Source organism: Ramlibacter sp. MAHUQ-53 (genome assembly GCF_052600055.1).
On record NZ_JBQWTS010000010.1, the window covers coordinates 1 to 111645 of the forward strand.

General features: G+C 70.8%; 104 protein-coding genes and 1 tRNA gene (1 of these 105 only partly in view). 23 read left to right on the forward strand and 82 right to left on the reverse strand.

The window, feature by feature from the left end:
- The 8 genes from ACT80S_RS15070 to rfbB all read right to left on the reverse strand — a co-directional run.
- A partial coding sequence (locus tag ACT80S_RS15070; RefSeq protein WP_377417267.1) for a hypothetical protein occupies positions 1 to 818 on the reverse strand: 818 nt, incomplete at its 3' end.
- Between the two features lie 2 nt (positions 819 to 820).
- Positions 821 to 1543 (reverse strand): hypothetical protein, encoded by a 723-nt coding sequence (locus ACT80S_RS15075; RefSeq protein ID WP_377417269.1) that lies wholly within the window; start codon positions 1541 to 1543, stop codon positions 821 to 823.
- Positions 1540 to 2259 carry a hypothetical protein gene (locus ACT80S_RS15080; protein ID WP_377417271.1) on the reverse strand — a complete coding sequence of 240 codons (720 nt, stop codon included), beginning with the start codon at positions 2257 to 2259 and terminating at the stop codon, positions 1540 to 1542. The genes ACT80S_RS15075 and ACT80S_RS15080 overlap by 4 nt, the downstream gene beginning before the upstream one ends.
- A complete protein-coding gene (locus ACT80S_RS15085) occupies positions 2259 to 2921 on the reverse strand; it encodes a class I SAM-dependent methyltransferase (protein ID WP_377417273.1) in 663 nt (220 codons plus the stop codon). Before ACT80S_RS15085 ends, ACT80S_RS15080 begins: the two co-directional genes overlap by 1 nt.
- Positions 2890 to 3939, reverse strand: a complete 1050-nt coding sequence (locus tag ACT80S_RS15090; RefSeq protein WP_377417275.1) for a hypothetical protein — start codon at positions 3937 to 3939, stop codon at positions 2890 to 2892. Before ACT80S_RS15090 ends, ACT80S_RS15085 begins: the two co-directional genes overlap by 32 nt.
- Before the next feature lie 6 nt (positions 3940 to 3945).
- Entirely contained in the window at positions 3946 to 4938 is a 993-nt protein-coding gene (locus ACT80S_RS15095) for a glycosyltransferase family 2 protein (protein WP_377417277.1), read from the reverse strand.
- A 76-nt stretch (positions 4939 to 5014) separates the two neighbouring features.
- Complete coding sequence (rfbD, locus tag ACT80S_RS15100) at positions 5015 to 5911, reverse strand: dTDP-4-dehydrorhamnose reductase (RefSeq protein ID WP_377417279.1); 897 nt, start codon at positions 5909 to 5911, stop codon at positions 5015 to 5017.
- A complete protein-coding gene (gene rfbB / locus ACT80S_RS15105; protein ID WP_377417281.1) occupies positions 5908 to 6987 on the reverse strand; it encodes a dTDP-glucose 4,6-dehydratase in 1080 nt (359 codons plus the stop codon). The genes rfbD and rfbB overlap by 4 nt, the downstream gene beginning before the upstream one ends.
- 91 nt (positions 6988 to 7078) lie before the next feature.
- Here rfbB and ACT80S_RS15110 point away from each other — a divergent pair, with 91 nt between their 5' ends.
- From ACT80S_RS15110 to ACT80S_RS15120, 3 genes are all read left to right on the forward strand, one after another.
- Complete coding sequence (locus tag ACT80S_RS15110) at positions 7079 to 7612, forward strand: phasin family protein (protein WP_377417283.1); 534 nt, start codon at positions 7079 to 7081, stop codon at positions 7610 to 7612.
- Positions 7613 to 7711: 99 nt separating this feature from the next.
- A complete protein-coding gene (locus ACT80S_RS15115; RefSeq protein WP_377417285.1) occupies positions 7712 to 8374 on the forward strand; it encodes a TetR/AcrR family transcriptional regulator in 663 nt (220 codons plus the stop codon).
- A 26-nt stretch (positions 8375 to 8400) separates the two neighbouring features.
- On the forward strand, positions 8401 to 9174 hold the full coding sequence (locus tag ACT80S_RS15120; RefSeq protein ID WP_377417561.1) for a hypothetical protein: 774 nt from the start codon (positions 8401 to 8403) through the stop codon (positions 9172 to 9174).
- Between the two features lie 206 nt (positions 9175 to 9380).
- Here the strand turns inward: ACT80S_RS15120 and ACT80S_RS15125 are convergent, their stop codons facing one another.
- Together ACT80S_RS15125 and ACT80S_RS15130 are read right to left on the reverse strand one after the other, a co-directional pair.
- Positions 9381 to 10535 carry an aminopeptidase gene (locus ACT80S_RS15125; RefSeq protein WP_377417287.1) on the reverse strand — a complete coding sequence of 385 codons (1155 nt, stop codon included), beginning with the start codon at positions 10533 to 10535 and terminating at the stop codon, positions 9381 to 9383.
- Positions 10536 to 10554: 19 nt separating this feature from the next.
- Positions 10555 to 12624, reverse strand: a complete 2070-nt coding sequence (locus tag ACT80S_RS15130) for a molybdopterin-containing oxidoreductase family protein (protein ID WP_377417289.1) — start codon at positions 12622 to 12624, stop codon at positions 10555 to 10557.
- A 57-nt stretch (positions 12625 to 12681) separates the two neighbouring features.
- Between ACT80S_RS15130 and ACT80S_RS15135 the strand changes: the two genes are divergently transcribed.
- From ACT80S_RS15135 to ACT80S_RS15145, 3 genes are all read left to right on the forward strand, one after another.
- Entirely contained in the window at positions 12682 to 13791 is a 1110-nt protein-coding gene (locus tag ACT80S_RS15135) for an ABC transporter substrate-binding protein (protein WP_377417291.1), read from the forward strand.
- Between the two features lie 67 nt (positions 13792 to 13858).
- Positions 13859 to 15055, forward strand: coding sequence for a M20 aminoacylase family protein (locus ACT80S_RS15140; RefSeq protein ID WP_377417293.1), 1197 nt, complete (start codon positions 13859 to 13861; stop codon positions 15053 to 15055).
- Between the two features lie 17 nt (positions 15056 to 15072).
- Positions 15073 to 16173: a M14 family metallopeptidase gene (locus ACT80S_RS15145; protein WP_377417295.1), complete on the forward strand. Its 1101-nt coding sequence runs from the start codon at positions 15073 to 15075 to the stop codon at positions 16171 to 16173.
- Positions 16174 to 16236: 63 nt separating this feature from the next.
- Here the strand turns inward: ACT80S_RS15145 and ACT80S_RS15150 are convergent, their stop codons facing one another.
- Positions 16237 to 17004 carry a type III pantothenate kinase gene (locus ACT80S_RS15150; RefSeq protein WP_377417297.1) on the reverse strand — a complete coding sequence of 256 codons (768 nt, stop codon included), beginning with the start codon at positions 17002 to 17004 and terminating at the stop codon, positions 16237 to 16239.
- 17 nt (positions 17005 to 17021) lie between these two features.
- Complete coding sequence (locus tag ACT80S_RS15155) at positions 17022 to 17690, reverse strand: helix-turn-helix transcriptional regulator (protein WP_377417299.1); 669 nt, start codon at positions 17688 to 17690, stop codon at positions 17022 to 17024.
- Positions 17691 to 17798: 108 nt separating this feature from the next.
- Between ACT80S_RS15155 and ACT80S_RS15160 the strand changes: the two genes are divergently transcribed.
- Complete coding sequence (locus ACT80S_RS15160; protein WP_377417301.1) at positions 17799 to 19112, forward strand: sensor histidine kinase; 1314 nt, start codon at positions 17799 to 17801, stop codon at positions 19110 to 19112.
- Positions 19109 to 20098, forward strand: a complete 990-nt coding sequence (locus ACT80S_RS15165) for a response regulator (protein WP_377417303.1) — start codon at positions 19109 to 19111, stop codon at positions 20096 to 20098. Before ACT80S_RS15160 ends, ACT80S_RS15165 begins: the two co-directional genes overlap by 4 nt.
- A gap of 179 nt (positions 20099 to 20277) precedes the next feature.
- On the opposite strand, the gene cqsA is transcribed toward ACT80S_RS15165, so the two are convergent.
- Entirely contained in the window at positions 20278 to 21561 is a 1284-nt protein-coding gene (gene cqsA / locus ACT80S_RS15170; protein ID WP_377417305.1) for an alpha-hydroxyketone-type quorum-sensing autoinducer synthase, read from the reverse strand.
- A gap of 167 nt (positions 21562 to 21728) precedes the next feature.
- Positions 21729 to 24485, reverse strand: a complete 2757-nt coding sequence (gene secA / locus ACT80S_RS15175; protein ID WP_377417307.1) for a preprotein translocase subunit SecA — start codon at positions 24483 to 24485, stop codon at positions 21729 to 21731.
- A gap of 188 nt (positions 24486 to 24673) precedes the next feature.
- On the opposite strand from secA, the gene ACT80S_RS15180 reads away from it, so the two are divergent.
- Complete coding sequence (locus ACT80S_RS15180) at positions 24674 to 24985, forward strand: hypothetical protein (protein ID WP_377417309.1); 312 nt, start codon at positions 24674 to 24676, stop codon at positions 24983 to 24985.
- Positions 24986 to 25022: 37 nt separating this feature from the next.
- Here the strand turns inward: ACT80S_RS15180 and ACT80S_RS15185 are convergent, their stop codons facing one another.
- From ACT80S_RS15185 to ACT80S_RS15200, 4 genes are all read right to left on the reverse strand, one after another.
- Positions 25023 to 25988, reverse strand: coding sequence for a Tim44 domain-containing protein (locus tag ACT80S_RS15185; protein ID WP_377417311.1), 966 nt, complete (start codon positions 25986 to 25988; stop codon positions 25023 to 25025).
- 137 nt (positions 25989 to 26125) lie between these two features.
- The gene (locus ACT80S_RS15190) at positions 26126 to 35887 is read right to left on the reverse strand and encodes a tandem-95 repeat protein (RefSeq protein WP_377417313.1); all 9762 of its coding nucleotides are present in this window, start codon (positions 35885 to 35887) and stop codon (positions 26126 to 26128) included.
- Positions 35888 to 36099: 212 nt separating this feature from the next.
- Positions 36100 to 38343, reverse strand: coding sequence for a xanthine dehydrogenase family protein molybdopterin-binding subunit (locus tag ACT80S_RS15195; RefSeq protein WP_377417315.1), 2244 nt, complete (start codon positions 38341 to 38343; stop codon positions 36100 to 36102).
- A 2-nt stretch (positions 38344 to 38345) separates the two neighbouring features.
- Entirely contained in the window at positions 38346 to 38804 is a 459-nt protein-coding gene (locus tag ACT80S_RS15200; RefSeq protein WP_377417317.1) for a (2Fe-2S)-binding protein, read from the reverse strand.
- Between the two features lie 179 nt (positions 38805 to 38983).
- Here ACT80S_RS15200 and ACT80S_RS15205 point away from each other — a divergent pair, with 179 nt between their 5' ends.
- Positions 38984 to 39958, forward strand: coding sequence for a Bug family tripartite tricarboxylate transporter substrate binding protein (locus ACT80S_RS15205; RefSeq protein WP_377417319.1), 975 nt, complete (start codon positions 38984 to 38986; stop codon positions 39956 to 39958).
- 27 nt (positions 39959 to 39985) lie between these two features.
- On the opposite strand, the gene ACT80S_RS15210 is transcribed toward ACT80S_RS15205, so the two are convergent.
- From ACT80S_RS15210 to petA, 6 genes are all read right to left on the reverse strand, one after another.
- A tRNA-Thr gene (locus tag ACT80S_RS15210) sits at positions 39986 to 40061 on the reverse strand.
- Between the two features lie 39 nt (positions 40062 to 40100).
- Complete coding sequence (locus ACT80S_RS15215) at positions 40101 to 40607, reverse strand: ClpXP protease specificity-enhancing factor (RefSeq protein WP_377417321.1); 507 nt, start codon at positions 40605 to 40607, stop codon at positions 40101 to 40103.
- 14 nt (positions 40608 to 40621) lie between these two features.
- Positions 40622 to 41233, reverse strand: coding sequence for a glutathione S-transferase N-terminal domain-containing protein (locus ACT80S_RS15220; protein ID WP_377417323.1), 612 nt, complete (start codon positions 41231 to 41233; stop codon positions 40622 to 40624).
- Between the two features lie 99 nt (positions 41234 to 41332).
- Positions 41333 to 42103, reverse strand: a complete 771-nt coding sequence (locus ACT80S_RS15225) for a cytochrome c1 (protein ID WP_377417325.1) — start codon at positions 42101 to 42103, stop codon at positions 41333 to 41335.
- Positions 42104 to 42123: 20 nt separating this feature from the next.
- Complete coding sequence (locus ACT80S_RS15230) at positions 42124 to 43536, reverse strand: cytochrome b (protein ID WP_377417327.1); 1413 nt, start codon at positions 43534 to 43536, stop codon at positions 42124 to 42126.
- 4 nt (positions 43537 to 43540) lie between these two features.
- On the reverse strand, positions 43541 to 44137 hold the full coding sequence (petA, locus tag ACT80S_RS15235; RefSeq protein WP_377417329.1) for a ubiquinol-cytochrome c reductase iron-sulfur subunit: 597 nt from the start codon (positions 44135 to 44137) through the stop codon (positions 43541 to 43543).
- Positions 44138 to 44283: 146 nt separating this feature from the next.
- On the opposite strand from petA, the gene mscL reads away from it, so the two are divergent.
- Positions 44284 to 44718, forward strand: coding sequence for a large conductance mechanosensitive channel protein MscL (gene mscL / locus ACT80S_RS15240; protein WP_377417330.1), 435 nt, complete (start codon positions 44284 to 44286; stop codon positions 44716 to 44718).
- Here mscL and pdxA read toward each other — a convergent pair.
- Both pdxA and ACT80S_RS15250 read right to left on the reverse strand, forming a co-directional pair.
- Positions 44708 to 45733: a 4-hydroxythreonine-4-phosphate dehydrogenase PdxA gene (pdxA, locus tag ACT80S_RS15245; protein ID WP_377417332.1), complete on the reverse strand. Its 1026-nt coding sequence runs from the start codon at positions 45731 to 45733 to the stop codon at positions 44708 to 44710. The two genes, mscL and pdxA, sit on opposite strands and share 11 nt — an antisense overlap.
- On the reverse strand, positions 45730 to 46488 hold the full coding sequence (locus tag ACT80S_RS15250) for a Nif3-like dinuclear metal center hexameric protein (protein WP_377417334.1): 759 nt from the start codon (positions 46486 to 46488) through the stop codon (positions 45730 to 45732). The genes pdxA and ACT80S_RS15250 overlap by 4 nt, the downstream gene beginning before the upstream one ends.
- 82 nt (positions 46489 to 46570) lie before the next feature.
- Here ACT80S_RS15250 and ACT80S_RS15255 point away from each other — a divergent pair, with 82 nt between their 5' ends.
- Positions 46571 to 47719 carry a trypsin-like peptidase domain-containing protein gene (locus ACT80S_RS15255; protein ID WP_377417336.1) on the forward strand — a complete coding sequence of 383 codons (1149 nt, stop codon included), beginning with the start codon at positions 46571 to 46573 and terminating at the stop codon, positions 47717 to 47719.
- 80 nt (positions 47720 to 47799) lie between these two features.
- On the opposite strand, the gene tatC is transcribed toward ACT80S_RS15255, so the two are convergent.
- The 27 genes from tatC to ACT80S_RS15390 all read right to left on the reverse strand — a co-directional run bounded on the left by tatC (position 47800) and on the right by ACT80S_RS15390 (position 71237).
- Positions 47800 to 48591 (reverse strand): twin-arginine translocase subunit TatC, encoded by a 792-nt coding sequence (tatC, locus tag ACT80S_RS15260; protein ID WP_377417338.1) that lies wholly within the window; start codon positions 48589 to 48591, stop codon positions 47800 to 47802.
- On the reverse strand, positions 48591 to 49052 hold the full coding sequence (gene tatB, locus ACT80S_RS15265; RefSeq protein WP_377417340.1) for a Sec-independent protein translocase protein TatB: 462 nt from the start codon (positions 49050 to 49052) through the stop codon (positions 48591 to 48593). The genes tatC and tatB overlap by 1 nt, the downstream gene beginning before the upstream one ends.
- A gap of 22 nt (positions 49053 to 49074) precedes the next feature.
- Positions 49075 to 49329: a Sec-independent protein translocase subunit TatA gene (gene tatA / locus ACT80S_RS15270; RefSeq protein WP_377417342.1), complete on the reverse strand. Its 255-nt coding sequence runs from the start codon at positions 49327 to 49329 to the stop codon at positions 49075 to 49077.
- Positions 49330 to 49398: 69 nt separating this feature from the next.
- Positions 49399 to 49758, reverse strand: a complete 360-nt coding sequence (locus tag ACT80S_RS15275) for a histidine triad nucleotide-binding protein (protein ID WP_377417344.1) — start codon at positions 49756 to 49758, stop codon at positions 49399 to 49401.
- Between the two features lie 6 nt (positions 49759 to 49764).
- On the reverse strand, positions 49765 to 50145 hold the full coding sequence (locus ACT80S_RS15280) for a DUF4870 family protein (RefSeq protein WP_377417346.1): 381 nt from the start codon (positions 50143 to 50145) through the stop codon (positions 49765 to 49767).
- Between the two features lie 27 nt (positions 50146 to 50172).
- Positions 50173 to 50541 carry a phosphoribosyl-ATP diphosphatase gene (locus ACT80S_RS15285; protein ID WP_377417348.1) on the reverse strand — a complete coding sequence of 123 codons (369 nt, stop codon included), beginning with the start codon at positions 50539 to 50541 and terminating at the stop codon, positions 50173 to 50175.
- A gap of 16 nt (positions 50542 to 50557) precedes the next feature.
- Positions 50558 to 50947 (reverse strand): phosphoribosyl-AMP cyclohydrolase, encoded by a 390-nt coding sequence (gene hisI, locus ACT80S_RS15290; protein ID WP_377417350.1) that lies wholly within the window; start codon positions 50945 to 50947, stop codon positions 50558 to 50560.
- A 129-nt stretch (positions 50948 to 51076) separates the two neighbouring features.
- Complete coding sequence (gene hisF / locus ACT80S_RS15295; RefSeq protein WP_377417352.1) at positions 51077 to 51856, reverse strand: imidazole glycerol phosphate synthase subunit HisF; 780 nt, start codon at positions 51854 to 51856, stop codon at positions 51077 to 51079.
- Between the two features lie 13 nt (positions 51857 to 51869).
- Entirely contained in the window at positions 51870 to 52610 is a 741-nt protein-coding gene (gene hisA / locus ACT80S_RS15300) for a 1-(5-phosphoribosyl)-5-[(5-phosphoribosylamino)methylideneamino]imidazole-4-carboxamide isomerase (protein ID WP_377417354.1), read from the reverse strand.
- 21 nt (positions 52611 to 52631) lie between these two features.
- On the reverse strand, positions 52632 to 53276 hold the full coding sequence (hisH, locus tag ACT80S_RS15305; protein WP_377417356.1) for an imidazole glycerol phosphate synthase subunit HisH: 645 nt from the start codon (positions 53274 to 53276) through the stop codon (positions 52632 to 52634).
- A 9-nt stretch (positions 53277 to 53285) separates the two neighbouring features.
- A complete protein-coding gene (gene hisB / locus ACT80S_RS15310; protein ID WP_377417358.1) occupies positions 53286 to 53891 on the reverse strand; it encodes an imidazoleglycerol-phosphate dehydratase HisB in 606 nt (201 codons plus the stop codon).
- A complete protein-coding gene (gene hisC, locus ACT80S_RS15315; protein WP_377417360.1) occupies positions 53888 to 54964 on the reverse strand; it encodes a histidinol-phosphate transaminase in 1077 nt (358 codons plus the stop codon). The genes hisB and hisC overlap by 4 nt, the downstream gene beginning before the upstream one ends.
- Before the next feature lie 35 nt (positions 54965 to 54999).
- Positions 55000 to 56325 (reverse strand): histidinol dehydrogenase, encoded by a 1326-nt coding sequence (gene hisD / locus ACT80S_RS15320; RefSeq protein WP_377417362.1) that lies wholly within the window; start codon positions 56323 to 56325, stop codon positions 55000 to 55002.
- A 33-nt stretch (positions 56326 to 56358) separates the two neighbouring features.
- A complete protein-coding gene (hisG, locus tag ACT80S_RS15325; protein WP_377417364.1) occupies positions 56359 to 57009 on the reverse strand; it encodes an ATP phosphoribosyltransferase in 651 nt (216 codons plus the stop codon).
- Positions 57010 to 57022: 13 nt separating this feature from the next.
- Positions 57023 to 58285: a UDP-N-acetylglucosamine 1-carboxyvinyltransferase gene (murA, locus tag ACT80S_RS15330; protein WP_377417366.1), complete on the reverse strand. Its 1263-nt coding sequence runs from the start codon at positions 58283 to 58285 to the stop codon at positions 57023 to 57025.
- 13 nt (positions 58286 to 58298) lie between these two features.
- Complete coding sequence (locus ACT80S_RS15335) at positions 58299 to 58544, reverse strand: BolA family protein (RefSeq protein ID WP_377417368.1); 246 nt, start codon at positions 58542 to 58544, stop codon at positions 58299 to 58301.
- A gap of 3 nt (positions 58545 to 58547) precedes the next feature.
- Positions 58548 to 59303, reverse strand: a complete 756-nt coding sequence (locus tag ACT80S_RS15340; RefSeq protein ID WP_377417370.1) for an ABC transporter permease — start codon at positions 59301 to 59303, stop codon at positions 58548 to 58550.
- Positions 59300 to 60265, reverse strand: a complete 966-nt coding sequence (locus ACT80S_RS15345; protein ID WP_377417372.1) for an ABC transporter ATP-binding protein — start codon at positions 60263 to 60265, stop codon at positions 59300 to 59302. Before ACT80S_RS15345 ends, ACT80S_RS15340 begins: the two co-directional genes overlap by 4 nt.
- Positions 60266 to 60287: 22 nt before the next feature.
- A complete protein-coding gene (locus tag ACT80S_RS15350; RefSeq protein WP_377417374.1) occupies positions 60288 to 60560 on the reverse strand; it encodes an STAS domain-containing protein in 273 nt (90 codons plus the stop codon).
- 32 nt (positions 60561 to 60592) lie between these two features.
- Complete coding sequence (locus ACT80S_RS15355; protein ID WP_377417563.1) at positions 60593 to 61222, reverse strand: MlaC/ttg2D family ABC transporter substrate-binding protein; 630 nt, start codon at positions 61220 to 61222, stop codon at positions 60593 to 60595.
- 8 nt (positions 61223 to 61230) lie between these two features.
- Complete coding sequence (locus tag ACT80S_RS15360) at positions 61231 to 61950, reverse strand: MlaA family lipoprotein (RefSeq protein ID WP_377417376.1); 720 nt, start codon at positions 61948 to 61950, stop codon at positions 61231 to 61233.
- The gene (gene mlaD, locus ACT80S_RS15365) at positions 61950 to 62444 is read right to left on the reverse strand and encodes an outer membrane lipid asymmetry maintenance protein MlaD (protein WP_377417378.1); all 495 of its coding nucleotides are present in this window, start codon (positions 62442 to 62444) and stop codon (positions 61950 to 61952) included. Before mlaD ends, ACT80S_RS15360 begins: the two co-directional genes overlap by 1 nt.
- An 11-nt stretch (positions 62445 to 62455) precedes the next feature.
- The gene (gene mlaE, locus ACT80S_RS15370; protein WP_377417380.1) at positions 62456 to 63238 is read right to left on the reverse strand and encodes a lipid asymmetry maintenance ABC transporter permease subunit MlaE; all 783 of its coding nucleotides are present in this window, start codon (positions 63236 to 63238) and stop codon (positions 62456 to 62458) included.
- Positions 63235 to 64053 carry an ABC transporter ATP-binding protein gene (locus ACT80S_RS15375; RefSeq protein WP_377417382.1) on the reverse strand — a complete coding sequence of 273 codons (819 nt, stop codon included), beginning with the start codon at positions 64051 to 64053 and terminating at the stop codon, positions 63235 to 63237. Before ACT80S_RS15375 ends, mlaE begins: the two co-directional genes overlap by 4 nt.
- A 128-nt stretch (positions 64054 to 64181) precedes the next feature.
- On the reverse strand, positions 64182 to 65648 hold the full coding sequence (locus tag ACT80S_RS15380; protein ID WP_377417384.1) for a glutamate synthase subunit beta: 1467 nt from the start codon (positions 65646 to 65648) through the stop codon (positions 64182 to 64184).
- A 34-nt stretch (positions 65649 to 65682) separates the two neighbouring features.
- A complete protein-coding gene (locus tag ACT80S_RS15385; protein WP_377417386.1) occupies positions 65683 to 70410 on the reverse strand; it encodes a glutamate synthase-related protein in 4728 nt (1575 codons plus the stop codon).
- Between the two features lie 131 nt (positions 70411 to 70541).
- Entirely contained in the window at positions 70542 to 71237 is a 696-nt protein-coding gene (locus ACT80S_RS15390) for a transposase (RefSeq protein ID WP_377417388.1), read from the reverse strand.
- Positions 71238 to 71365: 128 nt separating this feature from the next.
- On the opposite strand from ACT80S_RS15390, the gene ACT80S_RS15395 reads away from it, so the two are divergent.
- The gene (locus ACT80S_RS15395; protein ID WP_377417390.1) at positions 71366 to 71557 is read left to right on the forward strand and encodes a hypothetical protein; all 192 of its coding nucleotides are present in this window, start codon (positions 71366 to 71368) and stop codon (positions 71555 to 71557) included.
- Between the two features lie 71 nt (positions 71558 to 71628).
- Here the strand turns inward: ACT80S_RS15395 and ACT80S_RS15400 are convergent, their stop codons facing one another.
- The 12 genes from ACT80S_RS15400 to ACT80S_RS15455 are packed head-to-tail and all read right to left on the reverse strand — an operon-like array spanning position 71629 to position 84221.
- Positions 71629 to 72558, reverse strand: a complete 930-nt coding sequence (locus ACT80S_RS15400; protein ID WP_377417392.1) for a class I SAM-dependent methyltransferase — start codon at positions 72556 to 72558, stop codon at positions 71629 to 71631.
- Positions 72555 to 73109 carry a DUF1415 domain-containing protein gene (locus ACT80S_RS15405; protein ID WP_377417394.1) on the reverse strand — a complete coding sequence of 185 codons (555 nt, stop codon included), beginning with the start codon at positions 73107 to 73109 and terminating at the stop codon, positions 72555 to 72557. Before ACT80S_RS15405 ends, ACT80S_RS15400 begins: the two co-directional genes overlap by 4 nt.
- On the reverse strand, positions 73106 to 74293 hold the full coding sequence (locus tag ACT80S_RS15410; protein ID WP_377417396.1) for an MFS transporter: 1188 nt from the start codon (positions 74291 to 74293) through the stop codon (positions 73106 to 73108). The genes ACT80S_RS15405 and ACT80S_RS15410 overlap by 4 nt, the downstream gene beginning before the upstream one ends.
- Positions 74294 to 74298: 5 nt before the next feature.
- Entirely contained in the window at positions 74299 to 75429 is a 1131-nt protein-coding gene (locus ACT80S_RS15415; protein ID WP_377417398.1) for a deoxyguanosinetriphosphate triphosphohydrolase, read from the reverse strand.
- Positions 75430 to 75439: 10 nt separating this feature from the next.
- Positions 75440 to 76534: a 3-dehydroquinate synthase gene (aroB, locus tag ACT80S_RS15420; RefSeq protein ID WP_377417400.1), complete on the reverse strand. Its 1095-nt coding sequence runs from the start codon at positions 76532 to 76534 to the stop codon at positions 75440 to 75442.
- Positions 76535 to 76583: 49 nt separating this feature from the next.
- Entirely contained in the window at positions 76584 to 77120 is a 537-nt protein-coding gene (locus ACT80S_RS15425; protein ID WP_377417402.1) for a shikimate kinase, read from the reverse strand.
- On the reverse strand, positions 77117 to 79093 hold the full coding sequence (locus tag ACT80S_RS15430; protein ID WP_377417404.1) for a hypothetical protein: 1977 nt from the start codon (positions 79091 to 79093) through the stop codon (positions 77117 to 77119). Before ACT80S_RS15430 ends, ACT80S_RS15425 begins: the two co-directional genes overlap by 4 nt.
- A 36-nt stretch (positions 79094 to 79129) precedes the next feature.
- Positions 79130 to 81277, reverse strand: coding sequence for a type IV pilus secretin PilQ (pilQ, locus tag ACT80S_RS15435; RefSeq protein ID WP_377417406.1), 2148 nt, complete (start codon positions 81275 to 81277; stop codon positions 79130 to 79132).
- Positions 81274 to 81846 carry a pilus assembly protein PilP gene (locus tag ACT80S_RS15440; RefSeq protein WP_377417408.1) on the reverse strand — a complete coding sequence of 191 codons (573 nt, stop codon included), beginning with the start codon at positions 81844 to 81846 and terminating at the stop codon, positions 81274 to 81276. The genes pilQ and ACT80S_RS15440 overlap by 4 nt, the downstream gene beginning before the upstream one ends.
- Entirely contained in the window at positions 81843 to 82511 is a 669-nt protein-coding gene (locus ACT80S_RS15445; protein ID WP_377417410.1) for a type IV pilus inner membrane component PilO, read from the reverse strand. The genes ACT80S_RS15440 and ACT80S_RS15445 overlap by 4 nt, the downstream gene beginning before the upstream one ends.
- Before the next feature lie 4 nt (positions 82512 to 82515).
- The gene (locus ACT80S_RS15450) at positions 82516 to 83145 is read right to left on the reverse strand and encodes a PilN domain-containing protein (protein WP_377417412.1); all 630 of its coding nucleotides are present in this window, start codon (positions 83143 to 83145) and stop codon (positions 82516 to 82518) included.
- Complete coding sequence (locus tag ACT80S_RS15455) at positions 83142 to 84221, reverse strand: pilus assembly protein PilM (protein ID WP_377417414.1); 1080 nt, start codon at positions 84219 to 84221, stop codon at positions 83142 to 83144. Before ACT80S_RS15455 ends, ACT80S_RS15450 begins: the two co-directional genes overlap by 4 nt.
- Positions 84222 to 84437: 216 nt before the next feature.
- Here ACT80S_RS15455 and ACT80S_RS15460 point away from each other — a divergent pair, with 216 nt between their 5' ends.
- Positions 84438 to 86798, forward strand: coding sequence for a penicillin-binding protein 1A (locus tag ACT80S_RS15460; protein WP_377417416.1), 2361 nt, complete (start codon positions 84438 to 84440; stop codon positions 86796 to 86798).
- Between the two features lie 34 nt (positions 86799 to 86832).
- Here ACT80S_RS15460 and cyaY read toward each other — a convergent pair whose 3' ends face one another.
- Positions 86833 to 87165 (reverse strand): iron donor protein CyaY, encoded by a 333-nt coding sequence (cyaY, locus tag ACT80S_RS15465; protein ID WP_377417418.1) that lies wholly within the window; start codon positions 87163 to 87165, stop codon positions 86833 to 86835.
- 12 nt (positions 87166 to 87177) lie between these two features.
- Between cyaY and lptM the strand changes: the two genes are divergently transcribed.
- Positions 87178 to 87369 carry an LPS translocon maturation chaperone LptM gene (gene lptM, locus ACT80S_RS15470; RefSeq protein ID WP_377417420.1) on the forward strand — a complete coding sequence of 64 codons (192 nt, stop codon included), beginning with the start codon at positions 87178 to 87180 and terminating at the stop codon, positions 87367 to 87369.
- On the forward strand, positions 87366 to 88643 hold the full coding sequence (gene lysA / locus ACT80S_RS15475; RefSeq protein ID WP_377417422.1) for a diaminopimelate decarboxylase: 1278 nt from the start codon (positions 87366 to 87368) through the stop codon (positions 88641 to 88643). The genes lptM and lysA overlap by 4 nt, the downstream gene beginning before the upstream one ends.
- Here lysA and ACT80S_RS15480 read toward each other — a convergent pair.
- From ACT80S_RS15480 to ACT80S_RS15500, 5 genes are all read right to left on the reverse strand, one after another.
- A complete protein-coding gene (locus ACT80S_RS15480) occupies positions 88633 to 89301 on the reverse strand; it encodes a protein-methionine-sulfoxide reductase heme-binding subunit MsrQ (RefSeq protein WP_377417424.1) in 669 nt (222 codons plus the stop codon). The genes lysA and ACT80S_RS15480 overlap by 11 nt on opposite strands.
- 183 nt (positions 89302 to 89484) lie before the next feature.
- On the reverse strand, positions 89485 to 90480 hold the full coding sequence (gene msrP, locus ACT80S_RS15485; RefSeq protein ID WP_377417426.1) for a protein-methionine-sulfoxide reductase catalytic subunit MsrP: 996 nt from the start codon (positions 90478 to 90480) through the stop codon (positions 89485 to 89487).
- 58 nt (positions 90481 to 90538) lie between these two features.
- Positions 90539 to 91861: a c-type cytochrome biogenesis protein CcsB gene (ccsB, locus tag ACT80S_RS15490; protein ID WP_377417428.1), complete on the reverse strand. Its 1323-nt coding sequence runs from the start codon at positions 91859 to 91861 to the stop codon at positions 90539 to 90541.
- Complete coding sequence (locus tag ACT80S_RS15495) at positions 91858 to 93987, reverse strand: cytochrome c biogenesis protein ResB (protein ID WP_377417430.1); 2130 nt, start codon at positions 93985 to 93987, stop codon at positions 91858 to 91860. The genes ccsB and ACT80S_RS15495 overlap by 4 nt, the downstream gene beginning before the upstream one ends.
- A 95-nt stretch (positions 93988 to 94082) precedes the next feature.
- Positions 94083 to 94718 (reverse strand): c-type cytochrome, encoded by a 636-nt coding sequence (locus ACT80S_RS15500; protein WP_377417432.1) that lies wholly within the window; start codon positions 94716 to 94718, stop codon positions 94083 to 94085.
- 82 nt (positions 94719 to 94800) lie between these two features.
- Between ACT80S_RS15500 and yihA the strand changes: the two genes are divergently transcribed.
- Entirely contained in the window at positions 94801 to 95523 is a 723-nt protein-coding gene (gene yihA, locus ACT80S_RS15505; RefSeq protein ID WP_377417434.1) for a ribosome biogenesis GTP-binding protein YihA/YsxC, read from the forward strand.
- Here yihA and ACT80S_RS15510 read toward each other — a convergent pair whose 3' ends face one another.
- Positions 95524 to 96426 (reverse strand): LpxL/LpxP family acyltransferase, encoded by a 903-nt coding sequence (locus ACT80S_RS15510; protein WP_377417436.1) that lies wholly within the window; start codon positions 96424 to 96426, stop codon positions 95524 to 95526. It lies immediately after the preceding gene.
- On the reverse strand, positions 96423 to 97253 hold the full coding sequence (locus ACT80S_RS15515) for a lysophospholipid acyltransferase family protein (protein WP_377417438.1): 831 nt from the start codon (positions 97251 to 97253) through the stop codon (positions 96423 to 96425). The genes ACT80S_RS15510 and ACT80S_RS15515 overlap by 4 nt, the downstream gene beginning before the upstream one ends.
- 171 nt (positions 97254 to 97424) lie before the next feature.
- On the opposite strand from ACT80S_RS15515, the gene metK reads away from it, so the two are divergent.
- Positions 97425 to 98606: a methionine adenosyltransferase gene (gene metK, locus ACT80S_RS15520; RefSeq protein ID WP_377417440.1), complete on the forward strand. Its 1182-nt coding sequence runs from the start codon at positions 97425 to 97427 to the stop codon at positions 98604 to 98606.
- A 126-nt stretch (positions 98607 to 98732) separates the two neighbouring features.
- Here metK and ACT80S_RS15525 read toward each other — a convergent pair whose 3' ends face one another.
- Positions 98733 to 99653 (reverse strand): hypothetical protein, encoded by a 921-nt coding sequence (locus ACT80S_RS15525; protein ID WP_377417442.1) that lies wholly within the window; start codon positions 99651 to 99653, stop codon positions 98733 to 98735.
- 5 nt (positions 99654 to 99658) lie between these two features.
- On the reverse strand, positions 99659 to 100114 hold the full coding sequence (locus ACT80S_RS15530) for a hypothetical protein (RefSeq protein WP_377417444.1): 456 nt from the start codon (positions 100112 to 100114) through the stop codon (positions 99659 to 99661).
- Between the two features lie 200 nt (positions 100115 to 100314).
- Here ACT80S_RS15530 and ACT80S_RS15535 point away from each other — a divergent pair, with 200 nt between their 5' ends.
- A complete protein-coding gene (locus ACT80S_RS15535) occupies positions 100315 to 101364 on the forward strand; it encodes a ferritin-like domain-containing protein (RefSeq protein WP_377417446.1) in 1050 nt (349 codons plus the stop codon).
- A 119-nt stretch (positions 101365 to 101483) separates the two neighbouring features.
- Positions 101484 to 101963 (forward strand): phasin family protein, encoded by a 480-nt coding sequence (locus ACT80S_RS15540; RefSeq protein WP_377417448.1) that lies wholly within the window; start codon positions 101484 to 101486, stop codon positions 101961 to 101963.
- A gap of 122 nt (positions 101964 to 102085) precedes the next feature.
- Here ACT80S_RS15540 and ACT80S_RS15545 read toward each other — a convergent pair whose 3' ends face one another.
- Positions 102086 to 103372 carry an MgtC/SapB family protein gene (locus ACT80S_RS15545; protein WP_377417450.1) on the reverse strand — a complete coding sequence of 429 codons (1287 nt, stop codon included), beginning with the start codon at positions 103370 to 103372 and terminating at the stop codon, positions 102086 to 102088.
- A gap of 49 nt (positions 103373 to 103421) precedes the next feature.
- On the reverse strand, positions 103422 to 104405 hold the full coding sequence (locus tag ACT80S_RS15550) for a TerC family protein (RefSeq protein WP_377417452.1): 984 nt from the start codon (positions 104403 to 104405) through the stop codon (positions 103422 to 103424).
- Between the two features lie 107 nt (positions 104406 to 104512).
- Here ACT80S_RS15550 and ACT80S_RS15555 point away from each other — a divergent pair, with 107 nt between their 5' ends.
- Entirely contained in the window at positions 104513 to 105418 is a 906-nt protein-coding gene (locus ACT80S_RS15555; protein ID WP_377417454.1) for a LysR family transcriptional regulator, read from the forward strand.
- A gap of 61 nt (positions 105419 to 105479) precedes the next feature.
- Here the strand turns inward: ACT80S_RS15555 and ACT80S_RS15560 are convergent, their stop codons facing one another.
- Positions 105480 to 105704, reverse strand: coding sequence for an oxidoreductase-like domain-containing protein (locus ACT80S_RS15560; RefSeq protein ID WP_377417455.1), 225 nt, complete (start codon positions 105702 to 105704; stop codon positions 105480 to 105482).
- 113 nt (positions 105705 to 105817) lie between these two features.
- Between ACT80S_RS15560 and ACT80S_RS15565 the strand changes: the two genes are divergently transcribed.
- Positions 105818 to 106948, forward strand: coding sequence for a saccharopine dehydrogenase family protein (locus tag ACT80S_RS15565; RefSeq protein ID WP_377417457.1), 1131 nt, complete (start codon positions 105818 to 105820; stop codon positions 106946 to 106948).
- Between the two features lie 24 nt (positions 106949 to 106972).
- On the opposite strand, the gene ACT80S_RS15570 is transcribed toward ACT80S_RS15565, so the two are convergent.
- Genes ACT80S_RS15570 through ACT80S_RS15585 form a run of 4 tightly spaced genes read right to left on the reverse strand, consistent with a single transcriptional unit; the run spans position 106973 to position 111150 of the window.
- Entirely contained in the window at positions 106973 to 108013 is a 1041-nt protein-coding gene (locus tag ACT80S_RS15570) for a cupin domain-containing protein (RefSeq protein ID WP_377417459.1), read from the reverse strand.
- Complete coding sequence (locus tag ACT80S_RS15575) at positions 108010 to 109221, reverse strand: 3-hydroxybenzoate 6-monooxygenase (protein ID WP_377417461.1); 1212 nt, start codon at positions 109219 to 109221, stop codon at positions 108010 to 108012. Before ACT80S_RS15575 ends, ACT80S_RS15570 begins: the two co-directional genes overlap by 4 nt.
- A gap of 32 nt (positions 109222 to 109253) precedes the next feature.
- Complete coding sequence (locus ACT80S_RS15580; RefSeq protein ID WP_377417463.1) at positions 109254 to 110231, reverse strand: Bug family tripartite tricarboxylate transporter substrate binding protein; 978 nt, start codon at positions 110229 to 110231, stop codon at positions 109254 to 109256.
- A gap of 55 nt (positions 110232 to 110286) precedes the next feature.
- Positions 110287 to 111150 carry a fumarylacetoacetate hydrolase family protein gene (locus ACT80S_RS15585; RefSeq protein ID WP_377417465.1) on the reverse strand — a complete coding sequence of 288 codons (864 nt, stop codon included), beginning with the start codon at positions 111148 to 111150 and terminating at the stop codon, positions 110287 to 110289.
- A gap of 123 nt (positions 111151 to 111273) precedes the next feature.
- Here ACT80S_RS15585 and ACT80S_RS15590 point away from each other — a divergent pair, with 123 nt between their 5' ends.
- A protein-coding gene (locus ACT80S_RS15590; protein WP_377417467.1) for a LysR family transcriptional regulator crosses the window boundary here: on the forward strand, positions 111274 to 111645 show its 5' portion. The gene runs 558 nt beyond the window's last position; only the first 372 of its 930 coding nucleotides appear in the window; the start codon lies at positions 111274 to 111276; the stop codon falls past the right edge of the window.

Genomic DNA, 111645 nt, shown 5'->3' on the forward strand with positions numbered 1-111645 from the left:
AGCAGGGCGCCGGCCGCGGCGGCCCGGCGCGGGAGCGCCTGCAGCAGCGCCAGGCGCTGAGGCGGCACGCGGCAGGCGGGCACGACGAAGAGCGCGTCGAGCGTGAGGTCCGGCAGCGGCAGGCCGGCGGCGGGCTCGCCGGCAAGCAGGCGGCGCGCGTCCTGCGGCAGCGAGGGGCGCACGCGCCCGTGGCGGGCGTCGTCCTCCACCTGGGCCAGCGTGAGGCGGCCCTCGGCGAGCACCCCCGCCAGCGCCGCGAGCCAGGCCGCCCGGGCCGGCGCCTGCGCGGCGTACCAGGGCCGCTGCGTGAACGGCGCCGCGGTGCGCAGCGCGGGGACCGCGAGCCAGGCGGGCAGCGGGGTGGCAGTGAAGCCGGCGTGGCGGCTGAGGCTCTCGTAGTCGCCGCGCAGGCTGGCCAGGACCTGCAGGGCCCGCGCCTCGTGCGAGGCGTTGTCGGCGGCGAACAGCTCCAGCCCGCCGACGTCGATGAAGTCGTCGGCCGCGAGGGGCCGGGACAGCGCGCCCCACGCCACCGGGTCCTGCGGCGCGACCAGTGCGGACGCGGCGCCGGGCACCAGGTGCCCGGGCAGGAACAGCGTGCGCGTGCCGGCCAGCGGCTCGAGCGCCTCCAGGCGCACCGCGAGGCGGCGCGAGGCCGCGGGCGGCACGTCGGCCCAGCGGCGCGCGGGCGGCTCGGCGCTCGTCAGGCGCACCTGCACGCCTTCGCGCCGGGCGAGGCCCGCCGCCAGCGCCGCGAGCACGGCGCGCTGCGTGGCGCATTCGCCCGCGTCGTCGAGGAAGACACGCCAGGTCGCCATGGCTACACCAGGCAGGCCAGGAAGCGGCGGTGCACCGCGCCGCGCCAGACCTCGCGCAGCAGCTCGCGGCGCGGCACGGCGCCGGCGCGCACCGCCTCGCGCAGCCAGCGGGTCCACAGCGGCGTGAGCGCATGCGCCGGGTTGCGCCAGGGCTGCGAGCGCACGTGGCTGAAGTGCACGAGCCGGGTGTCGGGCTCGACCACGTTGAAGTGGTTCCAGCGCGGGTCCAGCGGCTGGATGCGCGCGGGGTCGAACCAGGACAGGCACATGAAATCGCGGTAGCGGACCTGGCCCGGGCCGGGCGTGGCGCGGTTGGGAACGACGCCGTCGAACAGCCGCTGCGGGTCCCAGTCCCGCAGGCGGTCGCAGTCCAGGACCATGACGCTGGTCTGGTTGCCCGGGCCCACCGGCTTGCCGCCGAAGTGGCCGTGCGGGGCGTTCACCAGCGCGAGGCTGTGCGGGCCCTCGAGCTGCGCGGCGAGCTCGTGGATGTCGGCGAAGACGAGCTGGTCGGCGTCGAGGTAGATGGCGCGGCCCGCGTATCCCTGCAGGCCGGGCACGAGGAAGCGCACGAAGCCGAACTGGGTGCCGCCCACCCGCGCCTGCTGCTGCTTGACCGGCACCACGCGCACCGGGCGGCGCGCGTGCTTGTGGATGGAGTACGCGAGGACCTTCTGGGCGACCAGCTGGTCGTCCTCGGTGCCCACGTAGACGGCGAGGGTCATGGCAGGGCCTCCAGCAGGCTGTCGAGGGCGACGTCGCCGCGCAGCACCGCGTGCTGCCAGTCGACGCGGTGGTAGCCGACGATGGGCGAGAGACCGAGCACGCGCACGCCCTTGCGTCGCAGGAAGTCCTGCACGATCAGGGTGCCGCGCGCGTAGCTGTCGTAGTTGCGCGCCTGGCCGCGCTTGAGGACCTCGTCGTCGCGGAAGCCGTTCTTGTCGTAACGGGCGTAGTGGCGGCCGGCGAGCATCGCGCTGTCGCAGCCGATGGTGTAGACGGTGCGCGCGCCCAGGATCCACGCCAGCTGCAGCGCCGCATGCAGCGAGCAGCCCTCGGGGGTGTAGTACAGGTGGTCGGTGTCCTTGGTCAGCTCGTGGATGCGGGCGATGTCGTGGTGCCAGTCGTAGAAGTAGAAGTACGGGTGCTCCCAGTCCACCGCCTCGGCGCGGGTGCGGCCCGTGCCCTTGACCACCGGGTAGCGGATGCCCGCGAAGTGCGGGTGCAGCGGCGCCTGGGGCGTGTTGCCCTCGCGGCTGTAGGTGGCGTGGTGCATCAGCGCCACGGGGGTGACGGCAGGATGGATCTTGTAGCTGTCGTTGAGGGACAGGCAGACCTTGTCGGCCAGGAAGTCCATCGGGAAGACCTCGGCCGTCGGGCCGCTGCCGACGATGTAGATCTCCTGGCCGGCGAAGGCGTCGCGCAGGTGGCGAAGGCGCATCACTTTTCTCCCGCCACGCGCATGTCGCGCGGCTCGCGCTGCTTGAAGACGGCCGGCTCCTGGCGCACGTGGCGCAGCCCGCAGCGGGCCAGCAGGTCGGCCAGGGTCTCGGGGGTGTAGCCCCAGCGGTGGCACATGAGCGGGTCGCGCCAACCGGGGTCGCCGTACAGCGGCCACATGGCGAGCTGGCCGTCCTTGCCCTGCGCGCGGGCGGCGCGAGAGGGCTCTTCGAGCAGCGCGCGGGCGGCGGCCAGGAGGTTGGGGCATTCGAGCACCAGCCGGCCGCCGGGCTTGAGGAGGTCGCGCCAGTGGCGCACCAGGTCCTCGGCCTCCCAGGGGTGGAAGTGCTCGATCACGTGCACCGCCAGGATCTCGTCGGCCACGCCGGGGCCGAAGGCCAGCGCGCGCAGGTCGGCGACGACGTCGGGCGCCCGGCCCTTGCGCGAGGGCGCGGCGTCGATGTTGATGTACCCGGGCAGCAGCTTGTCGCCGCAGCCGAGGTTCAGCCGCACGCGGCCGTCGTCGGGCGGGGGCTGCCAGCGGGCCTTGGGCGGGCGGGCCGGTGGCGCGGGCGGCGCGGCTCGCGCCTGTGGCCGGCGCAGCAGCCGGCGCGCGAGGGAGGCCAGGGCATCAGGCACGGAGGCCGGCAGGGCGATCGGCATGGCGGTCGGCGCGTTCGCGCAGCAGGTGGAGGAAGAAGGCCTCGAAGGCGCCGGCGATGCGCGCGGGGCGAAAGCGCACGGCGGCGGCGAGGAAGCGGCGGTGGATGGCCAGGCGCAGCGCGTGGCTGGCGCACAGGCGATCGAGCTGGCGCTCGAGCGAGCCGGGCGCGTCGGTGAAGAACAGGACGTCGCCGCAGTCGGTCTCCTGCGCGGAGAGCTCGCCGGCATGGACCAGGGCCGGCGTGCCCGAGCCGTAGGCGTTGGCCAGCTTGATGTTGGACTTGTAGCTGCGCGCCAGGAAGCTGGCGTGCTCGCCGCCGCGCGCGAGGACCACGATGTCCAGGTCGGTGTACCGCGCGGGGTTGGTGACGAAGCGCAGGCCGCGCGCGGCGCACGCCGCCTCCAGCCGGCCGCGCCACTCGCCCAGGTAGTCCGCGCCCTCGTAGCCCACGGTGGCCACGCGCTCGCGCACCGGGTTGCGGGCGATGCCGGGGCGGTGGTGGTGGTGGATCACCACGCCCTGGCGCACCAGGTCGCCCAGGTCCTGCGCCATGCGCTGGGTGGGGAAGATGTAGCCGTCGGCGCCGAGGGCGCGCCAGGCCGGCGCGAACAGCGCGCGCGCCGCGGCCACGCCGGCGTGGCGCAGGCCGTCGGCCGGCTGGGCCCAGGAGTCGACGATGTCGAAGACCACCGCCTTGCCCAGGGCGCGCGCGCGCTCGACGACCTGCAGGTCGGGCCGCTTGACCACGCACACCAGGTCGCAGGCGGCGAGGTCGGCCTCGGCGGGGCGCGGGACCGCGCGCCAGTTGGCCCGCAGGGCCGCCACCTGCTCGCCCCGCACCTGCCAGGCGCCGGCGCAGGACCGGCTGGTGAAGAGGGCGCGCACCGGGGAGGCAGGGACTTCGGGGCCGCCGGGATCGCCGGGGCCGCCGGGATCACCGGCGCCATCGGCGACCTCGTGGCGATCGTGGCGATCGTGGCGGCCGGGCCGGTCGGCGAGGTCAGGGCAGTCGGCCATGGCGGCTCACACCTTCTTCAGCAGGGCCGCCGCGGCCAGGCCGAGGTTGCCCGCCAGGGTCTGGCGGTAGATGCCGGCATCCACCAGGCCCGCGAGGCGGTGCGGCAGCAGGGCGTCACGGGCCAGGGCGAAGCGATCGAGCACGCGCCGGTTCTCCTCGGTGAGCAGCGGGCGCAGCGCGGCGAGCGCGTCGAGGTTGCGGCTGTTCCAGGCGCGGAAGCGCCCGCGCAGCATCAGCCCCAGGCGCCGGATGCGGGCCGGCCAGGTGGCGTTCATGCCGACCTGGTTGTGCGCATGCTGGCGGTAGCGCAGCGAGGGCTGCGGGTCGTAGTGGACATGGCCGCCGCAGCCGCTGACGACGAGGTAGGTCCACCAGTCGTGCGTGAGCACGTCGACCTCGCCGGCGCGCTGCAGCAGGCGGCGCGCGGCGCGGTTGAAGACCATGGTGTTGCCGCCGCCGATGTTCTGCACCAGCGCGTTGCGGAAGCCGGGCGGCCGCGAGAACAGCGGCGAGTGCCCGATGGCCCGGCCCTGCGCGTCGACCAGCCGGGTGCGCGAGCAGTACAGGGCCGGCCGCGCCGCAGGCTGCGGGCGCAGGGCCGCGAGGGCGCGGGCGAGCTTGTCCGGCTCCCAGATGTCGTCCTGGTCGCAATAGGCGAAGTAGTCGGCCTCGATGGCGCCGTCGCAGGCGAGCGCGGCGAAGTTGGCGGCAAAGCCGCGGCACGGGCCGCGCCGCGCGCCCAGGCGCGCCGGGCCCCAGCGGGCGCGGTAGCGGGCGAGGATGCGGGGGGTGGCGTCGCGCGAGCCGTCGTCCGAGGCCCAGACGCGCCAGTGCGGGTGGGTCTGCGCCGCGATCGAGTCGAGCTGCTCGGGCAGCCACGCCGCGCCGTTGCAGGTGGCCAGGAGGATGGCCACCCGCGGTGGCGGGGTCGCGGGCTGGCCGCGGGCAGGAGGAAGGGGCTGGCCGCCGTCGCCGGCTGCGCCCGTCGCGTCTTTCATCACCGTGGAAGAAAAGTCGAGGCGGGCGGAGACTAGGCGGGGGCTCAGCTCTTCAAGTTATCAATCCGTCAGAAGTTCAACGATCGAGCACTTCGCGCAGCATGCGGTCGACGCCGCTGCGCCAGTCGGGCAGCGTGAGGCCGAAGGCCTCGCGCAGCTTGCGCGTGTCCAGCCGCGAGTTGAGCGGCCGCTGCGCCGGCGTGGGGAAGGCGCTGGTGGGGACCGGCGCGACGGCCTCGGGACCGGCCTTGAGCGCCACGCCCGCGGCCTGGGCGAAGCCGATCACGTGGCGGGCATAGCCGTGCCACGTGGTTTCACCGGAGGACACCAGGTGATACAGGCCGCAACGCGAAGGATCGGCGAGCGCGGCGCGGATCGCGTGCGCGGTGACGTCGGCGATCAGGTCGGCCCCGGTGGGCGCGCCGAACTGGTCGTCGATGACGGTGAGGCGGTCACGCTCGCCGGCCAGGCGCAGCATGGTGCGCGCGAAGTTGCCGCCGCGCGCGGCATAGACCCAGCTGGTGCGGAAGGTGAGGTGGCGCGCGGTGTGCTGCGCGACCAGCTGCTCGCCCTCGAGCTTGGTGCGGCCGTAGGTGTTCAGCGGGCCGGTGGCGGCGCCCTCGGCGCGCGGGGCGTCGCCGCTGCCGTCGAACACGTAGTCGGTGGAGTAGTGCACCAGCAGCGCGCCGGCGGCCTCGGCGGCGCGGGCCAGCACGCCGGGGGCGACCGCGTTGACGCGGCGCGCGCCCTCGGCGTCGGACTCGGCCTTGTCGACCGCGGTCCAGGCGGCGGCGTTGACGATGACGTCGGGCCGCACGAGGCGCACCGTCTCGGCGAGGCGGTCGGGCTCGTTGAAGTCACTGGGGTGCGGCTCGCCGCGCGAGCCCAGGGCCACCACCTCGCCCAGGGGCGCGAGGCTGCGTTGCAGCTCCCAGCCGACCTGGCCGTTCTTGCCGAAAAGCAGGACCTTCATTGCTGCTGCGCGCCTTGCATGCCCTGGTACTGGCGCTGCACCCACTCGCGGTAGGCGCCGCTTTGCACGCGGGCCACCCAGTCGGGGTGGTCCAGGTACCACTGCACGGTCTTGCGGATGCCGGTGTCGAAGGTCTCGGCCGGCTTCCAGCCCAGCTCGCGCTCGATCTTGCGGGCATCGATGGCGTAGCGGCGGTCGTGGCCGGGGCGGTCGGTGACGTAGGTCACCTGGGTGGCGTAGGACTGGCCGTCGGCGCGCGGGCGCAGCGCGTCGAGCAGCGCGCAGACGGTGCGCACGATCTCGATGTTGGGCTTCTCGTTCCAGCCGCCGACGTTGTAGGTCTCGCCCAGGCGGCCGGCCTCGAGCACGCGGCGGATGGCGCTGCAGTGGTCCTTCACGTAGAGCCAGTCGCGCACCTGCAGGCCGTCGCCGTAGACCGGCAGGGGCTTGCCCGCCAGGGCGTTGACGATCATCAGCGGGATCAGCTTCTCGGGGAAGTGGAAGGGGCCGTAGTTGTTCGAGCAGTTGGTGGTGAGAACCGGCAGGCCGTAGGTGTGGTGCCAGGCGCGCACCAGGTGGTCGCTGGCGGCCTTGCTCGCCGAGTAGGGGCTGTTCGGCTCGTAGCGGTGCTGCTCGGTGAAGGCGGCATCGCCGGGGCCGAGGGAGCCGTAGACCTCGTCGGTCGACACGTGGAGGAAGCGGAAGGCGGCCTTCTCGCCGGCCGGCAGCGCGTCGAAGTAGGCGCGCACCGCCTCGAGCAGGCGGAAGGTGCCGACCACGTTGGTCTGGATGAAGTCGCCGGGGCCGTGGATGGAGCGGTCCACATGCGACTCGGCGGCGAAGTTCAGGACCGCGCGCGGGCGGTGCTTCGCCAGGAGCTGGGCCACCAGCGCGGCGTCGCCGATGTCGCCCTGCACGAAGGTGTGGCGGGCATCGCCGTCGAGCGCGGCGAGGTTCTCGCGGTTGCCCGCATAGGTCAGTTTGTCGAGGTTGACGACGGGCTCGCCCGTGTGGGCCACCCAGTCCAGGACGAAGTTCGCGCCGATGAAGCCGGCGCCGCCAGTGACGAGGATCATGCGCGGGACTGTAGCGGATTAGGCAGGCCTTCCTACGCCATGCCGGCACCGCGGGGCTAGAGTGGGAAGGTTCGATTTCGATGGAGGAACCATGGTCACGAAAGCCAGCAAGCCCGGCCCGGGCGACGACGACGACGCAGGGCCTGGCGCCCGGGGCCCGGCCCGCCAGATCTGGCAGGCCGGCCTGGGCGCCTTTGCCAAGGCGCAGGAGGAAGGCGGCAAGGTGTTCGAGGCGCTGGTGCGCGAGGGCGCGGCGATCCAGCGCAAGACCCAGGCCGCGGCCGAGGAGAGGATGGCCGAGGCCACCGAGCGCATGGCCGCCATGGCCGGCGACCTCTCCTCGCGGGCCCAGGGCCAGTGGGGCAAGCTCGAGGGCATCTTCGAGGAGCGCGTGGCGCAGGCCCTGAACCGCCTGGGCGTGCCCTCGGCGGCCGAGATGGCGGCGCTGCGCGATCGGGTGGCGCAGCTCGAGCAGCAGCTCGCCGCCGCCCGAGCGGCGCCGCGGGCCGCGGCGAAGGCGGCGCCCAGGAAGGCCGCAAAGGCGGCGGCCCCGGCAAGGGCCGCGAAGGCCGCGGGCCGGCCCGCCGCGCGCCGCAAGGCGCCGCCGCCCGGCACGGCCGGCTGAAGCCGCCGAGGGCAGGGGCAGCCCCGGCCGCCTGAAGCCTTTCCGGCTAGGGGTTCCACCTTGGCCGCGGGCCGGCGGCCCCTGCCTACACTGGGCCGCATGGCCGCCAAAGCCCCGCGCCGCACCGCAGAACGCATCCTCGATGCCACGCTGGACCTGTTCAACCGCTTTGGCGAGCCCAATGTCTCCGCGCCGGTGATCGCCAACTCACTGGGCATCAGCGCGGGCAACCTGCACTACCACTTCCGCGCCAAGGAGGACCTGGTCAACGCCCTGTTCGACCGCTACGCCGAGGGCCTGCGCGGGCTGCTGCAGGCCGCCGGCGGGGTGCGCGACGTCGAGGACGCCTGGTTCTTCCTGCACACCCTGTTCGAGCGCCTGTGGGGCGCGCGCTTCCTGTACCGCGACATCAACGACCTGCTCTCGCGCAACCGCCGGCTGGAGGCGGGCTTCCGACAGCTGCTGGAGGACAAGACCCAGGCCGTGCGCGACATGCTCGCCGGCATGGGCGCGCACGGCGCCCTGCGCATCGACCCGCGCGAGTCCGGCCCCACCGCCACCAGCATGGTGGTGGTGCTGACCTGGTGGCTGAGTTTCGAGTACGTGCGCGACCCGCGCCGGGCGCTGGAAGCCGAGGCGGCGCAATACGCCTTGTTGCGGGGCGCACACCATGTACTTCATCTGCTGGTACCCTATCTGGAAGCCGGGCAGCGGGAGCACCTGCTACGCCTGGTCGGCGCGTACGACGCGCCCCGGGAGTGACAACAATGCCGCAGGAGACTTGCCAGATGGGCCGCTGGACCGCCTTCCCGCATGCGGGTGACTTTCCGTTCGACGCCGAGCGCGTGGCGCGCGAGTGGGACCGGCTGCACGCCGGCGACGCCGAGCCCCTGCCCCGCGACCCGGCGGTGCTGCGCGCCTGGACGCTTTGCCACCGCGGCGAGTTCGAGGCCGCGGCCGAGGCCGGCCTGGCCGCCGGCGGCGACGGCGTGACCGTGGCCAGCAAGGCCATGACCGTGCAGGCGACCTACCTTGAACCCCGCGAGGGCGCCAGCCTCGACCTCTTGCTCGAGGTGGCGGCCCAGGCCGAGCGCCAGGCCCGCGAGCAGCCCGAGAACGCCAGCGCCTGGTACTGGCAGGCCATCGCCCTGGGCCGCTACAGCCAGGGCATCAGCGTGGCCAAGGCGCTGGCCCAGGGGCTGGCGGGCAAGGTGAAGGCCGGCCTGGAAAAGACGATCGCGCTGCGCCCGCACCATGCGGACGCCCACATCGCCCTGGGCACCTTCCACGCCGAGGTGATCGACAAGGTCGGCGCGCTGATCGGGGGCATGACCTACGGCGCCAACCGCGACACCGGGGTGCGCCTGCTGCGCGAGGGGCTGCGCCTGCACCCGCGCTCGCCGGTGGGCCTGCTGGAGGCGGCCAACGGCCTGCTGATGCTCGAGGGCGATGCCGCGCGCGACGAGGCCGCCCGCCTCTGGGAGGCCGCCGCCGCCACCGTGCCGGTGGACGCGATCGAGCGCCTGCACGTGGACCGCGCGCGGCTCGAGCTGGCGGATTGAGCGGGGAGCACGCGCCGCCTCTTCGCCTCTTCGCCTCTTCGCCTCTTCGCCTCTTCGCCTCTTCGCTTCTTCGCTTCTTCGCCTCTTCGCTTCTTCGCTTCTTCGCTTCTTCGCCTCTTCGCTTCTTAGCTTCTTCGCTTCTTCAGCGGCTTCAGCGGCTTCAGCGGCTTCAGCGGCTTCAGCGGCTTCAGCGGCTTCAGCGTCCCTCAACCTCCCGCCAGCGCCTGCAGCGCGCGTTGCCGCTCGGGCTGCGCCAGGCGGGCGAGCTCCTTCACCGCCGCGAAGAAACGGCGCCAGTCGCGCCCCTCCCGCTCGAACAGCGCCTCGAAGGCGGGGACGAGGTCGTCATACGCCGCCTGTGCGCCAAAGGAGGCGTTGTTGGCCTCCTCGACCCAGCGGTCGGTGGGGCGCAGGCGCGCGGGGTCGCCGCCCCAGGCGGCGCGCAGGCCCGCGTACTGCGCGCGGAAGTCGGCCAGGACCTGCGCCTTGCGCGCGAGGCGGTCCTGGGAATCGCCCGCCCGGGCCGCGCCGGCCTCGGTCGCGCCACCGCCACCGGCCCCCGTCACCGGCGCCTCGTAGATCGCCTGCAGCCGCTGCCGCGTGGCCCGCACCAGGGCGCGGAAGGCGTCGCGGCGCTGCGACGCCGCGGCGTACTCCGCGCGGGCGCCCTCCCCCGCCTCGCGCGCCAGCCAGGCCTGCACGCCCAGGCGCTCGACCGCGGTGGCGAAGGATTCGTTGAAGGCGGTGTCGTCCTTCACGTACAGCACCTGGTGCGCGAGCTCATGGAAGATCAGGCGGGCGAGTTCGCCCTCGCCGTACCCGATGAAGGTATTGAGCAGCGGGTCGCCGCCGGCCCAGTTCAGCCAGCCCAGGGTGGAGTACGCCGGCACGGGGTAGACCGTGGCATCCCAGCCCGCCTCGCGCAGGCGCTGCGCCTCGGCCCGCGCGCCGGCCTCGTCGAACCAGCCCCGGTAGCCCACGCAGCCGGCCACCGGGAAGCACCAGGTGCGCAGGGTGAGCGACAGCGCCGGCGCGGCAACCACGTTCCACAGCGCGGCGGGGCGCTGCAGGTCGGCATAGCGGCGGTAGCTGGCGTTGTCCGGGAGGGCCAGCTCGCGACTGGCGAAGGCGCGGATGCGCTGCGCCAGCTGCAGCCGCGCGCGCAGGCGCTCGGGGGTGGCCGGGTCCTCCAGCCAGTCGGCCACCGGGCGCGCGGCGTGCAGCATCTGCAGGTGGCCGGCGGCGGCCTGCCAGTAGTAGCCCAGGTCCTCGCGGTCGCCGCCCGCGCTGCCCGCGCCGGGGCCGCCGGCACACCCGCACAGGGCCAGGGCGGCAACGAGGGAGGCGACCGCGCACCGCATGGGGTCACGCCGCATGGGGTCAGGCCCGCCGGACTTCGACCAGGCAGTCGTAGAACACCGGGGCGCGGCCCATGTCGGTGAGCGCCTGGCTGGTCAGCTCGTTGACGTTGGTCCCGTCCAGGCCGAGCTTGCGCCACCAGATGCCCAGGCCGTTGACCACGCCGGGCCGCGCGCGCTCGCAGACCCGGGCCTTGCAGCGGTACTCGCCGCGGTCGTTGAAGACGCGCACCACGTCGCCGCTGGCGATGCCGCGCGCGGCGGCGTCCCCGGGGCTGATCTCCAGCAGCGGCTCGCCCTCGATGTCGCGCAGGCTCTCGAGGTTGGCGAAGCTGGAGTTGAGGAAGTTGCGCGCCGGCGGCGAGATCATGGCCAGCGGGTGGCGCGGGTCGCTGCCCGCGGGCTCGTGATTGGGCAGGTGGCCGGGCAGGCCGTCCTGCCCCGCGCGCGCCAGCCGCTCGCTGAAGAACTCGCAGCGGCCCGAGGCCGTGGGGAAGCCGCCCTCGGCGAAGGGCGCGTCGGGCACGGGCAGCGGGGCGAAGCCCTGCGCCAGCAGGAGGTCGAAGTCCACCGCGTCGCCGAAGGCGCTGCGGCACAGGGTTTCGTCGTCCTCGGCGAAGCAGGGGTCGTCGAACCCCATGCGGCGCGCCAGGCGCCGGAAGATCTCCGCATTCGGCAGGCTCTGGCCAACCGGCGCGATGGCGGGCCGATTGAGCAGGACGTCGGTGTGGCCGTAGGCGGGGTGGATGTCCCAGTGCTCCAGCTGCGTGGTGGCGGGCAGCACGTAGTCGGCATGGTCGGCGGTGTCGGTGAGGAAATGCTCCAGGACCACGGTGAACAGGTCCTCGCGGGCGAAGCCGCGCGCCACCTTGGCGGACTCGGGCGCGACCGCCACCGGGTTGCTGTTGTAGACGACCACCGCCTCGACCTTCGGGCCGAAGGCCGGTGAGGACTCGCGCAGCAGGTCGTCGCCGATGGTGCTCATGTTGATGGTGCGCGGCATGCGGCCGGCGAGCAGGTCCGGCCGCGGCAGCGCGGAGCGCCGCGCCGGGAACCAGTCGCTGTTCGACATCAGCAGGCCGCCGGCCGGCTCGCGCCAGGCGCCCACCAGCGCCGGCAGGCAGGCCACCGCGCGCACCGCGTTGCCGCCGCCGCGCACGCGCTGCATGCCGTAGTTCAGGCGGATGGCGGCAGGCTTCGTCGTGCCGTAGTCGCGCGCCAGGGCGCGGATCTGCGCCGCCGGCACGCCGCACACCTGCGCCGCGCGCTCGGGCGGCCATTGCAGGGCGCGCTCACGCAGCGCCTCCCAGCCCAGGGTGTGGCGGGCGATGTAGTCGTGGTCCAGCCAGTCGTTGGCGACCAGCTCGTGCATCAGCGCGAGGGCCAGCGCGGCATCGGTGCCCGGGAGCAGCTGCAGGTGCTCGTGGCATTTCTCGGCGGTCTCGGTGCGGCGCGGGTCGATGCACACCAGCCGCGCGCCGGCGCGCTTGGCCTCCTGCGCCAGCCGCCAGAAATGCAGGTTGCTGCCGATGGAGTTGCTGCCCCAGATCAGGATCAGCTTCGCATGCGCGAAGTGCTCCACCTTCATGCCGACCCGCCCGCCCAGCGTGTGCCGCAGGGCCTCGCCGCCGGCCGATGCGCAGATGGTGCGATCGAGCAGCGAGGCGCCCAGGCGGTGGAAGAAGCGCCCGGCCATGCCCTCCCCCTGCACCAGGCCCATGGTGCCGGCGTAGCTGTAGGGGAGGATGGCCTGCGGGTCGCGCGCGGCGATGGCGCGCAGGCGGGCGGCGATGTCGTCCAGCGCCTCGTCCCAGGAGACCGGCTCGAAGCGGCCGGCGCCCTTGGGGCCGGCGCGGCGCAGCGGCGTGAGGACGCGGCCGGGGTGGTAGGTGCGCTCGGTGTAGCGCGAGACCTTGGTGCAGAGCACGCCGCCGGTGAGGGGGTGGGCCGGGTTGCCCGCGACCTTGATAGCCACGCCGCCCGCGACGGTGGTCACCAGGGCGCAGGTGTCGGGGCAGTCGTGCGGGCAGGCGCCCAGCACCTGCCGGGCGCCGCCAGGGGCGGGCGCCCCGGAGGCGATTGGCGATTCCATGATGTCAACCTATAGTTTTCATTCCGAGCCAGACCACGAGGACAGGGAGGTCCCGCCATGAACATCCGCCACGCCATCGCCACCTGGGCCCGCGCCGCCATGGTAGCGGCGCTCACGCTCGCCGGGCCCCTCGCGCAGGCGCAGGGCGGCGCCATCGTGCTGGGCCAGTCGCTGGCGCTCACCGGGCCGGGCTCGGTGATCGCCGCACCCTACCACCAGGGCGCCCGGCTGTTCTTGGAGCGGCTCAATGCCACTGGCGGCATCCAGGGGCGCCGCATCGAGCTGCTCACGCTCGACGACCAGGGCGACCCGGCGCGCACCGCCGCCCACACCCGGAAGCTGATGGACCAGGGCGTGCTCGCCCTCTTCGGCTACGTGGGCTCGCCCCAGGTCACGGCGGCCTACCCCATCCTCAAGGACAGCGACCTGCTGCTGTTCGCGCCGCTGTCCGCCGCCGACGAGTTCCGCGGCGCGCTCTATCCCAATGTCTACGCGCTGCGGCCCGGCTACTCGGAGGAGGCCGCGGCCATCACCCGCCATGCCGAGACGCTGGGCGCGCGGCGCCTGGGCATCCTGCATGCGGCCGACGGCGAGGCCCTGGCGGCGCTGGACGCGGCCGAGCGCACCATGACCGGGCTGGGCGCCAACCTGGTGGCGCGCGCGCCGGTGGCGGGCGGGCTGGACAAGCTGGTGGCGGCGCGGCCCGAGTCGGTGCTGGTGATCGCCGAGCCGGGCGCCGCGGCCGCGGCCATCAAGGCGCTGCGCGCCAAGGCCTTCCGCGGCCCGATCTACGGCTTTTCCACCACCGGCGAGAGCCTGCTGGCCGACCTGCTCGGCCCGGCCGGCGCGGGCGTGGTGGTGGTGCGCGTGGTGCCGCGCAGCGACGACGCCCGCCTGCCGGTGGTGCGCGCCCTGCACGAGTCCGCCGGCGCGGCCGGCCTGGGCCGGCCCAATGTCTACATGCTCGAAGGCTACCTGGCCGCCCGCGCGATGGCCGAGGCATTGCGCCGCGCGCCGCAGCCCACGCGGGCGAAGCTGCGCAAGGCGCTGGAGAGCCTGGACGACATGAACCTCGGCGGCTTCCGCGTGCATTTCGCCGGCGCCCGGGTCGGCTCGCGGCTGGTGGAGTTGAGCCTGATCGACTCCCAGGGCCGGGTGCGCGAGTAACAGCATGGCCGCGGGGGCAGCGTGTGGGTAGACTGGCAGCTCGTGACTCGGCCTCGTCACCCTGACCATGAAACTTCTTGAACCCATCGTCGCCCAGGCCCCCGAGATCGCGGCCCTGCGGCGCGACCTCCATGCCCACCCCGAGCTGTGCTTCCAGGAGGTGCGCACCGCCGACCTCGTGGCCGCGCGCCTGGCCGAGTGGGGCATTCCCGTGCACCGCGGCCTCGGCCGCACCGGCGTGGTGGGCATCGTCAAGGCCGGCACCAGCGACCGCGCCATCGGCCTGCGCGCCGACATGGACGCCCTGCCGATCCAGGAGTTCAACACCTTCGCCCACGCCAGCCGGCACGCCGGCCGGATGCATGCCTGCGGCCATGACGGCCACACCGCCATGCTGCTCGGCGCGGCCCGCCACCTGGCGGCGCACCGCAATTTCGACGGCACGGTCTACCTGATCTTCCAGCCCGCAGAGGAAGGCGGCGGCGGCGCGCGCGAGATGATGCAGGACGGCCTGTTCGAGCAGTTCCCCATGGAGGCCGTGTTCGGTATGCACAACTGGCCCGGCATGCCGGCCGGCACCTTCGCCGCCAGCCCGGGGCCGGTGATGGCCTCGTCCAACGAGTTCAAGATCACCATCCGCGGCAAGGGCAGCCATGCGGCCATGCCGCAGAACGGCATCGACCCGGTGCCGATCGCCTGCCAGATGGTGCAGGCCTTCCAGACCATCATCAGCCGCAACAAGAAGCCGATCGACGCGGGCGTGATCTCGGTGACCATGATCCACGCCGGCGAGGCCACCAACGTCGTGCCCGATTCCTGCGAGCTCCAGGGCACGGTGCGCACCTTCACCCTGGAGGTGCTGGACATGATCGAGCGGCGCATGCGCCAGGTGGCCGAGCATGTGTGCGCGGCGCACGAGGCGACCTGCGAGTTCGCGTTCGAGCGCAACTACCCGCCCACCGTCAACAGCGCCGCCGAGGCGGCCTTCTGCCGCGAGGTGATGGCCTCCATCGTCGGCGAGGAGAACGTGCTGGACCAGGAGCCCACCATGGGCGCCGAGGACTTCGCCTACATGCTGCAGGCCAAGCCCGGCGCGTACTGCTTCATCGCCAACGGCGACGGCAGCCACCGCGAGATGGGGCACGGCGGCGGCCCGTGCATGCTGCACAACCCCAGCTACGACTTCAACGACGACCTGATCCCGCTGGGAGCGACCTACTGGGTCCGCCTCGCCGAGGCCTGGTTCGCCCGCCCGCGCGCCTGAGACGCCGTGATGCCGCGATGATCGACCTCGACATCGACGCGTTCTCCTCCACCTACGCGCTGGCGCGCGAGAAGTTCCTGCAGGCCGCGCGCGAGGCCGGCCTGCCCGTGGAGCAGCGGCTGCACCCCTTCCGCGGCCCGCGCGGCGAGGACCTGGCGATGGACGTGGTGCGCGACGGCCCGCTCGACGCGAAGGCCCTGCTGATCGTCACCAGCGGCTGCCACGGCATCGAGGGCTTCAGCGGCAGCGCGGTGCAGGTCGCGGCGCTGCGCGACGCCAACTGGCGCGGCTTCGTCCACGTGCGCGGCGTGGCGGTGCTGTACGTGCATGCCCTCAACCCGTGGGGCTTCGCGCACCTGCGCGCGACGACGCACGAGAACGTCTTCCTGGACCGCAACTTCATCGACTTCAGCGCGAAGCTGCCGGCCAACGACGCCTACCGCCACCTGCACCCCCTGCTGCTGCCCGCCAACTGGCCGCCGACGGCGGAGAACCAGGCGGCCGTGCAGGCCTGGATCGCCTCGCACGGCGAGCGCGACTTCCTCGCGGCCGTGACCCAGGGCCAGTACGACTTCCCGGACGGGCTGTTCTACGGCGGCACCGCGCCGAGCTGGAGCAACCGCAACTGGCGGCGCGTGCTGCGCCAGCACGCGCGCGATGCGGCGCGCCTGGCCTGGGTCGACCTGCACGCCGGCCAGGGCCTGGACGGCGTCGGCGATCGCGTGTACGCCGGGCCCGACGACCCGGCCGCCCTGGCGCGGGCGCGGCGCTGGTGGAGCGGCGGCGGGCGCACGCCGGTCACCTGCGGCCACGACGGCACGGCGCCGGCACCGCACCGCCACGGCCTGCTGTGGACCACGGTGCGCGAGGAGTGCCGCTTCTGCGAGTACACCGGCGTCGCGCTCCACCCCGCCACGGTGCCGGTGATGGAGCTGCTCGACGCCCTGCGCGGCGACCACTGGCTGCACAGGAACCCGGACGCGCCGCCGGCGGTGGCCGATGCGGTCCGCCAGGCGATGCGCGACGCCTTCCACCCGGAGGCGTCGGCGTGGAAGCTGCGGGTGCTGGAGCAGGCCGGGCAGGCGCTGCAGCAGGCGGTGGAGGGCTTGTCCGCCTGAGGGGCGGCAAGGAGAGCGGGCCGGGGAGCGGGCCCGCTTCGCCGCGCGGCCGGCGCGCGAAACTCAGGACTGGCCGCGGCTGCGGGCGATCTCGAGCAGGCCGTCGAAGATCAGGCTCTCGACCAGTTCGCAGGACACCGAGAGGAACGGCGCCATCTTCCAGCCGGCGCCCCCGGTCATGTAGACCACGGGTTCGGCGCCGCAGTGCCGGCGGACATGCTGCACCATGCGCTCGACCGCGCCGGCGATGGCGAAGGTGCCGCCGCTGGTGAGTGCGTCGCTGGTGTTGGTGGGGAATTCGCGCACCTCGCCGGTGGGCACGTGCAGGCCGGCGGTGCCGGACTCGAGGGCGCGCAGCATGATGCCGTGCCCCGGCAGGATGAAGCCCCCGAGGAAGCGGCCCTCGGCGTTGATCGCCTCCACGGTGACCGCGGTACCCACCATGACCACCACCACCGGGCGCGCCGGCCCGGCGGCGAGCATGCGGTGGCGCGCGCCGACCATGGCCACCCAGCGGTCCGCGCCCAGGCGCGTGGGGTGGTCGTAGCCATTGACCAGGCCGCACTCGGCGGTGGTGGCGTGGATCCAGCGCGGGGCCACGTCCCACAGTTCCTCCATCTGCTCGCCGACGCGCAGCTTGATGGCGTCGGCCGCGACGGCGCAACCGAGCATGCGCGAGGGCGCGGGCAGCGCGCGCCAGGCGCCGTCGGCCAGCTTGTCGATGTTCTCGAGGAATTCAGCGCCGTGCGCGCGCAGCGGCGCACCGGGACGGGCCTCTTCGTACAGGGCCCATTTGAGTCGGGTGTTGCCGACGTCGATGGCGAGGAACATGCGTCTCCTGGATCGGTCTAGATCGCGCCGATCCAGCAGGCCCGCTGGATCGCGGCCAACTTGTTCTCCACCTTCAGTTTGGCCATCGCGTTGGCCAGATGGTAATTGACGGTGCGCTCCGCGCATTTCATCTGCTCGGCGCTCTCGCGTGCGGTGAGGCCGTTGAAGGCGAGCATGAGGCACTGCCGCTCGCGTGGGCTGAGGGCCGAACGCTCCTGCGCGATGCAGCGTTTCACCAGCGGCCAGACATTGAGCGTGGACCACACCATCGCCGCCGCCTCGGCCCGGCAGGCCATCTCGCGCGGCGTGAACATGAAGCACTCGAAGGCGCGCTCGGCCGGCAGCGGGAACTCCACGCGGATCAGGGTCTGGAAGCCATGCGCCAGCGCCAGCAGCCGCCAGTGCGAGTCCTGCACGCCCCCGCCCTTGGCGATGTGCTGCCAGGCCACCAGCGGCGCGTCGCACTCGCGCCAGGGCGCGCCGAACTCGCAGCTGCGGGCCAGCGCGCCCACCGCGTCGGCGGCGCGCGGCGGGTGGACGCACAGGACCTGGCGGTCGTCGAAGCCACCGAACGGGTCGGGACCGAGGACGGCCACGGCCTCGACCGCATGCTCGCGCAGCGACGTCAACCAGTCGCTGAGGATGCTGTCGAGATTGACGCTGTCAAAGTTAACAGGATCTCCCATGGCCTCGGCCTGCCCGTCGGATGAAACCGACACAATAGCATTACATTGCCGCCTCCGATCACCCGCTCGCGGCCCCTCCTCGCCCCACCCGCCAACGACCTCGTGCCCATGCCGGCCTCCCCCTGGATCCACTGGCTCCATTGGCGCATCCGGCTGCGTGCCTTCGCATCCGGCCTGCTGATGCACCTGCTGCGCGAGCCGCTGCTGCACCCGTCGCCCCGGCGCATCCAGGCGCTGGGCCTGTCGACGGCGCTGGGCCATCCCCTGTTCCACCTGGTGTGGACGCGCTGGCTGCCCCAGCCCTACGACAACCCCTGGGAGCGCCTGGCCGCCGGCGGCCTGGGCCTGTTCCTGCTGCTGGCACCGGGGCTGCGCCAGCAGCCGCCCTCGCGCGAGGCCGCCTGGGTGTTCTGCGCCGTCACCTGGCTCTCGCTGCCCGTCTACTTCACCTGGATGTACCTGTGCAACGACCGCAACACGGTCTGGCTCACGACGCTGGCCATGGTCATCCTGATCTACTTCCACCTCAGCGACTGGCGCATCGCCAGCGTCGGGCTGGTCGGCGGCCTGCCGGCGGGCTGGCTGCTGTTCGCGGCAGCCGGCCCGGCCGTGCAGCCCGTGGCCAGCGAGGAAGCCACCACCCATGGCGTGCTGCTCGCCTTCGCGGGCTACATGGGGCTGATCCTCGGCCTCTCGGCCTACAACCTGCGGCGCGCCCAGCTCGAGCAGGCGCTGGGGACCATGGGCATCATGGCCCATGAGCTGCGCACGCCGCTGGCCACCATCGCGCTGGTCGGTGACGCGGTGCGCCTGCAGTCGCAGGCGTCGGCGCCGGACGCCGCCCGCCTGGGCGAGCTGGCCGAGCGGCTCGGGGGCATGGTGCGCCGCATGAACTGCCAGATCGACATGCAGATCACCAACGCCCGGATGATGAACCTGCGTCCGCGCCACGACCCGGTGCCGGTGGCCGCGGTGGTGCGCGCCCGCGTGGAGGGCTACCCGTTCCGCAGCGAGGGCGAGCGCGCCTGCGTGCAGGTGCACGTGATCCGCGACTTCGCCTTTCCCGGGGCGCCCGACCTGTTCGGGCAGGTGATCGACAACCTGGTGAAGAACGCCTTGCGCTCGCTCGCGAGCCTGCCGCAGCCCCCCGGCCCCGGCGACCTGCGCATCGTGGTGGAGAAATGCCGCGCCCACGGGCGCGTCGCGGTGATCGACCGCGGCGCGGGCATGGACCCGCTGCTGCGCGCACGCCTGTTCCAGCCCTTCGTCTCCACCCACCAGGGCTCGGGCCATGGGCTGGGGCTGGCCTTCTGCCAGCGCGTGGTGCGCGCCTCGCGCGGGCAGATCCGGGTGGAGTCCGAGCCGGGCCAGGGCGCGCGCTTCCTGATCGAGCTGCCGCTGGTGGCGGGCCGGGACGCATGACCCCTCGCGCCCGGCCGCCGCTGTTCCGCCGGCCGGGCGCCGTCGTCCTGCTCGACGACGACGCCGACTACCTCGAGATGCTGGCCATGGTGCTGCCGCGCCACTGGCCGCTGCGGCTGTTCACCCGGCCCACGCTGTGCGTGCATGCCTTCCACCGCGAGCTGAAGCTGTGGGAAGCGGACCGCTGGCAGGTGCAGTACCTGGTGGACCTGTGGCGCCAGGGCAAGCCGCTGCTGCCGCAGATCCTGGGCTACTGGGCGCGGGCGACCGAGCGCTACGGCCTCACCCAGGTCTGCGTGGTCGATTTCTCGATGCCCGCCATGGACGGCCTGCAGGTGCTCAGCGAACTGGTCGACTGGCCCGGCGCCCGCGTGCTGCTCACGGGCCAGGCCGACGAGCGCGTGGCCGTGCATGCCTTCAACCGGCGGCTGATCGACCACTACATCCCCAAGCAGGCGCCCAACATCGCGCTGCACCTGATCGAGACGCTGGACATGCTGGCGCAGCGCGCCTGCGAGCGCTTCGAATCCATCATCGCCGCCACGCTGAGCCCCGCACAGCACGCGCTGCTGCGCGCGCCCGGGGTGCCGCAGGCCCTGGAGGACTTCATCCGCCGGCGCTGGATCGAGCACATGGTGATCGGCGACCCGTTCGGCGTGCTGGGCATGGACGCCGCGGGGCGCATCGGCTGGCTGCAGTTCGAGACCCGCGAGGGCCTCGCCGCGCAGGCGGAGCTCGCCGAACTGGAGGGCCTGCCGCCGCCCGTGGTGGCCGAGATCCGCTGCGGGCACCGGCTCGCCAACCTCGAGCTGCGCCAGGGCCTGGACCGGCGCTGCGGCGTGGAGCACGGCCCGGCCTTCGCGCTGGGCGACGAGGCATCGCTGCTGGCGGCGCTGTTCAACGTGCAGGGCCAGGTGCTGGCGCCGGCGCCAGCCAGCTACGAGAGCTGGCTGGCGCAGCAGCCGCCGCGGGCGGTGCCGCGCTAGGGGTGGCATCGGCGCATGAATCGGCGCAGGGTCCGCCGTATGGGGCTGCCGTATGGGGCTGCCGTATGGGGCTGCCGTATGGGGCCGCCGTACGGGACCGCCGCATAGGTCCGCCGCATAGGTCCGCCGCAGGGGACCGCCGTTCGCGGTCGGCCCCAGGGCATGCCGGAGGGCCGCGTTCAGGCTGCCACGCGCTGGCGCCGCGCCGCCGCCCAGTCCCAGGGCCGCACGAGCGGCGCGATCTCGGCCGCCACCGCCTCGACCTGCGCGACCTCCGCCTCGGTGAGGCCGGCGTTCAGGGTGAGGCGCACCAGCGCGCGGTTGCGGCTGGTGGCCGGCGAGATGAAGACCGCGCCGAACACGCCGCGCGCCTCCAGCGCGTCGCGCAGGGCCAGGGTGGCGACCTCGGTGCCGGCCTCCAGCGCGATGATCTGCTCGCTGCCCTGGGCGATCGGGTAGCCCAGGCCCGCCAGCGTGCCGCGCAGGCGCGCGGTGTGCCGCGTCAGCGCGGCGCGCGCGGCATCGCTGCGCCGGATCACGTGCAGCGTGGCGTGCAGGCCGGCCACCTCATGGGGCAGCAGGCTGGAGCTGAAGATGAACGGGAAGCTGTGCACCGCGAGGTAGTCGCGCAGCTCGCGCGGCAGGGTGAAGATGCCGGCGCGCCCAGCGAAGGACTTGGCCAGGCTGGCGGTGATGAAGTGGACCCGGTGCGTGAGCCCCAGGTGCGCGCACAGCCCGCGCCCCTGCGGCCCGTGCGTGCCCAGGGCATGGGACTCGTCGGCCACCACCATCGAGCCGCCGGCCTCGGCCGCCTCCACCACCTCGGCGAGGCGGCACAGCGCGCCGGTGGCGCTGTAGACGGTGTCCACCACCACCACGCCAGGCCCGTGCTGGGCCATCAGCTTGCGCAGGTGGGCCGGGTCGTTGTGGCGGAAGCCATGGGCCACGGCGCCCGAGGCGCGCACGCCCTCCCACAGCGACATGTGGGCCATCATGTCCAGGTACACCGGCGAGCCGGGGTCGGCCAGGATCTGCAGCAGGCCGAGGTTGGCGGCATAGCCCGACTGGCACAGGAAGCTGTCCTCGGCGCCCAGCCAGTCGGCCATGTCCCGCTCGAAGCGGCCGGCCGGCGTGTCGCCGAACTGGAAGATGCTCGATTGCACCACCGCGCTGCGCGCATGCGCGAGGGCCTGGAGCTGCGCCTGCACGATCTCGGGATGGTCCACCACCGAGAGGTAGTCGTTGCCGTCGAGGCGGATCGCGTCCGGCCCGGGCACGCGCCCATGCGTGAAGAACCGCCCGCCCCACTCGCGGTGGAAGCGGTCATGGAAGTCGCGCGCCAGGCGCTCGCGCAAGGCGGCCGACAGCGGCGCGCCGGTGGACGCGGGCCGGCTGCCGGCCGCGGGGTGGGAAGGGGAAACGGGCGCGGCCACGCCAGCCGCCGGGTCGATCACGCAGTCCATGGGGAACCTCCGCTGGAAGAACACCCTTCCATTGGAGAAACCCCGGGCCGCAGGTGCCCGCGACAACCTGTCAGGCCTGACAGGTCAAGTTACAAAAAGATTGGCGGATTTTTGCTACCGGCACGAGGGCCGGACCAACGGGCCCCCGGGGCCCATGGATCCCGGCCTCAGGCCAGCTTGCCGTGGCAGTGCTTGTACTTCTTGCCGCTGCCGCAGGGGCAGGGGTCGTTGCGGCCGACATGGGCCACCGGGGCGCGGGCGGTGCTCTCGTCCAGCGTGGTCTGCGCCTCGCCGGTCTCGGTGGGCGCGGTGTAGGTCACGTTGGCGATGTGCTCGGCACGCTCCTCCAGGGCCTCGGCAGCCTGGTCGAGCTGCTCGCCGGACTGCACGCGCACGGTCATGAGCACGCGGGTGACCTCGTTCTTCACCGAATCCAGCAGCTGGCCGAACAGCTCGAAGGCCTCGCGCTTGTACTCCTGCTTGGGCTGCTTCTGCGCGTAGCCGCGCAGGTGGATGCCCTGGCGCAGGTAGTCCAGCGCGGCCAGGTGCTCGCGCCAGTGGGTGTCCAGGCTCTGCAGCAGGACCACGCGCTCGAACTGGGTGAAGTTCTGCGCGCCGATCTGCGCCAGCTTGGCCGCGAAGGCGGCGTGGGCGGCGGCGACCACCGCCTCGAGGATCTCCTCGTCGGTGATGGAGGCGGATTCCTTGACCTTGTCCTGCAGCGAGACCTGCACGCCCCAGTCCTCGGCCAGGGTCTTCTCCAGGCCGGCCAGGTCCCACTGCTCCTCGACGGACTCGGCGGGGACGAACTGGCGCACCAGGTCGGTGAAGCAGCCCTCGCGCAGGGCGGTGATCTGGGCCTCCAGGTCCTGCGCGTCGAGGATGTCGTTGCGCTGCTGGTAGATCACCTTGCGCTGGTCGTTGGCGACGTCGTCGTACTCCAGCAGCTGCTTGCGGATGTCGAAGTTGCGGGCCTCGACCTTGCGCTGCGCGCTCTCGATGCTGCGGGTGACGATGCCGGCTTCGATGGCCTCGCCCTCGGGCATCTTGAGGCGGTCCATGATGGCGCGCACGCGGTCGCCCGCGAAGATGCGCATCAGCGGGTCGTCGAGGCCCAGGTAGAAGCGCGAAGAGCCCGGGTCGCCCTGGCGGCCGGAGCGGCCCCGCAGCTGGTTGTCGATGCGGCGCGACTCATGGCGCTCGGTGGCGATGATGCGCAGGCCGCCCAGCGAGGTGACCAGCTCGTGGTCCTTCTTCCACTGGGCGCGCAGTTCCTCGATGCGCGCGGCCTTGGCGGCGGCGTCCAGCGATTCGTCGGCCTCGATGGCCTCGATGGCCTTCTCCACGTTGCCGCCCAGCACGATGTCGGTGCCGCGGCCCGCCATGTTGGTGGCGATGGTGATCATCTTCGGGCGGCCGGCCTGGGCCACGATGTCGGCCTCGCGGGCGTGCTGCTTGGCGTTGAGCACCTGGTGCGGCAGCTTCGCCTTGTCCAGCAGCTGGGAGATGATCTCGGAGTTCTCGATCGAGCTGGTGCCCACCAGCACCGGCTGGCCGCGCTCGTAGCACTCGCGGATGTCGGCGATGGCGGCGTCGTACTTTTCCTTGGTGGTCTTGTAGACGCGATCGAGCTGGTCCTCGCGCTTGCTCACGCGGTTCGGCGGGATGACCACGGTCTCCAGGCCGTAGATCTCCTGGAACTCGTAGGCCTCGGTGTCGGCCGTGCCGGTCATGCCGGCGAGCTTGGCGTACAGGCGGAAATAGTTCTGGAAGGTGATCGAGGCCAGGGTCTGGTTCTCGGGCTGGATCGGCACGCCCTCCTTGGCCTCCACCGCCTGGTGCAGGCCGTCGCTCCAGCGCCGGCCGGCCATCAGGCGGCCGGTGAACTCGTCGACGATCACGATCTCGCGCTGGCCGCCCTCGCCCGCCTGCACCACGTAGTGCTGGTCGCGGAAGTACAGGTGGTGCGCGCGCAGGCCCGCGTACACGTGGTGCATCAGCGTGATGTTGGCCGGGTCGTAGAGCGAGGCGCCCTCGGCCAGCAGGCCGTTCTCGGCGAGCACGCGCTCGGCGGTCTCGTGGCCGCGCTCGGTCAGGTACACCTGCCGGCTCTTCTCGTCGACGGTGAAGTCGCCCGGCTTGGTCACGCCTTCGCCGGTGCGCGGGTCGGCCTCGCCCTCCTGGCGCTCCAGGCGCGGGATCAGGCGGTCGATGGCGATGTACAGCTCGGTCTGGTCCTCGGCCTGGCCGCTGATGATCAGCGGGGTGCGGGCCTCGTCGATCAGGATCGAGTCCACCTCGTCGACGATGGCGTAGTTCAGGCCCCGCTGCACGCGGTCGGCCTGCTCGTAGACCATGTTGTCACGCAGGTAGTCGAAGCCGTATTCGTTGTTGGTGCCGTAGGTGATGTCGCAGCGGTAGGCTTCCTGCTTCTGCTCGCGCGGCATCTGCGGCAGGTTCACGCCCACCGACAGGCCCAGGAAGTTGTAGAGCCGGCCCATCCAGGTGGCGTCGCGGTTGGCCAGGTAGTCGTTCACCGTGACCACGTGGACGCCCTTGCCGGGCAGCGCGTTGAGGTAGACGGCCAGCGTGGCGGTGAGGGTCTTGCCCTCGCCGGTGCGCATTTCGGAGATCTTGCCGTTGTGCAGCGCCATGGCGCCGAGCATCTGCACGTCGAAGTGGCGCATCTTCATGACGCGCTTGGAGCCCTCGCGGACCACGGCGAAGGCCTCGGGCAGCAGGGCGTCGAGCGTCTCGCCCTTGGCCAGGCGGTCGCGGAACTCCTGGGTCTTGGCGCGCAGGGCCGCGTCGTCGAGCTTTTCGAACACCGGCTCCAGGGCGTTGATGCGGTCCACCGTCTTGCGGTACTGCTTGAGCAGCCGGTCGTTGCGGGAGCCGAAGATCTGGGTCAGGAAGTTCTTCATGAACGCGGCGCGTCCCTCGCCGGCGGTGCCGGCGGGGCGCGCAATCCTTTACGGGTTATGCACGGGAAGGCGTCGGGCGCGCGGGCGCGCCGAACAAACCAACGATTTTACCCACGGGTACGCGGCGGCCCGGACCGGCTGGCAAGCCCTTCCGGGATAATCGGGCGAGTCCCGCCCTGCCCCTGCCGATGTACCCCGAACGCCACCGGATCCACCAGCCTGTCACCCTGCTGCAGGCGGCCGAATCCTCGCCCACGCTGGCGGGGCTGGCGGCGCTGGCGCGGGAATCGGGCGAGCGGCTCAAGGCGGTGGAGCCGCTGATCCCGCCGCCGCTGCGCGCGGTGGTCCAGGCCGGGCCGATCGAGGGCAGCGGCTGGTGCCTGCTGGTGCGGGGCAACGCGGCCGCCGCCAAGCTGCGGCAGCTGCTGCCGGCGCTGGCCGCCCGGCTGCGGCAGCGGGGGTGGGACGTGCAGACGATCCGGCTGAAGGTGCAGGCCTGACCGGCAGCTTGCCGGCCGGCCCGCCCTTCGCGCCTCCTCAGGCCTGCTGGATACCCGCCACCACCCAGCCACCGGCGCCGTTGCGCGCCTTGACCAGGTGCCAGGTCTCGTCCAGGTCCTCCGGCGCGGCGCCGGCCTCGTGGCGGATGCTGCCGGTGAAGCGCACGCTGGCCACGTAGCGGTCACCCTCCTCCACCACGGCCAGCACCTGCGCGGCCAGGCCGAAGACCTCGGTGCGCTGGGGCGCGTCGCCGCGGTCGGCCAGGTCGGCCTTCACGACCTCGAACATCTCCGGCGTGAGGTACTCGCGCAGGCGGACCAGGTCACGGGCGTCGTTGGCTTCCTGCAGGGCGGTGAAGTTCGCCTGGGCGGCGCGGGTGAAACCCGCCACGTCGAAATCGGCCGGGATGACGCCGGCCGGCGCCGGGGCGCCGAGGCCGGAGCCGATGCCCGAACCGATGCCCGAACCGATCAGGCTGCCGGTGCGCTGGCCCGCGGGCTCGGCGGTGCGCTGCATCGACAGCGGCGAGCCGGCGTGGCCGCCGCCCGCACCCGCGCCCGCGCCCGAAGCGGCGAGAGCCGGCGTCGCGCCCGCGGCGCGGCGGCGCATGACGAGGCCGACGACCACCAGCACGGCCAGCACCAGCAGGCCGATCAGCATGAAGCTGGCAAGCTCCTCGGCGAAGCCGAAGTGCGAGGCCAGCGCCGCCAGGCCCAGGCCGGCGGCGAGGCCGGCGACCGGGCCGAGCCAGCTGCGCTTGGCGGGCGCGGCGGCGGCGGTGGCGGCCGTCGCCGCCGCAGGGGCCGCAGCCCCGGCCGTGGCGGGCTGCGACTGGGGCGTGGTGGGTGCGGGCGAGGCCGGCTGGCTGCGCGCCGGCGCCGTGACCGACTCGCGCTGCATTCCGCTGGACTTGCCGCCGCCGAGCCGGCGCGCGGCCTCGGCGTCGAACGCAGTCAGGCCGACCGACAGCGCGACGGCCAGGATGGTGAGGGCTTTCTTCATGTGACCTGTCTCCTTTTCAAACACATGGACCCTGCAACGTAACCCATTTCACGCATCGAAAAAAGAAGACAGAGACTGGCGATGGATCAGAAAAAACAGAAGAGTCAGGAATGCCCGCGCCGGACAGGACGCGGACCTCAGGCAGCCACGCCCACCAGGGCCACGGAGGCGAACAACGCCCCCTGGTCCACGTAGCCCTGCGACAGCAGTCCCAACTGCTGCGCCGCCGCCTGGCTCATCTCCTGCGTGAGGCCGTCGGCGCGCAGGTACAGGTGCACGTCGAAAGCGCCCTGCCCCGGAGCCAGCACGCGGCCCAGGCCGGGGTCGGCGGCGGCCACGTAGCAGGCGTAGGGCATGGCCTGGCCGGCGGGGGCGTAGAACCAGTCCCCGGTCAGCGCGTTGCGCCAGGCCGCCAGGGGCAACGTGTCGCTGCCGACGCGGTCGGTGGTGGCGAAGGCCGGCTGCGCGCCGGGCGTCACGGCAAGGGACAGGGTACGGTCGCCATTGGGCAGCAGCGCGCCGTAGACGAGCTTGGCGGGGGTCTCGTTCACGTCGGCCACGGTGACCCGCACGGACTGCAGGCTGGCATTGCCGGCGGCGTCGGCCGCGCGCACCACCAGGTCGTAGAGGTTGTCGCGGTTGGCGTCCTGCGGCAGCTCGTAGTCGGGCGCGGCGGCGAAGCGCAGCGCGCCGGTGGCGGGGTCGAGGCGGAACAGGGCGGCGTCGGCGCCGCCGGCCAGGCCCCAGGTCGCGGCCTCGTCGGCGGCGAAGGTGGCCACCGGCAGGGTGTTCTCCGGCACCGTCTTCGCGCTGCTGGCCGCGCCCGCACCGCCCGAGGGGCCGGTGATGCGCGGTGCGACCTCGTCGAGGTCGGTGACGGTGACGAGCACCGACTGCACGCTGGCATTGCCGGCGGCGTCGGTGGCGCGCACCTGCAGCTCGTGGATGTTGTTGCCGTTGGCGTCGCGCGGCAGCTCGTAGTCGGGCGCGGCGGTGAAGGCCAGCGCGCCGCTGGCGGCGTCGAGCGTGAACAGCCCGGCGTCGTTGCCGCCGGCCAGGCTCCAGGCCACGGCCTCGTTGGCGGTGAAGGTGGCGACCGGCCGCGCGTTCTCCGGGACCGACTTCGCGCTGGCGGCTGCACCGGGGCCGCCCGAGGGGCCGGTGATCACCGGCGGGCTGGTGTCGACCGTGCCGCCGCTGCTGCTGCCGCTGGTGGGCACGCCCGGGTCGACGATGCGGCCGACGGCCAGGTCGTTGTCGCCGAAGGCGTTGTCGGTCAGCGTGAGCTCGATGGCGGTGACGATGCCGCCGCTGGTGATGAAGCGCGCGCCGTCGCCGCCGGGCGTGCGCTGGGTGAAGTCGTACCAGCCGGCCGAGGTGATGGGGCGGCCCTCCAGGTCCACCAGGTTGCCCGCGAGCGCGCCGGCGCTGACGTACTTCTGGTAGCCGGTGAAGGTGCCCGCGGCCACCTGGGCGCGCGAGATGTCCAGCACCACGCGCACCTGGGTGCCGGCGCGCGCCGGGTCGGCGTCCACCAGACCCATGCTTTGCAGCGGCTCGATGGTGAACTGGATCGGGTCCCAGGCGGCGCCGGCGGGCTTCGAGCCGCCGGTGGCGGCGCTGGTGGGGGCCAGCACCTTCACGTCACTGAGCTGGGCGCTGTCGTCGACGGCGCTGCCCGGGGTGGACTGCATCACGGCCACCGACATCACCCTGGTGAAGTCGGTCAGCGTGCCGGCGATGGCGGCGTTGAACTGGTCCACCGTGGTCCAGGCCAGGGTGGTCACGGCGTTCTGGTTGGCGTCGGCGATGCCGTCGCCGTTGAGGTCGCCCTGCACGCCGCCGGCGGTGTTGGCATTGGCGGCCAGGCGCGTCTCGACGCTGGCGCCGATGCCGTCGCGGTCCAGCGTGTCGCGGGCGTCGAACGTCAGCGTGAGCGAGGCGCCGTGGCCGCCGTCCGAGGCCTTGAGGAAGAACTGGTCGATGGTGGCGCTCGCCGCCGGCGTGTAGCTGTAGGCGCCGGTCTGCGTGTTCAGGGCCAGCGTGGAGCCCGAGGCCACGGTCCTGGTGACCGTGGTGCCGGCGGGCACCGCGCTTTGCGAGAAGGTGGCGATGGTGTCGAACGAGAAGCGGATCTTCTCGCCGTCGGAGTCCAGCCAGTCGGTGCCGTTCCAGAACGTGGGCAGGCGGTTCTGGTCCATGCCGCCAACCGCGCCGCGGGTGACGGTGGTGGTGGCGTCGATCTTCACGTTCTCGCGCCGGCTGGTGATGTCGTACAGGCCAGGCGTGCTGTCGATGGTGAAGGCGTTGGACAGGTTGCTGGTGTAGCCGCCGCGTGAGAGGCGGGCCACGTAGTCACCGGCCACCAGCGGGTGGCTGCCGAAGTCCAGCGTGTAGATGCCGCCGGCCTCGGTGGCGGTGAACTGGCTGGCGTTGACGGCGGTGAGGTTGCCTTGGCCATCGCGCAGGAACAGGCTGACCGTGCAGTTCGCCTCGCCGCGCAGCGTGACCACCTGGGTGGTGTCGGCGGTGAGCAGGTCGTAGGGCGTCGGGTCGGCGGGGGTCTCGGTGACGTCGGTGATCACCGGGTCGGTGAGCGAGGCGACATCGGTGATGGACACCGTGCCCGAGGCGCCCGCGCCATTGCGCACGCCGCCGGTGACGGCGCCGGTCACGACCCGGAAGGCCTCGGTCCCTTCGTTGGACAGGTTGTCCTGCGCCAGCGCCACCCGCAGCTGCAGGGAGAGCTGGCCGGCGGTGATGGTGGGCGTGCTGGTGGCCACCGCCACCCAGTTCGCGCCGTCGTACCACTGCAGCGTGCCGCCGGTGTCGGTGCCGACGGTGGCGGTGCCGCTGGACAAGGTGGGCGCGAAGCTCACGTTCGTGTCGCTGGCGTTGGACAGCGACACCGACACCACGGCATACGGCTGCGCCTCGCTGACGGTGACGTGGCTCACGCTGACCGTGGGCCGGTCGTCGGTGCGGGTCAGGTTGGCGTTGGTCGTGCCGTCAGGGTTGTGGATCTGGCCCGCGCCGGCGTCGTCGATGGTGATGGTGCCGGAGGCGGCGGTGCCGCCCGAGGGCGTGGCGGTGAGGACGATGGTCTCGCCGTTGTCGCTGACCGTGTCCTCGACCACCGGGGTGCGCACCAGGAGGCTGCCACCCGCGGGCATCCGGGGCGGGCTGCCGGCGCTGTAGTCGGCCCAGTTCACGCCGCCGTCCAGGGAGACCTGCAGCGCGGGACCGCGGTCGACGCCGCCGCCGGTGGACGTGCCCGACACGGTGAGCGCGATGCTGGAGCCAGGGTTGCCGGTGACGGTCCACACGGCCCAGGGGGAGGCCTCGTTGACGGTGGCCGAGCTCACGCCGGCGGTGCGGTCGTCGTCGAGGCTGGCGGTGCTGGTATCGAGGGTGCCGCTGGTGAAGGTGCCGGGGTAGCGGACGCCCGTGCCGTCGTCCTTGATCGTCGCCGTGCCCAGCACCGCCGAGCCGCCGCCGACGGGCGTGACCTGCAGCTGGAAGGGCTCGCTGCCCTCGTAGCTGGCGTCCTGCTCCTGCCCGATGGCCACGCGCACGTACAGCGTGCCGCCCGCAGGCAGCGTGATGGACGTGGCGTAGTCGTCCCACGTGCTGCTGGTCGCGTTCCAGACCTTCAGCGTCTGCGCCGCCAGGTCCGCCGTGTTGCTGCCGCTGCCTTCCAGCAGCGCCAGGCTCACCACGCGGCCGGCCGTGCCGCTGACGGTGAAGACCGCGTAGTCCGAGGCCTCGTTGACCGTGATCGGGTTGACGGACAGCGTGCGGTCGTCGTCCTTCACCGCGCCGGCGTCGGCCGCGCCCGTGGTGTTGTCCGGGTAGATGCTGCCGGTGCCGCCGTCCACGATCGTCGCCGTACCGGTGGCGGCCGTGCCGCCACCATTGGCGGCGCGCAGGCCGAAGGTCTCGGGGCCCTCGTACACCGCCGGGTTGTCGTTGGCCAGCGCCACCCGCGCCAGCAGCGTGCCGCCGGCGGGAATGGTGGCGGAGGCGCCATAGGAAACCCACGCGCCGTTCACCAGCACCTGCAGGCTCGACGCGTCGTAGTCGCTGGTGGAAGTGGCCGAGCCAGCCACCATCGAGAGGGTCACCACCTGGCCCGCTGCGCCGCCGACCTCGAACACGGCATAGGGCGAGGCCTCGTTCACCGTGATGCTGTTCACCGTGACGGCGCGGTCGTCGTCCAGGTTGCTGGTGCTGGCGTCGGGCGCGCCATTGGTGATGGTGCCGGCGTAGATCGTGCCGGCGCCGTCGTCCCTGATCGTGGCCGTGCCGGTGACTGCGCTGCCGCCGTTGCCCGGCGTGACCACCAGCTGGAAGGGTTCGGCGCCTTCGTACGTCGTGTCCTGTTCTTGCGCGGTGGCCACCCGCACGTAGAGGGTGCCGCTCACGGCGGGCAACGTCGCCGAGGTGGTGTAGTCGTCCCAGGCACTGGTGGTGGCGTTCCACACCTTCAGTGTCTGCGCCGCCAGGTCCGCCGAGTTGCTGCCGCTGCCTTCGAGCAGCGACAGGGTGACGGTGCCGCCCGGCGCGCCGGTGACGGTGAAGATCGCGAAGGACGAGGCTTCGTTGACCGTGAGGTCGTTCACCGTGGTCGAGACCGAGGTGTCCTGGTCCAGCACCGTGGTGGTGTCGGCCACAGGGGAGCCCGCCGTCACCCCACCCGTGTAGATCGTGCCGTTACCGTCGTCGACGATGGTGCTGGTGGCGCTGCCGGCTGCGCCTGCGCCGGTGGCCGTGGACGCCGTGAGCGAGAAGCCCTCGTCCGCCTCGTTGTTGGTGTCGTGCTCGGGGGTGATGTCCACGCGCACGTAGACCTTGCCGTTGCCCGGCACGTTGGGCTGCACCGCGCTGCTGTAGGTCGTCCACGTGGCGCCGTCGTACGAGAACGCCATCGTGAAGCCCGCCACCGTGGCCTGGGCGGCGCCGGCGCCCGCCAGCGACAGCGCCAGGTTCTCGCCCGGCGTCGCGGTGACGGTGAACATCGCGTGGGTCGAGGCCTCGTTCACAGGGCCATGCGCGACGACGCTCACCGAGAGGTCGTTGTCCTTGGCCGCGGCGCCGTCCACCGCGCCGGTGGTGGCGTCGTAGACCGAGCCGGTGCCGTCGTCCACGATCGTCGCCGTGCCCGTGGTGGGCACGCCGCTGCCGTTGGTGGCGCGCAGGCCGAAAGTCTCGGGCCCCTCATAGGCCGCCGGGTTGTCGTTGGCCAGCGCCACGCGCGCCAGCAGCGTGCCGCCGGCGGGGATCGTGGCCGCGGTGCCGTAGGCCACCCACGCGCCGTTCACCAGCACCTGCAGGCTGGCGGCGTCGTAGTCGCTGGTGGGCGTGGCGGTGCCGCCGACCACGGCCAGCGTGAGCACCTGGCCCGCCGCGCCGCCGACCTGGAACACCGCGTAAGGCGAGGCCTCGTTCACCGTGATGCTGCTCACCGTGAGCGCGCGGTCGTCGTCGAGGTTGCTGGTGCTGGTGTCCGGCACGCCGCTGGTGAGGGTGCCGGCGTAGACCGTGCCGGCACCGTCGTCGACGATGCTGCTGTCGCCGGTGAAGGCGGTGCCCGCGACGTTGGCGGCGGTCAGGCGCAGGGTCTCGCTGCCTTCGGAGGCGCCGTCCTGCATGAGGGCGACGCGCACCTGCAGCGTCGCGGCCGGCAGGGTGGCATAGCTGCCGGCGGTGTAGGCCTGCCACTGCGCGCCGTCCCACCACTCGAGGGCGGGCGCGAAGTCCGCGCCGGCGGTGGCGGTGAGGCCGGAGAGCGACAGGGCCACGCGCTGGCCGGTCGCGCCGCCGACCTGGAAGAAGACGTAGGGCGAGGCCTCGTTGGCCGTGGTACCGGTGACAGTGAGGGCGCGGCTGTCGGGGGTGACGGTGAGGCCCAGGACATCGGTGTCCGACAGGCCGCCGGCGTCGACGGTGGTGATGCGCAGCGAGTCGGCGCCCGAGAACCCCGCCGTGGCCCGGTAGGCCAGCGTGCCCAGCACCGTGTTGAGGGCCGCGCTGCTGGCGCCGGAAAGCACCAGCGGGTCGGCCGGGGTGCCGGTGCCGCTCACGGTGATGCCGCCGCTGGCGGTGGCCGACAGCGTGCCGTGGGCCACGCTCAGGGTGACCGTGCCGCTGCTGGCGAGGTTGTTGTCCACGTCGGCGACCGACAGGCCGGTGAGGGACAGCGTCGCGTAGTCGGGCGTGCCGGGGTTGGCCGGGAGGGTGTTGACCGGCGCGTCGTTGACCGACAGCACGTTCAGGGTCAGCGTGGAGGTGGCGCTGAAGGCGGTGCCGTCGCCGACCTGGAAGCCCACCGTGGCATAGGGCGAGCCGTGGGCATCGGCCACCGGCACGAAGCGCAGCTTGCCGGCGGCGAGGTCGGCGGCGGTGATGACCTGGTTGGCCGTGACCGCGACCCAGGTGGTGCCGGTGCTGTTGTACTGCAGCGCGCCGGCGGCGGGCAGCGAGGTGATCTTGACCGAGGCCAGGGCCGTGCCCTCGGCGTCGGCGTAGCTGCCGAAGTCCGGGGCAGACAGCACCAGGGACGTGTCCTCGGAGGTGGTGGCCGCGTCGTCGGTGGTGGTGGGCGCGTCGTTGGCGCCGTTCAGGGTGATGGTCAGCGTCGCGATCGACGAACCCGAGGAGGTGGGCGCGTTGGTGATCCGGTACTGGAAGGTATCGGTCAGGCTCTGGCCCGCGCCCAGCGCGTTGACGGCGGGCAGGCTGTCGTTCGGCGCGTACGAGTAGGCCCCGTTGCTCGAAAGGGTCAGCGTGCCGTACCTGCCGGCGACCGTGGTGCTGGTGCCGATGGCGGTGTCGGCGGCGGCCCCCGACAGGCGCGCGCCGGCGACGAGGGTGGTGGTTCCGGGGCCGGTCGCCGCCGCCGTTTCCTTGTCGTTGGACAGGAGGTTGCCGCTGGCGTTCGCCCCCGCCGACGTGCCGGCTTCGGTGGCGGCGCCGGTGTCGGCCGCGGCCACCGGGTCGTTGCTGCCGGCGCCATACACGGTGATGTTCAGGGTGGACGAACTCTGCGCGCCCGTGCTGTCCTGCATCGTGTAGCTGAACACCTCGACGGCGGACTGGCCAGACGCCAGCCTGGCGTTGTCGGTGGTGGGCGTGTAGGTGTAGCTGCCGTTGGCCCCCAGCGTGAGGGTGCCGTGCGTGCCGGTGAAGGTCTGGCCCGCGGTGACGGTGGAACTGAACGTGTAGGCGCCGCCGGTGGCGACCGAGAACTCCCCGCCCACCCGCACCGCGGTGATGACGCCGTTGGTGTACGTCACCGAGCTGACCGTCATGCCGGCGGTGGTGCCCGGCCCCGAGACCGTCATGCCGGCGGTGATGCTGCCGGCGACCGCGCTCAGGCCGGTCAGGTCGGTGTAGCCGCTGCTGGTGGTGTTGCTGACGGTGGCGGTCTTGCCGCCGGAGGCGTTCTCCGTCGCCGAGCTGGAGTTCTCGAACAGGACGGACGCGTTCGTCGTGAGGAAAGTCGCGAGGTTGCTGATCGCGACGTAGCTGCCCCCGTTGGCGTAGTGCGTGGGCGTGTAGTTGAGGACGATCTCGGAGTCGCTGCCCGTGGTGGTCCGCGTGTGGACAGAGACCAGCGAGTAGCTGCTGCCGTTGTAGTAGTAGAGGCCCCGGTAGTTGTCGCCCGCCGCGTCGGTGGACAGCTTGACGTAGGCCTCTTCGCCGCCGTTGACGGAGGTGAAGCCGCTGTCCCCGCGGAAGATCAGCTTCGCGCTGCCGGCGGTGACCGCCACGGTGCCCGCGCTGGCCGACGCATTGGCCGTGATGCCGACGATGCTCCTGGTGTCGCCCGTGTCCGGGTCGGTGTCGTTGGCCAGGACGTTGCCGGTGGCGTTGTAGCCGGTCGACACGAAGCCGGAGGTGGCGGTGGTGCTCTCTCGCGCGCTGTTGTAGTCGGCGACGGCGATGGGCGCGTCATTCGCCGGCGTGGCGGTGATGGCCAGCGTGTAGCTCGCGGCGCTCGTGGCCGTGCCGTCGCTCACCGTGTAGCCCACGCTCGCATAGGGCGAGCCGCTGGCATCGGCCGCCGGCACGAAGCGCAGCTTGCCGGCCGCGATGTCCGCCGCGGTGATGGACTGGTTCAGGGTGACCGCGCCCCAGGTGCCGCCGCTGTTGTATTGCAGCGCGCCGGCAGCCGGCAGGCTGGTGACCTGCACCGAGGCCAGCGGGTCGCCGTCGATGTCGGTGAAGGTGCCGAAGTCACCGAGGCCCAGTACCGCGATCGCGTCCTCGGCGAGGGTCAGGGTGTCGTTCGAGCCGGTGGGCGCGTCGTTCACCGGCGTCACGTTCACCGTGAGCGTGTAGGTGCCTGCGCCGTAGGCCGCGCCGTCGCTCACCTGGAACTGCAGCGAGGTGTAGGGCGAGCCGTGGGCCTCGGCTGCCGGTGTGAAGCGCAGCTTGCCGGCGGCGATGTCGGCGGCGGTGATCTCCTGGCCGGCGGTGACCGGGGCCCAGGTGCTGCCGCTGCTGTTGTACTGGAGGCTGCCGGCGCCGGGCAGGCTGGTGACCTTCACCTTGGCCAGCGGCGTGGACTCGGCGTCCGCGTAGCTGCCGAAGTCGCCCAGGCCGAGGACGATGGCCGTGTCCTCACGGGTGGTGACGCTGTCGTGGGTCGACGTCGGCGCGTCGTTCACCGGGGTGATCGACAGGCTCAGGCTGGCCGTGGCGGTGCCGCCGTTGCCGTCGGACAGCGTGTACTTCACCAGCGGCACGGTGCCGGCGTAGTTGGACACGGGCGTGAAGGTGTAGGCCCCGGTGGCGGCGAGCGTGAAGCTGCCGACGCCGGGGATGGCGGTGGCCTGCCCCAGGCTGCCGCTGGTGCCGCCGATGGTGAAGGCGGTGACGCTGAGCGTGTCGCCATTGGCATCGGTGTCATTGGCCAGCACGTTGCCGGCGGCCGAGGCGTCCTCGTTCAGGATGGCGCTGTCGTTCACGCCCACCGGCGCGCTGTTCACCGGAAGCACGCTGTTCATCGAGCTGTCGACGCGGTCCGAGCTGCTGCCGATGGCGGCGTTCCCGCTGAAGTAGCTGTTGTCCAGGCTCAGGATGAAGGCGGTGTCGCCGCTCGTGCCGGCGCCGCTGCCGTCGTTGTCCAGCCAGACGTAGAAGCCCTTGACCACGCCGCCGACCTTGATCGGCCGGCTCGCCAGCCCGGTGAAGGTGGTGGTGACGCCATTAGCCTCGTACGACACCGTGCCCAGCACGTTGTTGCCCGAGAACTGCACGCCGGCCTGCGAAAAGGTGACCCGTGTGGTGGACACCGCCGTGGTGTTGATCGTGACGCTGCTGGTCTCCTCGCCGAAGAAGCCGTCGGGCGCGCCGCTGGCGGTGGCCCGGTAGAGGCCCTGGACCTGGAGGGTGACCAGCTGGTGCGGCCAGGCCTGCGCCACGCGGGGGTGGAACGGCAGGGCCGGGGCCTGGCCGCGGCCGCCGGCCAGGCGCCAGTGGCTGCGGCCGGTGCGCGGGTCGCGGCCCAGGGGGCGGCCGGCGGCCCAGACCTCGGCGCCGGTCAGGCGCGCGAGGGTGGCGGTCCAGGCCGTGTCCAGGCCGACGTCGCAGGCCCACAGGGCGATGCGCCGCACGCGCCAGTGCGCCAGCAGGTGCGCGCCGCGCTCCAGGGCCTCGCGGTCGATCCAGTGCCCGGCGATCGACAGGCCGCCGCGGGCGCCGTGGGCCACCAGGTGCAGGGTGTTCAGCGTCTCGCCGGCCAGCGCGCAGGTCAGGGCCTGCAAGGGGTCGGCGGCGTGGCCCAGGGCCAGGGCGGGCAGGCGGGCCTCGTGGAGCAGGGGATCCAGTTCCGTGGCGAGCCCGTCGGCGATCAGCAGTTCGGAGGGGCGGGCGGGCGTGAAGCGGAGGGACATCGGCATCCTGGGCAATTCGGAACGGGCCGCCCAGGGGCCGCGGGACGCGACCCGCAGGCGCGGCCCAAAAGATCTAGAACGTTCGGAATTTTCTCAGAACGGAAGTGGCGTGACCTGCGCTTAAGGAATTCGATAAAAGGCAAAAAGTCCGCACTCTTTGCAGAGATGCGGACTTGAAGATTAAGGAATGAGGGGAATGGGACAGCGAGCCGTCAGGCCATGACCTTGCGCACGTTGTCCGGCGTCATCGGCAGCTGCCGCACCCGCTTGCCGGTGAGGGTGAAGAGCGCGTTGGCAATGGCCGGGGCCACCGCCACCACGCCGGCCTCGCCCATGCCGGTGGGCGGGGCGTCCGACTTCACCAGGCGGGTATGGATCCGCGGCATCTCGCTCATTCGAAGCACCGGGTAGTCGTGGAAGTTGGACTGCACCGCCGCCCCACCCTTCACGGTCACCTGCTCCTTGAGCGCCACCGACAGGCCCCACACCGCCGCGCCCTCGAGCTGGGCGAGCACGTTCTCGGGCTGCACCGCCAGGCCGGGGTCGACGGCGATCCACAGGTCGTGGACCTTCACCTGGCCGCTCTTGCGGTCCAGGGAAATCTCGACCACGCCGGCCGTGACCGTGCCGTGGTAGTCGCCGAAGGCGATGCCCAGCGCGCGGCCGGCGCGGCGCTTGCGCTGCCAGTCGGACATCTCGGCGGCGGCACGCAGCACCGCGTGGGCGCGCGGGTCGTCCTTCGTGAGCTCCAGGCGCAGGGCCAGCGGGTCCACCTTGCGGGCGTGGGCGATCTCGTCGAGGAAGGACTCGATGGCGAACTTGTTGTGGCCCGCGCCGATGCCGCGGAAGGCATGCACGCGCATGCCGCGGTGCTCGCGCACGCCCTCGGAGAGCCAGTTCGGGATGGCGTAGTGCGGCAGGTCGGAGCCGTTCCAGCCGATGTAGTCCTTGCCGCCGGTGGCGGCGAAGCGCGGGGGCGCAGCCACCGCGTCGACGTTCTCGGCCACGATGCGGTGGCGCCAGCCGACGATCTGGCCCTTGTCGTCCAGCGCCGCGCGCAGCACCTGGTGCGTCATCGGGCGCGGGCGGAAGGCGGCGAAGTCGTCCTCCCGGCTCAGGAGCACCTTGACCGTCTTCTTGCTGGCGTTGGCGATGGCCACGGTCTGGCCGACGATGTCGGGCGTGATGCGCCGGCCGAAGCCGCCGCCCATGAGGACCTGGTGGATGCGGATCTTGTCGGGCGTGGTCTTGAGCACGCCGGAGGCGGCCGCCGCCACCAGCACCGGCGCCTGCGTGCCAACCCAGACCTCGGCCGACTGGCCGTCGGGCGCGACGCGGGCGATGCAGTTCATCGGCTCGAGCTGCGCGTGGTAGGTGTGCTCGGTGACGTACGCCGCCTCGATCACCCGGGCCGCGCCGTTGAAGGCGTCCGCCGCGTTGCCTTTCCTGTACGCCTCGCGCGGCTGCGAGTTGGCCGGCGGGTTCTTGGCATGCTCGGCGTATTCGGCCTTGGCCTTCTCGGAGTCGAAATTCGCCGCCGGCGCATTGGCCGTGTTCCAGGTGACCTTGGCCTTGAGCGCGTTGCGGCCCGCACGCGTGGCCTCGACGGTGCGGCCCAGGACCGCGACGCCGAAGGGCATGGGCAGCACCTGCTCCACGCCGGGGATGGCCAGCGCGTCCTGCGCGTTCACGTTCTCGGGCGTGGCGCCCTGCACCGGCGCCTCGAGCACCGCGGCGTAGACCATGTCGGGCACGCGCACGTCGATGCCGTAGACGGCCGTGCCGTTGGTCTTGGAGGCCACGTCGCTGCGCCCGATGTCGGTGCGGCCGACCAGCTTGAACTGCTCCGGCTTCTTCAGGTCGGCCGGCGTGATCTTGGGCAGTTCGGCGGGCAGGGTCGTGAACTTCACGACCTCGCCGTAGGTGATGCGCTGGCCCGTCTTCGCGTGGACCACCCTGCCGGACTCGGTGGACAGCTCGGCGACCGGCACGCCCCACTTCGCGGCGACCGCGTCGAGCAGGACGCGGCGCGCCTGGGCGCCGGCGGTGCGCAGCGGCATCCAGTAGCCCGGCACCGCGATCGAGGCCAGCGAGGCCTGGCCGCCATTGAGCAGCGGGTGCGGGTTGCCGTACACCCGCGCGTTGGCGGGCGCGAACTCGGTGCGCACCTTGGACCAGTCGGCGTCCAGTTCCTCGGCGAGGATCAGGGGCAGCGCGGTGAGTGTGCCCTGCCCCATCTCGCCGGTGGGGACGGTGACGGTGATGGTGTCGTCGGGCGACAGGGTCACCCAGGCATTGGGGCGCAGCGGGCCGTCGGCCTGCGCGCCGGCCTCGCCGCTGGCGGCGGCCAGGCCGGCGCCCAGCGTGACGATGAAGGTCAGGCCGCCGGCGGCAGCCAGGAAGCCGCGGCGGGTGGTCGCCAGGGCGGGGGTCTCGGGGCGGGAGGAGGCCTTCATGTTCAGGCCTCCTTGGCGGCGCGCTGGACCGCCTTGACGATGCGCTGGTAGGTGCCGCAGCGGCAGATGTTGCCGTCCATGTGGCGCACGATCTCGTCGCGCGAGGGGTTCTTCTTCTTCGCCAGCAGCGTGGCGGCCTGCATGATCTGGCCGGACTGGCAGTAGCCGCACTGCGGCACCTGCTCCGCGACCCAGGCCTTCTGCAGGGGATGGGTGCCGTCCTTGGACAGGCCCTCGATGGTGGTCACCTTGCGCTTGCCCACCGCGGAGACCGGCGTCACGCAGGACCGCACGGCCTCGCCATCCAGGTGCACGGTGCAGGCGCCGCACTGCGCCATGCCGCAGCCGAACTTGGTGCCGGTGAGTTGCAGGTGGTCGCGCACCACCCAGAGCAGCGGCGTGGCGGGATCGACGTCGACGGTACGGACTTCGCCGTTGACCGACAGGGAATGCTGGGCCATGTGTCTCCTTGGAGTCTGGTTGTTTGGGCGCGATCGTAGCCATGCCCCATTCCCCGACCAATGCGAAGGGGCGAGGGTTTCCACGGAGGCGCTGTCACCTGCGGCACACCCCGCCCGCGCGAGGCCCGCGCCCGGCCCATACTGCGCCCCGACAGCCACCCCTCCCGCGGAGACACGCCATGCAATTCACCCGCCGCCACGCGCTCGCGCTGGCCCTGGCGCCCCTGGCCACGACGGCCTGGGCCAACGACCCCTATCCCGCCAAGCCGGTGACCATCGTCGTCGCCTATGCCCCCGGGGGCCAGGGCGACGTGTTCGCACGCCTGGTGGGCGAACGCCTGTCCGCCAGCCTCAAGCAAAGCTTCGTGGTGGACAACAAGCCCGGCGTCTCCGGCACCGTGGGCACGCGCATCGCCGCCAAGGCCCGGCCCGACGGCTACACGCTGTTCCTCGGGCAGACCGGCGAGATGGTGGTCAACCGGACCTTGATGAAGGACCTGGGCTACGACCCGATGAAGGAGCTGGCGCCGGTGGTCCTGATCGGCAACGCGCCGCTGGTGATGCTGGCGCCGGCCGACTCGCCGTACAACACCCTGAGCGACTTCATCCGCGCGGCGCAGGCCAGGCCGGGCGAATTCAGCTACGGCTCGGTGGGCGCCGGCACGCCGGGCCACCTCTCGGCGGTGGCCCTCGGGTTGGGCGCCAAATTGAACATGACCCATGTGCCGTACAAGGGGGTGGGCCCGCTCATGACGGACCTGATGGCCGGCCGCCTGAATGCCTTCTTCAGCAGCATCTCGGCGGCCCTGCCCCAGGTGAAGTCCGGCAAGCTCAAGGCGCTGGCGGTGACCACGCCGCAGCGCGTGTCCTCGCTGCCGGGCGTGCCGACGGTGGCCGAATCGGGCCTGCCGGGGTTCAGCTACTCGCTGTGGGGCGGCCTGTTCGCGCCGGCGGGCACGCCGCAGGCGGTGATCGACCAGCTGAATCGGGAGGTGAACACCGCGCTGGCCGCGCCGGACATCCGCGCCCGCTTCGAGGCCGACGGCCTGGCCGTGCCGCGCAACACGCCGGCGGAGTTCGCCGACTACGTGCGGGCCGAGGCGGCCAAGTTCGACAAGCTGGTGCGCGACGCGAATATCAAGCTCGAGCAGTGAGCCGCTGGCGCGCAGGGAGGGGGAAGGTGGTGCCGGTTGTCGGAATCGAACTGACGACCTACCGCTTACAAGGCGGGTGCTCTACCAACTGAGCTAAACCGGCACGAGGGAAATTCTAAGGCCCGCCTGCGCGGGCCCGGCATCACTTGACGCGCTTGAGGGCGGGACGGCCACCGCCCGTGGGCGGCTTGGGCGGCTCGTCACCGGGCTCGGCCACCGTGCCCTCGGAGGGCACCAGCTGCATCGGCGCGCGGTCGGCGCCTTCCGCCTCGGCTGCCGGCGCCTCGCCGGCGATCGGCACCGGCGGCTCGTCGGCCGCCGTTGGGTGCACCGACACCGGGAAGGCCATGCCCTGGCCGTTCTCTCGCGCGTAGATCGCCAGCACGCGGTTGATCGGCACCATGATGTCGCGGGCCACGCCGGCGAAGCGCGCCTTGAACTCGATGAACTCGTTGCCCAGCTTCAGCGCACTGGTGGCGTCGTAGCTGATGTTCAGGACGATCTCGCCGTTCTTCACATAGTCGCGCGGCACCTGCACGGTCTCGTCGACCAGCACGGCGACATAGGGCGTGAAACCGTTGTCCGTGCACCAGTCGTACAGCGCCCGGATCAGGTACGGGCGGGTGGACGTGGACTCGAGGGCGTTCATGGCGCGCGGCGCGATTACTTGCGCATCACCTTCTCGGAGGGCGTCAGCGCCTCGATGTAGGCCGGGCGCGAGAAGATGCGCTCGGCGTACTTCAGCAGCGGCGCGGCGTTCTTGGACAGCTCGATGCCGTAGTAGTCCATGCGCCACAGCAGCGGGGCGATGGCCACGTCCAGCATGGAGAAGTTGTCGCCCAGCATGTACTTGTTCTTCAGGAACACCGGGGCCAGCTGCGTCAGGCGGTCGCGGATGTGGCTACGGGCCTTCTCCAGCGCCTTCTCGTTGCCCTTGGTGGCGCGCGATTCGAGCGTGCTGACGTGGGTGAACAGCTCCTTCTCGAAGTTGAGCAGGAACAGGCGCACGCGGGCGCGGTCCACCGGGTCGCCGGGCATCAGCTGCGGGTGCGGGAAGCGCTCGTCGATGTACTCGTTGATGATGTTCGACTCGTACAGGATCAGGTCACGCTCGACCAGGATCGGCACCTGCCCGTAGGGGTTCATCACGTTGATGTCCTCGGGCTTGTTGTACAGGTCCACGTCGCGGATCTCGAAGTCCATGCCCTTTTCGAACAGGACGAAACGGCAGCGGTGGGAGAACGGGCAGGTCGTTCCCGAGTAAAGCACCATCATGGAAGTGGCTCCTTCAATCAAAAAAGAGTGGGCCGCGAGGCAGCCCACTCTGTGCAAGGCGTCCAGGCCCTCAGGCCTGTGGCGGATCAGAAAGCCGCGTCAGCGGACATTCTTCCAGAAAGCGGCGTTCAGGCGCCAGGCAATCACGGTGAAGACCGACAGGAACAGCAGGACCCACACGCCCACGCGCACGCGGGTGTTCTGGGCCGGCTCGGCCATCCACTGCAGGAAGCCCACCAGGTTGGCGACCGCCTGGTCGTACTGCTGGGGCGTCATGGTGCCGGGGGAGACCTGCTTCCAGCCCTTGAAGACCTGGGTCTCGTGGCCGTGGGCGTTCACCGTCTCGAAGACCGGCTGGCGATCACCCTGCAGCTCCCACAGCACGTGCGGCATGCCCACGCTGGGGAAAGCCAGGTTGTTCCAGCCGGTCGCCTTGGACGGGTCGCGGTAGAACGTGCGCATGTAGGTGTACAGGTAGTCGGCACCGGTGCCGCCGTGGCCGGCGCGCGAGCGGGCGATCAGGGTGAGGTCGGGGGGCACGCCGCCGAACCACTCCTTGGCCTGCTTCGGGTCGATGGCGGCCTTCATGGTCTCGCCGACCTTGTCCGTCGTGAACAGCAGGTTGTCCTTGATCTGCTGCTCGGTCAGGCCGATGTCCTGCAGGCGGTTGAACCGCATGAAGGCCGCGGAGTGGCAGTTCAGGCAGTAGTTGACGAACAGCTTGGCGCCGTCCTGGAGGGCGGGCAGGTCGTTGGTCTTGTTCGGGGCCTTGTCCCAGGCGATGGTGTCGCCGCCGGCGGCCTGCGCGGGCGCAACCGCACCCACGGCCAGGGCCAGGGCGACGAACAGGGAAGAGATGATCTTTTTCATGTGTCGTTGGGCCCTGGGTCTCAATGCGCGGCGAAGGTGACGCGGTCGGGGACGGGCTTGAACTCGCCCTTGGCGCTCCACCACGGCATCAGCAGGAAGAAGCCGAAGTAGAACAGGGTGCCGACTTGCGAGACCCGCTCGCCGATCGGCGAGGGCGGTTGCACGCCCAGGTAGGCCAGCACCACGAAGTTGATCACGAACAGGCCGTACACGTACTTGTGCCAGTCCGGGCGGTAGCGGATCGACTTGACCGGGCTCATGTCCAGCCAGGGCAGGAAGAACAGGATGATGACGGCGCCGCCCATCACGACCACGCCCCAGAACTTGGCGTCGATCGACAGCAGCAGGGCGATGGCCACGGCCGCGGCGATGACGATGCCGCCCTTGAGGAAGCCGGCCAGCTTCGACTTCAGCACGGTGAAGGCGACGGCCAGCACCACGCAGGCCACGAGCACGTACACCATTTGCGTGGTGATGGCGCGCAGCATCGAGTAGAAGGGCGTGAAGTACCACACCGGGGCGATGTGCGCCGGGGTCTTCAGCGGGTCGGCCGGGATGAAGTTGTTGTACTCCAGGAAGTAGCCGCCGAACTCGGGCGCGAAGAAGATGATGGCGGTGAAGACCATCAGGAAGACCGACACGCCCAGGATGTCGTGCACCGAGTAGTACGGGTGGAACGGGATGCCGTCCAGGGGCTTGCCGTTGGCATCCTTGGGGGCGTTGGGGCCCTTGATCTCGACGCCGTCGGGGTTGTTGGAGCCCACGTCGTGCAGCGCCAGGATGTGCGCCACCACCAGGCCCAGCAGGACCAGCGGCACGGCGATCACGTGGAAGCTGAAGAAGCGGTTCAGGGTGGCGTCGGACACCACGTAGTCGCCGCGAATCAGCAGGGCCAGGTCAGGACCGATGAAGGGGATCGCGGAGAACAGGTTCACGATCACCTGGGCGCCCCAGTAGGACATCTGGCCCCAGGGCAGCAGGTAGCCCATGAAGGCCTCGGCCATCAGCACCAGGAAGATGGCGCAGCCGAACACCCACACCAGCTCGCGCGGCTTGCGGTAGCTGCCGTAGATCAGGCCGCGGTACATGTGCAGGTACACCACCACGAAGAACGCCGAGGCGCCGGTGGAGTGCATGTAGCGGATCAGCCATCCCCAGGGGACGTCGCGCATGATGTACTCGACGGAGGCGAAGGCCAGGGTCGCGTCCGGCTTGTAGTGCATCACCAGGAAGATGCCGGTGACGATCTGGATCACCAGCACCAGCAGGGCCAGCGAGCCGAAGAAGTACCAGAAGTTGAAGTTCTTCGGCGCGTAGTACTCGGACAGGTGCTGCTTGTAGCCCGAGAACGCCGTGGGAAAGCGGTTCTCGAACCAGTTGGTCAGCTTCTCGGTGGCCGAGGCGTTGGGAGAGATTTCCTTGAATTCAGCCATGGTCTCAAGCCTTCTTGTCTTCGCCGATCAGGATCTTGCTGTCCGACAGGTACATGTGAGGCGGGACCTCGAGGTTGTCCGGTGCGGGCTTGTTCTTGAAGACGCGGCCGGCCAGGTCGAAGGTCGAGCCGTGGCAGGGGCACAGGAAGCCGCCCTGCCAGTCGTCCGGCAGCGAGGGCTGCGGGCCGGCCTGGAACTTGTCGGAGGGCGAGCAGCCCAGGTGCGAGCAGATGCCCACGCCGACGAAGACCTCGGGCTTGATGGAGCGGTGCGTGTTCTTGGCGTAGTCCGGCGTGGGGTACGCGGTGCGCTCGGAAGCGGGATCGGCGAGCTGGCCGTCGAGCTTGGCCAGGGCGGCCAGCTGCTCGGGGGTGCGCTTCATGATCCACACGGGCTTGCCGCGCCACTCGACGGTGATCTTCTCGCCGGGCTGCAGGGCGGAGATGTCGACTTCCACGGCGGCACCAGCGGCCTTGGCCTTCTCGGAGGGTTGGAAGGTACTCACGAACGGGACGGCGACAAACGCGCCGCCCAGTGCGCCCGCGCAGCCAGACGCGATCAGCCACGTCCGTTTGCTCTTGTCCTCGGGGGTGCTACTCATGGGGGGGTCCTTGACGGAATACGCTTAGATGACGGTCAACCCACGATTGTAGCGAACCATTTCCCCGCGGTTCAATCTCCGGATGGGCTACAGCGTTGCTGATGAGTCATACTTAAATCTCCATTCCAACCGAGGAGGTATCAGCGATGGGACTGCTTAAGGAATTCCGGGAGTTCGCCGTCAAGGGCAACGTGGTCGACCTGGCGGTCGGCGTGATCATCGGCGCGGCGTTCGGCAAGATCGTCGACTCGCTGGTCAAGGACCTGGTGATGCCGCTGGTGGGCCTGGTGGTCGGCCGGCTGGATTTCTCGAGCCAGTTCTTCGTGCTGGGAACCGTGCCCGAGGGCGTGCCGCGCAACCTGGCCGACCTGGCCAAGGCCGGCGTGCCGGTGCTGGCCTGGGGCAACTTCGTGACGGTGGTCGTCAACTTCGCCATCCTGGCCTTCGTGATCTTCATGATGGTCAAGCAGGTCAACCGCCTGCGCCGCGCCGACGAGGCGCCCGCCCCGGCCCCCGCGCCCGCGGCCCCGCCGGAAGACATCATCCTGCTGCGGGAGATCCGCGACAGCCTCAGGAAATAAGGGCACGGGCCGCGCGCACGGCCTCCAGGAAGCTCGACGGGTCGGCGCGGCCGGTGCCGGCCAGGTCGAAGGCGGTGCCGTGGTCCGGGCTGGTGCGCACCAGCGGCAGCCCCAGGGTCACGTTCACGCCCTGGTCCAGGCCCAGGTACTTCACCGGGATCAGGCCCTGGTCGTGGTACATCGCCACGACCACGTCGAATTCGCCGGTGCGCGCCCGCATGAACACGGTGTCGGGCGCATGCGGTCCGCTGGCATCGATGCCCTCGGCGCGGGCCGCCCGCACCGCCGGGGCGATGGCCTCGATCTCCTCCCGGCCGAACAGGCCGCCCTCCCCCGCATGCGGGTTGAGCCCCGCCACCGCGATGCGCGGCGCGCGGCCCAGCGCGCGCGCCAGCGAGGCGTGCGTGATGCGCAGGGTCTCGCGCACATTGGCCTCGGTCACCGCCTCGATAGCCTCGCGCAGCGAGACATGGATGCTCACGAGCACCGTGCGCAGCTCGTGGCTGGCCAGCATCATGCGCACCGGCACCTCGGACACCGGCCGCCCCAGGTGGGCCGCGGCCTCGGCCTGCAGCAGCTCGGTGTGGCCCGGGAAGGCCACGCCGGCGGCGGACAGCGCCTCCTTGTGCAGCGGCGCGGTCACCACGCCGGCCACCTCCCCGCGCAGCGCGGCGCGCGCAGCCCAGGTGACGGCGGCGGCAGCGAGCCGGCCGGCCTCGCGGTCCACCCGTCCCCAGGGCACCAGCGTGCGCGACGGCTCGCCCACCTGCAGCACCGGGATGCAGTGCGGCGGCAGGTCCAGCGCTTCCTGCGGGCGCTCGATCACGGCCACCGGCAGCGGCAGGCCGCCCCGCGCGGCGGCCGCGGCGGCGCGGCGCAGGTGCGGCACGTCGCCGGCGACGAAGCTGCCGGCGAGCAAGGCCGGCTCGGCGGCATAGGCACGCGCGATGATCTCGCCGCCGATGCCGGCGGGGTCGCCCAGGGTGAGGGCCAGCGGCGGGGCGCTTCGGGTCATGCGGGGTTGGGGATGTCGATGAATCGGTGCTCCAGGCCCAGGTCCGCGGCGACGCGGGCCGCCAGCGCCGGCGCGCCGTGGCGCTCGGTGGCATGGTGGCCGCAGGCCAGGAAGCTCACGCCGCACTCGCGCGCGTAGTGGGCCTGGGGCTCGGAGATCTCGCCGGTGATGAAGGCCTGCGCGCCCGCGGCGATCGCCGCCTCGAAATAGCCCTGCGCGCCGCCGGTGCACCAGGCCACGCGGGAGATGGGGCCGCTGGTGCCCTCCACCACCGTGGCCGGCCGGCCCAGCGCGCGCGCGGCATGGTCCGCCAGGGCCTGCGTGGAGGCGAAGGCCTGGCCCGAGGCGGGCGCGCCAAGGAAGCCCAGGTCCTGGTCGCCGAAGCGGGCGTCGGCCGCCAGCCCCAGCACCCGGCCCAGCTGCGCGTTGTTGCCCAGCTCGGGGTGCGCGTCCAGCGGCAGGTGGTAGGCGTAGAGGTTGATGTCGTGGGCCAGCAGGCGGGCCACGCGCTGCTTCATCCAGCCGGTCAGGCGCCCGTCCTGGCCGCGCCAGAACAGGCCGTGGTGGACGACGATGGCGTCGGCCCCCGCCTCGATGGCGGCATCGATCAGGGCCAGGCTGGCGGTGACGCCCGAGACCAGGCGGCGCACCTCGCGGCGCCCCTCCACCTGCAGCCCGTTGGGCCCGTAGTCCTTGAAGCGGCCCGGCTCGAGCAGGGCGTCGAATGCTTGCAGCAGTTGATCGCGGTCGGTCATGGGAGGAACTTGCAACTCTTGCGGATTGTCGGCCAGACCCCAGGTTCTACACTTGTCGAAGTCTTCTTTCGTACGGAACCCCATGCGTCGCTACTGGCTCGTGTTCTCGCAGGCCGTCACCATCCTCCTGGCCGCCTACTTCGTCGTCGCCACGCTCAAGCCCGACTGGATCGGGCGTGCGGGCACCATGAGCCGCACCACCGGCGTGACCCTGCTCGAGGCGCCGTCGCTGCCCGCGGGCGCGGCCCCGCCCGGCAGCCTGCGGCAGGCCGCGCAGAAGGCCTCGGCGGCGGTGGTGAGCATCAGCACCACCAAGGCCACGCGCAATCCCCACGCCAACGACCCGTGGTTCCGCTTCTTCTTCGGCGATCCGGGCAACCAGACCCAGGCCGGCCTGGGCAGCGGCGTGATCATCAGCCCCGACGGCTACATCCTCACCAACAACCACGTGGTCGAGGGCGCCGACGAGATCGAGGTGCAGCTCAATGACGCGCGCATCGCCCGCGGCAAGGTGATCGGCACCGACCCGGACACCGACCTGGCCGTCCTCAAGATCAACCTCGACCGCCTGCCCGTGATCACGCTGGGCAACTCCGACAACCTGCAGGTGGGCGACCAGGTGCTGGCCATCGGCAACCCCTTCGGCGTGGGCCAGACCGTCACCAGCGGCATCGTCAGCGCGGTGGGCCGCAACCAGCTGGGGATCAATACCTTCGAGAACTTCATCCAGACCGACGCCGCCATCAACCCCGGCAACTCCGGCGGCGCGCTGGTCGACGTCAATGGCCAGCTGATGGGGATCAACACCGCGATCTACTCGCGCTCGGGCGGCAGCATGGGCATCGGCTTCGCCATCCCGGTATCCACCGCGAAGCAGGTGCTCGAGGGCATCGTCAAGGAAGGCGCAGTGCGCCGCGGCTGGATCGGCGTGGAGCCGGCCGACCTGTCGCCGGAGCTGAAGGAGACGTTCGGCGTGCGGGCCCGCCAGGGCGTGCTGATCACCGGCGTGCTGCAGAACGGCCCGGCGGCCCGTGCCGGCATCCGCCCCGGCGACGTGATCACCGAGGTGGCCGGCAAGGCCATCTCGAACGTCTCGGAACTGCTCACGCAGGTGGCTGCGCTCAAGCCGGGCGAGGCCGCCCCCTTCAAGGTGCAGCGGCGCGACGATGCGCTGACGCTGGCGGTGACCCCGGGCCTGCGCCCGCGGCCGCCCGCCCCGCCGCAGCGCTGATCGGGTCGCCGACCGGGCCGGGAGGCCGGGACGCCGCGAGCCCGCGACACCGGGACGCGGCCGGGAGCCCCTCGCGGGAATCAGGCGTCGCTGGCGACGCCGCCGTCCTCGGGGGCCTTGGTGTGCTTGATGAAGATCTGCGCGGCCCAGATGCCCAGCTCGTAGAGCAGGCACATGGGCACGGCCAGGGCCAACTGCGAGACCACGTCCGGCGGCGTGACGACCGCGGCGATGATGAAGGCCAGCACGATGAAGTAGCTGCGGAAGGCCTTGAGCTTCTCGATCGAGACGATGCCCATGCGCGCCAGCACGATCACCACGATCGGCACCTCGAAGGCGAGGCCGAACGCCAGGAACATGGTCAGCACGAAGCTCAGGTAGGCCTCGATGTCCGGCGCGGCGGTGATGCTCTTGGGGGCGAAACCCTGGATGAACGTGAACACCTGGCCGAAGACGAAGAAGTAGCAGAACGCCACCCCCACGAAGAACAGCAGGGTGCTCGAGACCACCAGGGGCAGCACCAGCTTCTTCTCGTGGCTGTAGAGGCCGGGCGCGACGAAGGCCCAGACCTGGTAGAGGACCACCGGCAGCGCCAGCATGAAGGCCGCCATCAGCAGGATCTTCAGCGGCACGAGGAAGGGCGAGATGACCGAGGTGGCGATCAGGGTGGCGCCCTTGGGCAGGGTGGCGGTCAGCGGCGCGGCGAGGATGTCGTAGAGCGCGCCGGGCCCGGGCCACAGGGCCAGGGCGGCGCCGGCGATACCCACCGCGATCAGGGCCTTGATCAGCCGGTCACGCAACTCGATGAGGTGCGCAACGAAGGGCTGTTCGGTTCCGGCGAGTTCGTCTTCTTGGTTCTGGGGGTCGGCCATCAGCTGAATTTCCTGGGCCGGTAGCGGGCGACCCGGGCCGCACCGGACTGCACGTGGCGGCGCACGCCGGCACGCGACTTGTACCAGTTGGGAACGGCGCCCTGCTTGAGGCGCCAGTTCTTGCCCGGATGCTTGTATTCGGGAACCGGGGGCTCGAGCGGTGCATAGGCGCTGGAGGCCGCGTCGGCGGCTGCCCCCAGGTCACGCTCGAGGTCGGCGGTGGTGTTGTGGACGGCGGTCTCGACGTCGCGCGCGGCGGTCTCGACCGTTTCCTTCATCTTGCGCAGCTCGTCGAGCTCCATCGACCGGTTGACCTCGGCCTTGACGTCCGCCACGTAGCGCTGGGCCTTGCCCAGCAACGTACCGACCGTGCGCGCCACGCGCGGCAGCTTCTCCGGCCCGATGACGATCAACGCCACCGCGCCGATCAGCGCCATCTTGGAAATGCCGAGATCGATCACTTAGGAAGCAACCCGCCGGGGATCAAGACTTGTTGCGCGCTTCGACGTCGATCGGGGCCTTGTCGGCGGCAGGGGCGGCGGCGCCGGTGACCTGCTGCGACGGGGGCGTGGCAGTGGCGTTGGCGTCGGCGGGGGCCGAGCCGTCCTTCATGCCGTCCTTGAAGCCCTTGACGGCACCGCCCAGGTCCTGGCCGATGTTCTTCAGCTTCTTCGTGCCGAAGACCAGCACCACGATCAGCAGCACGATCAGCCAGTGCCAGATGGAAAACGAACCCATGGAATCACTCCTGAAATAACTGCGTCTGATTTTAGACGCGCAACATGGATGGGGACGGTCGCCGAAAGGTCAACCCTTGAGCCAGGGACGCGGGCCCCCGATCACGTGGACATGCAGGTGGTGGACCTCCTGCCCGCCCTCCGCACCGGTGTTGGTGACGATGCGAAAACCCCCGTCGGGGTAAGGGTTGCAGCCCTGCTCCATCGCCAGCCTGGGCGCCAGGGTCATGAGGCGCCCCAGCAGCCCGGCGTGCTCGGGGCCGACCTGGGCCATCGAGGGGATGTGGGCCTTGGGAACCAGGAGGAAGTGGACCGGCGCCCAGGGGTGGATGTCGTGGAAGGCGAAGAGCTCCTCGTCCTCGTAGACCTTGCGGGACGGGATCTTGCCTTCGATGATCTTGCAGAAGATGCAGTTCGGGTCGTGGGTCATAGGGTTTCAGGAAAGGTCCTGCGGCAGGCGGCCTTCGGCCAGGCGCATCCACCCTCGCAGGCACCGGTACAGGTACCACAGGCCGACCAGGCCATGGGCGACCATGCCCGGCAGGATGAAGAGGAAGTACAGCGGCGAGGTCACGAGCAGCCACAGGACCGTCCACCAGAAGGTGGCGATCATGTAGCGGTGGTGCGCCGCGTACAGCAGGTTGCGGGTGTCGGCGCGCCGCACGTAGTTCATGACCAGCGCGATCAGCGCCAGCGTGCCCAGGGTCAGCCAGGCCAGCGTGTGCATGCCATAGAGCACGTGCATCAGCTGGCGCTCGGCCTGCGGCTCGGGGAACGGGGCGCGCGGGGAGGCGTCGAGGACTTCAGGGTCTTGCATCGTCACCTCCCGGGGGTTGGCGGGCCCTCAGGCCTGGCCGGCCTCGCGGGCCTGGGCCTTGCGCAAGGCCTTTTCCTCGAGGCCCGACAGGCCCTCGCGGCGCACCAGCTCGGCGACCACGTCGGCCGGCGACAGGCCGTAATGGGCCAGGGCGATCATGCTGTGGAACCAGAGATCGGCGACCTCGCCGACCAGCTTGGACTTGTCGCCGCCGTGGTCGCAGTCCTTGGCGGCCAGCACCACCTCGGTGGCTTCCTCGCCGACCTTCTTGAGGAAGGCGTCGGGGCCCTTGTGCAGCAGGCGGGCGACGTAGCTCTTGTCCGGGTCGCCGCCGTTGGCGGCCTTGCGGCTTTCGATGACGGCCGCGAGGCGGTCCAGGGAGTCGGTGGAGGACATGGAGGTCACAGGGGAATCACTTGTAGATGCTGCCCGGGTCTTTCAGCACCGGGTCGACGGGCTGCCACTGGCCGTCCTTGAGGACGCTGAAGAAGCAGCTGTGGCGGCCGGTGTGGCAGGCGATGCCGGGCTCGTGGCCGGTCTGGGTGATCTTGAGGAGGACGACGTCGTTGTCGCAGTCCAGGCGGATCTCGTGCACGGCCTGCACGTGGCCGGACTCCTCGCCCTTGAACCAGAGCTTGTTGCGCGAGCGGCTGAAGTACACCGCCCGGCCCTGCTGGGCGGTGAGCTCCAGCGCCTCGCGGTTCATCCAGGCGAACATGAGGACGTCGCCGGTGGCGGCTTCCTGCGCGATGGCGGGCACGAGCCCGCGCTCGTCCCACTTGACTTGATCCAGCCAGTTCATGATGTGTGCCCCCACGCTCGGCACTGCGTGTCCCCGCTGCACCCCGAGGGGGCGCGAACTTGCTTGGGGCGGCCCGGCGCTGCGTTCATGAAGTGATTGTCCCCCATGCGGGGAACCGCGTCAGAAGGGTCAGAGCCGCACCGGGATGCCGCGCTGCTCCATGTGCAGCTTGGCCTGGCCGACCGTGTACTCGCCGTAGTGGAAGATGCTGGCGGCCAGCACCGCGTCGGCGCGGCCCTGCTGCACGCCGTCGGCCAGGTGGTCGAGGTTGCCCACGCCGCCGGAGGCGATGACGGGCACGGCCACCGCGTCGGCCACGGCGCGGGTCAGCGCCAGGTCGAAGCCGGACTTGGTGCCGTCGCGGTCCATGCTCGTGAGCAGGATCTCGCCGGCGCCGCGGCGGGCCATCTCGGCGGCCCACTGCACGGCATCGAGGCCGGTGTTCTTGCGCCCGCCGTGGCTGTACACGTCCCAGCCCTCGCCGCGGGTGGCCGCGTCCTCGGGGGTGCGGCGCTTGGCATCGATGGCGACCACGATGCACTGCGAGCCGTAGCGGTCCGAGGCGTCGTTGATCACCTGGGGGTTGGCCAGGGCGGCGGAATTGAAGCTGGTCTTGTCGGCGCCGGCATTGAGCAGGCGGCGAACGTCCTCGACGGTGCGCACGCCGCCGCCGACCGTGAGGGGAATGAACACCTGCGAGGCGACGGCCTCGATGATGTGCAGGATCAGGTCACGGCCGTCACTGGTGGCGGTGATGTCCAGGAAGGTGAGCTCGTCGGCGCCCTGGTCGTTGTAGCGCGCGGCGATCTCGACCGGGTCACCGGCGTCGCGCAGCTCGACGAAGTTCACGCCCTTGACGACCCGGCCGCCGGTGACGTCCAGGCAGGGGATGATGCGTTTGGCCAGCAAGGCAGTCCTTCGCTCAGGCGCCCAGTTCGTCGGCGCGGGCCTGGGCCTTGGCGAAGTCCAGGTCGCCGGAGTAGATCGCGCGGCCGCAGATCACGCCCTCGACGCCCTCGCTCTCGACCGCGCACAGCTTCTCGATGTCGGCCATGTTGGACAGGCCGCCGGAGGCGATGACGGGGATGGTGAGGGACTGCGCCAGCTTGACCGTGGCCTCGATGTTGATGCCCGAGAGCATGCCGTCGCGGCCGATGTCGGTGTAGATGATGGACTCGACGCCCCAGTCCTCGAACTTCTTGGCCAGGTCGACGACCTCGTGGCCGGTGAGCTTGCTCCAGCCGTCGGTGGCGACCTTGCCGTCCTTGGCATCGAGGCCGACGATGATGTGGCCGCCGAAGGCGCTGCAGGCGTCCTTGAGGAAGCCGGGGTTCTTCACCGCGGCGGTGCCGATGATGACGTAGCGCAGGCCGCCGTCGATGTACTTCTCGATGGTGTCCAGGTCGCGGATGCCGCCCCCCAGCTGCACCGGGATGTCGTCGCCGACCTCCTTGAGGATGGACTTGATGGCCGAGAAGTTCTGCGGCTTGCCGGCGAAGGCGCCATTGAGGTCGACCAGGTGCAGGCGGCGGGCGCCCTTCTCGAGCCAGGAACGGGCCATGGCGGCCGGGTCCTCGCCGAAGGTGGTGGCCTGGTCCATGTCGCCCTGTTTCAGGCGAACGCAGTGACCGTCCTTCAGGTCAATGGCGGGAATCAGCAGCATGGGAAAACGTGAGGGGAAAGGTCAGGGGTTCCAGTGGAGGAAGTTGCGGTAGAGGGCGAGGCCCGCCTGCGCGCTTTTCTCGGGGTGGAACTGGGTGGCAAAAATGTTATCCCGGGCTACCGCGGCGGTAAAGAAGCCGCCGTAATCGGCCTCGCCCGCGGTGTGGCGGACATCCGACGGTCGCGCGTAGTAGCTGTGGACGAAGTAGAACCAGCTGCCGTCCTCCACCCCGGCCCACACCGGGTGGTCCTGGCGGAAATGGACGCGGTTCCAGCCGATCTGGGGCACCTTGAAGCGGCTGCCGTCGGCCTGGGTGCGGCCGGCGAGGTCGAAGCGCACCACCTCGCCCGGGATAAGACCCAGCGACTCGGTGGAGCCCTCCTCGCTGCGATCGAGCAGCATCTGCATGCCGACGCACACACCCATCAGGGGTTTGTGCGCTGCCGCATGCATCACGGCGTCATGCATGCCGGACTGGTGCAGCTCGCGCATGCAATCGCGCATCGCGCCCTGGCCCGGGAGGACGACGCGCTCGGCGGCCATCACCTCGTCGGCGCTGCGCGCCCAGACGACCTCGACCCCAGTGCCCTGCGCCGCATGGACGACAGCCTGCGTCACGGAACGCAGGTTGCCCATGCCGTAATCAACAACCGCAACGGTTTTCATGCGAGAGGCTTAGAGCGAGCCCTTGGTGGACGGGATGATGCCGGCGGCGCGGGCATCCGGCTCGGCCGCGGCGCGCAGCGCACGGGCAAAGGCCTTGAAGACGGTTTCGCACTGGTGGTGGGCGTTGTCACCGCGCAGGTTGTCGATGTGCAGGGTGACGAAGGCGTGGTTCACGAAGCCCTGGAAGAACTCGTAGGCCAGCTGGGTGTCGAAGGTGCCGATCATGCCGCTCTTGAACGGCACGTGCATCTCCAGGCCGGGGCGGCCGGAGAAGTCGACCACCACGCGCGAGAGGGCCTCGTCGAGCGGGACGTAGGCATGGCCGTAGCGGCGGATGCCCTTCTTGTCGCCGATGGCCTTGGCCACGGCCTGGCCGAGGGTGATGCCGACGTCCTCCACCGTGTGGTGGCCGTCGATGTGCAGGTCGCCCTTGGCCTCGATCTCCAGGTCGATCAGCCCGTGGCGGGCGATCTGGTCGAGCATGTGGTCGAAGAAGCCGATGCCGGTGGACAGCTTGGCCTGGCCGGTGCCGTCGAGGTTGACGCGCACGCGGATCTGCGTCTCCGCGGTGTTGCGGGAGACTTCGGCCTGGCGGGGGAAGGGGGTGGTGGTCATAGGGAAGCCTGCAGGGCCGCGAGCATCTGGTCGTTCTCGGCGGGAGTGCCGACGGTCAGGCGCAGGCAGTTGGCCAGCAAGGGGTGCATTTTAGAAACGTTCTTGACCAGCACGCCCCGGTGCTTCATCCCGGAAAACACGGAGTCGGCCTGGGGCACGCGCACCAGGACCATGTTGGCGTCGCTGGGGAAGGGATGGACGCCCGGCATCGCGGCCAGGGCCTCGATCAGGCGGGCGCGCTCGGCGCGCAGCTGCGCGGCCTGCTGGGCGTAGACATCGGCATGCTCCAGGGCGAACAGGGCCGCCTCCGCATTGAGCACGCTCACGTTGTAGGGCGGGCGGACCTTGTCGATCTCGTGCACCAGGGCGGCCGGGCCCATCAGGTAGCCCAGGCGGATGCCGGCCAGGCCGAACTTGGAGAGGGTGCGCATCAGCAGCACGTTCGGGTGCTTGCCGAGGCGGTCCAGGTAGGTGCGGCTGGAGAACGGCTGGTAGGCCTCGTCGATCACCACCAGGCCGGGGGCGGCCTGGATGATGCGCTCGACCGCCGCGTCATCCCACAGGTTGGCGGTGGGGTTGTTCGGGTAGGCCAGGTAGATGATGGTGGGCTGGTGCTGCGCGATGGCGGCGAGCATGGCCGACTCGTCGAGCTGGAAGTCGGGCGTGAGGTCCACGCCGATGAACTTCAGGCCCTGCAGCTGCGCGCTCATGGCATACATCACGAAGCCGGGCAGCGGCGCCAGGATCGACGCGCCGGGCGTGTCGCAGGCCATGGCGACCAGCGAGATCAGCTCGTCCGACCCGTTGCCCAGCATCAGGGCGCAGCCCTTGGGCAGGCCGGCGTACCGCGCCAGCGCCTCGCGCAGCGCGTCGATGCGGGGGCCGGGGTAGCGATGGAGTTCGACCGCGCCCAGGCGCTTGCCGAGTTCGGCCTGCAGCGTGGGGGACAGCGGGAAGGGGTTCTCCATCGCGTCGAGCTTGACCAGGCCCCGGGCGTCCTGCACCGCGTAGGCGTGCATGGACTGGACGTCCTGGCGGATCAGGCGGGCGAGGTTCGGGGGCAGTTCACTCATGGTCGGTTCGGGCCGGGTTCTTCAGGCGCCGCGGGTCAGGCGCCGTCCTTGAGGCGCATCTCGGCGGCGCGGGCGTGGGCCTGCAGGCCCTCGCCGTGGGCGAGCACGGAGGCGATCTGGCCCAGCACCTGGGCGCCCTGCTCGCTCACCTCGATCAGGCTGCTGCGTTTCTGGAAGTCGTAGACGCCCAGGGGGCTGGAGAAGCGGGCGGTGCTGCTGGTGGGCAGCACGTGGTTGGGGCCGGCGCAGTAGTCGCCCAGCGACTCGCTGGTGTAGGCGCCCAGGAAGATGGCGCCGGCGTGCTTGAGCAGCGGCTCCCAGCGGTGCGGGTCGCGGCTGGAGACCTCGAGGTGCTCGGGCGCGATGCGGTTGCTGATGGCGCAGGCCTCGGCCATGTCGCGGGTGTGGATCAGCGCGCCGCGGCCGGTGAGCGACTTGGCGATGATCTCCGCGCGCGGCATCTGCGGCAGCAGGCGGTCGATGGCGGCCTGCACCGCATCGATGTAGGCGGCGTCGGGGCACAGCAGGATGCTCTGGGCCAGCTCGTCGTGCTCGGCCTGCGAGAACAGGTCCATGGCCACCCAGTCGGCGGGCGTGGTGCCGTCGGCCAGCACCAGGATCTCGCTGGGGCCGGCGATCATGTCGATGCCGACCTGGCCGAAGACGCGGCGCTTGGCGCTGGCCACGTAGGCGTTGCCGGGGCCGGTGATCTTGTCCACGCGCGGCACGGTCTGCGTGCCGTAGGCCAGCGCGCCCACGGCCTGGGCGCCGCCGACCTGGAAGGCGCGGGTGACGCCGGCCACATAGGCCGCCGCCAGCACCAGCGGGTTCTTCTCGCCGCGCGGGGTGGGCACGACCATGATGATCTCGCCCACGCCGGCGACATGGGCCGGGATGGCGTTCATCAGCACCGAGGAGGGATAGGCCGCCTTGCCGCCGGGCACGTAGATGCCCACGCGGTCCAGGGGCGTGACCTTCTGGCCCAGGAGGGTGCCATCGGCGTCGCGGTAGGACCAGGACTCGCCGGAGGCCTTCTTCTGCGCCTCGTGGTAGCTGCGCACGCGGGCGGCGGCGGCCTGCAGCGCCTCACGCTGGGCGGCGGGGAGCCCGTCGAAGGCTGCCTTCAGTTCGGCCTGGGTCAGCTCCAGGTCGGCCATCGAGGCGGCGGGCAGCTGGTCGAAGCGGGCGGTGTAGGCCAGCACGGCCTCGTCGCCGTTGGCGCGCACGTCGTCCAGGATCTCGGCGACCCGCGTCTCGACCTGGGCGTCCGTCTCGGCCGACCAGTGCAGGCGCGCCCGGAAGGCGGCCTCGAAGTCGGGCTGGGTGGTGGACAGGCGCAGGGGCTGGGCGGGCGTGGTCATGGCGGTGGGCAAGTGAAAGGCCGTGCGGGCCGTCTAGGCCGGCCGGGCCGCGGTGGCCGTGGCGAAGGCGTCGATCAGCCGGCGGATCGGGGCCTGCTTGAGTTTCAGCGAGGCCTGGTTGACGACGAGGCGGGAGGAGATGTCCATGATCTGCTCGACCTCGACGAGGTGGTTGGCGCGCAGGGTGTTGCCGGTGGAGACCAGGTCGACGATGGCATCGGCCAGGCCCGTCAGCGGCGCCAGCTCCATGCTGCCGTACAGCTTGATCAGGTCCACGTGGACGCCCTTGGCGGCGAAGAAGTCGCGGGCGATGGCCACGTACTTGGTGGCCACGCGCAGGCGCGCGCCCTGGCGCACGGCGCTGGCGTAGTCGAAGTCGGCGCGCACGGCCACGCTCACGCGGCACTTGGCGATGCCCAGGTCGAGCGGCGCGTACAGGCCCTGGTCACCGTGCTCGATGAGGGTGTCCTTGCCGGTCACGCCCAGGTCGGCGCCGCCGTACTGCACGTAGGTGGGCACGTCGGTGGCGCGCACCAGGACCACGCGCACGTCGGGCTGGTTGGTGGCGAGGATCAGCTTGCGGGATTTCTCCGGGTCCTCGAGCACCTCGATGCCGGCGGCCTTCAGCAGCGGCAGGGTCTCGTCGAAGATGCGGCCCTTGGACAGGGCGAGGGTGATGGTCATGGGCGGTCGGGCCTCACTTCACGCGTTCGATGTCGGCGCCCAGGCCGCGGAGTTTTTCCTCCATGCGGTCGTAGCCCCGGTCCAGGTGGTAGATGCGGTCCACCACGGTCTCGCCCTCGGCCACCAGGCCGGCGATGACCAGGCTGGCCGAGGCGCGCAGGTCGGTGGCCATCACGGTGGCGCCGGACAGCCGCGGCACGCCCTCGATGATGGCGCTCTTGCCGTCGACCTGGATCTTCGCGCCCAGGCGCACCAGCTCGTTCACGTGCATGAAGCGGTTCTCGAAGATGGTCTCGGTGACCACCGAGGCGCCCTGCCCGATCACGTTGAGCACCATGAACTGGGCCTGCATGTCGGTGGGGAAGCCCGGGTACTCGGTGGTGCGGAAGCTCTGCGCATGCAGGCGGCCCTGCGAGCGGATGCGGATGCCGCCGTCCACCGCCTCGACGGTGGCGCCGGCCTCGCGCAGCTTGTCGATCACGGCCTCGAGGTGGTCGGCGCGGCCATGGCGCAGGAGCGCCTCGCCGCCGGTGGCGGCCACCGCGCACAGGAAGGTGCCGGCCTCGATGCGGTCGGCCACCACACGGTGGGTGCAGCCCTGCAGGCGCTCGACGCCCTGGATGTGGATCCGGCTGGTGCCGTGGCCCTCGATCTTCGCGCCCATGGCGATCAGCATCTCGGCCAGGTCGCCGATCTCCGGCTCCATCGCGGCGTTCTCCAGCACGGTCTCGCCCTCGGCCAGGGCGGCGGCCATGAGGAAGTTCTCGGTGCCGGTCACGGTGACCATGTCGGTGCGGATGTGGGCGCCGTGCAGGCGGCTGCGGCCCTCGCGCAGGCGGGCCACCATGTAGCCGTGCTCCACGCTGATCTCGGCCCCCATCTGCTGCAGGCCCTTGATGTGCTGGTCCACCGGCCGGGAGCCGATGGCACAGCCGCCGGGCAGCGAGACATGGGCGCGGCCGAAGCGGGCCAGCAGCGGGCCCAGCGCCAGCACCGAGGCGCGCATGGTCTTGACCAGCTCGTACGGGGCCTCGGGCTTGTCCAGCGCCGCGGCGTCCAGGGTGACGCGATCGCCATCGCGCACGACGGACACGCCCATGTTCTGGATCAACTTGACCATGGTGGCCACGTCCTGCAGGCGCGGCACGTTGGCCAGCGTCACGGGCTGGTCGGTCAGCAGCGCGGCGCACAGCTCGGGCAGGGCGGCGTTCTTGGCGCCGGACACCAGGACCTCGCCCTGGAGCTGGCGGCCCCCGCGAATCAGCAACTTGTCCATCGGGAGGAGGAAATCAGAGGGAGGAAGACGCGGCCCACTCGGCCGGCGTCAGGGTCTTCATCGACAGGGCGTGGACCTCGTCGGTGTGGATTTTCGCACCCAGCGTGGCGTAGACGCGCTGGTGGCGGGCGATGGGCCGCTTGCCCTCGAATTCGGCGGAAACGACGACGGCAGACCAGTGGCGGCCGTCGCCCTCGACCTCGAGGTGCTCGCAGGCCAGGCCGGCGGCGATGATGGACTTGAGTTCTTCGGCGGTCATGGGTCAGCCCCGGATCTTGTAGCCGGTGCGCAGCAGGTGGACGGCGATCGCCGAGACCACCGCGAACGCGCCGCCCACGATGGCCAGGCTGATCCACGGCGAGACGTCGCTGACGCCGAAGAAGCCGTAGCGGAAGCCGTCGATCATGTAGAAGAACGGGTTGAGGTGGCTGACCTGCTGCCAGAACGCCGGCAGGGAGTGGATGGAATAGAACACGCCGGACAGGAACGTCATCGGCATGATGATGAAGTTCTGGAAGGCGGCCATCTGGTCGAACTTCTCGGCCCACAGGCCGGCGATCACGCCCAGCGCCCCCAGCATGCCCGCGCCGAGCACGGCGAAGGCCAGGATCCACAGCGGGCTGGCGAACTGCGGCGTGATGAACAGCGAGGTGACCACCAGCACGCCGGCGCCCACGCACAGGCCGCGGGCCACCGAGGAGCCCACATAGGCCACGAACCAGGCCCAGTGCGACAGCGGCGTGAGCAGGATGAACACCAGGTTGCCCATGATCTTGCTCTGGATCAGGGACGAGGAGCTGTTGGCGAAGGCGTTCTGCAGCACGCTCATCATGACCAGCCCCGGCACCAGGAAGGCGGTGTAGGAGATGCGGTCGTAGACCTTCACATGGTCCTCGAGCACATGGCCGAAGATCATCAGGTAGAGGATGGCGGTGAGCACCGGCGCGGCGATGGTCTGGAAGGCGACCTTCCAGAAACGCAGGACTTCCTTGTAGAACAGGGTCTGCCAGCCGGTCATAGGGCCCCCACGCTCGCGACGGCCTGTCCTTCGCCGCCCCCCGAGGGGGCGCCCTGCCCGCGGCCCTGCATCACGTCGAGGAACACGTCCTCGAGGTCGGCCTTGCGGATCTCCACGTCCTCCACGCTCAGGCCGGCCTGGCGGATGGCGGCCAGGTGGGCCTCGATCTCGTGGGCGTCATGCGCCGGCAGCTGCACGACGCGCCCGGTGACGCGGGCCTTGGCGAGCAGCGCCGCAGGCAGCTGGTGGCCGTCGGTCTTGAAGCGAAGCACGTTGCTGGAGGCGGCCTTGAGCAGGTCGGAGGTGCGCTCCAGGGCGACGACCTTGCCGGACTTGAGCATGGCGATGCGCCCGCACAGGGCCTCGGCCTCCTCCAGGTAGTGGGTGGTCAGGAGCACGGTGTGGCCCTGGCGATTGAGCCGGGCGATGAACTGCCAGAGGGTCTGGCGCAGTTCCACGTCGACGCCGGCGGTGGGCTCGTCCAGCACGATCACGGGCGGGCGGTGCACCAGGGCCTGGGCCACCAGCACCCGGCGCTTCATGCCGCCCGAGAGCTGGCGCATGTTGGCGCGGGCCTTGTCCGCCAGGCCGAGGCTCTCGAGGAGCTCGTCGATCCAGGCGTCGTTGTTCTTCACGCCGAAATACCCGGACTGGATCTTCAGCGCCTCGCGCACCGTGAAGAACGGGTCGAAGACCAGCTCCTGGGGCACGATGCCGAGCTGGCGCCGGGCGGCGGCATAGTCCCCGCGGACATCGTGGCCGCGCACGGACACACGCCCCGCCGAGGCGCGCACCAGGCCGGCCAGGATGGAGATCAGGGTCGTCTTGCCGGCGCCGTTCGGGCCCAGGAGGCCGAAGAACTCGCCGTCCTCGATGTCGAGGCTCACGCCGTCCAGGGCCTTGAACTCGCCCCGGGCGCCGGAATAGGTCTTGGAGACGGACTGGAAGGAGATGGCGGGCATAGCGGAACCCGCCATTTTAGGTTTACGCAGGCAACAGCTCCGAAACGCCGTAGAGAGACGCCAGGGAACGCAGGCGATCCGGCAGCCCGCGCACGGTGAAGGCCTTGCCCAGGGCCAGGGCCTCGCGCCGGCACTCCAGGAGCACGGCGAGCGCGGAGGAGTCGAATCGGTCCAGGGCCGAGGCATCGGCCACGACGCCGGCCTCGCCGCTGGCGCGCACGGCGCGCGCCAGCATGCCGCAGCAGCCGGCGGCCTCGGCATGGGTCAGGACGGCGGGCAGGACCAGGGTGGCCATCGGGTGCGGGGCGGTTGCGGGGCCGGGCGGGCTTACTTGCGGCCGGCGTTGGAGCGGTTGCGCTCGGACAGCGTGGCGATCAGGCCGTCCACGCCCTTGGCGTTGATCTCGGCAGCGAACTGGCTGCGGTAGGTCTCGACCAGCCACACGCCCAGCACGTTGAGGTTGAAGATCTTCCAGCCGGCGCCCTCGCCCGGGGTCTTCTCGAGGCGGTAATCGAGCTGGATCGGCTCGCCGCGGCCGCGGATCTCGGAGCGCACCAGGACCTCGTTGTCGGTGGCCGCGGCGCGCAGCGGCTTGACCGAGATGGTCTCCTCGCCGACCTGGGCCAGCGCACCGGCGTAGGTGCGCACCAGCAGGGTCTTGAATTCGTCCTGCAGGCGCTTGCGCTGCTCGGGCGAGGCCTGGCGCCAGGCCGGGCCCACCGCCAGCGCCGTCATGCGCTGGAAGTTCACGTTGGGCATGACCTTGCTGTCGACGACCTGGACGATGCGGTTGATGTCCCCCGCCCGCACCGCGGCATCGCTGCGGATGGTGGTGAGCATCTCGTCGGACAGGCGCTTGATCAGGGCATCCGGCGCCTCGTCGGCGGCGTGGGCCGCGGGAGCCAGGGCCACCGCGGCGGCCAGGGCGGCCACCAGGGCCAGGGTGCGTCGTTTCAGGTTCACGGTCATTCCTTGGGTTCCTCGGGGATCTCGGGCGGTTCGCCCTCGAAGATCTCGGCCCGGCGCCTTTGCAGGTACGCGTCGCGCACGAAGGTGTAGCGGTCCAGCGAGATCTCCTCCATAACGCTCGTGGCGCGCAGGAGGTTGGCACGGGTATCCACGATCCGCACGCCCTGGAGCAGGTTGCGGACGCTTTCCGTGTCGGTGCGGCGCACGAGGTCCCCCTTCCAGTCCACCCCCAGGGCGGCGGTGTCCCGCACGGTGGACGGCCCCAGCAGCGGCAGCACCACGTAGGGCCCCGGCGGCACGCCGTAATGGCCCAGGGTCTGGCCGAAGTCCTCGCGGTGGCGTTCCAGGCCGGCCTCGCTGGCGATGTCCAGGATGCCGCCAAAGCCGAAGACGGTGTTGATGCCGAAACGCATGAAGTTCTCTGCGGCGTAGGGCACCTTCAGCTGCAGCAGCGCATTGACGGTGGACCAGGCGTCGCCGAGGTTGGAGAAGAAGTTGTTGACGCCGGTGCGCAGCGGCGCGGGCAGCACGTCGCGGTAGGCGGTGGCCACCGGCTTGAGGACCAGGCCGTCCACGTCGTCGTTGAACCGCATGATGCTGCGGTTGAACGGCTCGAACGGGTCGCGCCGGTCCGGGCCGGCGGCGCACCCGGCCAGCGCGGATACGGCCGCGGCCAGGGCGATGCAGCGGAGGACGTGGCGGACGCGGGCGGTCATCACTTCTTCGGCGTGGCGCCGGCGGCGGGCTTGTCGGCGCCGTCGGCGGCCTTGCTGTAAAGGAACTGGCTGATCAGGTTCTCGAGCACCACGGCCGACTGGGTGCTGGACACGGTGTCGCCGGCCGCGAGGTTCTTGTCGTCGGCGCCGGCCTCGATGCCGATGTACTGCTCGCCGAGCAGGCCGCTCGTGAGGATCTTCAGCGAGCTGTCCTTGGGAAAAGCATAGCGCGCCTCCAGCGAGAGGGTGACGCGGGCTTGAAACGTTTTGTCATCGAAGCCGATGGACTCGACCCGGCCCACCACCACGCCGGCGCTCTTGACCGCCGCCTTGGGCTTGAGGCCGCCGATGTTGTCGAACTTCGCCACCACCCGGTAGGTGGACTGGAAGTTCAGGTTCAGGAGGTTGGCCGATTGCAAGGCCAGGAACAGGATGGCCGCCGCGCCCAGGAGCACGAAGAGGCCGACCCACACGTCATTCTTGGAACGTTCCATAGCAGTCTCTTTCAGATGCTGAACATCATCGCGGTGAGGATGAAGTCCAGGCCCAGCACCGACAGCGACGAGACCACCACGGTACGCGTGGTGGCGCGCGAGACGCCCTCGGGGGTGGGGTGCGCCTCGAAGCCCTCGAGCAGCGCGATGAAGGTCACGGCCAGGCCGAAGACGAAGCTCTTGATGACGCCGTTGCCGACGTCCTTCCAGACATCGACGCCGCCCTGCATCTGGCTCCAGAAGGCGCCGGGGTCGACGCCGATCATCAGCACGCCGACCACCCAGCCGCCCAGGATACCGACCGCGTTGAACACGGCAGCCAGCAGGGGCATGGTGATGACGCCGGCCCAGAAGCGCGGGGCCAGGATGCGGCGCACCGGGTCGACCGCCATCATCTCCATCGCGGAGAGCTGCTCGCCGGCCTTCATCAGGCCGATCTCGGCGGTGAGCGAGGTGCCGGCGCGGCCGGCGAACAGCAGCGCGGTGACCACCGGGCCGAGCTCGCGCACCAGGCTCAGGGCCACCATCAGGCCCAGGGCCTCGGAGGAGCCATAGCGCTGGAGGATGTAGTACCCCTGCAGCCCCAGCACGAAGCCGACGAACAGGCCCGAGACCGCGATGATGGCCAGCGAGTAGTTGCCCAGGAAGTGGATCTGGTCACGCACCAGGCCGAAGCGGCGCACGCAGGGCCCCAGCAGGGACACCAGGCGCGCGAACAGGCGCGCGCCATGGCCGTAGTCGGTGAGCTTGGCACGCACGGCGAAGCCGATGTCGGCGGGCTTCCACCACGTCATCGCGGGGCCCCCAGTCCGAAGTCCTGGTCCACGCCGGGGCCGGGGTAATGGAAATGCACGGGCCCCTCCGGCTCGGCGTTGACGAACTGGTGCACCAGCGGGTCCTGCGAGGCCCTCACCTCCTCGGGCGTGCCCTGGGCCGCGATGCGGCCGTTGGCCAGCACGATCACCTGGTCGGCGATGCGGAAGGTCTCCTCCAGGTCGTGCGAGACGATGACGCTGGTGATGCCCAGGGTGTCATTGAGCTGGCGAATCAGCTGTGCGGAGGTGCCCAGGGAGATCGGGTCCAGGCCGGCGAAGGGCTCGTCGTAGAGGATCAGCTCCGGGTCGAGGGCGATGGCCCGGGCCAGGGCGACGCGGCGGGCCATGCCGCCGGAGATTTCCGCAGGCATGAGGTTGCGGGCGCCGCGCAGGCCCACGGCATTGAGCTTCATCAGCACGATGTCCCGGACCAACGCCTCCGGCAGCGAGGTGTGCTCGCGCAGCGGGAAGGCGACGTTGTCGAAGACCGAGAGGTCGGTGAACAGCGCGCCGAACTGGAACAGCATGCCCATGCGGCGGCGGATCGCGTAGAGGCCGGGCGCATCGAGCGCGCCCACGTCCTGGCCGTCGAACAGCATCTGGCCGGACTGCGCCCGCACCTGGCCGCCGATCAGGCGCAGCACCGTGGTCTTGCCGCCGCCAGAGGCGCCCATCAGGGCCGTGACCTTGCCCCGGGGCACGGTGAAGCTCACCCCGTCGAGGATGGGGCGGTCACCGTAGCCGAATCGCAGGTTGCGGCATTCGACCAGGACACGGGGGTCGGGGGCGTTCATCAGGCTGAAATGGAAAGGCCGGGACAAGCCCGGCCAAGCGCAAGGGTTAACCCGATGATACGAGGCTTTCGGCAACCGGCCGGCGGCCGGTCTTTGAACCTTTGGGTCAACCGGGGGGAATTCAGCGATTAGCGAGGCAGGTCGCTGGATCCCATCAGGAACTCGTCGACCGCGCGGGCGGCCTGGCGGCCTTCGCGGATCGCCCACACCACCAGGGACTGGCCGCGGCGCATGTCGCCGGCGGCGAAGACCTGGGGCACGCTGGTGGCGTAGCCGCCGGTGAAGTCGGTGGTGGCCTTGGCGTTGCCGCGGGCGTCCTTGTCGACACCGAAGCCCTCCAGGATGGAGGCGACGGGGCTGACGAAGCCCATGGCCAGCAGCACCAGGTCGGCCTTCATGACCTGCTCGGAGCCGGGCACTTCGACCATCTTGCCGTCCTTCCACTCGACGCGCACGGTCTTCAGGCCGGTGACCTTGCCGTTCTCGCCGATGAATTCCTTGGTGGCGATGGCGAACTCGCGCTCGCAGCCCTCTTCGTGCGAGGAGGAGGTGCGCAGCTTGTACGGCCAGTAGGGCCAGGTCAGCTCCTTGTTCTCCTGCTCGGGCGGCATGGGCATCAGCTCGAACTGGATGACGCTCTTGGCGCCATGGCGGTTGCTGGTGCCCACGCAGTCGCTGCCGGTGTCGCCGCCGCCGATCACGATGACGTGCTTGCCGTCGGCGCGCAGCTGGCCCTTGAGCTTGTCGCCGGCGTTGACCTTGTTCTGCTGGGGCAGGAACTCCATCGCGAAATGGATGCCGTCCAGGTCGCGGCCCGGCACGGGCAGGTCGCGCGATTGCTCGGCGCCACCGGCCAGCAGCACGGCGTCGAAGTCCTTCTTCAGCTGCTCGGGGGTGATGGTTTCCTTGGCCCAGTTGGTGACCTTGGAGCCCTCGGGCAGCTTGCCGATCATCACGCCGGTGCGGATGGTCACGCCCTCGGCCTTCATCTGCTCGGCGCGGCGGTCGATGTGGGACTTCTCCATCTTGAAGTCGGGGATGCCGTAACGCAGCAGGCCGCCGATGCGGTCGTTCTTCTCGAACAGCGTCACGTCATGGCCGGCGCGGGCCAGCTGCTGCGCGGCGGCCATGCCGGCGGGGCCGGCGCCGACCACGGCGACCTTCTTGCCCGTCTTGCGGGTGGGCAGCTGGGGCTTGACCCAGCCGTTTTCCCAGGCGCGGTCGATGATGGCGTGCTCGATGGACTTGATGCCCACCGGGTCGTCGTTCACGTTCAGCGTGCAGGCGGCCTCGCAGGGCGCGGGGCAGATGCGGCCGGTGAACTCCGGGAAGTTGTTGGTGGAGTCCAGGACCGTGAAGGCATCCTTCCAGTCGCTGCGGTACACCAGGTCGTTGAAGTCCGGGATGATGTTGTTGACGGGGCAGCCGTTGTTGCAGAACGGCGTGCCGCAGTCCATGCAGCGGGCACCCTGCTGCTTGGCCTGCGCGTCATCCAGGGCGATGACGAATTCCTTGTAGTGCTTGACGCGCTCCGCGACGGGCTTGTAGCCCTCCTCGAGGCGCTCGTACTCCATGAAGCCGGTGACTTTACCCATGCTTTCTCTCCGTATCTTTCTCTAGGGCCCGGGGTCAGGCTGCGACGCCGTCACGCACGGCCGCTTGCGCGTTGTTGCCGGTGCTGGCCTCTTCGACCTCGCGCTCGTGCATCTCGATCAGCGCGCGCTTGTACTCGTTCGGGAAGACCTTCACGAACTTGGCACGGCTGGTTTCCCAGTTGTCCAGGAGGTCACGGGCGCGCTTGGAGCCGGTCCAGCGGTTGTGGTCCTCCAGCAGCTTCTTGAGCAGGGCCTCGTCGGCCTGGCCGCCGTGCAGCTTGGTCTTGCCGTGGTGGGCCTTCTTCTGCTCCTCGGCCGACTGCACCTTCTCGAGCGACACCATGGAGGTGTTGCAGCGGGAGGCGAACTGGCCGTCCTCGTCGTAGACGTAGGCCACGCCGCCGGACATGCCCGCCGCGAAGTTGCGGCCGGTCTTGCCCAGGACGACGACGGTGCCGCCGGTCATGTACTCGCAGCCGTGGTCGCCCGTGCCCTCGACCACCGTGGTGGCGCCGGACAGGCGGACGGCGAAGCGCTCGCCGGCCACGCCGCTGAAGAAGGCCTCACCGGTGGTCGCGCCGTACAGCGCGGTGTTGCCGATGATGATGTTCTTCGTGGCTTCGCCGCGGAAGTCGATGCTGGGACGCACGACGATGCGGCCGCCCGACAGGCCCTTGCCGGTGTAGTCGTTGGCGTCGCCGATCATGTACAGCGTGATGCCCTTGGCCAGGAAGGCGCCGAAGGACTGGCCGCCCGTGCCCTCGAGCTGGATGCGGATGGTGTCATCCGGCAGGCCCTCGGGGTGCACCTTGGTCAGGGCGCCGGACAGCATCGCGCCGACCGAGCGGTTGACGTTGATGGCCTTCTCCATGAACTGGACCTTCTCGCCCTTCTCGATGGCCGCGCGCGACTTCTCGATCAGGATGTTGTCCAGGGACTTGTCCAGGCCGTGGTCCTGGTCGGCCACATGCAGGCGGGGCACGTCGGCGGGGGCGGCGGGCACGGCCAGCAGGCGGCTGAAGTCCAGGCCGCGCGCCTTCCAGTGCTCGATGCCGGCCTTCATGTCCAGCAGGTCGGTGCGGCCGATCATGTCGTCGAACTTGCGGATGCCCAGCTGGGCCATGATCTGGCGCACTTCCTCGGCGATGAAGAAGAAGTAGTTGACCACGTGCTCGGGCTTGCCCGAGAACTTGGCGCGCAGCACCGGGTCCTGCGTGGCCACGCCCACCGGGCAGGTGTTCAGGTGGCACTTGCGCATCATGATGCAGCCCTCGACGACCAGCGGCGCGGTGGCGAAGCCGAATTCGTCGGCGCCCATCAGCGCGGCGATGGCGACGTCGCGGCCGGTCTTCATCTGGCCGTCGGCCTGGACGCGGATGCGGCCACGCAGGCGGTTGAGGACCAGGGTCTGCTGGGTCTCGGCCAGGCCGATTTCCCAGGGCGAGCCGGCGTGCTTGATGGACGACCAGGGCGAGGCGCCCGTGCCGCCGTCATGGCCGGCGATCACCACGTGGTCGGCCTTGCACTTGGCCACGCCGGCGGCGATGGTGCCCACGCCCACTTCCGACACCAGCTTGACGCTGATGGAGGCATGCGGCGCGACGTTCTTCAGGTCGTGGATCAGCTGGGCCAGGTCCTCGATCGAGTAGATGTCGTGGTGCGGGGGGGGCGAGATCAGGCCCACGCCCGGCACGGAGTAGCGCAGCTTGCCGATGTAGTTGGAGACCTTGCCGCCGGGCAGCTGGCCGCCCTCGCCGGGCTTGGCGCCCTGGGCCATCTTGATCTGGATCTGGTCGGACGAGGCCAGGTACTCGGCGGTGACGCCGAAGCGGCCCGAGGCGACCTGCTTGATCTTGGAGCGCAGCGAGTCGCCGGCCTGCAGCGGCTGGTCGGCCTCGACCACGTGCTTGCCCAGGATGCCGGCCAGGGTGTCACCCTGCTTGATCGGGATGCCCTTGAGCTCGTTGCGGTAACGCGCCGGGTCCTCGCCGCCTTCGCCGGTGTTGGACTTGCCGCCGATGCGGTTCATGGCGATGGCCAGGGTGGCGTGGGCTTCCGTGGAGATGGAGCCCAGCGACATGGCGCCGGTGGCGAAGCGCTTGACGATTTCCTTGGCCGGCTCGACCTCGTCGATCGGAATGGCCTTGGACGGGTCGACCTTGAACTCGAACAGGCCGCGCAGGGTCATGTGGCGACGGTTCTGGTCGTTGATGATCTGCGCGTACTCCTTGTACGTGTTCCAGTTGTTGGCACGGGTGGAGTGCTGCAGCTTGGCGATGGCGTCGGGCGTCCACATGTGCTCCTCGCCGCGGGCGCGCCAGGCGTACTCGCCGCCGGCGTCCAGGGCGTGGGCCAGCAGCGGGTCGGTGCCGAAGGCCGCCTTGTGCATGCGGATCGCTTCCTCGGCGATCTCGAACACGCCGATGCCGCCGACGCGGCTGGCGGTGCCGGTGAAGTACTTCTCGACCGTCTCGTCGTTCAGGCCGATGGCCTCGAACAGCTGCGCGCCGCAGTAGGACATGTACGTGCTCACGCCCATCTTGGACATGATCTTGGACAGGCCCTTGCCGATCGCCTTGACGTAGTTGTAGATGGCCTTCTCGGCCGACAGGTCGCCCGGCAGGTCCTTGTGGATCGCGGCCAGGGTCTCCATGGCCAGGTAGGGGTGCACGGCTTCCGCGCCATAGCCGGCCAGCACGCCGAAGTGGTGCACTTCGCGGGCGGAGCCGGTCTCCACCACCAGGCCGGCGGTGGTGCGCAGGCCTTCACGCACCAGGTGCTGGTGGATGGAGGACAGTGCCAGCAGCGCCGGGATGGCGATCTTCTCGGCGGACACGCCGCGGTCGCTGATGATCAGGATGTTCTTGCCACCCTTGATCGCGTCCACGGCCTCGGCGTTGATGGAGGCCAGCTTGGCTTCCACGCCCTCGCGGCCCCAGGCCGCGGGGTAGGTGATGTCCAGCGTGTAGCTGCGGAACTTGCCCTGCGTGACGGTCTCGATGTCACGCAGCTTGGCCATGTCGGCGAAGTCCAGGATCGGCTGGCTCACCTCCAGGCGCAGCGGCGGGTTGACCTGGTTGATGTCCAGCAGGTTCGGCTTGGGGCCGATGAAGGACACCAGGGACATCACGATGGCTTCGCGGATCGGGTCGATCGGCGGGTTGGTCACCTGGGCGAACAGCTGCTTGAAGTAGTTGTACAGCGGCTTGTTCTTGTCGGACAGCACGGCCAGCGGGCTGTCGTTGCCCATGGAGCCGATGCCCTCCTCGCCGGCTTGCGCCATCGGGGACAGCAGGAACTTGATGTCTTCCTGGGTGTAGCCGAAGGCCTGCTGGCGATCGAGCAGGGTCACGTCGCTGGCGGGGGAATCACCCGTGCCTTCGGACAGGTCGTCCAGCTTGATGCGCAGGTTCTCGATCCACTGCTTGTAGGGCTTGGAGTTGGCGAGCGAGGCCTTGAGCTCCTCGTCGTCGATCATGCGGCCCTGCTCCAGGTCGATCAGGAACATCTTGCCGGGCTGCAGGCGCCACTTGCGCACGATCTTGTTCTCGGGCACGGGCAGCACGCCGGACTCGGAGCCCATGATCACCAGGTCGTCGTCGGTGATGCAGTAGCGCGAGGGACGCAGGCCGTTACGGTCCAGCGTGGCGCCGATCTGGCGGCCGTCGGTGAACACGATGGAGGCCGGGCCGTCCCAGGGCTCCAGCATGGCGGCGTGGTACTCGTAGAAGGCCTTGCGGCGCTCGTCCATGGTCGTGTGCTGTTCCCACGGCTCGGGGATCATCATCATCACGGCCTGGTAGATGGGGTAACCCGCCATCGTCAGCAGCTCGAGGCAGTTGTCGAAGGTGGCGGTGTCGGACTGGCCGGCGAAGCTGATGGGGTACAGCTTCTGCAGGTCCTCGCCCAGCACGGGGGAGGACATCACGCCTTCGCGGGCCTTCATCCAGTTGTAGTTGCCCTTGACCGTGTTGATCTCGCCGTTGTGGGCGACATAACGGTACGGGTGGGCCAGCGGCCACTCGGGGAAGGTGTTGGTGGAGAAGCGCTGGTGCACCAGACCCAGGGCCGAGACGCAGCGCGGGTCCTGCAGGTCCAGGTAGTACTCGCCGACCTGGTTGGCCAGCAGCAGGCCCTTGTAGACCACGGTACGGCTGGACATGGACGGAACGTAGTATTCCTTGCTGTGCTTGAGCTGCAGGGCCTGGATGGCGGCGCTGGCGGTCTTGCGGATGACGTACAGCTTGCGCTCCAGGGCGTCCTGGACGATCACGTCGGCGCCACGGCCGATGAAGACCTGGCGCAGGATCGGCTCCTTCTCGCGCACGGCGGGCGACATCGGCATCTCGCGGTTGACCGGGACATCGCGCCAGCCCAGCAGCACCTGGCCTTCGGCCTTGATCGCGCGCTCCATCTCCTGCTCGCAGGCCAGGCGGGAGGCATGCTCCTTGGGCAGGAAGATCATGCCGACGCCGTACTCGCCCTGCGGCGGCAGGGTCACGCCCTGCTGGGCCATCTCTTCACGGTAGAGCTGGTCGGGGATCTGGATCAGGATGCCCGCGCCGTCGCCCATCAGGGGATCGGCACCCACGGCGCCGCGGTGGTCCAGGTTCTCCAGGATCTTCAGGCCCTGCTGGACGATCTCGTGGGTCTTCTTGCCCTTGATGTGGGCCACGAAGCCCACGCCGCACGCGTCATGCTCATTGGCGGACGAGTACAGGCCGTGTTCTTGCAGGTGGCTGATTTCGGCGGACGTGGCCATGGGAATTCCTTCGCTAACTTTCACGGGACCGGGAAGGATAGTGCAGCGCAGCAGGATGTCAAACGAATTAAATGGGGTCAGGTTCTTAAATGAAGCGCACCAAAGGTGGGCATCAATTTATTGGGGACAGATCAAATCGCCGAGGTGGTGCGCGGACGGCCGGGACGACCCTTGGTCAGCCGCCGCTCGGTCTGCTTCTGCAGCGCCGCCAGGAAGGCCTCGTCGCCCAACGCCCAGCCATGGAGCGCCGAGGCCACCAGGGCCTTGGCCACCGGCGCCGCCACCCCCTGCGCCACCCGCTCGGCGTACGCCTGCTCCCGGGCGAAGGGCGTGTTGCCCAGCGCCCAGTACAGCGGGTGCGGCGTGACCAGCCGGTCGCTCGCCTGCCCGATGTAGTGCCGGTGGCTGGACCAGGCCCAGTCGGCCGGCGCCTCGACGAGGCCGGCGCGCACCGGGTTGAGGTCCAGGTAGGCCATGCAGGCCAGCAGGTACGGCTCGGGCTGCAGCAGCGCACAGCGGTAGCGGCCCTCCCACAGCGTGCCGGTGCGGCCGGTACGCGCATTGAAGTGCCGCACGTAGCGACGGCCGATGCCTTGCATCATCCGTGCCAGCGAATCCCCCGCACCCGGCGTCGCCAGCAGGTGGAAGTGGTTCTCCATCAACACGTAGCCATGGATGAGCACATCCGCGGCGCGGGCCTGCTCGACCAGCAGCGCGTGCATGAACTGGAAGTCGGTCGGGTCCGCGAAGATGGCCTGGCGGTTGTTGCCCCGATGGACCAGGTGGTGCGGGTAACCAGGCAGGGAAAGGCGGGGCAGGCGGGCCATGCCCGATCTTAGAGGGGTTCCGACCCCGTTTTCAGCCCGGGGAGGCGTCCGACGCCGGCGCGCTGCCCCTGCCCACAGCCGGGAAGGGCCGGGCGGGCCAGGATGCGGCCTCCGCCCTCCCCTGCCCCATGTTCGCCGCCTGGATGATCGGCTTCCTGCTGCTGATGGCTGTCCTGGTCTGGCTGGCCGTCGTGGTCGGGCTGCCCCAGCCCTGGATCGGGCTGGCGGTCGGCGTGCTGGTCGCCCTGGCCATCGGGGTGGCGGTGCTCGTCGCGCGGGGAGCGCCGCGCCGCACGCGCGAGCGCCCGCCCAGGCGCTGAACCCAGGCGCCGAGAACGCCGGGAAGCCGTGGACGAACCCGCCGCGCCAGCGCCGGCCGCGCGCCCGGGGGTCAGGCCGCCGAGGGTTCCGCCTCGTCGGCCGCGGGCGCGGGCTGCGGCAGGCGCCGGAAGCGCACCGCCTCGAGCGACTCCAGCCCGAACTCCGCGAGCACCGCGCGCAGCCGCTGCGCGGCGCTGCGCTTTCGCTGGCCGGTGCGGCGCGCCAGGATCAGCTCGTTCTTCAGGCTGTGCTCCCAGCCGACCAGCTCGGTGACCGTGACCTGGTAGCCGCAGGCCTCCAGGTACAGGCAGCGCAGCACGTTGGTGAGCTGGCTGCCCAGCTCACGGGTGTGGATCGGGTGGCGCCACAGTTCAGCCAGCGGGGTGCGGGACAGCGACAGCGCCTTGTTCTGCCGCAGGCAGCCGGCCACCTCGGCCTGGCAGCAGGGCACCAGCACCATGAAACGGGCGTCGCGGGCCAGGCCGAAGTCGATGGCGTCGTCGGTGGCGGTGTCGCAGGCATGCAGCGCGGTGACCATGTCGACCTGCGGCGGCAGCTCCGGTGAGTCGACCGCATCGGCCGCGCTCAGGTGGAGGAAGCGCATGCGCCCGAAGCCCAGCCGCTGGGCCAGGTCGCGCGAGCGCTGCACCAGCTCGGGCCGGGTCTCGACGCCGACCATCTCCCCATGGCCGCAGGCCTTCAGGAACAGGTCGTAGAGGATGAAGCCGAGGTAGGACTTGCCCGCGCCATGGTCCACGATGACCGGCCCCGGGCCTTCCGCCGGCAACTCCAGCAGCAGTTTCTCGATGAACTGGTAGAGGTGGTAGACCTGCTTGAGCTTGCGGCGCGAATCCTGGTTCAGCTTGCCGTCGCGCGTGAGGATGTGAAGCTCCTTGAGGAGCTCGACCGACTGGCCGGGACGGAGATCGGCGTCCAGCGCGCCGGCGCCTGCGGCAGCGGCCTGGCTTCGGGGCGCGGCCTGTTTCGAGGACTTGCTCATCCTGCGTCCTTCGCCATCAGGCGGGCCCAGCCCTGCGGGCCGAGGCGTCGCATCGTGTCCATGTTGGTCTCGTAGATGGCCTCGGCCTCGGGAAAGGCCTCGACCGCGCGCGCGATGCTGTCCTCGCGCAGCAGGTGCAGCGTGGGATACGGGGCGCGGTTGGTGAAATTGGTGATGTCGTCGGCGTCGGTGCCGGCGAACTGGTAGTGCGGGTGGAAGTTGGCGAGCTGCACCGTACCCTCGAGCTCGCGGCGCTGCAGCAGCCGGTCGGCCTCGCCGAGGAAGCCGGCGAACTCGACGAAGTCGGGGAAGGCCCGGGGCATCATGAGCAGGGTGGTCTCGCGCTGCGCGATGCCGTGCGCGAGCAGGTCGTCGATCTCGCGCTCCAGGACCTCCAGCAGCTCGTTCCAGCCGGTGGCCTCGGTGACGGCGTAGTGGACCTGGTCCTTCACGTGCACGCCCTTGGCGAACGGGCACAGGTTCAGGCCGATGACGGCACGCTCCAGCCAGCGCCGGGTGTCGTCCACGACCTCGTCAGCGGAAGCATTCATCCAGCGGATTTTACGAGGCGGCCCAATCGCCCGGCCAGCCACAGTCCCGCCAGGGCACAGGCGCCCGTGACCCCCCAGCTGAAGGACCAGCCCCCCGTGCGGCTGGCCACCCAGGCCACCAGGGGCGGCCCGGCGAACTGGCCGAAGGACGACCACTGCTGCATCCAGCCCACCGTGGTGGAGACCGCGCCCGGCCCGGGCGCGACACGCACGGCCTGCGAGAACAGCGTGCCCGGCACGAGCCCCCCCACCGCCGAGAAGGCCAGCACCGCCAGGTACGGCCCGATGGCCGACAGCGGACCGGCCGGCCAGACCGGCGCGAACAGCAGCAACCCGCCGAGCCCCATCGTGCCAAAGCCCGCCTGCAGCAGCCGCTGCGGCGGGACGCCCCGCTGCAGCAGGCGGCCGGCGGCGATGTTGCCGATCATGTTGACGCCGGCCGCCAGGGCGGTGGCCAGGCCGGCCGCCGCCGGCGCCAGCCCGGCCTGGGCATAGATGGTCGGCAGGAAGCCGACCACCGACAGCCACTGCGACGAATAGGCCGCGAAGGCCAGCGAGACCAGCCAGGGACCGGGCGCGCGCAGCGTGTCGCCGAGGCGGCCGCGCCAGGCGCCCGGCTCACGGGCCGCCGGCGGCGGGTCGGGCGGCAGCCCCAGCCACAGGGCCAGCGCCATGGCGCCGGACAGCGTGGCGGTCAGCCACCACCACGCCGACCAGCCGGCGGCGGCGATCCAGGCCGGCCCGGCCAGCAGCGCCAGCGAGGTGCCCAGGGGCATGTAGGCGCCCCACAGGCCCAGGCGAGCCGGCAGCGCGGACGAGGCGACGAAGCGCCGGATCAGGCTGGGCGCGGGCGTGACCGCGAGCAGGAAGCCCAGGCCCTCGAGCGCGCGCAGCGCGAGCAGGGCCAGCGGGTCGGTGGTGAGGCCGCCGGCGACGCTGGCCGCCGAGGCCAGCAGGAGGCCGCCGACCATCACCCGGCGCAGGCCCAGGCCATCCGCGGCCAGGCCGACGGCCAGCCCCAGGGTCATCGCCGCGAACTGCACCATGGAGATCAGGAAGCCGGCCTGGACCAGGCTGACGCCCAGCGCCTCGCGCAGGGCCGGCAGCGCCGGGGGCAGCTTGCCCACGTGGATGGCGGCGGTGACGCCGCCGGCGATGACGAGCAGGGAGCGGTCCAGGCGCATGGCGGTCAGGCCAGCAACCGGCGCCCGGTCAGGCGCTCGTGCTCGCGCGCGGCGAAGCGGTCGGTCATGCCGGCGATGTAGTCGGCGATGGCGCGGTGCACGTCCGCCTGCTGCGCGTAGGCCGCCGGCATCTCGGACGGCGCGGCGGCGTAGGCCGCGAACAGCTCCTGCACCACCACCTGGGCCTGGCCGGTGGTGTGGGTCACCTGCGGATGCCGGTAGAGGTTGTGGAAGAGGAAATGCTTGAGCACGCGCGACTGCAGCCGCATGCCGTCGCTGAAGCGCACCAGCGGCGGCGCGCGGCGGGCGGCGTCGGCGTCCTGCGGGTCGACCTCGCGCAACGCGGCACCGGTGGCGGAGATCACGTCATGCACCTGGGCGCTGAGCATCAGGCGGATGGACTCGTACAGCAGGCGGCGGCCCGCCAGCTGCGGGTGCGCGGCCAGCGCGGCGCGGCGGTAGCCGTCGAACAGGGGCACCTGCTCCAGCTGCTCCAGGGTGATGAGGCCGGAGCGCACGCCGTCGTCGATGTCGTGCGCGTTGTAGGCGATCTCGTCGGCCAGGTTGCACAGCTGTGCCTCCAGGCCGGGCTGGGTGCGCTCGAGGAAGCGGCGCCCCACCCCGCCCGGCTCCTGGGCCTCGAGGTGCTCGGCGTTGGCGCGCGAGCAGTGCTTGAGGATGCCCTCGCGGGTCTCGAAGGCGAGGTTCAGGCCGTCGAAGGCCGGGTAGCGCTCCTCGAGCTTGTCGACCACGCGCAGGCTCTGCAGGTTGTGCTCGAAGCCGCCATGGTCGGCCATGCAGGCGTTCAGCGCGTCCTGGCCGGCATGGCCGAAGGGCGTGTGGCCCAGGTCGTGCGCCAGCGCGATGGCCTCGACCAGGTCCTCGCACAGGCCGAGGGGGCGGGCGATGGAGCGGCCCAGCTGGGCGACCTCGATGGAGTGCGTCAGCCGGGTGCGGAACAGGTCCCCCTCGTGGTTGAGGAACACCTGGGTCTTGTAGACGAGGCGGCGGAAGGCGGTGGAATGGACGATGCGGTCGCGGTCGCGCTGGAACTCGGTGCGGTACGGCGTGGGCGACTCGGCATGGCGCCGCCCGCGGCTGCGCGCGGGGTCGCAGGCGTAGCGGGCCAGGGCCATCCCCGCTCCCTCAGCGGCAGCAGCGCTCGATGACCTCGGCCACCAGCGCGTCGGGCGCGGGCCGGACGGCGGCGCGGCCGGGGCCGTCGATGACGACGAAGCGGATCTCGCCGGCCTCGGACTTCTTGTCCAGGCGCATCAGCTCGAGGTAGCGGGCCGCGCCCAGCCGGGGGCCGACGGTGGGCAGGCCGGCGGCGGCGATCAGGCGGGTGCAGCGCTCCAGGAAGGCGGTGTCGACGAGCCCGAGCTCGCGCGACAGGTGCAGGGCCATGACCATGCCGCAGCCCACGGCCTCGCCGTGCAGCCACTCGCCGTAGCCCAGGCCGGCCTCGATGGCGTGGCCGAAGGTGTGGCCGAAATTCAGGATGGCGCGCAGGCCGGACTCGCGCTCGTCCTGGCCGACCACCATCGCCTTGATCTCGCAGCTGCGGCGCACCGCGTGGGCCAGGGCCTGCGGGTCGCGGGCCAGGAGGGCGGGCAGGTGGGCCTCGATCCAGTCGAGGAAGGCCAGGTCGGCGATCGGGCCGTACTTGATCACCTCGGCCAGTCCGGCGGACAGTTCGCGCGGGGGCAGCGTGCGCAGGGTGGACAGGTCGCAGACCACCAGCTGCGGCTGGTAGAACGCGCCGATCATGTTCTTGCCCAGGGGGTGGTTGATCGCGGTCTTGCCGCCCACCGAGGAGTCCACCTGGGCCAGCAGCGTGGTGGGCACCTGCACGAAGGGCACGCCGCGCATGTAGCAGGCCGCGGCGAAGCCGGTGATGTCGCCGACCACGCCGCCGCCCAGGGCGTACAGCACGGTCTTGCGGTCGCTGCCGCGCGCCAGCAGGGCGTCGAAGATGCGGTTGAGGGTTTCCCAGTGCTTGTGCGCCTCGCCGTCGGGCAGGCAGACGGTGCCGACCTGGGCGTAGTGCGGCGCGAGGGCCGCCTGCAGCGCCGCGGCGTACAGCGGGCCGACGGTGTCGTTGGTGACGACCAGGGCCGCATGGGCCTTGGGCAGCGACAGGCCGGCCATGCGTTCGATGAGGCCTTCGCCGATGAGGATGGGGTAGCTGCGCTCTCCCAGTTCGATGCGGACTTCGTCCGCCGGAACGTTCGCGGTCATCGGGCGAGTGTACGCGGCGGCAGGCGCCGGCCTCACCGGGGCGGGGGCCTCAGGCCGGCTTGGCGAGGACGCCGGCGAGCTCCAGCTGCATGACGATGATGTTGACCAGCGTCTGCAGGGTGGGCCGGCCGGTGTCGACGGTGAGGTGGGCCGCCTCGCGGTACAGCGGGTCGCGCTGGCCGTGGAGGGCGCGCAGGCGGGCCATCGGGTCCTCGACCTGCAAGAGGGGGCGCTTGCGATCGTTGCGCACGCGGTTGTAGATCTGCTCGGGGGTGGTGCGCAGGTAGATCACATGGGTACCGGCCCGCAGCTGCAGGCGGTTGGCCTCCCGCAGCACCGAGCCGCCGCCGGTGGCCAGGACCTTGTCCTCGCCGCCGGGGGCGGAGAGGTCGGCGATCACGGCCTGCTCCACGTCGCGGAAGGCCTCCTCGCCCTGCTGCTCCCAGAACACGCGGATGGGGCAGCCGAGCCGGTCCTCGATCACATGGTCGGAATCCACGAACGGCCGAGCCAGCCTGCGTGCGAGAAGCTTTCCAATCGTGGTTTTACCGGAGCCAGGGAGGCCGACCAGGGCGACAGTGGTCAAGGAATGGGTACGGAATGCGAAGTAGTCAGGCCGGACGGCGACTTGGTCGTAATGATAATGGTCTGGGCGGTACAGGTTCCGGACAGGAACACGCTGTGGGTCGAGTAGGTGTCCGTGCTCGCCGACGTACCGAGCGCCACGTCGACCAGGGGAGTTCCCGTCACGCGGGTGACCTGGCAGCCGCTGGCGGGGTTGCTGGGCGCCGCCTCGATGACCGTTCCGGCCGGCATGGGCAGGCTCGGCAGGCTCGCCGTCCCCGGGTAGGGGTGGTCTGCGCTCGACAGGATGAAGCTCACCTGCGAGCCGGAGACGGCCGTGGTCGAGATCCTGCTGGCGGAAGACGCGAAGGCGATGATGGCCTGCTGCCGCACGGTGGTCGCGAGGCCGGCATCACAGGTATTGGCACGGGACGGGAACGCGCCGCCCGCACCGGTACAGGACGTGGCGCCGCCACGCGCGATCACGAATTCGCCGGCATCGTACTGGCCGTTCTCGTTGTCATCACGGTACGCATCACCCTGGTTGACCAGGGACTCGCCCGCATCGAAGCGGTTGTTGCCGTTGGCATCCACATAGTCCTTGGTACCGGTGGTGTAGGCCAGGACGGAGACCCGGCCATTGGCCGGCCGGAAGTTCTGGGAGATGAAGTCCACCGAGCACGAGGCGATGTTGTTCACCCGCTGCGTGGCGCAGCTGTAGCCGACCTGGCCGCCTTCGGCCGTGAAGTTGACGACGGTGCCATCCTCCACCGCGTTGCCCTGGCGATCGGCGAGGCGCACGGTGACCTTGGTCGCGGTGCCATCGATGACCCAGCCTTCGATGTTGTGCGTGGCTACCGACAGGCTCATGTAGCGCTGGGACGGCGGGCCCGAGGCCACGGTGAAATTCTGGGTGTCGGTGAAGATGCTGGCATCGCTCGCCAGCGAGGCGCGCACCCGGGCCGGGCCGGGAATGGTGCCGGAGTTGACCGCCACGGAGACCTCGCCGCTGGCATTGGTCAGGCCGGAGGTGGCCCCCAGCAGCAGCCCCAGCGGGTTCTGGCCGTTCGGGAACCCGAAATTCACGGACACCCCGCTCATGGCGGCACCGGTCGCCGAGGTCACCTTGAAGGTCACGATGGACTGCTCCAGCGCACCCGACCCCGCGACGTAGATCTGGCTGGGAGTGGCCGACTTGAAGGTGACCGAGGTGGCGGTCGGCGCAGCGACCTGCAGGGTCAGCGTGCGCGACGTGGCGCCCGGGCTTGCCGCCGTCACGACGACATTGCCGCTGCAGGGCGAGCCATCCGGCTGCAGCGCAGCGTAGTCGGCGGAGGCGACGCCGCTGCCGTTGGTGGTGACGCTGAAACCGCTGTTGCTGCCGTTGATGCGGCCGCACGAGGCGGCGTAGTTCACGTTGACCGGCGTGGCGCCGGCCGGCACGCCGCCGATGAGGGCGGTGACCGAGAGGCTGGTGTTGCCGCCCGACACCAGGCTGGCCGAACCGGGCGTGATCGCACTGAGCGACAGGCTCAGCGGCGTGATGGCGAAATCGCGCGAGCCCGTGACGGCCGCGCCGTTCACGGTGGCCGACGCGGTCACCGTCGCCGCGCCCACGGCCGTCACCGAGGTGGGCGCAATGGCCACCTCGGCCACCCCCGCGGAGTTGGTCAAGGCCGTCGCCGGGGACACCGTGGCAATCGTCGCTGCGCTGGACGCGAAGGTGACCAGCTTGTTCGCCACCACGGCGCCACTGGCGTCCTTCACCGTCGCACGCGCGGTGAAGCCCCCCTCGACGGAAATGCTCGAGACCGCCGTGCCCGCGGCATTACGCAGTTCCACCGTGACCTGCGACGTGCCTGTGGTCGTTCCCCCGCCCGATTGGGTGCCACCGGTCGAGGTCGTACCGGCACTTCCGCCACCGCCCCCGCAACCCGCCAGCAGCATGGCGACGCCAAGCGAACCCACGAACCCCCTGATCGCATTCAGCAGCATTTGAATGTCCTCTTCTTTTATTTGACGAGCCACGGGTCAGCGCGATGCTGCCCGGTCCGTGATCATCTTGGGCGTAATGAACACCAGCATCTCCTGCTTGTTGGCAGTGCGGCGGCGGTTCTTGAACAGGTTGCCGACGGCGGGCAGGTCGCCCAGCAGCGGCACGCGGGCCTCGTCCTCGGTCTCGGTCAGCTCGAAGATGCCGCCGATGACCACCGTGCCGCCGTTCTCCACCAGCACCTGCGTCTTGATCTTCTTGGTGTTGATGGCGATGCCGGAGGCGGTCGTCTCGCCGCGGCTGTCCTTGTTGACCTCCAGGTCCAGGATGATGTTGCCCTCAGGGGTGATCTGCGGCGTCACCTCCAGCTTCAGCGTGGCGCGGCGGAACGCGATCGAGGTCGCGCCGCTGCTGGTGGACTGCTGGTAGGGAAACTCCGTGCCCTGCTCGATGAAGGCCTTGGTCTGGTCGGCCGTCACGATGCGCGGGCTCGACACCAGCTTGCCCTTGCCGTCCGCCTCCAGGGCCGACAGCTCCAGGTTCAGGAAGCGGTTGGCCGACGAGCTGAACAGGGAGATCGCGAAACTGGCCGGGTTGAGGCCGTTGATGGCCAGGGCCGGCAGGTTGACGAAGTTGGTGCTGGTGGTGTCCAGCAGCGTGGACACGCCCTCGCCCGTGGTGCCGCTGACCGCGTTGTAGGTGCCGCCGAAGGCCACGCGGTTGGAACCGCCCGCGATCGCGTAGCCGGGGTCCCCGCCGCGGATGCCGCGCAGGTCGCTGCCGCCCAGGCGCACGCCCAGCGACTTGCCGAAGGTGTCGGACGCCTCGACGATGCGCGCCTCGATCAGCACCTGGCGCACCGGAATGTCGAGCTTGCTGATCAGGGCCTGCACGTTCTCCAGGCGGGCCGGCACGTCGGTCACGAAGAGCTGGTTCGTGCGGGCCTCGGAGATCACGCTACCCCGGTTGCTCAGGATCCGGTTGGCGATCGGCCCCGACATCAGCTGGGCGGCGATCTCTGAGGCCTTGGTGTAGTTCAGCTGGAAACCCTGGGTGCGCAGCGGCTCCAGGCCCTGGATGGCCGCCCGGTCCTCGAGGTCCTTCTTCTCCTTCGCCGCCAGCTCCTCCTTGGGAGCGATCCACAGCACGTTGCCGGTCTTGCGCAGGCCCAGGCCCTTGGCCTGCATGATGATGTCCAGCGCCTGGTCCCAGGGCACGTCCTTCAGGCGCAGCGTGAGCGAGCCGGTGACGGTGTCGGAGGTGACGATGTTGAAGTTGGTGAAGTCCGCGATCACCTGAAGCAGCGCCCGGACCTCGATGTTCTGGAAGTTCAGGGAGAGCTTCTCGCCGGTGTAGGTGGGGCCCTGCGTCACCCGGTTGGGGTCGACGCGGACCGGGCGGACCTCGACCACGAACTGGTTGTCGCTCTGGTAGGCGCTGTGCTCCCAGGCGCCGCGCGGCTCGATGACCATGCGCACGCGGTCGCCGTTGGGCGTGGTGGTGACGGTCTGCACCGGCGTGCCGAAGTCGGACACGTCGAGGCGGCGGCGCAGCCCCTCGGGCAGGCTGGACTTGAGGAAGTCCACCACCAGCGTCTGCCCCTGCTGGCGGATGTCCACGCCGACCTGGTTGCTCTGCAGGTCGACGATGATGCGGCCGGCGCCATCGGTGCCGCGGCGGAAATCGAGGTCCTTGAGCGGCAGCGTGTCGCGGTTGCGGCTCTCGGAGAACTGCGACGGCGTCGAGGTGGCCACCGGCGCCGAGGCCACCACCGGGTCCAGCGAGACCAGCAGCGACTTGCCCTGGATCTGCGCCTTGTAGGCCGTGGGGGTCTTGAGGTTGAGGACGAGGCGGGTGCGGTCGCCGGCCTGGACCACGTTGACCGAGCGCAGGTTGCCCTGGTTGACCTCCACGGTGTTGCGGCCGAGGTTGTTGGTCGCGCCGGGGATGTCCAGGGCGATGCGGGCCGGGGCCTGGATGGTGAAGCCGGCCGGCAGGGCCTGCAGGGGCTGGGAGAAATCGATGCGAAGGACTTCGACGCCCCCCTGGACCGAACTGCTGACAGCCTCGACCGCGACGCCGGCCGGATCCTGCGCATGCACGACAGCCGATGGCAGGCCGGCGGCCAGCGCGATGGCCAGCACCCAGCCCGGCATCCAGCGCGGGGAGGAAGATGTTGTTTTCATTTGGACCTCTCTTGCAACTGCAGCGTCGCAGCGCGTTCAACCCATTCACCCGCCGGGTCCTGCACGATCTCGCGCAGCACGACCTCGGTCTCCGTCACCCGGGTGATCTTTCCGTAGTTCTGCCCCAGGTACATGCCGGGACGCACCTGGTAGATGAGGTTGTCGACCCGCACGAGCGCGACCGGGCGCCCCTGCCGGATCATGCTGCCCACCATGACCATGGTGTCCAGCGGATAGCTCTCCAGCGGCTCCTTGCGCCGGGCCATCTCGGGCGCCACCAGGGCCGAGCTCGCGGCCGACTGGCCGGCCGCCCGGCGCAGCGCCTGCGCCAGCTTCTGCGAGCTGAACGGGTCAGTGGCCGCGGCCTCGGTGTAGGCCTGCGGGGTGAATTTCTTCGGCTCGGGCAGGGGCTCGACCTTGGGCTTGGTCTGGGCGCGCTGCTGCTGCATCCAGGCCTGGATTTCCTGCTGGCCGGATGCGCCGCAACCCGCCAGCACCGCCGCCACGACCAGCGCGCCGGCGGACAGGTGCAGCACGCGCAGCGGGCTCAATTGCAGGGCGGCGCTCATTTCTTGGCTCCCGGCTGGTTCTTGCGCTGGGCCGCGACCTCTTCGGGGTCGAGGTAACGGAAGGTCTTGGCCGTGGCTTCCATCTGCAGGGAGCCGTCGCGCGCGGGCGTCACGGCGATGTTGTTCAGCGTGACGATGCGCGAGAGGTTGGCGATGTCGGAGGCGAAGGAGCCGATGTCGTGGTAGCGCCCGGTCACGCGCAGCGCGATGGGCAGCTCGGCGTAGTACTCCTTGACCGTGACCTGGCCCGGGCGGAACAGCTCGAAGTACAGGCTGCGGCCCAGGCCGGCCTGGTTGATGTCCGACAGCAGCGCGTCCATCTCGGCCTTGCCGGGCAGCTGCTTCTCCAGCTGGGTCACGTACTGCAGCACCTGCTCGCGCTGCTGGCGCAGCACCTCGAGGTTGACGGCCTGCCCGAGCTTGCCGGTGTACTCGCGCTTGAGCTGCACCTCGCGCTGGACCTCGGCCTCGAGCTCGTCGTGCGTGCTGCTGATGAACACGTACCAGAGCAGGACGACGATGCCCACGACGATGAAGGCGCACAGGGTGGCGCGCGGCGCGGCCGGCCAGGAGGCCGGGTCGTTCGGATCGAGCCCGCGGAACTGGGCGGTCAGGCGCGCCCAGCTGGCTTTCAGGTCGGTCTTGGGGGGATTGCGGGTGGCCATGGGTTCAGGTCCTGGCTGGGGCCGCCGGGGCGCTGGCAGGGGCGCTGGCCGGGGTGGCGGGCGGCTTCACGTCGCTCGCACGCAGCACCTTGACCTTCATGTTGAAGTTGGCCACCCGGCGCTGGTCGCGCGTGCTGAGGGTGACGTTGCCGGCGACGATCTCGATCAGCTCCGGCTGGGTCAGCCAGGGGCTGTTGTTGCCCAGGTTGCGAAGCAGCTCGGACACCCGCTCGTTCGACTGGGCCACGCCCAGGAGGGTGACGGTCTGGTTGTCCTGGCGGAGGCTGGTGAGGTAGACGCCGTCGGGCAGCTGCCGCACCAGCTCGTTGAGGATGTGGACCGGCATGTTGCGGTCGGCCTGCAGGTCCTCGACAGCCTGCTGGCGGGCCCGCAGGGCAGCGATCTCGCGCTGCAGGTTGGCGATGTCCTTGATCTGGGCGTCGAGCTTGACGATCTCGCCGCGCAGGAGCTCGTTGCGCCTCTGCTGGGCGCTGATCTCCGCCAGCTGGTAGAGGTAGAAGGCGCCGGCGAGCGCCAGGCCGCCCACCACCGAGGCGGCCAGCGACAGGTAGAACAGCTCGCGACGGCGCTTGCGGGCCGCTTCGCGATGGGGCAGGAGGTTGATGAGGATCACTGCGCAAACCTCCGCATGGCGAGCCCGCAGGCGGTGAGGTACGAGGGGGCCTCGCGGCGCATCTTCTTCTCGCGCACGGTCTCGGCGATGTGCATGCCCTCGAAGGGATCGGCCAGGCTGCAGGCGAACGAGGTGTGGGCGGTGACGGCCTGCGGCAGGCCCGCCAGGCCCGCCGAGCCGCCCGCGAGCAGGATGTGGTCCACCCGGTTGTGCGGGGTGCTGGTGAAGAAGAACTGCAGGGCCCGCGAGACTTCCTGCGACAGGCTGTCCACGAAGGGGCGCAGGACGCCCGGGCCGTAGTCGTCGGGCAGCTCGTTGCTGCGCTTCTTGGCCTCGGCCTCCTCGAGGGAGAAGCCGTACTGGCGGACGATCAGCTGGGTCAGCTGGGCGCCGCCGAAGGCCTGGTCACGGTCGTAGAGCACCTCGCCGTTGCGGATCACCTGCATGCCGGTGCTGAAGGCGCCCACCTCGAACAGGGCCACCATGGTGTCGGCGCCGCCACCGGGCAGGGCATCGATGAGGCGGCCGGCGGCCAGGCGGGACGCGTAGGACTCGATGTCCAGGATGACGGGCTTGAGGCCGGCGGCCTCGGCCAGGCCCTGGCGGTCCTGGACCTTCTCCTTGCGGGAGGCGGCGATCAGGACCTCGACATCCCCGGTGGAGGTGGGGCTGGGGCCGATGACGCAGAAATCGAGGCTGACCTCGTCGAGCGAGAAGGGGATGTACTGGTTGGCCTCGGCCTCGACCTGGACCTCCAGGTCCTGCTCCGACAGGCCGCCGGGCAGGATGATCTTCTTGGTGATCACGGCCGAGGGCGGCAGGGCCATGGCGACGTGGCGCGCGCGGGTGCCGCTCTTCTTGACGACGCGGCGCATGGCGTCGGCCACCTCGTCGAATTTCTCGATGTTGCCGTCGGTGATGCACCCCCGCTCCAGCGGCTCGATGGCGCAGCGTTCCAGGATGTATCGGCCCTCGCGGTCCTGGCCCAACTCGACCAGCTTGACGCTGGAAGAACTGATGTCCAGGCCCAGCAGGGGTGCGGGTTGGTGGCTAAACAAGGGGCCCAAGGAAATCAAGGAGTTCTCCGTCTGCGGCCGTCACGAGCTGCAACATACTTAAGATTTCACTTCAATCCTAGCAGCAAGAAACTTGACGGCATAGGCCCGCCACCTGCGTTGGCTCAAGTCGTTGCCTAAATCTGACGAGCACCGCGGCGATACTACGAAGTCGCTATTGCGATGCCAGTCCCCCGTCCCCCGGATAATTCCGGGCGCGACCATTGAAGCCCGTTTATGCCCCTCGACACTCCTGAAGACAAGCCCCGCGCCGCCGGCCACCGCAGCCTCCTGGTCCGCCTGCTGCTCTGGGGCGCGGGCGCGGCCCTGGCCGCGGGCGCCAGCCTGGTGATCATCGTGGCGGTCGCCCTGGCCGTGGCATACCCCAACCTGCCGGACGTGTCCGACCTGTCCTCGTACCGGCCCAAGCTGCCGTTGCGGGTGTTCTCGGCCGACGGCGTCCTGATCGGGGAGTTCGGCGAGGAGCGCCGCAACATGACCCCGGTCGCCGAGATCCCGAAGGTCATGAAGGACGCGGTGCTGGCCATCGAGGACGCCCGCTTCTACCAGCACGGCGGCGTGGACTACGTGGGCCTGGCCCGCGCCGCGCTGGCCAACCTGGGCCGGGCCAAGAGCCAGGGCGCCTCGACCATCACCATGCAGGTGGCGCGCAACGTCTACCTCAGCTCCGAGAAGACCTTCACCCGAAAGCTCTACGAGATCCTCCTCACGTTCAAGCTGGAGCACCAGCTCACGAAGGACCAGATCCTCGAGATCTACATGAACCAGATCTACCTGGGCAACCGGGCCTACGGCTTCGCCGCGGCCGCCGAAACCTACTTCGGCAAGCCCCTGCAGGACCTGAGCATCGCCGAGGCGGCGATGCTGGCCGGCCTGCCCAAGGCGCCGTCCGCCTACAACCCGATCAGCAACCCCAAGCGGGCGCGCTCGCGACAGCTCTACATCATCGAGCGCATGGCCGACAACGGCTTCATCACCCTGCAGCAGGCCGACCTGGCCAAGCGCCAGGAGCTGAAGCTGCGCACCGCCGCCGACCCGATGCGGGTGCATGCCGAGTACGTGGCCGAGACCGTGCGCCAGCTGGTCTACGCGCAGTACGGCGACGAGACCTACACCCGCGGGCTGAACGTCTACACCACCGTCAAGTCGGACCACCAGGACGCCGCCTACCGCGCCCTGCGCAAGGGCATCATGGACTACGAGCGCCGCCAGATCTACCGCGGCCCCGAGAAGTTCGTCGAGCTGCCCGCCGACCCCAAGGAGCTGGACGACGCGGTCGACGACGTGCTGTCCGACCACCCCGACAACGGCGACGTGATGTCCGCCGTGGTGCTGGAGGCCAGCCCCAAGCGCATCCTCGCGGTGCGGGGCAACAGCGAGCCCTTCGAGATCACCGGCGAGGGCCTGAAGCCGGCGCAGTCCGGCCTGTCCGACAAGGCGCCGCCCAAGATCAAGATCCGCCGCGGCGCGGTGATCCGGGTGACCAAGCAGCCCAAGGGCTGGGAGATCACGCAGCTGCCCGAGGTGGAGGGCGCGTTCGTGGCACTGGACCCGCGCGACGGCTCCATCCTCGCGCTGGTGGGCGGCTTCGACTTCAACAAGAACAAGTTCAACCACGTGACCCAGGCCTGGCGCCAGCCCGGCTCCTCGTTCAAGCCCTTCATCTACTCGGCGGCCCTGGAGAAGGGCTTCACGCCGAGCACCGTGGTCAATGACGGCCCGCTGTTCTTCGACGCCGGCGTGACCGGCGGCCAGCCCTGGGAGCCGAAGAACTACGACGGCAAGTTCGAGGGCCCGATGCCGCTGCACACCGCGCTGGCCAAGTCCAAGAACATGGTGTCCATCCGCATCCTGCAGGCGGTGGGCGCGCAGAACGCGCAGGAGTGGATCACCCGCTTCGGCTTCGAGGCCGAGAAGCACCCGCCCTACCTCACCATGGCCCTGGGCGCCGGCTCGGTCACGCCGATGCAGATGGCCACCGGCTACGCGGTCTTCGCCAACGGCGGCTACCGCGTCAACCCGTGGCTGATCTCCCGCATCACCGACCAGCGCGGCAAGCCGCTGGTGGAGAGCCCGCCCCCGGTGGCCGCGGACGCGGCGCGCGCGATCGAGCCGCGCAACGCCTTCATCATGAACCGGCTGCTGCAGGAGATCACCCGCTCGGGCACCGCCGCGCGGGCCCAGGCCGAGCTGAAGCGCCCGGACCTGTACGGCAAGACCGGCACCACCAACGACTCGATCGACACCTGGTTCGCCGGCTACCAGCCGACGGTGGCCGCAGTGGTCTGGATGGGGTACGACACGCCCAAGTCGCTGGGCGACCGCGAGACCGGCGGCGGCCTGTCGCTGCCGATCTGGATCTCGTTCATGGAGGCCGCCCTCAAGGGCGTGCCGGTGGCCGAGCCGGCCGCGCCCGAGGGCGTGGTCAACGTGGGCGGCGAGTGGTACTACAACGAGTTCGCCCGCGGCGGCGTGAGCAGCATGGGCGTGAACGAGGCGGGCGGCCTGAACCCGCCGCCGCGTCCGCTGCCGCAGGCGGACGAGCGCAAGAGCATCCTGGACCTGTTCCGGAACTGATCGCGGCCCGGGCCGCGCACCGCGCGGCCGGGGTTCAGCCCGCGGTGAACGCCAGCGGCTGGCCCGCCTGCTCGCTGGCGCAGCGGCTCAGGTGGGCAAAGAACTCGCCGTGGCCCTTGGTGTCCATCCACTGCGCGCCGTCGAACTTGTAGTGGAAGCCGCCCGCGCGCGCGGCCATCCACACCTCCTGCAGCGGCTTCTGCAGGTTCACGATGATCTGGCTGCCGTTCACGAAGGTGATGGTGACCATGCCGCCCACGCGCTGGTTGTCGAGGTCGGCGTCGGTCTCGTCGTTGAGGCGGTCGCAGCAGGACTCCAGCCGGCGCAGCAGCGCCTCGGCGCGGTCCATGTATTCGAGGTCGGTCATTACAATTCGTCGATGTTCGCGTGGTTCCAAACGATTCTAGTCACGGGCCTCTCGCTGGCCGCGGCGCTTGCGCTGTCGGCCTGCGGCCAGAAGGGTGACCTGTACCTGCCCGCCGGCTACCCGCAACCCGCCGCCAAGGCCTCGCCGGCCGCCGCCCCCGCTCCCCTGCCCGCCCTTTCGCCTGCCTCTTCCCGCCAGCCATGACCCAGCAACTTCCCGGAACCCCGCACCTCGCCTGGCGCGGCGATGAACTCTGGCTGGAGGACGTGCGCCTGGCCGACCTGGCCAGGGCCCATGGCACGCCCCTGTTCGTCTACTCCAAGGCCGCCATGCTGTCCGCGCTGGCGGCCTACCAGCGCGGCTTCGCCGGCCGCAAGGCCACCATCCACTACGCGATGAAGGCCAACTCCTCGCTCGCCGTGCTGCAGGTGTTCGCGCAGGCCGGCTGCGGCTTCGACATCGTCTCCGGCGGCGAGCTCGAGCGCGCGCTGGTGGCCGGCGGCGACCCGGCCAGGATCATCTTCTCCGGCGTCGGCAAGACCCGCGCCGAGATGCGCCGCGCGCTGGAGGTCGGCATCGGCTGCTTCAACGTGGAGAGCGAAGCCGAGCTGGAGGTGCTCAGCGAAGTCGCAGCCGCCTGCGGCGAGACCGCGCCGGTGAGCATCCGCGTCAACCCCAACGTCGACGCCAAGACCCATCCCTACATCTCCACCGGCCTCAAGGGCAACAAGTTCGGCGTGGCGCATGAGCGCACGCTGGAGGTCTACAAGCGCGCCGCCAGCCTGCCGGGCCTGCGCGTGGTCGGCATCGACTGCCACATCGGCTCGCAGATCACCGAGGACAGCCCCTACCTGGACGCCATGGACCGCGTGCTCGACCTGGTCGACGCGATCGAGGCCGCCGGCATCCACCTGCACCATATCGACTTCGGCGGCGGCCTGGGCATCGACTACAACGGCGACACGCCGCCCACCGCCGATGCACTGTGGCAGCAGCTGCTGGCCAAGCTCGACGCGCGCGGCTACGGCGAACGCCACCTCATGGTGGAACCCGGCCGCTCGCTGGTGGGCAACGCCGGCGTGTGCCTGACCGAGGTGCAATACCTCAAGCCGGGCGAACAGAAGAACTTCTGCATCGTCGACGCGGCGATGAACGACCTGCCCCGCCCGGCGATGTACGAGGCCTTCCACGCCATCGTGCCGCTGCACCGCCGCGCGGCGGCGGCGGCCCATACCTACGACGTGGTGGGCCCGGTGTGCGAGAGCGGCGACTGGCTCGGCCGCGACCGCGACCTCGCGGTGCAGGCCGGCGACCTGCTCGCCGTGCTGTCCACCGGTGCCTATTGCATGAGCATGTCCAGCAACTACAACACCCGCGGCCGCGCCGCCGAGGTGCTGGTGCACGGGAACCAGGCCACGCTGATCCGCCAGCGCGAGTCGGTGGCCGACCAGCTGCGCAGCGAGCGCCTCATCCCCTGACGGGCACGGCCGGCGCCGCGCGGCGCCGGCGCTCGCGCCACCAGCGCGCCAGCCGCCACCCCAGCAGCAGCGAGACCAGGGCGGCATACACCGCCACCTCGCCCAGGTTGTTCTTGGCCGCGCGCATCCACAGGAAGTGCAGCAGCGCGAGGAAGACGATGCCGTAGACCGCCCGGTGCAGCTGCCGCCAGCGCGCGCCGCCGAGCCAGCGCACGGCGCGGTCGAACGAGGTCGCGGCCAGCAGCGTGAGGCCGGTGAAGCCGGCGAAACCCACCAGGATGAAGGGCCGCTTGGCGATGTCGCGGGCGATGTCGGCGGCGTCGAAGCCCATGTCGAACCAGGCGTACGCCAGCAGGTGCCACACGGCGTAGAAGTACACGAACAGGCCGGCCATGCGGCGCATCCGTGCCAGCGCCGGCAGCCCCAGCACCACGCGCAGCGGCGTCACGGCCAGGGTGATGCACAGGAAGCGCAGGGTCCAGTCGCCGGTGGCGCGCACCAGGGCCTCGGCGGGGTTGGCGCCCAGGCGGTCGGCGAAGGCCGCGAAGGCCAGCCAGGCGAAGGGCGCCAGCGACAGCGCGAACAGCGCCGGCTTGGCCCAGCGGCGAAGCAGCCACGCATTGGCGCCGGCCGTGACCGTCCTGCGCAGGAGGGTCACGTGGCCCCCCACGCTCGGCACCGCGTGCCCTGACTGCCCCCCGAGGGGGTGCGAGCTTGCTTGGGGCGGCCCGGCGCGGCGAACGCTTTGGCCCCCACGCTCGGCACTGCGTGTCCTTCGCTGCCCCCCGAGGGGGTGCGAGCTGGCTTGGGGCGGCCCGGCGCGGCGCTCATCCAAGCCGCCTCAGTAGAACTTGCGCAGGTCCATGCCGGCGTAGAGCTGGCCGACCTGGGCCTCGTAGCCGTTGAACATCAGCGTCTTGCGGCGCTTGGCGAACAGGCCGTCCTCGCCGATGCGGCGCTCGCTGGCCTGGCTCCAGCGCGGGTGGTCGACATTCGGGTTGACGTTGGAATAGAAACCGTACTCGTTGCGCGCCGCCTTGTTCCAGGCGGTGGCCGGCTCCTTCTCGGTGAAGCGGATGCGCACCAGCGACTTGGCGCTCTTGAAGCCGTACTTCCAGGGCACCACCAGCCGCAGCGGCGCGCCGTTCTGGTGGGGGAGCACCTCGCCGTACATGCCGAAGGCCAGCAGGGTGAGCGGGTGCATCGCCTCGTCCAGCCGCAGGCCTTCCACGTAGGGCCAGTCCAGCACGCTGGAGCCCACGTTCGGCATGGTCTTGGGGTCGGCCAGGGTGGTGAACTCGACGAACTTCGCGCTGCCCAGCGGCTCGACCTTCTCGACCAGTTTCGACAGCGAATAGCCCACCCAGGGAATGACCATGGACCAGCCCTCGACGCAGCGCAGGCGGTAGATGCGCTCCTCCTGGGCGGAGAGCTTGAGCAGGTCCTCGATGTCGAAGCGGGCGGGCTTCTTCACCAGGCCGTCGACCTCGACGGTCCAGGGCCGCGTGCGCAGCGTGTGCGCGCGCCTGGCCGGGTCGGCCTTGTCGGTGCCGAACTCGTAGAAATTGTTGTAGGTGGAGGCGTCCTGGTAGCTGGTGAGCTTTTCCATGGTCACCGCGCCGGCCACCGGCGACGGCGTGGCCGCCAGCGCGGCCAGCTTGCCGGGACGCTGCGCCTGGGCGAAGGCCTCGCGCTGGGCCCAGCCGGCCAGGGCCGCGCCCGCCGCGCCGCCGGCCAACCAGCGCATCAGGTCACGCCGCTGCAGGTAGGCGGACTGCGGCGTGATCTCGCTGGACAGGGGATGGACGAAGCCGTCGCGATGGGTCTGGATCAGCATGAATCACCTCAAGGGAAGACCGGGTTCTTACCATGGATCCATCACCACGCGCGTCAGGTCAGAGATTCCCGTAGCTGTGGAGTCCGGAGAGGAACATGTTCACGCCCAGGAAGGCGAAGGTCGTGACCACCAGGCCCACCAGGGCCCACCAGGCCGAGACCGCGCCGCGCAGGCCCTTCATCAGGCGCATGTGCAGCCAGGCCGCGTAGTTCAGCCAGACGATCAGGGCCCAGGTCTCCTTCGGGTCCCAGCTCCAGTAGCCGCCCCAGGCCTCGGCCGCCCACAGGGCGCCCAGCACGGTGGCGATGGTGAAGAAGGCGAAGCCGACGGCGATGGACTTGTACATCACGTCGTCCAGCACCTCGAAGGCCGGCAGCCGCTCGGCGATGCGCCGGCGCAGGGCCAGGATGCCGCCGACGATCAACGCGGCAATGCCGAAGTACACCGCCCAGTAGCTGCTCAGGCCGCCGACCGCGCCCTTGCGGAACACGATGGGCTCGAAGCACAGCACCACGCCCAGCGCCCACAGCGGCGCCAGCTTCCACCAGCGGGTCTCCTGCGCGTGCAGCTTGACCAGGTAGGCGAAGGCCACCATGGCCGACAGCGCGAAGGTGCCGTAGCCGATGAAGTTGGCCGGCACGTGCAGCTTCATCCACCAGCTCTTGAGGGCGGGCACCAGGGGCTGGATCTCGTGGGCCTCGCGCACCACCGTGTACCAGAGCAGGAAGCCGACCGCGGCGCTGACCACCAGCATCACGAAGGCACCCAGCGACCGCGTCGCGTACTGCTCCTCGAAGTACAGGTAGAACAGGGCCGTCATCCAGCAAAACAGCACGAAGACCTCGTACAGGTTGCTGACCGGGATGTGGCCGATGTCCGGGCCGAGCTGGTGGCTCTCGTACCAGCGCACCATGGTGCCGATGAGGGCCATGCCCACCGCCGCCCAGGCCACGCCGGAGCCGATGCGCTCCATCGCGCCGGCCTGGCCACGCGCGAACATGCCGATCCAGTAGAAGACCGTGCTCATGAAGAACAGCATGGACATCCACAGGATGGCCGACTGGCTCGACAGGAAATACTTCAGCCAGAACACCTGGTCGGCACGCGCCAGGTCGCCCTGGTAGCTGGCGATGGCCAGCAGCGAGAAGCCGGCCACCACGGCCATCAGCGTGCGCAGCGGGCGCCAGAACCAGCCGAGCCAGACGGCGCAGGGCATGGCGCCCAGCAGGATGCCCTTCTCGTAGACATCCATCGAGCCCTGGTAGCGGGTGAACGCGAACAGGCCGCCGGCCAGCACCAGCAGGGCGAAGGCCCAGTCGAGCCAGTTGCGGCGGGCGAAAAAGCCCTCGTTCAGCGTGAGCGTGGTGGTGGCCGTGGTCATTCTTTCACTTCGAGGAGGCGGGTGCGCAGGTGGGCGAACTCGCGATCGGCATCCAGGGTCTTGCGGTTGGAGGACAGCGCCATCGTGGCGTGGCTGCCGCCCTCACGCGGCGCGAGCCAGACCCACAGGCGGCGCTCGCGGACATAGAGCATGGCAAACACGCCGATGATCAGCAACGCACACCCCAGGTAGACAATGTTGCGGCCAGGGGCACGGGCCACCTGGAACACGCTGGCCTGGACCTGGGTGAAGTCCTTGAGCTGGAACACCATGGGCGCGGGGTACAGCGGCACGTCGCTCAGGGCCAGCACGGCCTGGTTCATGAAGGCGGCGGTCTCGTCGCTCGGCACCAGCGCCTTCTCGCCGGCGCGCGCGCGGGCCAGCTGCGCCAGCTCGAACAGCGCGCCGTTCAGGATCCGCACCACCACCTCGCCGGCGCGGGCGCGCTCGGCCTCGGGCACGTTGACCTCCATGAAGTCGGAGATGGCCTGCAGGCCGGCAACCGGCTTCGCACCGGCGGCCGCCGCCTCGGCGCCGGCGAACAGGCCCAGCGCCCGGGAAGCCGAGGCGGACAGCTGCTGCGCCAGCTCCGGGCGGGCCGGGTCGGTGGCCCTGGCGGCATAGCGGCGCACCGCCTCCTCGCGCAGCTTCGGGTCGGCCAGCGCCTCGCGCAGGCGCAGGAAGCCGTCGAGGCGTCCCTGGTCGTCGGCCGGCAGGCGCAGGTAGCGGAAGTTGTCCGAGGGGTTCTCGCGCATGCCCAGGAGGAACACCGGCGCGGCGCCCTCCTCCAGCTTGACCGGCAGCATGTAGTTGTGGAACTCGCGGGCCTGGCCGGCGGCGTCGCGCAGCTTGTAGGTGATGCTGGGGCCGACGTTGCGCAGCTCCTTCTTCGTGCTGGTCTTGTGGCCGGCGCCCAGGCGCGACTCGATGGAGCCGGCCAGGTCGACCTTGCGCACGTCGGCGCCCGAGGCGGCCGGGGCTGCGGCGTCGCCGAGGTTCTCGACGTTGATCACGCGCAGCGCGGTGTACTCCAGCGTCATCTTCTCGGCGCCCTCGCCCGGGCCGCGGCTCAGGGGGGTGCTGCCGCCGATGACGCCCTCGACCTCGAAGCGCTTGCCGCCCGCCAGCGGCACGGCCTCCAGCTTCACGCGCGAGCCGCCGTCGTCGAAGCTGGACTGGTAGATCTCGATGCCGCGGTGGCGCGCCGGGTGGTTCACCTCCACGCGCGCCGGGATCTTCTCGCCGGTCTCGCGGTCGTGGATCACGATGTCGCTGGCGAACAGCTTGGGCATGCCGGTCGAGTAGTACTCGACGATGAACTTCTGCAGCTCGATCGCGAAGGGCAGCTCCTGCAGCAGCACGCCGTCGCTCTGGTTCAGGATGGCGGTGTGCGACTGCGTGCCCTCGGACACCAGCAGGTTGCCGCGGAAGGTGGGGTTGGTCAGGGGCAGGCGGTGCTGCGCCGGCACGTCGGCGATCATGCCGCCGCCGGTGAAGGGGGTCTTGCCGCCGAACCACATCTGGGCGCGCACGATCAGGTCGCCGTCGAACAGGCCGCCCAGGCACACCAGCACGATGGCGGCGTGGGCCGCGATGTAGCCGATCTTGTTGGCCGCGCCGGCGCGGGCCGCGACCATCCAGCCCGCCTCGCCGCGCTGCTGCAGCTTGACCTTCCAGCCCGCGCGGGCCAGGCCCTCGCCGATGCGGCGCGCCGCCGCCTCGGGCGCGCCGGCCAGGTCACCCTGCGCCTTGTGGTGGAAGGCCTCCAGGCCCTGCACCCGGATGTTCTCCTTGTGCGAGCGCAGGTCGGCGACGATCTTGGGCGTGTTGCGGGCGATGCACAGCGAGGTGCTCACCACCAGGAAGGCCAGGATCACCAGGAACCACCAGGCGCTGTAGACGGCATTGAGCTGCAGCGCGGTGAACAGGTGGGCCCAGAAGGGGCCGAACTGGTTGACGTAGTTGACCGCGGGTTCGTGCTGCTTGAGGACGGTGCCGATCACCGAGGCGATGCAGATCACCGTCAGCAGCGCGATCGCGAAGCGCATCGAGGCGAGCAGCTCCATCGCCGCGCGCAGGACCTGCGAACCGGAGCGCACGGAAAGGCCCTGGGAGGAAGACGTCATGGAGAGGAGATGCGAGCGTCGGAAAGGAAAAAGGCGGGCGCCCTTGCGAGTCCCGCCTGTTCGATGTGCTGGTGCGGGCTTGGTTCCCGCCGGGCTCAGCGCAAGCCGGCCACGTAGTCGGCGACCGCCTTGATCTCGCGGTCGTTCATCTTGGCCGCGACCTGCGACATCTGCACGCTGTTCTTGCGGCCGCCGTCGCGGAACGAGGTCAGCTGGGCGATGGTGTAGTCGGCGTGCTGGCCGCCCAGGCGCGGGTACTGGGCGGGGATGCCGGCGCCGTTGGGGCTGTGGCAGCCGGCGCAGGCGGCGACGTTGCGGTCGGCGATGCCGCCGCGCCAGATGCGCTCGCCAAGGGAGACCAGCTCCTTGTCCTTGGCGAAGCCGGGCTTGGCCTTCTGGGTCGCCAGCCAGGCGGCGATGTTCTTCATGTCCTGGTCGGACAGCTGGGAGGCGAAGCCCTGCATGATCGGGTTGGCGCGCTTGCCGGACTTGAATTCCTGCAGCTGCTTGGCCAGGTACTCCGGGTGCTGGGCGGCCAGCTTGGGGTTGGCCGGGGAGCCGGAGTTGCCGTCCGCGCCGTGGCAGGCGGCGCACACCGCGGTGTAGCGGGACTCGCCGGCGGCGAGGTCGGGCTTCGCGGGGGCGGCCGGGGCGGCGGCCAGGGACATGACGGGCGCCGCCAGCAGGGCAGCCATCAACAAGGAGGCGAACTTGAGGGAGGCGAACTTCATGGTGGTGTTTGGGTCAAGGCGCAAAACCCCGGGATTCTACAATGCCGATCCAGGCCACCCCGGCCGACCCCCTCGAGCCCCCATGACCCAGCCCCCGGGCGCCAGCGCCTCCTCCCCTCCCGCGACGCCCGCCCCCGGCGGCATCACCCCGGCCCAGGCCCTGGGCTGGATGCACACGGCCCGCTTCCTGACCACCGCGCCCAAGCTGGAATTCCTGCCGCCGCACGAGCACCCGGAGATCGCCTTCGTGGGCCGCTCCAACGCCGGCAAGTCCACCTGCATCAACACCCTCACCCAGCAAAAGCGCCTGGCCTTCGCCTCCAAGACGCCGGGGCGCACCCAGAGCATCAACCTGTTCTCCCTGGGCAAGCAGGGCGTGACCGACGCGGTGCTGGCCGACCTGCCCGGCTACGGCTATGCCGCCGTGCCCAAGCAGGACAAGCTGCGCTGGCAGCAGGTGATGGCCAACTACCTCATGACCCGCCAGAACCTGCGCGGCGTCGTGCTCCTGTGCGACCCGCGCCACGGCCTGACCGAGCTGGACGAGATCCTGCTCGAGGTGATCCGCCCCCGGGTGGAGGAGGGCCTGAAGTTCCTGGTGCTCCTGACCAAGTCCGACAAGCTGAACAAGCAGGAGCAGGCCAAGGCCCTGTCGATCGCCCGGCTCAATGCCGGCGGCGGCGAGGTCAGGCTGTTCTCCGCCCTGAAGAAGCAGAACGTGGACGATGTCGCCCACCTGCTGTGGCAGTGGACCCATGCGCAGGACGGCGCGCCGGCGCCCGAAGCCCCGCCGCCCGAGGCCTGATCAGTACAGCGAAGGTTCGCCCTCGGGGCGGGTCTTGAAGCGCTTGTGGACCCAGTAGTACTGGGCCGGGCAGGCGCGCACCTCCTGCTCGATCCACGCGTTCATGCGGCGGGTGTCGGCCACCGGGTCGTCCGAGGGGAAATCGGTCCACGGCGGCAGGAAGCGCACCACGTAGCCCTGCCCCCCGGGCAGCAGGCGCGCCACCACCGGCTGCACCGTCATGCCCAGGCTGCGGGCCATGCGCGAGGGCGCCACCAGGGTCGAGGCCGGCACGCCGAAGAACGGCACGAAGGCCGCGTCGCGGCCGCCGAAATCCATGTCCGGCAGGTTGAAGAAGCCGGCCCCGCCGCGCACCGCGCGCACCAGCGGGCGCGCCGTCTCGCTGCGGGCGAACAGCTCGGTGCGGTCCGGGGCCAGGCGCAGGCGGGCGCGGCGCATCGCGGCGTCGAACACCGGGTTGCTCTGGGTCTGGTAGATCGAGGCGATGCGCCGCTGCAGGTTCAGCTGCACCGCGACCCCGGCCACGTCCAGGCCCATGAAGTGCGGCACCAGCCACATCACCGCGCCCTCGTGGCGGTCGGCGAAGCCGGCGTCGCCCTCGATGCGGATCAGGCGCGCCAGCCGTGACGGCGGCGCGAACCACAGCAGCCCGCGCTCCAGCACGCTGCGGCTGAACCAGCGGAACACCTCCCGGCCCACCCGCTCGCGCTCGGCGGCGTCCCACTCGGGAAAGCACAGCTCGAGGTTGCGCAGGGTCACCCGCCGGCGCGAGCCGGCCAGGCGCCACAGCAAGGCCCCCAGGGCTTGGCCGCAGGCCGCCTGCACCGGCAGGGGCAGCCAGTGGAAGGCCCACAGGAAGGCCAGGGTGGCGTAGCCGCCGGCGCGCGAGGTCCAGGTGGTCATGCCCCGCGCTCCTCGCGCGGCTGCTTGTAGCGCGCGTAGCTCCAGAGATACTGCTGCGGGCACTCGCGGATCAGGCGCTCCATCTCGGCGTTGATCGCCACCACCGCGTCGTCCAGCGAGTCCGGCAGCGGCGCCTGAAGCTCGCGCACGTGCAGCACGTAGCCCCGGCCGAAGGGCAGGCGCTCGCCCCACACCAGGCGCACCTCGGCGCCGGTCTGCAGGGCCAGGCGGGCGGCCAGGGTCATGGTGTAGGCCGGCTTGCCGAAGAACGGCGCCCACTGGCCCATGCCCTCGGGCGGCACCTGGTCGGGCAGCAGGCCGACGCCGCGGCCCTGGCGCAGGGCCTTGATCATCTGGCGCACGCCGGCCAGGTTGGTGGGCACGGCCTCCAGGCCGGGGCGGTTGCGCGAGGCGGCCACCAGGGGCGCGATCCAGGCCTTGCGGGCGGGGCGGAACAGCACCGTCAGCGGGCCGTGGGCCTGCAGGTGGCGCACGGCGATGGCCTGCGCGGTGATCTCGAAGCACCCCAGGTGCGGCGTGAGCAGCAGCACGCCGCGGCCGCTGGCGTAGGCCGGCTCGAGGCTGCCGTCCCAGGTGACCCGGGGCATGGTCCCCATCCACAGGCGGGGCAGCTCACCCACCATCCGGCCGATGTGGCCGACCGCGGGGCGCACGCGGGCGAACGGGTAGCCGGCCTGTGCGGCATGTTCCACCAGGCGGCGGCGGTAGGTGGGCGAGAGCAGGAACACGAGCCAGCCCAGCGCAGCGCCGAGGCCGTGGAGCAGCGGCAGCGGCACGTGGGAGAGCAGGCGGAACAACGACAGCATGCGGGTGGTTAAAGGAAATCCGTACGGGACCTGGGGGCAGGCCGGGCGCTAGAATGCCTGGGTCGCCGAGTTACTGAACTACTTGCAGGGCGACGTTAAACATCCACTGCTAAAGCGTTCGCCGTAGCTCCCGCGAAGGCAACGCGCCCTTCAACCGACGGAGTATCTCAAATGGCGAACGACTATCTCTTCACCTCCGAATCCGTGTCCGAGGGCCATCCCGACAAGGTGGCCGACCAGATCTCGGATGCCATCCTCGACGCGATCTTCGAGCAGGACCCGCGCAGCCGCGTGGCCGCCGAGACCCTGACCAACACCGGCCTGGTGGTGCTCGCGGGCGAGATCACCACCAACGCCCACGTCGACTACATCCAGGTCGCGCGCGACACCATCAAGCGCATCGGCTACGACAACACCGAGTACGGCATCGACTACAAGGGCTGCGCGGTGATGGTCTGCTACGACAAGCAGTCCAACGACATCGCCCAGGGCGTGGACCACGCCTCCGACGACTACCTGAACATCGGCGCCGGCGACCAGGGCCTGATGTTCGGCTACGCCTGCGACGAGACGCCGGCGCTGATGCCCGCCCCGATCCACTACGCCCACCGCCTGGTGGAGCGCCAGGCGCAGCTTCGCAAGGACGGCCGCCTGCCCTTCCTGCGGCCGGACGCCAAGAGCCAGGTGACCATGCGCTATGTGGACGGCAAGCCCCACAGCATCGACACCGTGGTGCTGTCCACGCAGCACAGCCCCGAGCAGAGCGACGGCCACCACATGAAGCCCTCGTTCGTCGAGGCGGTCATCGAGGAGATCATCAAGCCGGTGCTGCCGCAGGAGTGGCTGAAGGAAACCCGCTACCTGATCAACCCCACCGGCCGCTTCGTCATCGGCGGCCCGCAGGGTGACTGCGGCCTCACCGGCCGCAAGATCATCGTCGACACCTACGGCGGCGCCTGCCCGCATGGCGGTGGCGCCTTCTCCGGCAAGGACCCGTCCAAGGTGGACCGCTCGGCCGCCTACGCGGCGCGCTACGTGGCCAAGAACATCGTCGCCGCCGGCCTGGCCCGCCAGTGCCAGGTGCAGGTGGCCTACGCCATCGGCGTGGCCCGCCCCATGAACGTGACCATCAACACCCAGGGCACGGGCGTGATCGCCGACGAGAAGATCGCCGCCATCGTGAACGAGCTGTTCGACCTGCGCCCGAAGGGCATCATCCAGATGCTGGACCTGCTGCGCCCCATCTACGGCAAGACCGCCGCCTACGGCCACTTCGGCCGCGAGGAGCCGGAGTTCACCTGGGAGCGCACGGACAAGGCTCAGGCGCTGCGTGCAGCGGCCGGCCTCAGCTGAGGGCGGCTCGGGCGCAGCCCGAACCTGAGACTTGGGGGCGTGCTCCTATCGCGAAGCGATGTGAGCGAGCACCACAAGGCCCCACGCTGCGTGCAGCGGCCGGCCTCAAGCAAGGCAAGGCCGCCGTCACCGCGCACCGGCCCGCTCCCGCACGCGGGCCACCACCCCCTCCTTCAAGGCCACGTACGTGGCCTTGTCCATTTCATGCAGCTGCTGCGGGTAGCGCTGCGCCGCGTCGAACCACGCCTCCACCCGCTGGCGGGGCGTCGCCTGCAGCGTGCCGAGGGTGGCGTCGATCGCCAGGTAGTGGCGCATCGCATTGCGCTCCACCACCCCGCGCAGGCCGCCGACCGGCCGGGGCCGGCCGTCCTCTCCCGGCTCGGTGCTGAAGCCCACCTTGCCGGCGCCCGCCGTCGCGAGGTAGGCGCGCATCGCCATCCGGCCCGGCAGCCCGGCGCCGTAGGCGTACCCGAGCCGCAGGAAGCTGCGGCCGCCGGCCAGGGGCATCGCCGCCACCGAGATGCGCAGGTCGCGCGCCCCCATCGGGCCCCGGTCCGCCTCGAGGCGGACCTCGAGGTAGTCCGGCGCCTCGGCCACCGTGCGCACCGACAGCCGCAGCGCGAAGGCCTGCTGCGGCGGCTGGTCGGGCCGGCGCCCCACGCGCAACGCCAGCACCGGTCCGGCCCCGGCCGGATCGCCGCGCGCCGCCGCCCCGCCCTCCCGGTCCTGTGGCACCTCCTCGCAATCGAGCGTGTTGAACGGCAGCACCAGGACCTCGCACCAGCGTCCGGGCGGCCGCAGCGCCTCGCGCACCGCCGCGAACGGGTGCTCCAGCTCCGCATGCACCTCGCCGCGCAGTTCCTCGCCCTGCGCCTGCGACGCCACGTGGATCGGGCGGCCGAACTCGTTGCGCCGCAGGGCCGGCAGCAACTGCGCATGGCGCTCGCGCAGGGCCTGCGCCTGCGCCTGCGCGAGCGCCGGGGATGGGGCCGCCGGCCCCGCCAGGAGCGCGGCGGCCAGCCCGATCGCGGCGGGGCCTCGCGGCATGGCCCTCACACCGCCTCGGCCGCGCCCGGCGCGGGCGCAGGGTCGTCCAGCACCTGCAGCACGTCGAGCTGGACCCCGCCCGTGAACAGCAGGTGGGGCCGCACCGCGTAGGCGAAGCGCCCGCGCGGGCCCAGGTCCAGCACCAGCCGCAGCCGGGGCTCGCGGGGCCCGGGCGCGGCCTGCGCCGCCTCCCAGGCGCGCACGAGCCGGGTGCGCACCAGGGTGTCGTCGCACTGCACGGCGGACAGGCGCGCGTGGTTGCGGGCCACCGCCATGGCGTCGACATAGCCGGGCGCGCCGTGGTGGCGGGTCTGGAAATTGGGCGTGAGGTCGATCGACAGGCACAGGTCGCCGCCGTCGGACTCGAGCATGAAGCGCCGGCCCACCAGCGCCTCGCTGGCCTCGCCGTTGCCGAAGGCCAGCTGCAGGTGGGCCAGCGTGCGCCGCAGGGACTGCCGCATGGCCCCATGCTCGCGTGCCCGCCGGCCGGGCCGCTGTAGGACGGCGCGGCGCGCCCGTGTCCGGGCCCGCAGGCGCGCCGGGGGGCTTCGGCGGGCTCCTACACCGGCTCCCCGGCTTCGCTGACGGGGGCGTATCGCGGCCGGGTCGCACCATCGATGGATCGATGTATTCCCTCCCACCCCACGCGCAGGAGACCGCCATGGCAGCTGAAGAACGTGACCCGAACCGCGACCCCCTCAGCGACGAGAGCGGGTCACATCCCGTAGGTACCGGCGTCGGCGCGGCCGGCGGTGCGGTGGCCGGCGTCGCCGCCGGCACCGCGGCCGGCCCGCTGGGCATGGCCGTGGGCGGCGTCGTCGGCGCCGTGGTCGGCGGCCTGGCCGGCAAGGCCGCGGCCGAGGCCCTCAACCCCAGCGAGGAAGAGGCCCACTGGCGGGACCGCTTCACGCAGGAGCCTTACTACCAGCAAGGCCGCAGCTTCGAGGACTACGGCCCCGCCTACCGCTACGGCGCCGAATCGCGCGCCAGCATCGAGGACGACTGGGACACCGCGGCCACCCGGCTGGAGTCCGGCTGGTCCGGCGCGCGCGGCAGCTCCACGCTGGACTGGGACCAGGCACGCCCTGCCAGCCGCGCGGCGTGGGACCGGGCCGACACGATGCGCACCGGATCCGCGGGCGGCACGGGCACCTCGGGCAGTACGGGCACCATGGGCGCTGCCGCCTCCACGGGCACCACCGGCACCGGCGGTGCGGCCGCCACCGTGGGCGAGGCCCAGCAGGCCGGTGACGACTCCGGCAGCCGCGAGGACGTGCTGGACGTGCTGGAGGACCTGGTCGAGTGCTGCAAGGACGGCGAGTACGGCTTCCGCGAGTGCGCGGACCACGCCAAGCGCGAGGAGTTGCGCGCCACCTTCCGCGAGCGGGCCGAGGACTGCCAGCGCGGCGCGCGCGAACTCCAGGACTGCATCCGCCAGCTCGGCGGCCAGGCCGACGACAGCGGCAGCGCCCTCGGCGCGGTGCACCGTGGCTGGGTCTCGGTACGCGCCATCCTCACGACCCACGACGACGAGGCCATGCTCACCGAGGCCGAGCGCGGCGAGGACAACGCCCTCGCCCGCTACCGCAAGGCGCTCCAGAAGCCCCTGCCCTCGGAGGTGCGCGAGGTCGTCGAGCGGCAGCTGCAGGGCGTGCAGCGCAATCACGACGAGATCAAGAGGCTGCGCGATCGCATGCGGTCCGCCGGCTGAAGCCACGCGCACCGGCCGGCCTCGGCCGGTGCCTTTCCCGCCCCGTCCTTGCGGCATCCGCGAGACCTTGAGGTCCCGCGGATGCCCGGGCTTTTTTCAAACCTGAAGGAGTGATCACCATGGCAACCAAGAGCAACTCGCGCGACACCACGGGTGCGCCCGATGGCGACCTCAACGCCGGCACCGCGGCGGTGGCGGACCTCACGCGCCAGCAAATGGCCAATACCGCCACCACGGCCTGCGCGATGCTGCGCGCGATGGACACCTTCCACCAGACGCAGCAGCACATGATCCAGCGCGCCGCGCTGCTGCAGGAGCAGACGGCGGACCGCCTGCGCACCGCCAACAGCCCCGCGGAGCTCATGGCGATCCAGTCCACCGTGATGCTCTCGGGCCTGAGCGAGGTGGCGCAGTACGCGCAGGAGCTGCTGCTCGCCTCGCTGAAGGCGCAGAACGAGTTCCTCAAGCCCGCGGAGCAGACGCAGCAGATGGCGGGCAGCACCGCGAACGCGGCGACCGCGCCGCTGTTCCAGGCCTGGCAGTCGGTCTTCACCGCGCCGATGCACGCAGCCGGCATGGGCGGCGCGCGGCACCACTGACCGACAGCGGCCAGAACGGCTGCACCGCCACCGCCACCGCCACTGCGGCTGCGGCTGCGGCGTCCGCGCCCTCATGCGTCAAGCCGCTGCAACTGCTTCGGCTTGACAGGAGACACGGTGACTCAGCCCCTCAGCGCCAGCAGCACCGCGCCCGCCCCCGCCACGCCGGCCGCCAGGACGGCGAGGTAAGCCGCCGTGACGCGCGCGCCCACGGCGCGCCCGCCCAGTCCCCAGGCCAGGCCGGCCTTCATCACCATGTTGGAGAACGCGGCGACCAGCATCACGCCGGCCGTGGGCCCCGCAGGGAGCTCGCCGGAGGCGTGCATCTGGACGCTGGAGATCAGGATGGCGTCGACGTCGGCCAGCCCCGACAGGAAGGCCACGCCATACAGGCCCGCATTGCCCAGCGCCTCCCGCGCCGCGCGCGAGGCCACGGCCACCACCGCGAGCGCCAGGCCGAAGCCCAGCGCCGTCGACAGGTCGAACAGCCGGGCCTGCGGCGGCACCGGCGCGGACTCGCCGTCGCGCGCCACGCGCCACTGCCAGGCGGCGACCGCGAAGCAGGCCAGGCCCAGCCATGCCAGCAGCCCGCCCAGTCGCAGGGCGAGGTCGGGCTGGAGCAGGGCCACCACCGTGGCCATGCGGATGAACATCATCCCGCAGGCCGCGACGATCGCCGCCGAGGCGGCGGGCGCCAGGGCGGCCTGCTGGCGCACATGCCGCGAGAGCGTCACCGTCGCCGCGGTCGACGAGGCCAGTCCGCCGAGCAGGCCGGCCCACAGCAGCCCCTGTCGTTCGCCGCGCAGGCGCACGGCGAAATGCCCCGCGAGCGCGAGCGCCGCGACCAGCACCACCGCCAGCCACACCTTGAAGGGATTGACCGCGCCGTAGGGCCCGAGGCCCTCGTCCGGCAGCAGGGGGAGCACCACGGCGGACAGCACCGCCAGCTGCAGCACCGCGTTGAGTTCGGCGGGCTGGATGCGGCGCAGCCACCGGTGCAGCACGTCCTTCATCCCGAGCAGCAGGGTCACCACCACGGCCGCGGCCACCGCCAGCACCTCCTGGCCCTGCGCCGCCAGGGCGCCCAGCGCGAAGGTGACCAGGGCGGCGACGGCGCTGGTGATGCTCACCGTGCCCGAGTCCTTCGCGGCCCGGCGGAAGGTCACCGCGAACAGCGCCGCGATGCAGGCCAGGCCGACCCCGAGCAGCAGCACCGAGGCCTCTGCGACCAGGGCGAGCACGCCGCCCATGAGGCCGATCAGCGCGAAGGTGCGCAGACCGGCGACCCGCCCGCCCTCGCGCACCTCGCGCTCACGCCAGCCCCGCTCGAGGCCGACGAACAGGCCGATCGCCAGGGCCGTGCCCAGGGCACGCGCGGCGGTCAGCAGGTCAGGCTCGGTGGGGGACATCGCTGGCCATGATAGCCAGCGATGTCCCCCGGCGCCCCGCCGGGCGCGGTCAGGCGTTCTCGCCGGCGCTGCGCTTGGCGGCGCCGGGGCCGCCGGCGGTGCGCACGCTCAGGATCATGGTGACGGCCAGGATCGCCACCACCACGCCCAGCGACACCAGGGCCGGGATCTTGAACACGTCGACCAGGCACATCTTGGTGCCGATGAACACCAGGATCACGGCCAGGCCGTAATTGAGCAGGTGGAACTTGCCCGCGACCGCGGCCAGCAGGAAGTACATCGCGCGCAGGCCCAGGATGGCGAACACGTTGCTCGTGAGCACGATGAAGGGGTCGGACGTGATCGCGAAGATGGCGGGGATGGAGTCCACCGCGAAGATCACGTCGGTGAGCGCCACCAGGCAGATCACCATGAACAGGGGCGTGGCGATCTTCTTGCCGTTCTCCACGGTGAAGAACTTCTCGCCGTCGAAGCCCTGGCTCACGGGCATGAGCTTGCGAAGCAGCTTCAGCGCGGGGTTGTCCTCCAGGTCGCTTTCCTGGCCGGCGGCCCACCACATCTTCAGGCCGGTGAGGATCAGGAAGGCGCCGAAGACATACAGGATCCAGTGGAAGTTGGACAGCAGCCAGCCGCCCACCAGGATCATGATCGTGCGCAGCACGATGGCGCCGATGATGCCGATCATGAGCACCCGCTTCTGGAACGCGGGCGGCACCGCGAAGTAGGTGAAGATCAGGAGGAAGACGAAGATGTTGTCCACCGCCAGCGACTTCTCGATCAGGTAGCCGGTGAGGAACTCCAGCGACTTCTCGTTGGCCAGCGCGGTGGAGCCGCTGGTGTCGCGCACCGCCCACCACAGCAGGCCGTTGAAGGCGAAGCTCAGGGCCACCCACACGATGGACCAGTTCAGGGCTTCCTTGACCCCGATCTCGTGGGCCCCCTGCTTCTTCAGGACGACGAAGTCGACGAACAGCGACACCAGGACGATGCCGATGAAGGTGGCCCAGAGCCAGGCCGGTGCGATGGTTTCCATGTTTGCGAGGGAGTGAAGCAGGCGAAGCCCGCACGATAGGGATCCATCGCTCCTTTAAAAATGTCGATTTCCTTGAAGATCATTTCGGAAAAGGCGAAGATTCGCGCATGAGCCTCGGATTCAGCTACCGCCACCTGTACTACTTCTGGGTCGTCGCCAGGGAGGGCGGCATGTCCCGCGCCGCCGAGCGCCTGGGGATGGCGGTGCAGACCGTCTCCACCCAGGTGCGCGAGCTCGAGGCCGACCTGGGCTGCGCGCTGCTCAAGCCGGCGGGCCGGGGCGTGGCGCTGACCGAGGCGGGCCTGGCCGCGATGCGCCAGGCCGACCAGATCTTCCAGCTCGGCGAGGCCTTGCCGGCGGCGGTGCGCGATGCCGCGGGCGCGCCCGGCGTGCGCCTGGCGGTGGGCATCCCCGACGGCCTGCCCAAGCTGGCGGTGCGGCACCTGCTCGAGCCGGTGATCCATGAGCCGCACCTGCGTCTCCTGTGCCACGACGGCGAGTTCGAGGACCTGCTCGGCGAGCTGGCATTGCACAAGCTGGACCTGATCCTGGCCGACCGCCCCGCGCCGGCCAACCCGAGCCTCAAGCTGTACACCCATGCCCTGGGCGGCTCGGCCATCGCCTGGTATGCCTCGCGCGAGCTGGCGCGTACGCTGAAGGCGGTGCAGCGCAAGGCCGGCTCGCTGGCCGAGGCGCTGGCGCAGGTGCCGGTGCTCCTGCCCACCGGCCACGGCGTGCTGCGCGATCGCATCGACCACTGGTTCGAGCGGCACGGGGTGCGTCCGCGCATCGCCGGCGAGTTCGAGGACAGCGCGCTGCTCAAGACTTTCGGCGCCAGCGGCCTGGGCGTCTTCCCCTCGGCCACGATGGTCGACGAGGAGCTGCACGCGCGCTACGGCGTCGAGCAGGTGGGCCCCTGCGAGGGCGTCGAGGAGCACTTTTTCGCGATCACCTGGCAGAAGAAGGTGGAGCACCGGCTGGTGCGGCGCCTGACCGGCCCGCGGGCGGCCTGACCGGCCCGCCCGCGTCGACAGGCTGCCGCCACGGCAGCGGCCGGGCGGGAGACGCGGTGAATCAGGCGTCCAACCGCAGCTGGGCCTCGTCCAGCCAGTACTGGAGCGCCTCGTAGAAGCCCTCCCAGACGCAGCCGTTGCAGCCGCGGCCGCAGCAGGTGGTGGGCTCGGGCGGTGGCGGGCGCATCGCCACGCCGGCGGCCGCCACGCGCGCCTGCACCTGCGCGATGCGCGCGCGGGCGGCGTCGACGTTGGCGGGGACCCGGGGCGGGGGCTGCAGGCTCACGGGGCGATTGTGCCGCCGCCTCCGGGCCGGCGCGGATCGACCCGGGCCGGGCCTTCCGCGGCGCGGCGCATCGGCCTACGATGGAGCCGTCATCGCCGGGTCCGGAGGACGCCATGGAACATGCCGACATTCGCAGGGTGCTGGTGCTGGGCGCGGGCAAGGTGGGCAGCACGGTGGCCGACATGGTCGCCCAGGTCCACGGCCTGCCGGTCACCCTGGCGGACCGCGTCCCGGCCCACGCCGCGCCCGATGACTCGCTGGTGCAGCGGGTCGCGGCCGACCTCGCCGACGACGCCTCGCTCGACGCCCTGCTCGCCGGCCACGAGGCGGTGATCAACGCCCTGCCCTTCTACCTCGCCGAGCGGGTGGCCCGGGCCGCGGCCTCGCACGGCGCGCACTACTTCGACCTGACCGAGGACGTCGCCGCCACCACCGCCATCCGCCGCCTCGCCGTCGACGCCCGCGCGGTGCTGATGCCGCAGTGCGGCCTCGCCCCCGGCGTGATCGGCATGCTGGGCGGCCACCTCGCGCAGCGCTTCGAGACGCTCTACGACCTGCGCCTGCGGGTCGGCGCCCTCACGCGCAACGCCACCAACAGCCTGCGCTACAACTTCACCTGGAGCATCGACGGCGTCATCAACGAGTACTGCAATCCCTGCGATGCCATCGTGCAGGGCAAGCCGGTGCAGGTGCAGCCGCTGGAGGGCCACGAGACCTTCACCCTGGCGGGCGAGGAGTTCGAGGCCTTCAACACCTCGGGCGGCCTGGGCACGCTGTGCGAGACCCTGGCGGGCCGGGTGCGCAACCTCGACTACAAGACCATCCGCTACCCCGGCCACCGCGCGGCGATGCAGTTCCTGCTGCACGACCTGCGCCTGGTGGAGCGGCGCGACCTGCTGCGGCAGGTGCTGGAGCATGCGGTGCCCCACAGCCGGCAGGACCTGGTGATCGTCTTCGCCTCGGCCACCGGACTGCGCGAGGGCCGCTTCGAGCAGGAGACGCGGCTGGCGCGCATCACCGGCGGGCTGCTGCGCGGGCAGCGCCGCACCGCGATCGAATTGACCACGGCCGCCGGCGTGGTGGGCGTGTTCGAGCTGCTTCGCGCCGGCCGGCTGCCCTCGCAGGGCTTCGTGCGGCAGGAGCAAGTGCCGCTGCCCGAGTTCCTGGCCACGCAGGTGGGGCACTACTACGTGGAGCTGGACGATGGGGAGCTCACCCCGGCGGCGCGGCGGCAGGTCGCCTGACCCCAGGCCGCGGGGCGGGCGGCGTCAGCCGCGGTCCTCGTAGACGCCGAGCTTGCGGTGCAGCGGGGACTCGTCGGCCAGGAAGACGAAGGCCGGCTGGCCGGCCGAGAGGTTGCGCAGCGTGACCGCGGTGTAGCCCGGGGCGCAGCAGGTGTCCGCCTCGACCATCGTGAACGGCGCGCTGCCCTCCACGGTCACTTCGGCGCGGCCCTCGATCTGGTGGAACACCTGGGCCGGCGAGCGCGCCGGCAGGCGCAGGGTCTGGCCCGGGCGCAGCATCAGGGCGTAGAAGCCCAGGATGTTCTCGGCGTCCTCGCCGGTCTCCGGATTGACGTAGGTGACCTGCACGCACTCCTGGTCGGGCCGGTCCTGGGCCAGCGATAGCAGCGCCGCGCGGGCATCGGCCCACGGGTAGCGCAGCATCGGGTAGCGCTTGTCCGCGCGCTGGAACACCGTGGTGGGCGCGACGCCGCCGCGCGCATAGCCGCGGTCGCCGTGGGCCGGCTTGACGTGCTGGCGCTGGCCGTCGACGTGGTAGCTGGCCTCCATGTAGTACACCAGGGGCAGGTCCAGCACGTCGAGCCAGACCACGGGCTGGTCGCCGTCATGGCCGTGCTCGTGCCACAGGCCGGTGGGGGTGAGGATCAGGTCGCCGCGCACCATGGGGCACTTCTCGCCTTCCACCGTGGTCCAGGCGCCCTCGCCCTCCACCACCATGCGCACCGCGTTGGGCGTGTGGCGGTGGCTGGGGGCCCACTCGCCGGGCAGCAGCAGCTGCAGGCCCAGGTACATGGCGGCCGAGGCCTGCATCTTCTCCAGGCCATGGCCCGGGTTGGCCAGCACCAGCACGCGCCGCTCGGCCTTCTCGATCGGGGTCAGTTCACCGGACTTCAGCAGCAGCGGCTTGATCGCCGCATACGGCCAGTGGGTGGGCCGGGTCTGGCGCGTCGGCACCTTCGGCGGCAGCACGCCGCGCAGGCTGGGCCACAGCGGCACCAGGTTCAGCTTGCGCAGGTCTTCGACGTACTCCTGGGGCAGGTCAGCGAGGGATCCAAGGTCTTTCATTGCGCCCCCTCCGTCGCAGTGGACAGGCAGTTGGCCACATTCCAGCCATACAGCCACTCGAGCGCATCATGGAAACGCGCCTGGGAGCGACCTCGCCACAGCTCGTTGCGTACCAGGCGCTCGACGCCGCTGGCATGGTACAGGCGGCCCATCTCGCGGCTGGACAGCACGATGCGCGCGGTGCGGGCGACGCGTGAGCGCTGGTACAGGTCCAGCGCCTTCGTCCAGTCGTTGTCGTTCACGCGCAGGGCCTCACCCAGGGTCACCGCGTCCTCCATCGCCATGCAGGCGCCCTGCGCCATGTACTGCGTGGTGGGGTGGGCCGCATCGCCCAGCAGGGTGGCGCGGCCATGAGTCCACTGCGCAATGGGGTCGCGGTCGGCGGTGGCCCACCGCTTCCAGCTTTTGGGCAGCTCGATCAGCTGGCGCGCCTGCGGGCAAATGCCCTGGAAATAGCTTTCGACTTCTTCCTTCGATCCTTCGGTCACGCCCCACTCCTCCTGCCGGCGGCTGTGGAAGGTCACGACCACGTTGTACTGCTCGCCCCCGCGCAGCGGGTAGTGCACCAAGTGACAGTTGGGGCCGACCCACAAGCTGGAGGCATTCCACTGCAGGTCTTTGGGAAAGTCCTTCTTGTCGACCACGGCGCGGTAGACCACGTGGCCGGTCACGCGCGCCGGGTCGCCCACGTACTGCTGGCGCACCACCGACTTCACGCCGTCCGCACCGACCAGGGCCACGCCCCGGTGGGCCTCACCCCGCTGGTCGAACACCGTGACGCCCCGGCCGTCCTGCTCGATGCGCTCGACGCGGGTCGAGGTGAGGCATTCCACCTGCCCGCTGGCCCGCGCCGCGTCAAACAGCGACAGGTGGATATCGGCGCGGTGGATCACCGCATAGGGATTGCCGAAGCGCGCGCGGAACGCCTCGCCGGCCTCGATCCGTGCGACTGTGGCTCCGTCGACGGCATCGGTCATCACCATGTAATCGGTGTAGACCGCCAGGGCGCGGGCCTGGTCGCCGATGCCCAGGGCATCGAAGGCGTGGAACGCATTGGGCCCCAGCTGGATGCCGGCGCCGATCTCGGCGATCTCGGGCGCCTGCTCCATGACCTTCACACGGAAGCCCTGTCGCACCAGCGCCAGGGCGGCAGACAGGCCGCCTATGCCGCCACCGGCAACCAGGACAGGCAGGGACGCATCATTCATTCGACTCTCTCCAGGACATTGAAATTCGGGCGTCAATCGGCACGCAGGTTCAGCCGGTCGAGGACCCGCTGCCAAGTCTTGCGGTCCTCGGCGATGTGCCGTGCCAGCTGCTCGGGCGTCCCCGGGCGGGGGTAGGTGCCCAGCTCGCGGGAGCGGGCCACGACGTCGGGCCGCTGCAGGACTTCGCCCATATCCCGGTTCAACTGGGCCAGCACGTTCGCATCGACGCCCTTCCTGGCGATGACGGCGAACCAGCCCGAGGCGACGGCGCCTGGGACCGTCTTGCTGGCCAGGGGGAACTGCTCGAGCCCGGGCTCGACGCGGTCGCCCATCGAGGCGAGGACCCTCAGCTTGCCGCCCTGCACGTTGCCGGCGACCACGTTGTAGGAGTCGACCATCATCTGCGTCTGTCCGCCCAGGGTGCCCTGGATGGCCTGGGCGCCACCGGGGTAGTGCACGTTCAGGAACTGCACGCCCGACTGCATCGCCAGCAGCGAGGCGGCGAGGTGGGGTCCGGTGCCGCGGCCGACATCCGCGACCTCGAGGCCTTGCGGGCTGGCCTTGGCGGCGGCCAGCGCGTCGGCCAGCGTCTTGTAGGGCGAGTCGGCGGGCACCGCCAGCACGAAGGGCAGGACGGCGGCCAGCGTGACGGGCACGAAGTCGCGATTGAAGTCATAGGTGACGCCCTTGATGATGCTGGGCGCCACGGAGATCGCCGACCCCTGCACGAAGCCGAACGTGCTGCCATCGGCCGGCGCATTGAGGATGGCGGTCATGCCGATGACGCCGCTGCCGCCGGGCTTGTTGTCGACCACGATCGGCTGCCCCCATTTCTCCGTCAGCTTGGTACCCACGAATCGGATCAGGACGTCGGGCGCCGAGCCCGCGGGGAAGGGCACGACGAAGCGCACCGGCGAAGCGGGCCACTTCGCGGCAGGGACCTGGGCCGAGGCACCGGAGGCCACCAGGGCAAGGGCCAGGCTCAACGCTGCACGGCGGGATCGGGACATGGGGTTCAAGGTGTCTCCTCGTGGATGTTGGATGGATGTCGTTCGGGCGGGAGCGTCAGTTGCCGCGGACCGCCACCTCCAGGCGGCCGAGGCCGGTGATCTGAGCGACCATTCGGTCGCCCGGGAAGACCTGCGAGACGCCCTCGGGCGTGCCTGTCATCAGGATGTCGCCTGGCTGCAGCGTGTAGAAGGACGAGGCGAACTCGATCAACGCCGCCACCCCCAGCACCAGGTCACGGGTATTGGCGCGCTGGCGCACCTCGCCATTGACCTCGATCAGCAGTTCCAGCGCGTTCACGTCCGTCACCTCATCGGCCGTCGTCAGCCAGGGCCCGAGCACCGTGTAGCCGTCGGGGGACTTGCGCATGCTGCGCTCCTCGGGGCCGCGCACCGTCATGTCCAGGCCCACGCAGTAGCCGGCCACGTGCGAGAGCGCGTCGGCCGCACGGATGTGGCGGCCGGCCTTGCCGATCACCGCGACCAGCTCGATCTCGTGGTCGTTGCGGCGGTCCGGGCGTGCGATCGCGACCCCGGCACTGGCGCCCACCACCGAGCTGTTGGCCTTCAGGAACAGGCCCACGCGCTGGATCTCCCCGATCTGGTTCTGGTGGTGGATGCCGGAGTCCTCGCGGGCCTCCTGCAAGTGCTTGAGGTAGTTCACCGGCGCAGCGACCACCTTGCCCGGGTTGGCCACCGGGCTGAGAAGCGTCACCGACCCCACGGCATGCCGTGCGCCGCCGCCGTGGGCGGCCACCTCGCGAACCCGTGCGCACACCGCGTCCAGGTTGGCCACCAGCAGGTCGTGGCGGGGCATCGGGTAGCGGCATGCGGGCAGTACCTGCAGCGCCTCGGTCACATCCAGGATCTCTTCGCCCTGCACCAGGCCCAGGCGGTCGTCATTGAAGCGGCAAAGTTTCATGTGGTGTGTTCGTCGGTTCCTCGCCCGGCGGGCGTTGAAGCGAACTCTAGGCAGCCGCCACTATCAATACAATGGAACGACCTTCATATCCTCAATCGGATTTATCAATAATCAGGACCGGACTTGAGCGACCTCGACCTGCGCCACCTGCGGATCTTTCTCGCGCTGCACGCCGCCCGCAACGTCACCCGAGCGGCCGACGCCGTCGGCCTGAGCCAGTCCTCGGTGAGCATCGCCCTCGGTCAGCTGCGCTCGCACTACGACGACCCGCTGTTCGTCCGCACCTCGGGCGGCATGCACCCCACCCCGCGCGCTGAGGCACTGGCACCGGTGGTTCGCCAGGCCCTGCAGCTGCTGGACCAGGGCCTGGAACGGCCCGCGGCCTTCGAGCCTGCGGGCATCACGCGGCGCTTCCGCATCTGCATGACCGACGTGGGGCAGATGACGCTGCTGCCGCGCCTGCTCTCGCGCGTCCACCAGGCCGCGCCGCAGGTG

Coding starts and splice junctions, on each gene's coding strand:
- ACT80S_RS15075 (WP_377417269.1), bottom strand. CDS start 1,543: ATGACCCTCGCCGTCTACGTGGGCACCGAGGACGACCAGCTGGTCGCC.
- ACT80S_RS15080 (WP_377417271.1), bottom strand. CDS start 2,259: ATGCGCCTTCGCCACCTGCGCGACGCCTTCGCCGGCCAGGAGATCTAC.
- ACT80S_RS15085 (WP_377417273.1), bottom strand. CDS start 2,921: ATGCCGATCGCCCTGCCGGCCTCCGTGCCTGATGCCCTGGCCTCCCTC.
- ACT80S_RS15090 (WP_377417275.1), bottom strand. CDS start 3,939: ATGGCCGACTGCCCTGACCTCGCCGACCGGCCCGGCCGCCACGATCGC.
- ACT80S_RS15095 (WP_377417277.1), bottom strand. CDS start 4,938: ATGAAAGACGCGACGGGCGCAGCCGGCGACGGCGGCCAGCCCCTTCCT.
- rfbD (WP_377417279.1), bottom strand. CDS start 5,911: ATGAAGGTCCTGCTTTTCGGCAAGAACGGCCAGGTCGGCTGGGAGCTG.
- rfbB (WP_377417281.1), bottom strand. CDS start 6,987: ATGATCCTCGTCACTGGCGGCGCCGGCTTCATCGGCGCGAACTTCGTC.
- ACT80S_RS15110 (WP_377417283.1), top strand. CDS start 7,079: ATGGTCACGAAAGCCAGCAAGCCCGGCCCGGGCGACGACGACGACGCA.
- ACT80S_RS15115 (WP_377417285.1), top strand. CDS start 7,712: ATGGCCGCCAAAGCCCCGCGCCGCACCGCAGAACGCATCCTCGATGCC.
- ACT80S_RS15120 (WP_377417561.1), top strand. CDS start 8,401: ATGGGCCGCTGGACCGCCTTCCCGCATGCGGGTGACTTTCCGTTCGAC.
- ACT80S_RS15125 (WP_377417287.1), bottom strand. CDS start 10,535: ATGCGGTGCGCGGTCGCCTCCCTCGTTGCCGCCCTGGCCCTGTGCGGG.
- ACT80S_RS15130 (WP_377417289.1), bottom strand. CDS start 12,624: ATGGAATCGCCAATCGCCTCCGGGGCGCCCGCCCCTGGCGGCGCCCGG.
- ACT80S_RS15135 (WP_377417291.1), top strand. CDS start 12,682: ATGAACATCCGCCACGCCATCGCCACCTGGGCCCGCGCCGCCATGGTA.
- ACT80S_RS15140 (WP_377417293.1), top strand. CDS start 13,859: ATGAAACTTCTTGAACCCATCGTCGCCCAGGCCCCCGAGATCGCGGCC.
- ACT80S_RS15145 (WP_377417295.1), top strand. CDS start 15,073: ATGATCGACCTCGACATCGACGCGTTCTCCTCCACCTACGCGCTGGCG.
- ACT80S_RS15150 (WP_377417297.1), bottom strand. CDS start 17,004: ATGTTCCTCGCCATCGACGTCGGCAACACCCGACTCAAATGGGCCCTG.
- ACT80S_RS15155 (WP_377417299.1), bottom strand. CDS start 17,690: ATGGGAGATCCTGTTAACTTTGACAGCGTCAATCTCGACAGCATCCTC.
- ACT80S_RS15160 (WP_377417301.1), top strand. CDS start 17,799: ATGCCGGCCTCCCCCTGGATCCACTGGCTCCATTGGCGCATCCGGCTG.
- ACT80S_RS15165 (WP_377417303.1), top strand. CDS start 19,109: ATGACCCCTCGCGCCCGGCCGCCGCTGTTCCGCCGGCCGGGCGCCGTC.
- cqsA (WP_377417305.1), bottom strand. CDS start 21,561: ATGGACTGCGTGATCGACCCGGCGGCTGGCGTGGCCGCGCCCGTTTCC.
- secA (WP_377417307.1), bottom strand. CDS start 24,485: ATGAAGAACTTCCTGACCCAGATCTTCGGCTCCCGCAACGACCGGCTG.
- ACT80S_RS15180 (WP_377417309.1), top strand. CDS start 24,674: ATGTACCCCGAACGCCACCGGATCCACCAGCCTGTCACCCTGCTGCAG.
- ACT80S_RS15185 (WP_377417311.1), bottom strand. CDS start 25,988: ATGAAGAAAGCCCTCACCATCCTGGCCGTCGCGCTGTCGGTCGGCCTG.
- ACT80S_RS15190 (WP_377417313.1), bottom strand. CDS start 35,887: ATGTCCCTCCGCTTCACGCCCGCCCGCCCCTCCGAACTGCTGATCGCC.
- ACT80S_RS15195 (WP_377417315.1), bottom strand. CDS start 38,343: ATGAAGGCCTCCTCCCGCCCCGAGACCCCCGCCCTGGCGACCACCCGC.
- ACT80S_RS15200 (WP_377417317.1), bottom strand. CDS start 38,804: ATGGCCCAGCATTCCCTGTCGGTCAACGGCGAAGTCCGTACCGTCGAC.
- ACT80S_RS15205 (WP_377417319.1), top strand. CDS start 38,984: ATGCAATTCACCCGCCGCCACGCGCTCGCGCTGGCCCTGGCGCCCCTG.
- ACT80S_RS15215 (WP_377417321.1), bottom strand. CDS start 40,607: ATGAACGCCCTCGAGTCCACGTCCACCCGCCCGTACCTGATCCGGGCG.
- ACT80S_RS15220 (WP_377417323.1), bottom strand. CDS start 41,233: ATGATGGTGCTTTACTCGGGAACGACCTGCCCGTTCTCCCACCGCTGC.
- ACT80S_RS15225 (WP_377417325.1), bottom strand. CDS start 42,103: ATGAAAAAGATCATCTCTTCCCTGTTCGTCGCCCTGGCCCTGGCCGTG.
- ACT80S_RS15230 (WP_377417327.1), bottom strand. CDS start 43,536: ATGGCTGAATTCAAGGAAATCTCTCCCAACGCCTCGGCCACCGAGAAG.
- petA (WP_377417329.1), bottom strand. CDS start 44,137: ATGAGTAGCACCCCCGAGGACAAGAGCAAACGGACGTGGCTGATCGCG.
- mscL (WP_377417330.1), top strand. CDS start 44,284: ATGGGACTGCTTAAGGAATTCCGGGAGTTCGCCGTCAAGGGCAACGTG.
- pdxA (WP_377417332.1), bottom strand. CDS start 45,733: ATGACCCGAAGCGCCCCGCCGCTGGCCCTCACCCTGGGCGACCCCGCC.
- ACT80S_RS15250 (WP_377417334.1), bottom strand. CDS start 46,488: ATGACCGACCGCGATCAACTGCTGCAAGCATTCGACGCCCTGCTCGAG.
- ACT80S_RS15255 (WP_377417336.1), top strand. CDS start 46,571: ATGCGTCGCTACTGGCTCGTGTTCTCGCAGGCCGTCACCATCCTCCTG.
- tatC (WP_377417338.1), bottom strand. CDS start 48,591: ATGGCCGACCCCCAGAACCAAGAAGACGAACTCGCCGGAACCGAACAG.
- tatA (WP_377417342.1), bottom strand. CDS start 49,329: ATGGGTTCGTTTTCCATCTGGCACTGGCTGATCGTGCTGCTGATCGTG.
- ACT80S_RS15275 (WP_377417344.1), bottom strand. CDS start 49,758: ATGACCCACGACCCGAACTGCATCTTCTGCAAGATCATCGAAGGCAAG.
- ACT80S_RS15280 (WP_377417346.1), bottom strand. CDS start 50,145: ATGCAAGACCCTGAAGTCCTCGACGCCTCCCCGCGCGCCCCGTTCCCC.
- ACT80S_RS15285 (WP_377417348.1), bottom strand. CDS start 50,541: ATGTCCTCCACCGACTCCCTGGACCGCCTCGCGGCCGTCATCGAAAGC.
- hisI (WP_377417350.1), bottom strand. CDS start 50,947: ATGAACTGGCTGGATCAAGTCAAGTGGGACGAGCGCGGGCTCGTGCCC.
- hisA (WP_377417354.1), bottom strand. CDS start 52,610: ATGCTGCTGATTCCCGCCATTGACCTGAAGGACGGTCACTGCGTTCGC.
- hisH (WP_377417356.1), bottom strand. CDS start 53,276: ATGAAAACCGTTGCGGTTGTTGATTACGGCATGGGCAACCTGCGTTCC.
- hisB (WP_377417358.1), bottom strand. CDS start 53,891: ATGACCACCACCCCCTTCCCCCGCCAGGCCGAAGTCTCCCGCAACACC.
- hisC (WP_377417360.1), bottom strand. CDS start 54,964: ATGAGTGAACTGCCCCCGAACCTCGCCCGCCTGATCCGCCAGGACGTC.
- hisD (WP_377417362.1), bottom strand. CDS start 56,325: ATGACCACGCCCGCCCAGCCCCTGCGCCTGTCCACCACCCAGCCCGAC.
- hisG (WP_377417364.1), bottom strand. CDS start 57,009: ATGACCATCACCCTCGCCCTGTCCAAGGGCCGCATCTTCGACGAGACC.
- murA (WP_377417366.1), bottom strand. CDS start 58,285: ATGGACAAGTTGCTGATTCGCGGGGGCCGCCAGCTCCAGGGCGAGGTC.
- ACT80S_RS15335 (WP_377417368.1), bottom strand. CDS start 58,544: ATGACCGCCGAAGAACTCAAGTCCATCATCGCCGCCGGCCTGGCCTGC.
- ACT80S_RS15340 (WP_377417370.1), bottom strand. CDS start 59,303: ATGACCGGCTGGCAGACCCTGTTCTACAAGGAAGTCCTGCGTTTCTGG.
- ACT80S_RS15345 (WP_377417372.1), bottom strand. CDS start 60,265: ATGCCCGCCATCTCCTTCCAGTCCGTCTCCAAGACCTATTCCGGCGCC.
- ACT80S_RS15350 (WP_377417374.1), bottom strand. CDS start 60,560: ATGGCCACCCTGGTCCTGCCCGCCGTCCTGACCCATGCCGAGGCCGCC.
- ACT80S_RS15360 (WP_377417376.1), bottom strand. CDS start 61,950: ATGACCGCCCGCGTCCGCCACGTCCTCCGCTGCATCGCCCTGGCCGCG.
- mlaD (WP_377417378.1), bottom strand. CDS start 62,444: ATGGAACGTTCCAAGAATGACGTGTGGGTCGGCCTCTTCGTGCTCCTG.
- mlaE (WP_377417380.1), bottom strand. CDS start 63,238: ATGACGTGGTGGAAGCCCGCCGACATCGGCTTCGCCGTGCGTGCCAAG.
- ACT80S_RS15375 (WP_377417382.1), bottom strand. CDS start 64,053: ATGAACGCCCCCGACCCCCGTGTCCTGGTCGAATGCCGCAACCTGCGA.
- ACT80S_RS15380 (WP_377417384.1), bottom strand. CDS start 65,648: ATGGGTAAAGTCACCGGCTTCATGGAGTACGAGCGCCTCGAGGAGGGC.
- ACT80S_RS15385 (WP_377417386.1), bottom strand. CDS start 70,410: ATGGCCACGTCCGCCGAAATCAGCCACCTGCAAGAACACGGCCTGTAC.
- ACT80S_RS15390 (WP_377417388.1), bottom strand. CDS start 71,237: ATGGCCCGCCTGCCCCGCCTTTCCCTGCCTGGTTACCCGCACCACCTG.
- ACT80S_RS15395 (WP_377417390.1), top strand. CDS start 71,366: ATGTTCGCCGCCTGGATGATCGGCTTCCTGCTGCTGATGGCTGTCCTG.
- ACT80S_RS15400 (WP_377417392.1), bottom strand. CDS start 72,558: ATGAGCAAGTCCTCGAAACAGGCCGCGCCCCGAAGCCAGGCCGCTGCC.
- ACT80S_RS15405 (WP_377417394.1), bottom strand. CDS start 73,109: ATGAATGCTTCCGCTGACGAGGTCGTGGACGACACCCGGCGCTGGCTG.
- ACT80S_RS15410 (WP_377417396.1), bottom strand. CDS start 74,293: ATGCGCCTGGACCGCTCCCTGCTCGTCATCGCCGGCGGCGTCACCGCC.
- ACT80S_RS15415 (WP_377417398.1), bottom strand. CDS start 75,429: ATGGCCCTGGCCCGCTACGCCTGCGACCCCGCGCGCAGCCGCGGGCGG.
- aroB (WP_377417400.1), bottom strand. CDS start 76,534: ATGACCGCGAACGTTCCGGCGGACGAAGTCCGCATCGAACTGGGAGAG.
- ACT80S_RS15430 (WP_377417404.1), bottom strand. CDS start 79,093: ATGCTGCTGAATGCGATCAGGGGGTTCGTGGGTTCGCTTGGCGTCGCC.
- pilQ (WP_377417406.1), bottom strand. CDS start 81,277: ATGAAAACAACATCTTCCTCCCCGCGCTGGATGCCGGGCTGGGTGCTG.
- ACT80S_RS15440 (WP_377417408.1), bottom strand. CDS start 81,846: ATGAGCGCCGCCCTGCAATTGAGCCCGCTGCGCGTGCTGCACCTGTCC.
- ACT80S_RS15445 (WP_377417410.1), bottom strand. CDS start 82,511: ATGGCCACCCGCAATCCCCCCAAGACCGACCTGAAAGCCAGCTGGGCG.
- ACT80S_RS15460 (WP_377417416.1), top strand. CDS start 84,438: ATGCCCCTCGACACTCCTGAAGACAAGCCCCGCGCCGCCGGCCACCGC.
- cyaY (WP_377417418.1), bottom strand. CDS start 87,165: ATGACCGACCTCGAATACATGGACCGCGCCGAGGCGCTGCTGCGCCGG.
- lptM (WP_377417420.1), top strand. CDS start 87,178: ATGTTCGCGTGGTTCCAAACGATTCTAGTCACGGGCCTCTCGCTGGCC.
- lysA (WP_377417422.1), top strand. CDS start 87,366: ATGACCCAGCAACTTCCCGGAACCCCGCACCTCGCCTGGCGCGGCGAT.
- msrP (WP_377417426.1), bottom strand. CDS start 90,480: ATGCTGATCCAGACCCATCGCGACGGCTTCGTCCATCCCCTGTCCAGC.
- ccsB (WP_377417428.1), bottom strand. CDS start 91,861: ATGACCACGGCCACCACCACGCTCACGCTGAACGAGGGCTTTTTCGCC.
- ACT80S_RS15495 (WP_377417430.1), bottom strand. CDS start 93,987: ATGACGTCTTCCTCCCAGGGCCTTTCCGTGCGCTCCGGTTCGCAGGTC.
- ACT80S_RS15500 (WP_377417432.1), bottom strand. CDS start 94,718: ATGAAGTTCGCCTCCCTCAAGTTCGCCTCCTTGTTGATGGCTGCCCTG.
- yihA (WP_377417434.1), top strand. CDS start 94,801: ATGACCCAGCCCCCGGGCGCCAGCGCCTCCTCCCCTCCCGCGACGCCC.
- ACT80S_RS15510 (WP_377417436.1), bottom strand. CDS start 96,426: ATGACCACCTGGACCTCGCGCGCCGGCGGCTACGCCACCCTGGCCTTC.
- ACT80S_RS15515 (WP_377417438.1), bottom strand. CDS start 97,253: ATGCTGTCGTTGTTCCGCCTGCTCTCCCACGTGCCGCTGCCGCTGCTC.
- metK (WP_377417440.1), top strand. CDS start 97,425: ATGGCGAACGACTATCTCTTCACCTCCGAATCCGTGTCCGAGGGCCAT.
- ACT80S_RS15525 (WP_377417442.1), bottom strand. CDS start 99,653: ATGCCGCGAGGCCCCGCCGCGATCGGGCTGGCCGCCGCGCTCCTGGCG.
- ACT80S_RS15530 (WP_377417444.1), bottom strand. CDS start 100,114: ATGCGGCAGTCCCTGCGGCGCACGCTGGCCCACCTGCAGCTGGCCTTC.
- ACT80S_RS15535 (WP_377417446.1), top strand. CDS start 100,315: ATGGCAGCTGAAGAACGTGACCCGAACCGCGACCCCCTCAGCGACGAG.
- ACT80S_RS15540 (WP_377417448.1), top strand. CDS start 101,484: ATGGCAACCAAGAGCAACTCGCGCGACACCACGGGTGCGCCCGATGGC.
- ACT80S_RS15545 (WP_377417450.1), bottom strand. CDS start 103,372: ATGTCCCCCACCGAGCCTGACCTGCTGACCGCCGCGCGTGCCCTGGGC.
- ACT80S_RS15550 (WP_377417452.1), bottom strand. CDS start 104,405: ATGGAAACCATCGCACCGGCCTGGCTCTGGGCCACCTTCATCGGCATC.
- ACT80S_RS15555 (WP_377417454.1), top strand. CDS start 104,513: ATGAGCCTCGGATTCAGCTACCGCCACCTGTACTACTTCTGGGTCGTC.
- ACT80S_RS15565 (WP_377417457.1), top strand. CDS start 105,818: ATGGAACATGCCGACATTCGCAGGGTGCTGGTGCTGGGCGCGGGCAAG.
- ACT80S_RS15570 (WP_377417459.1), bottom strand. CDS start 108,013: ATGAAAGACCTTGGATCCCTCGCTGACCTGCCCCAGGAGTACGTCGAA.
- ACT80S_RS15575 (WP_377417461.1), bottom strand. CDS start 109,221: ATGAATGATGCGTCCCTGCCTGTCCTGGTTGCCGGTGGCGGCATAGGC.
- ACT80S_RS15580 (WP_377417463.1), bottom strand. CDS start 110,231: ATGTCCCGATCCCGCCGTGCAGCGTTGAGCCTGGCCCTTGCCCTGGTG.
- ACT80S_RS15585 (WP_377417465.1), bottom strand. CDS start 111,150: ATGAAACTTTGCCGCTTCAATGACGACCGCCTGGGCCTGGTGCAGGGC.